87 protein-coding genes (1 of these 87 only partly in view) are annotated in these 84,817 nt (G+C 41.5%); 46 read left to right on the top strand and 41 right to left on the bottom strand.

What is annotated here, in order from left to right; genetic code table 11:
• Positions 1-82 carry the final stretch of an MgtC/SapB family protein gene (locus L2096_RS06590; protein WP_004937301.1) on the top strand. 638 nt of this gene lie to the left of the window's left edge, so the window shows 82 of its 720 coding nt (coding positions 639-720); the start codon falls outside the window, past its left edge; it ends in the stop codon at positions 80-82.
• Positions 83-103: 21 nt separating this feature from the next.
• Here L2096_RS06590 and L2096_RS06595 read toward each other — a convergent pair whose 3' ends face one another.
• From L2096_RS06595 to aceR, 4 genes are all read right to left on the bottom strand, one after another.
• On the bottom strand, positions 104-1,285 hold the full coding sequence (locus L2096_RS06595) for a benzoate/H(+) symporter BenE family transporter (protein WP_212515561.1): 1,182 nt from the start codon (positions 1,283-1,285) through the stop codon (positions 104-106).
• Positions 1,286-1,391: 106 nt separating this feature from the next.
• A complete protein-coding gene (gene leuE / locus L2096_RS06600; protein WP_088458489.1) occupies positions 1,392-2,042 on the bottom strand; it encodes a leucine efflux protein LeuE in 651 nt (216 codons plus the stop codon).
• 72 nt (positions 2,043-2,114) lie between these two features.
• Positions 2,115-3,104, bottom strand: a complete 990-nt coding sequence (gene tal, locus L2096_RS06605; protein ID WP_004937306.1) for a transaldolase — start codon at positions 3,102-3,104, stop codon at positions 2,115-2,117.
• A gap of 74 nt (positions 3,105-3,178) precedes the next feature.
• Positions 3,179-4,072, bottom strand: a complete 894-nt coding sequence (gene aceR / locus L2096_RS06610; RefSeq protein WP_250365094.1) for an HTH-type transcriptional regulator AceR — start codon at positions 4,070-4,072, stop codon at positions 3,179-3,181.
• An 87-nt stretch (positions 4,073-4,159) separates the two neighbouring features.
• Here aceR and aceI point away from each other — a divergent pair, with 87 nt between their 5' ends.
• A complete protein-coding gene (gene aceI, locus L2096_RS06615) occupies positions 4,160-4,588 on the top strand; it encodes a chlorhexidine efflux PACE transporter AceI (RefSeq protein WP_004937309.1) in 429 nt (142 codons plus the stop codon).
• Positions 4,589-4,622: 34 nt separating this feature from the next.
• Here aceI and L2096_RS06620 read toward each other — a convergent pair whose 3' ends face one another.
• Positions 4,623-6,182, bottom strand: coding sequence for an acetyl-CoA C-acetyltransferase (locus tag L2096_RS06620; RefSeq protein WP_004937311.1), 1,560 nt, complete (start codon positions 6,180-6,182; stop codon positions 4,623-4,625).
• A 240-nt stretch (positions 6,183-6,422) separates the two neighbouring features.
• Here L2096_RS06620 and L2096_RS06625 point away from each other — a divergent pair, with 240 nt between their 5' ends.
• The 3 genes from L2096_RS06625 to L2096_RS06635 all read left to right on the top strand — a co-directional run bounded on the left by L2096_RS06625 (position 6,423) and on the right by L2096_RS06635 (position 10,082).
• Positions 6,423-7,814 (top strand): 3-oxoacyl-ACP reductase, encoded by a 1,392-nt coding sequence (locus L2096_RS06625; RefSeq protein WP_004947122.1) that lies wholly within the window; start codon positions 6,423-6,425, stop codon positions 7,812-7,814.
• An 84-nt stretch (positions 7,815-7,898) separates the two neighbouring features.
• Positions 7,899-8,753, top strand: coding sequence for a MaoC family dehydratase (locus L2096_RS06630; RefSeq protein ID WP_048763094.1), 855 nt, complete (start codon positions 7,899-7,901; stop codon positions 8,751-8,753).
• Positions 8,754-8,819: 66 nt separating this feature from the next.
• Positions 8,820-10,082, top strand: a complete 1,263-nt coding sequence (locus L2096_RS06635) for a serine hydrolase domain-containing protein (RefSeq protein ID WP_104124303.1) — start codon at positions 8,820-8,822, stop codon at positions 10,080-10,082.
• Here the strand turns inward: L2096_RS06635 and L2096_RS06640 are convergent.
• Entirely contained in the window at positions 10,079-10,675 is a 597-nt protein-coding gene (locus L2096_RS06640; RefSeq protein WP_250365095.1) for a TetR family transcriptional regulator, read from the bottom strand. The two genes, L2096_RS06635 and L2096_RS06640, sit on opposite strands and share 4 nt — an antisense overlap.
• Before the next feature lie 116 nt (positions 10,676-10,791).
• On the opposite strand from L2096_RS06640, the gene L2096_RS06645 reads away from it, so the two are divergent.
• Together L2096_RS06645 and dnaX are read left to right on the top strand one after the other, a co-directional pair.
• A complete protein-coding gene (locus L2096_RS06645; protein ID WP_250365096.1) occupies positions 10,792-12,294 on the top strand; it encodes a SmvA family efflux MFS transporter in 1,503 nt (500 codons plus the stop codon).
• Between the two features lie 138 nt (positions 12,295-12,432).
• Entirely contained in the window at positions 12,433-14,601 is a 2,169-nt protein-coding gene (gene dnaX / locus L2096_RS06650; protein ID WP_250365097.1) for a DNA polymerase III subunit gamma/tau, read from the top strand.
• A gap of 37 nt (positions 14,602-14,638) precedes the next feature.
• On the opposite strand, the gene L2096_RS06655 is transcribed toward dnaX, so the two are convergent.
• Both L2096_RS06655 and L2096_RS06660 read right to left on the bottom strand, forming a co-directional pair.
• The gene (locus tag L2096_RS06655) at positions 14,639-15,079 is read right to left on the bottom strand and encodes an acyl-CoA thioesterase (RefSeq protein ID WP_004937324.1); all 441 of its coding nucleotides are present in this window, start codon (positions 15,077-15,079) and stop codon (positions 14,639-14,641) included.
• Positions 15,076-16,236 (bottom strand): iron-containing alcohol dehydrogenase, encoded by a 1,161-nt coding sequence (locus tag L2096_RS06660; protein WP_250365098.1) that lies wholly within the window; start codon positions 16,234-16,236, stop codon positions 15,076-15,078. Before L2096_RS06660 ends, L2096_RS06655 begins: the two co-directional genes overlap by 4 nt.
• Before the next feature lie 207 nt (positions 16,237-16,443).
• Here L2096_RS06660 and L2096_RS06665 point away from each other — a divergent pair, with 207 nt between their 5' ends.
• Genes L2096_RS06665 through L2096_RS06680 form a run of 4 tightly spaced genes read left to right on the top strand, consistent with a single transcriptional unit; the run spans position 16,444 to position 20,223 of the window.
• The gene (locus tag L2096_RS06665) at positions 16,444-16,953 is read left to right on the top strand and encodes a low molecular weight protein-tyrosine-phosphatase (RefSeq protein WP_250365099.1); all 510 of its coding nucleotides are present in this window, start codon (positions 16,444-16,446) and stop codon (positions 16,951-16,953) included.
• A gap of 24 nt (positions 16,954-16,977) precedes the next feature.
• Entirely contained in the window at positions 16,978-18,006 is a 1,029-nt protein-coding gene (murB, locus tag L2096_RS06670) for a UDP-N-acetylmuramate dehydrogenase (RefSeq protein ID WP_250365134.1), read from the top strand.
• A gap of 12 nt (positions 18,007-18,018) precedes the next feature.
• Positions 18,019-19,194, top strand: coding sequence for a YdcF family protein (locus tag L2096_RS06675; protein ID WP_250365100.1), 1,176 nt, complete (start codon positions 18,019-18,021; stop codon positions 19,192-19,194).
• Positions 19,195-20,223, top strand: coding sequence for an alpha/beta hydrolase (locus L2096_RS06680; RefSeq protein WP_250365101.1), 1,029 nt, complete (start codon positions 19,195-19,197; stop codon positions 20,221-20,223).
• A 465-nt stretch (positions 20,224-20,688) separates the two neighbouring features.
• On the opposite strand, the gene L2096_RS06685 is transcribed toward L2096_RS06680, so the two are convergent.
• The 4 genes from L2096_RS06685 to L2096_RS06700 form a co-directional block, all read right to left on the bottom strand.
• A complete protein-coding gene (locus L2096_RS06685; protein ID WP_004937334.1) occupies positions 20,689-22,359 on the bottom strand; it encodes an FMN-binding glutamate synthase family protein in 1,671 nt (556 codons plus the stop codon).
• Between the two features lie 114 nt (positions 22,360-22,473).
• Positions 22,474-23,640 (bottom strand): ribosomal protein uL16 3-hydroxylase, encoded by a 1,167-nt coding sequence (locus L2096_RS06690; RefSeq protein ID WP_250365102.1) that lies wholly within the window; start codon positions 23,638-23,640, stop codon positions 22,474-22,476.
• 17 nt (positions 23,641-23,657) lie between these two features.
• The gene (locus L2096_RS06695; RefSeq protein WP_250365103.1) at positions 23,658-24,245 is read right to left on the bottom strand and encodes a Maf family protein; all 588 of its coding nucleotides are present in this window, start codon (positions 24,243-24,245) and stop codon (positions 23,658-23,660) included.
• Positions 24,246-24,250: 5 nt separating this feature from the next.
• Entirely contained in the window at positions 24,251-24,634 is a 384-nt protein-coding gene (locus L2096_RS06700; RefSeq protein WP_025095132.1) for a DUF2237 family protein, read from the bottom strand.
• Between the two features lie 155 nt (positions 24,635-24,789).
• On the opposite strand from L2096_RS06700, the gene L2096_RS06705 reads away from it, so the two are divergent.
• The 4 genes from L2096_RS06705 (at position 24,790) to L2096_RS06720 (ending at position 28,453) form a co-directional block, all read left to right on the top strand.
• Entirely contained in the window at positions 24,790-25,977 is a 1,188-nt protein-coding gene (locus tag L2096_RS06705; protein ID WP_004947159.1) for a phosphoglycerate kinase, read from the top strand.
• Positions 25,978-26,097: 120 nt separating this feature from the next.
• Entirely contained in the window at positions 26,098-26,382 is a 285-nt protein-coding gene (locus L2096_RS06710; RefSeq protein WP_004937345.1) for a hypothetical protein, read from the top strand.
• Positions 26,383-26,503: 121 nt separating this feature from the next.
• Positions 26,504-27,541, top strand: coding sequence for a class II fructose-bisphosphate aldolase (gene fba, locus L2096_RS06715; RefSeq protein ID WP_004937347.1), 1,038 nt, complete (start codon positions 26,504-26,506; stop codon positions 27,539-27,541).
• A 60-nt stretch (positions 27,542-27,601) separates the two neighbouring features.
• The gene (locus L2096_RS06720; RefSeq protein ID WP_250365104.1) at positions 27,602-28,453 is read left to right on the top strand and encodes an EamA family transporter; all 852 of its coding nucleotides are present in this window, start codon (positions 27,602-27,604) and stop codon (positions 28,451-28,453) included.
• 47 nt (positions 28,454-28,500) lie between these two features.
• Here the strand turns inward: L2096_RS06720 and nfsB are convergent, their stop codons facing one another.
• The 3 genes from nfsB to L2096_RS06735 form a co-directional block, all read right to left on the bottom strand.
• Entirely contained in the window at positions 28,501-29,154 is a 654-nt protein-coding gene (nfsB, locus tag L2096_RS06725; protein ID WP_039909919.1) for an oxygen-insensitive NAD(P)H nitroreductase, read from the bottom strand.
• A gap of 96 nt (positions 29,155-29,250) precedes the next feature.
• Positions 29,251-29,970 carry a UDP-2,3-diacylglucosamine diphosphatase gene (locus tag L2096_RS06730; protein WP_004937353.1) on the bottom strand — a complete coding sequence of 240 codons (720 nt, stop codon included), beginning with the start codon at positions 29,968-29,970 and terminating at the stop codon, positions 29,251-29,253.
• 18 nt (positions 29,971-29,988) lie between these two features.
• Positions 29,989-30,498, bottom strand: a complete 510-nt coding sequence (locus tag L2096_RS06735; protein WP_004937354.1) for a peptidylprolyl isomerase — start codon at positions 30,496-30,498, stop codon at positions 29,989-29,991.
• Positions 30,499-30,665: 167 nt separating this feature from the next.
• On the opposite strand from L2096_RS06735, the gene L2096_RS06740 reads away from it, so the two are divergent.
• Positions 30,666-32,390, top strand: coding sequence for a glutamine--tRNA ligase/YqeY domain fusion protein (locus L2096_RS06740; RefSeq protein WP_250365105.1), 1,725 nt, complete (start codon positions 30,666-30,668; stop codon positions 32,388-32,390).
• Between the two features lie 72 nt (positions 32,391-32,462).
• Here the strand turns inward: L2096_RS06740 and L2096_RS06745 are convergent, their stop codons facing one another.
• On the bottom strand, positions 32,463-33,002 hold the full coding sequence (locus L2096_RS06745; protein WP_004947175.1) for a lecithin retinol acyltransferase family protein: 540 nt from the start codon (positions 33,000-33,002) through the stop codon (positions 32,463-32,465).
• 202 nt (positions 33,003-33,204) lie between these two features.
• Here L2096_RS06745 and L2096_RS06750 point away from each other — a divergent pair, with 202 nt between their 5' ends.
• Positions 33,205-33,936: a phosphodiester glycosidase family protein gene (locus L2096_RS06750; protein WP_502801290.1), complete on the top strand. Its 732-nt coding sequence runs from the start codon at positions 33,205-33,207 to the stop codon at positions 33,934-33,936.
• Positions 33,937-34,254: 318 nt separating this feature from the next.
• Positions 34,255-34,452 carry a DUF2536 family protein gene (locus L2096_RS06755; RefSeq protein ID WP_048764317.1) on the top strand — a complete coding sequence of 66 codons (198 nt, stop codon included), beginning with the start codon at positions 34,255-34,257 and terminating at the stop codon, positions 34,450-34,452.
• An 11-nt stretch (positions 34,453-34,463) separates the two neighbouring features.
• Here the strand turns inward: L2096_RS06755 and fdhD are convergent, their stop codons facing one another.
• The 4 genes from fdhD to L2096_RS06775 form a co-directional block, all read right to left on the bottom strand.
• Positions 34,464-35,288: a formate dehydrogenase accessory sulfurtransferase FdhD gene (fdhD, locus tag L2096_RS06760; RefSeq protein WP_151764112.1), complete on the bottom strand. Its 825-nt coding sequence runs from the start codon at positions 35,286-35,288 to the stop codon at positions 34,464-34,466.
• Entirely contained in the window at positions 35,275-37,665 is a 2,391-nt protein-coding gene (locus L2096_RS06765; protein WP_250365107.1) for an FdhF/YdeP family oxidoreductase, read from the bottom strand. Before L2096_RS06765 ends, fdhD begins: the two co-directional genes overlap by 14 nt.
• A gap of 149 nt (positions 37,666-37,814) precedes the next feature.
• Positions 37,815-38,837, bottom strand: coding sequence for an ABC transporter substrate-binding protein (locus L2096_RS06770; protein ID WP_250365108.1), 1,023 nt, complete (start codon positions 38,835-38,837; stop codon positions 37,815-37,817).
• Between the two features lies 1 nt (position 38,838).
• Entirely contained in the window at positions 38,839-39,429 is a 591-nt protein-coding gene (locus L2096_RS06775; RefSeq protein WP_250365109.1) for an ANTAR domain-containing response regulator, read from the bottom strand.
• 442 nt (positions 39,430-39,871) lie between these two features.
• Between L2096_RS06775 and L2096_RS06780 the strand changes: the two genes are divergently transcribed.
• From L2096_RS06780 to L2096_RS06840, 13 genes are all read left to right on the top strand, one after another.
• Positions 39,872-41,218: an MFS transporter gene (locus tag L2096_RS06780; RefSeq protein WP_250365110.1), complete on the top strand. Its 1,347-nt coding sequence runs from the start codon at positions 39,872-39,874 to the stop codon at positions 41,216-41,218.
• Between the two features lie 39 nt (positions 41,219-41,257).
• Positions 41,258-43,801 (top strand): nitrite reductase large subunit NirB, encoded by a 2,544-nt coding sequence (nirB, locus tag L2096_RS06785; RefSeq protein ID WP_250365111.1) that lies wholly within the window; start codon positions 41,258-41,260, stop codon positions 43,799-43,801.
• 12 nt (positions 43,802-43,813) lie between these two features.
• Positions 43,814-45,436, top strand: a complete 1,623-nt coding sequence (gene nirD / locus L2096_RS06790; protein WP_250365112.1) for a nitrite reductase small subunit NirD — start codon at positions 43,814-43,816, stop codon at positions 45,434-45,436.
• Between the two features lie 15 nt (positions 45,437-45,451).
• Positions 45,452-48,241, top strand: coding sequence for a nitrate reductase (locus L2096_RS06795; RefSeq protein ID WP_250365113.1), 2,790 nt, complete (start codon positions 45,452-45,454; stop codon positions 48,239-48,241).
• The gene (mobA, locus tag L2096_RS06800) at positions 48,238-48,864 is read left to right on the top strand and encodes a molybdenum cofactor guanylyltransferase (RefSeq protein ID WP_151764108.1); all 627 of its coding nucleotides are present in this window, start codon (positions 48,238-48,240) and stop codon (positions 48,862-48,864) included. Before L2096_RS06795 ends, mobA begins: the two co-directional genes overlap by 4 nt.
• A gap of 277 nt (positions 48,865-49,141) precedes the next feature.
• Positions 49,142-50,161, top strand: a complete 1,020-nt coding sequence (moaA, locus tag L2096_RS06805; protein ID WP_250365114.1) for a GTP 3',8-cyclase MoaA — start codon at positions 49,142-49,144, stop codon at positions 50,159-50,161.
• Between the two features lie 2 nt (positions 50,162-50,163).
• Positions 50,164-50,415 carry a MoaD/ThiS family protein gene (locus L2096_RS06810; protein WP_004937383.1) on the top strand — a complete coding sequence of 84 codons (252 nt, stop codon included), beginning with the start codon at positions 50,164-50,166 and terminating at the stop codon, positions 50,413-50,415.
• A gap of 1 nt (position 50,416) precedes the next feature.
• Positions 50,417-50,899, top strand: a complete 483-nt coding sequence (locus L2096_RS06815) for a molybdenum cofactor biosynthesis protein MoaE (protein ID WP_004937386.1) — start codon at positions 50,417-50,419, stop codon at positions 50,897-50,899.
• 18 nt (positions 50,900-50,917) lie between these two features.
• Entirely contained in the window at positions 50,918-51,841 is a 924-nt protein-coding gene (gene moaCB / locus L2096_RS06820) for a bifunctional molybdenum cofactor biosynthesis protein MoaC/MoaB (RefSeq protein WP_004937388.1), read from the top strand.
• Positions 51,841-53,064 carry a molybdopterin molybdotransferase MoeA gene (locus tag L2096_RS06825; RefSeq protein ID WP_250365115.1) on the top strand — a complete coding sequence of 408 codons (1,224 nt, stop codon included), beginning with the start codon at positions 51,841-51,843 and terminating at the stop codon, positions 53,062-53,064. The genes moaCB and L2096_RS06825 overlap by 1 nt, the downstream gene beginning before the upstream one ends.
• Positions 53,065-53,074: 10 nt before the next feature.
• Positions 53,075-53,836 (top strand): molybdate ABC transporter substrate-binding protein, encoded by a 762-nt coding sequence (modA, locus tag L2096_RS06830; protein ID WP_004937394.1) that lies wholly within the window; start codon positions 53,075-53,077, stop codon positions 53,834-53,836.
• Between the two features lie 9 nt (positions 53,837-53,845).
• Positions 53,846-54,529, top strand: a complete 684-nt coding sequence (gene modB, locus L2096_RS06835) for a molybdate ABC transporter permease subunit (protein WP_004937396.1) — start codon at positions 53,846-53,848, stop codon at positions 54,527-54,529.
• Positions 54,526-55,176, top strand: coding sequence for an ATP-binding cassette domain-containing protein (locus L2096_RS06840; protein WP_250365116.1), 651 nt, complete (start codon positions 54,526-54,528; stop codon positions 55,174-55,176). The genes modB and L2096_RS06840 overlap by 4 nt, the downstream gene beginning before the upstream one ends.
• 34 nt (positions 55,177-55,210) lie before the next feature.
• Here the strand turns inward: L2096_RS06840 and L2096_RS06845 are convergent, their stop codons facing one another.
• Positions 55,211-56,590, bottom strand: coding sequence for an aminotransferase-like domain-containing protein (locus tag L2096_RS06845; protein ID WP_151965588.1), 1,380 nt, complete (start codon positions 56,588-56,590; stop codon positions 55,211-55,213).
• A gap of 123 nt (positions 56,591-56,713) precedes the next feature.
• On the opposite strand from L2096_RS06845, the gene L2096_RS06850 reads away from it, so the two are divergent.
• Positions 56,714-57,583, top strand: coding sequence for a DMT family transporter (locus L2096_RS06850; protein ID WP_227265267.1), 870 nt, complete (start codon positions 56,714-56,716; stop codon positions 57,581-57,583).
• Between the two features lie 4 nt (positions 57,584-57,587).
• Here L2096_RS06850 and L2096_RS06855 read toward each other — a convergent pair whose 3' ends face one another.
• From L2096_RS06855 to tusD, 4 genes are read right to left on the bottom strand one after another with little or no spacing between them, the layout of a single operon-like run.
• Positions 57,588-57,899: a TusE/DsrC/DsvC family sulfur relay protein gene (locus L2096_RS06855; RefSeq protein ID WP_250365117.1), complete on the bottom strand. Its 312-nt coding sequence runs from the start codon at positions 57,897-57,899 to the stop codon at positions 57,588-57,590.
• A 24-nt stretch (positions 57,900-57,923) separates the two neighbouring features.
• Positions 57,924-58,205, bottom strand: a complete 282-nt coding sequence (locus tag L2096_RS06860) for a hypothetical protein (RefSeq protein ID WP_250365118.1) — start codon at positions 58,203-58,205, stop codon at positions 57,924-57,926.
• Positions 58,206-58,214: 9 nt separating this feature from the next.
• Positions 58,215-58,565 carry a hypothetical protein gene (locus L2096_RS06865; RefSeq protein WP_004937411.1) on the bottom strand — a complete coding sequence of 117 codons (351 nt, stop codon included), beginning with the start codon at positions 58,563-58,565 and terminating at the stop codon, positions 58,215-58,217.
• Between the two features lie 44 nt (positions 58,566-58,609).
• Positions 58,610-58,978, bottom strand: coding sequence for a sulfurtransferase complex subunit TusD (gene tusD / locus L2096_RS06870; protein ID WP_004937417.1), 369 nt, complete (start codon positions 58,976-58,978; stop codon positions 58,610-58,612).
• A 71-nt stretch (positions 58,979-59,049) separates the two neighbouring features.
• Here tusD and L2096_RS06875 point away from each other — a divergent pair, with 71 nt between their 5' ends.
• The 4 genes from L2096_RS06875 (at position 59,050) to L2096_RS06890 (ending at position 62,893) form a co-directional block, all read left to right on the top strand.
• Positions 59,050-60,054 carry an SDR family NAD(P)-dependent oxidoreductase gene (locus L2096_RS06875; protein ID WP_004947236.1) on the top strand — a complete coding sequence of 335 codons (1,005 nt, stop codon included), beginning with the start codon at positions 59,050-59,052 and terminating at the stop codon, positions 60,052-60,054.
• A gap of 122 nt (positions 60,055-60,176) precedes the next feature.
• Entirely contained in the window at positions 60,177-61,571 is a 1,395-nt protein-coding gene (gene fumC / locus L2096_RS06880; RefSeq protein WP_250365119.1) for a class II fumarate hydratase, read from the top strand.
• A 97-nt stretch (positions 61,572-61,668) separates the two neighbouring features.
• Positions 61,669-62,160: a hypothetical protein gene (locus L2096_RS06885; protein ID WP_149929958.1), complete on the top strand. Its 492-nt coding sequence runs from the start codon at positions 61,669-61,671 to the stop codon at positions 62,158-62,160.
• Between the two features lie 130 nt (positions 62,161-62,290).
• Positions 62,291-62,893: a nitroreductase family protein gene (locus tag L2096_RS06890; protein ID WP_250365120.1), complete on the top strand. Its 603-nt coding sequence runs from the start codon at positions 62,291-62,293 to the stop codon at positions 62,891-62,893.
• 64 nt (positions 62,894-62,957) lie between these two features.
• Here the strand turns inward: L2096_RS06890 and L2096_RS06895 are convergent, their stop codons facing one another.
• The gene (locus L2096_RS06895) at positions 62,958-63,887 is read right to left on the bottom strand and encodes a LysR family transcriptional regulator (RefSeq protein ID WP_250365121.1); all 930 of its coding nucleotides are present in this window, start codon (positions 63,885-63,887) and stop codon (positions 62,958-62,960) included.
• 87 nt (positions 63,888-63,974) lie between these two features.
• Here L2096_RS06895 and L2096_RS06900 point away from each other — a divergent pair, with 87 nt between their 5' ends.
• From L2096_RS06900 to L2096_RS06915, 4 genes are read left to right on the top strand one after another with little or no spacing between them, the layout of a single operon-like run.
• Positions 63,975-65,219, top strand: a complete 1,245-nt coding sequence (locus L2096_RS06900; RefSeq protein ID WP_048764360.1) for an acyl-CoA dehydrogenase family protein — start codon at positions 63,975-63,977, stop codon at positions 65,217-65,219.
• A 16-nt stretch (positions 65,220-65,235) separates the two neighbouring features.
• On the top strand, positions 65,236-66,357 hold the full coding sequence (locus L2096_RS06905) for a phosphotransferase family protein (protein WP_250365122.1): 1,122 nt from the start codon (positions 65,236-65,238) through the stop codon (positions 66,355-66,357).
• On the top strand, positions 66,354-67,052 hold the full coding sequence (locus tag L2096_RS06910; protein ID WP_104124271.1) for a histidine phosphatase family protein: 699 nt from the start codon (positions 66,354-66,356) through the stop codon (positions 67,050-67,052). The genes L2096_RS06905 and L2096_RS06910 overlap by 4 nt, the downstream gene beginning before the upstream one ends.
• Positions 67,053-67,066: 14 nt before the next feature.
• Entirely contained in the window at positions 67,067-67,813 is a 747-nt protein-coding gene (locus L2096_RS06915; RefSeq protein ID WP_250365123.1) for an SDR family oxidoreductase, read from the top strand.
• A gap of 60 nt (positions 67,814-67,873) precedes the next feature.
• On the opposite strand, the gene L2096_RS06920 is transcribed toward L2096_RS06915, so the two are convergent.
• Positions 67,874-68,317, bottom strand: coding sequence for a GNAT family N-acetyltransferase (locus L2096_RS06920; RefSeq protein WP_250365124.1), 444 nt, complete (start codon positions 68,315-68,317; stop codon positions 67,874-67,876).
• Between the two features lie 271 nt (positions 68,318-68,588).
• On the opposite strand from L2096_RS06920, the gene L2096_RS06925 reads away from it, so the two are divergent.
• The gene (locus tag L2096_RS06925) at positions 68,589-69,188 is read left to right on the top strand and encodes a uracil-DNA glycosylase family protein (protein ID WP_250365125.1); all 600 of its coding nucleotides are present in this window, start codon (positions 68,589-68,591) and stop codon (positions 69,186-69,188) included.
• Positions 69,189-69,190: 2 nt separating this feature from the next.
• On the opposite strand, the gene L2096_RS06930 is transcribed toward L2096_RS06925, so the two are convergent.
• A complete protein-coding gene (locus L2096_RS06930; protein WP_250365136.1) occupies positions 69,191-70,675 on the bottom strand; it encodes a phospholipase D family protein in 1,485 nt (494 codons plus the stop codon).
• 262 nt (positions 70,676-70,937) lie between these two features.
• On the opposite strand from L2096_RS06930, the gene L2096_RS06935 reads away from it, so the two are divergent.
• A complete protein-coding gene (locus L2096_RS06935; RefSeq protein ID WP_088458443.1) occupies positions 70,938-71,213 on the top strand; it encodes a metal/formaldehyde-sensitive transcriptional repressor in 276 nt (91 codons plus the stop codon).
• A gap of 13 nt (positions 71,214-71,226) precedes the next feature.
• Positions 71,227-72,336: an S-(hydroxymethyl)glutathione dehydrogenase/class III alcohol dehydrogenase gene (locus tag L2096_RS06940; RefSeq protein ID WP_004947270.1), complete on the top strand. Its 1,110-nt coding sequence runs from the start codon at positions 71,227-71,229 to the stop codon at positions 72,334-72,336.
• A gap of 48 nt (positions 72,337-72,384) precedes the next feature.
• On the opposite strand, the gene L2096_RS06945 is transcribed toward L2096_RS06940, so the two are convergent.
• Positions 72,385-73,968 carry an ATP-binding cassette domain-containing protein gene (locus L2096_RS06945; RefSeq protein WP_250365126.1) on the bottom strand — a complete coding sequence of 528 codons (1,584 nt, stop codon included), beginning with the start codon at positions 73,966-73,968 and terminating at the stop codon, positions 72,385-72,387.
• A 572-nt stretch (positions 73,969-74,540) separates the two neighbouring features.
• Here L2096_RS06945 and L2096_RS06950 point away from each other — a divergent pair.
• Entirely contained in the window at positions 74,541-75,596 is a 1,056-nt protein-coding gene (locus L2096_RS06950) for a 3-deoxy-7-phosphoheptulonate synthase (RefSeq protein ID WP_055415350.1), read from the top strand.
• 52 nt (positions 75,597-75,648) lie between these two features.
• Here the strand turns inward: L2096_RS06950 and gcvH are convergent, their stop codons facing one another.
• The 7 genes from gcvH to L2096_RS06985 all read right to left on the bottom strand — a co-directional run bounded on the left by gcvH (position 75,649) and on the right by L2096_RS06985 (position 81,529).
• Positions 75,649-76,023 (bottom strand): glycine cleavage system protein GcvH, encoded by a 375-nt coding sequence (gene gcvH / locus L2096_RS06955; protein WP_004937465.1) that lies wholly within the window; start codon positions 76,021-76,023, stop codon positions 75,649-75,651.
• A 73-nt stretch (positions 76,024-76,096) separates the two neighbouring features.
• On the bottom strand, positions 76,097-77,122 hold the full coding sequence (locus L2096_RS06960) for a helix-turn-helix transcriptional regulator (protein ID WP_151746269.1): 1,026 nt from the start codon (positions 77,120-77,122) through the stop codon (positions 76,097-76,099).
• 91 nt (positions 77,123-77,213) lie between these two features.
• Positions 77,214-77,666 (bottom strand): MaoC family dehydratase, encoded by a 453-nt coding sequence (locus L2096_RS06965; RefSeq protein ID WP_004937471.1) that lies wholly within the window; start codon positions 77,664-77,666, stop codon positions 77,214-77,216.
• Positions 77,666-79,513, bottom strand: coding sequence for an ABC transporter ATP-binding protein (locus L2096_RS06970; protein WP_004937474.1), 1,848 nt, complete (start codon positions 79,511-79,513; stop codon positions 77,666-77,668). The genes L2096_RS06965 and L2096_RS06970 overlap by 1 nt, the downstream gene beginning before the upstream one ends.
• Before the next feature lie 152 nt (positions 79,514-79,665).
• Positions 79,666-80,484 (bottom strand): formate/nitrite transporter family protein, encoded by an 819-nt coding sequence (locus tag L2096_RS06975; protein WP_502801291.1) that lies wholly within the window; start codon positions 80,482-80,484, stop codon positions 79,666-79,668.
• 366 nt (positions 80,485-80,850) lie between these two features.
• Entirely contained in the window at positions 80,851-81,273 is a 423-nt protein-coding gene (locus L2096_RS06980; RefSeq protein ID WP_250365128.1) for a hypothetical protein, read from the bottom strand.
• 4 nt (positions 81,274-81,277) lie between these two features.
• Positions 81,278-81,529: a hypothetical protein gene (locus L2096_RS06985; protein ID WP_250365129.1), complete on the bottom strand. Its 252-nt coding sequence runs from the start codon at positions 81,527-81,529 to the stop codon at positions 81,278-81,280.
• 121 nt (positions 81,530-81,650) lie between these two features.
• Here L2096_RS06985 and L2096_RS06990 point away from each other — a divergent pair, with 121 nt between their 5' ends.
• Positions 81,651-81,845, top strand: coding sequence for a hypothetical protein (locus L2096_RS06990; RefSeq protein ID WP_250365130.1), 195 nt, complete (start codon positions 81,651-81,653; stop codon positions 81,843-81,845).
• Between the two features lie 66 nt (positions 81,846-81,911).
• Here the strand turns inward: L2096_RS06990 and L2096_RS06995 are convergent, their stop codons facing one another.
• The 3 genes from L2096_RS06995 to L2096_RS07005 all read right to left on the bottom strand — a co-directional run bounded on the left by L2096_RS06995 (position 81,912) and on the right by L2096_RS07005 (position 83,427).
• On the bottom strand, positions 81,912-82,541 hold the full coding sequence (locus L2096_RS06995; RefSeq protein ID WP_250365131.1) for a hypothetical protein: 630 nt from the start codon (positions 82,539-82,541) through the stop codon (positions 81,912-81,914).
• 207 nt (positions 82,542-82,748) lie between these two features.
• Positions 82,749-83,171, bottom strand: a complete 423-nt coding sequence (locus L2096_RS07000) for a hypothetical protein (protein ID WP_250365128.1) — start codon at positions 83,169-83,171, stop codon at positions 82,749-82,751.
• Positions 83,172-83,175: 4 nt separating this feature from the next.
• The gene (locus L2096_RS07005; protein WP_250365129.1) at positions 83,176-83,427 is read right to left on the bottom strand and encodes a hypothetical protein; all 252 of its coding nucleotides are present in this window, start codon (positions 83,425-83,427) and stop codon (positions 83,176-83,178) included.
• 121 nt (positions 83,428-83,548) lie between these two features.
• Here L2096_RS07005 and L2096_RS07010 point away from each other — a divergent pair, with 121 nt between their 5' ends.
• A complete protein-coding gene (locus tag L2096_RS07010; RefSeq protein WP_250365130.1) occupies positions 83,549-83,743 on the top strand; it encodes a hypothetical protein in 195 nt (64 codons plus the stop codon).
• Positions 83,744-83,809: 66 nt separating this feature from the next.
• Here the strand turns inward: L2096_RS07010 and L2096_RS07015 are convergent, their stop codons facing one another.
• On the bottom strand, positions 83,810-84,439 hold the full coding sequence (locus L2096_RS07015) for a hypothetical protein (protein ID WP_250365131.1): 630 nt from the start codon (positions 84,437-84,439) through the stop codon (positions 83,810-83,812).
• A gap of 155 nt (positions 84,440-84,594) precedes the next feature.
• On the bottom strand, positions 84,595-84,817 hold a 223-nt coding region (locus L2096_RS07020), incomplete at its 5' end, for an IS3 family transposase (RefSeq protein ID WP_250365132.1).

Genomic DNA, 84,817 nt, shown 5'->3' on the forward strand with positions numbered 1-84,817 from the left:
TGAAATGAATGAAATCATTAAACAGATCAATCAGGTACCGCAAGTACAACAGGCCTATTGGGATAAAAATACCATGGCATAAGCAGCATACATATGATGAGGTTTAAGATGGACTTTTCTTAAGTTTTAACTTAAAGACGATCATCACGATGATGCCTACAATCAAACCCCAAAAGGCAGAGCCGATACCAAAAAACTGAATTCCCGAGGCGCTGCATAAAAAAGTGAGCAGTGCCGCCTCGCGGTCATTCACATCGTGAAATGCCAGGGCAATGTTGTGACTGATCGTCCCAAACAGTGCAATACCCGCCAATGCAATAATGAATAACGAAGGGAATGACATCAGTAAGCTGGTTAAGGTTGCGGCGAACACGCCCATCAATATATAGAAAAATCCACAGCTAATGCCTGCAATATAGCGCTTGCTTGGATCTGGATGAACTTGATCATCTAGACTTACCGCCGCACTGATGGCGGCAATATTTACAGTGTAGCAACCAAAAGGTGCAAGAATGGCTTGGGTGGCACCGGTCCATCCAATCAGTTGATTAACGTGAGGTGTATAGCCATAGCTTTTGATCATGGCGATACCCGGCAAATATTGCGATGCCACATTAATCACAAAAAGTGGTAAGGCCAAACCCAAAATGGCAGAACCTGTAAAATGTGGTGTGATCCATTCAGGTTTTGCCAAATCCCAATGCAAAACAGGTGGATGGAAAGTCATAAACAAAGGACACAGGAATACACCAACGACCACGGTTATGACGATACAGTAGCGTGGCCAGATACGTTTACTCATAACATAGATTGCGAGCAGACTGATAATAAACTGCCAGTCGTTTTGCATATTGGCAAAGAGTGCAATCCCAAATTTAAGCAACACACCGGCCAGCATGGCGCTGGTGAGGCTTTGTGGAATATGCGCCAGTACTTTCTCAAAGATACCTAAAAAGCCTAATAGTGCAGTTAACACACCGCATAGCAAAAATGCGCCAATCGCTTCATGTAAGGAGTAACCGCTGCCAGTCGCAATGATCAGTGCCAAGCCTGCGGTCGACCATGATGTCGCGACCGGATATTTAAACTTCCAAGATAAAAACAGACCAGAAGCGCCGATTCCAATGCCCAATGCCCAAAACCAGGAGGTAATCTGGCTCGTGGTGGCCCCTAAAATCTGTGCGGCCTGTATCACTAATACCGAGGATACGCTAATCCCGATGAGAAAAGTGACAAATCCTGCAAAAGCAGCCGGAAGAGTAAAATCACGAAGAAATGTACGCATGATTCAATATTTATCATCTGTTTGTGAGTGAAGTGTCTTTCATAGAGACACATTAAGTTTAAAACTCAGTGTAACTATCTCATTGAACAGAAAACAGGTTCAAAGATTACAATGTTGATGTGGCAAGCCTCAGTCCAAAACCAAAAAACAGCACACCTACCAGAGCAATGCAGATAGCGGATGTTTTATGTTTTGATTTAAAAAAATCAGAAAGTCGAACACCTGAAAAAATTAGCGCCGTTAAATAGCCTAAGCTAATGCATTGTAAAATAATTGCAAGAGCAATAAAGCTAATCGCCGGGTAGGGATAATCCGGATCTACAAACTGGATAAAAAAAGACAAAAAGAACAAGATCGCTTTGGGATTGAGCAGACTGATACTCAGCGCAGTTCGATAAGGGTGAATCTGATCGAGTTTTGGTAGGTCAGTCATTTCAGGCACTGAAATATGACGATTTTTATAACGTAGATAGCTGGCTTGAAGCAGCTTAAAGCCTAAGTAGGACAGATATGCTGCGCCTATCACTTTAAGCGTTGTAAAAATCCAGGGAAAAGCATGCATCAACGACGCTGCGCCCAGAACTGTACACAAAATTAAAATTGCATCGCCTGTGACAATACCCATTGCGCCTCGATATCCAGTTTGAATACCGTAACGTGATGCAATGGACATCACATATAAGGAGTTTGGCCCCGGCAAAAGAACAATAAAAAGCGTCCCTATGATATAGGTTGTTAAATCCGTGATCCCCAACACAACACGAAGTCCATAAAAAACCAGTTTTTGTACTATAACAAAAACTGGTCAAATTATGTGAATATTCACCTATTAGGCTTGAATTTCAGCATCGATTCCAAATGATTGACGCAATAGGTGAGTCAACTGTTCACGTGCTTTAATAAAGCCATCGATACCGCCTTGAAGTAACTGAAATGCCATTAAGTCATGTTCAAGTTCTTCTCTAAAGCTTTGTTCGGTTTGTGCAGAGCGTTCGACTGGATCTGCTGCCTGCGCGGCTTCAATTGTGAGTGCTGGCTTAATTTCACGGGTATCCGATTCAAGCTGAGCCAAAAGTGCAGGGGCAATGGTCAGTAAATCACTACCAGCAAGGCCAAGTACCTGATCAGTACTACGGAAGCTCGCGCCCATGACTTGAGTTTTGATACCTTGTTGCTTGTAGTAGTTATAAATTTTCTTAACTGAAAGCACACCCGGATCTTGTTCGATTGGGTAGTGATCGACATTTTCAGCTTTTTTGTACCAGTCTAAAATGCGTCCAACAAAAGGCGAAATGAGCGTTACATTGGCATCTGCACAGGCTTGTGCCTGATGTAAACCAAACAGTAAGGTAAGATTACACGCAATGCCTTCAGCTTCTAAAACTTTGGCTGCCTGAATGCCTTGCCAAGTAGATGCAATCTTGATCAGTACGCGAGACTGATCGATACCATACTGATGGTACAAGGCAGAAAGTTCACGCGCTTTTGCAATTGTTGCTTCGGTATCGTAAGACAACGAAGCATCGACCTCGGTAGAGACACGACCTTCGATAAGTTTTAAAATTTCAACACCAAACTTAACAGTCAAAATATCAATGGTACGTTCAATAAGTTCATCATTTTGATAGCCTTCTTGCTTGGCTTGATCAAACGCGGCTTCAATCAACGCTTTATTGTCAGGAATGCTGGCGGCAGCCGTAATCAGGGAGGGATTTGTGGTTGCATCCAAAGGACGAAATTTTTGAATTGCATCAAGATCACTACTATCAGCAACCACTGTAGTCCATTTTTTTAATTGATCGAGGGCAGATTGTGTCATTGTTTCAAGCGTCTTTATATAAGAATTCGGATGCATTTAGTTATAGCATAATCTTGCGTGAACCCAATGACTATTTAATTTTTTGCTCGTTTTCTCTGCAATTGCAAGTGATCAATCAGATAATGTGCAGCCACGCCAAGACTACTTTCGCGGCTCCAAACCAAATCGATATAATATTCAAATTTAGGCGTGAAATCTAAAATATTTAATATTTTTAATTGATTAGATAACTTTGGATTTTCAATAAACATTTCACTAGGTAATACACCCCAGCCCAGTTCACCTAAAATCATCATACAGGCCGAGTGATGATTATCTGTACGCCAATACTGCTTGGAAAATAACAGTTCGGGTTTGATTTTACTATCACGACTTGCCACCACAATTTGCCGCTGCTGCACCAGATCTTTGAAACTGACCTGATCAAGTTGCGCCAAACAGTGTTCATTTGCAGCGACAGTAACCAGTGCTTCTTTTTTAATTTCTACAAATTGTTCACGATGGTCTAAGTGTTCACGTTCAAACATAAAAGCCAGTTGCGCGCTTTGATCGAGTAGCATGGCCAGAGCATCTTCTTGAGGCGCTGAGATAATATTAATTTGTAAAGTCGGAAATTTTTGTTCAATCAGCCGTATATAGTCGACCCAATGCGTGTGTAATAGTTCAGACACAATCACAATATTCAGTGCCGATTCCAAACCGGTACTTAAGGCAAACGCATGTTGCTTCCATTGATTCATCTCAATTAAGAGCTGTGCTGATTTTTCATATAAAACATGTGCCTGAGGTGTAGGAACTGGTTCGCGTCCTTTGCGTTCAAACAAATTTAAGTTGAGGTCAATTTCCAGATTAGCAATCGACATACTTACCGCGGATGGAACCTTGCCCAATTTTCTGGCTGCTGCTGAAAATGAACCGGTTTCCATAACGCTTTGAAAAATGATGAGTTGTTCTTGATTAATATTCATCTGTCAGAAAAGTTGAAAGAACCTAATTAGATTTATCAGAATTATAAAAATAAAATGCAATCTATCCAAATAAAAGAGTGTTTAGAAATGTTGATTTCCAAAAGAAGACTTGTTCATGCATTTAGCTATGAAGGGATCTTGTTGGTCATCATTGCGATTGCATTAAGCTTTATTTTTGATATGCCGATGGAAGTAACCGGAATGCTCGGTATTTTTATGGCGGTGACGTCGGTCATCTGGAATATGATTTTCAACCATTATTTTGAGAAAGTTGAACATCGGTTACAATGGAAGCGGACAGTTGGTGTGCGTATATTGCATGCGATCGGGTTTGAGGGTGGACTTCTCATTGCTACGATTCCAATGATTGCTTATATGATGCAGTTAAGCCTGCTCGATGCATTTATTTTAGATTTAGGTCTGACCTTGTGTATTTTGGTGTATACCTTTATTTTTCAGTGGTGCTATGACGCGATTGAGAAACGCTTAGGTTATGCACCGCAGCATTCATCGTAAAAAAAAGCGCCTGTTGTAGGCGCTTTTTTTATGCTTATTTTTCTACGATCGCGACAACGCCTTGACCGCCTGCGGCACAAATCGACACTAGAATTTTGCCAGAACCTTTCTGATTCAAGATTTTCGCTGCAGTCGCCAAGATGCGTCCACCCGTTGCGGCAAATGGATGTCCAGCAGCCAATGAAGAACCATGAATGTTCAGTTTGCTACGGTCAATCGAGCCTAAAGGAGCATCAAGACCTAAACGTTCTTTACAGAATTTTGGATCTTCCCATGCTTTAAGGGTCGAAAGCACTTGAGATGCAAAGGCTTCATGAATCTCGTAGTAATCAAAATCTTGTAATTTCAGACCAGCGCGTTCAAGCATACGAGGAACAGCATAAGCCGGTGCCATGAGTAAGCCTTCTTTTTTACCCACAAAATCAACGGCCGCAGTTTCTGAAAAGCTTAAATAAGCCAGTACTTCATGACCGTTGGCTTTTGCCCATTCTTCGGATGCCAGCAAAACTACAGATGCACCGTCTGTGAGTGGCGTCGAGTTACCCGCAGTCATGGTGGCGGTTTCGCCCTTGCCAAATACAGGTTTAAGTTTGGCCAGTTTTTCTACTGATGAATCTGGGCGTAAGTTATTGTCACGCGTTAAACCCATAAACGGTGTGATCAGATCGTCAAAGAAACCAGCATCGTAGGCTTTGGCCATTTTATGATGTGAAGAGGCGGCAAGTTCATCTTGAGCCTGGCGTTCGATGCCCCATTCAAGTGCGGTAATGGCCGCATGATCTCCCATGGATAGCCCAGTGCGAGGCTCACCGTTTTTAGGAGCATCCATCAAGTCTTTAATGTTGATTTTAGCCAATGCCTTTAAACGATCTTTCGCTGTTTTGGCAATGTTGAGCTCAAGTAAAGCCTTACGTAAGCCATCACCAAATGCAATCGGTGCATCGGATGTGGTATCTACACCGCCCGCAATACCGACCTCAATCTGACCTAACGCGATTTTATTTGCCACAGCAAAAGCTGCCTGCAAGCCAGTGCCACAAGCCTGTTGTAAATCGTAAGCTGGTGTTTCAGGAGCCAATTGAGTATTAAGTACGCATTCACGGGTCATATTAAAGTCACGGCTATGCTTTAAAACAGCGCCTGCAACCACTTCGCCCACACGTGTGCCTTGAAGCTTATAGCGTTCAACTAAACCATTGAGTGCAGCAGTCAGCATGTCAATGTTGGACGCTTTAAAATACGCACCGTTAGAACGTGCAAATGGAATACGATTACCACCAATAATGGCGACACGACGGATAGAAGTTTGGCTCATGATGCGATCCTGTTGAGCAGACGTTTTTTTAGATGTTGAAGTATTTGCAGAAGATTTGGCTTGTGTACCTGCCGAAGCGGTTTTAGCACGTGAACTGGCACGCTTTGGCTTTGCTGTCGCTTCAGTACTTTTTTTAGCTGTCGACGAGTCAGCCGCAGATGAGGTTCGACTGGTACGACGTGTTTGCGAGGTGCTTCGCGCTTTCGGTTTTGATGTATTTGACACATCATCCTGAGTAGAGTTTTCGACTGCCGATTTTTCTGGAGTTGTTTTACTCATAAGGCTTTTCCAAGCATGATTATGATGTTATTGACGGTACATTAACATAATTAAAATAGACCTGTATTGACTAGAATGACATTGTAGATTGTATTCGGGTCAACACATATCAAGATTAACTCAAGTATTATTTTATTCAAATCCACAATGCGATCGAGCTAACACCTTTACAACACAATGATGTGGAACGCGTAGCTTGTGAACATGTTTAAAAATTAATTTGCATGAGAGATTATTAAGATGATTGATCAATACCAAGCATTTACTCAATCGCCAATCGGTAAATTCGTTGTGAAGAATCTCGGCTTGCCATCGCCCGTGGTATTGGATCGTTTCGAGCAAGGTCAGCCAGTGATTCGTGGTGCTGTATTGGTTGGTGCAGCACCTGAAGGTGTTTTATCTTCTGCTATAGCCAATGTGCTCAGTACCATTCATGCAGACAGTTATGCAGGCAACAATACCGATATTCAGCAGGCTGCTGCACAAGTGGGCTTAAACTTACGTGCTTTTAATTCTGGAGATAAAGAATCTCGATTTAAAGCCGTTATTTTTGATGCATCAGGAATTCAAAATTCAGAACAATTAAACGAGTTACATAAATTTTTTAATCCGATTGCTCGTCAAATCGAAGGTTCAGGTCGTGTGATTGTCGTGGCTACCACACCGGAGTCTGCCAAAACGGTGAAACAGGCGATTGCGCAGCGAGCTCTTGAAGGCTTTGTAAAATCTGTAGGAAAAGAGTTTAAAAAAGGAATCACTGCGCAACTGGTTTATGTCGATGAAGGCGCAGCCAACAATCTTGAGTCTACATTACGTTTCTTACTTTCGCCGCGATCTGCTTATGTATCTGGTCAGGTGATTCGTATTTCTAAAGCAGAAGTGGTAAAAGTTGACTGGAACAAGCCACTTGCAGGTAAAACTGCTTTGGTGACGGGAGCAAGCCGTGGGATTGGTGAAGCGATTGCCCATATTTTGGCACGTGATGGTGCGCATGTCATTTGCCTTGATGTGCCACAGCAACAAGCTGATTTAGACCGAGTTGCTGCCGATATCTCTGGTTCTGCTCTCGGGCTTGATATTACGGCAGCCGATGCAGGCGAAAAAATAAAAGCGGCTGCACAAAAAAATGGCGGCCTTGATATTATTGTGCACAATGCAGGTATTACTCGCGACAAAACGCTGGCCAACATGAAACCAGAACTTTGGGACTTGGTAATCAATATTAATCTGAGCGCAGCAGAGCGAATCAACGACTATTTACTCGAAAATGATGGCTTGAATGCAAATGGTCGAATTGTCTGTGTTTCTTCAATCAGCGGGATAGCGGGTAACTTGGGTCAGACCAATTACGCAGCGTCTAAGGCTGGCGTGATTGGTTTGGTTAAATTTACTGCACCAATTTTGAAAAATGGAATCACCATCAATGCAGTGGCGCCAGGATTTATCGAAACACAAATGACAGCCGCCATTCCGTTTGCTATCCGTGAGGCTGGGCGCCGTATGAACTCGATGAATCAGGGGGGCTTACCTGTTGATGTTGCCGAGACAATCGCATGGTTTGCATCAAGTGCATCCACTGGTCTGAATGGAAATGTAGTTCGGGTTTGTGGTCAGAGTCTGCTCGGTGCATAATGAGGGGTAAAGAGGGATGTAAGAACATCCCTTTTTCATAAACACAGACTTAAAAACAAATACATTTTAATGAAAAGGTTCGTTATGAATACGCGTCATTTTAGTCAACTGCCGAAAGCCTATTTGGCTTATCCGAAAGTCATACAAGGTTTGGTATTTAAAAAACCCAAAGGCGAGCGTGTATTGCCTAAAGTGGAATATGTTGTCGACTCCTTTCGAATCGATCAAGATCATTTAAATGATTACAATCAAGTCTGTGGATTTAAAAGCGACGATACAATTCCAGCAATCTATTTGGCTGTGTTGTCACAAAGTTTGCAAATGCACATGATGACGACAGAAAACTTTCCTTTTGCGATTCTGGGTTTGGTGCATATTCGTAATCAGATCAAGCAAACTCGTCCAATTGGCGTTAATGAAGCACTGAGTCTTTCATGTCGATTTGGCGATATTCAGCCACATGATAAAGGCCTGCAATTTGATTTTATCACCACAGTGAAGGTGGGAGCAGAGACGGTGATGGAAGGAATCACGACTTATCTTTCTCGCCAAAAAACATCAAGTAGTACAGCCGAAAAAACCAAAGAAGCTCAAGTACCTGACTATCATGTTCAAGATGTCTGGACGGTTGCTGAAAACACAGGACGCCGCTATGCCAAAATCTCGGGTGATTATAATCTGATCCATATTCATGCGATGACAGCAAAGGCATTTGGCTTTAAGCAAGCAATTGCTCACGGCATGTGGAGCAAAGCACGTGCTTTGGCCAGTATTGATTTACCTTCGGCCTATGAAGCAGATGTTTGGTTTAAGTTGCCGCTATTTTTGCCATCGACCGTTGAGTTTTTAACGGCATCAAATCCTTCTGAAACCGATTTCTTGATTCGAAATCAGCGTTCTCAAAAGCCACATGTTTCAGGCCAAGTGAAAAGCCTTTAAACAATTCTTCCCGGTACATATCGTGATGTGTCGGGAATGTAACAATAATAAAAATAGGGACATACAGTGAATACACTAACTCAATATTTCTCAGCCGATACTCAAAATTATCACGGTATTTTAGATGAGCGATTCCATGATCTGGCAGTGCATTTTAGTCGGTTACAAGATGCCCGAACTGATCAAGGGGGAGCGGCACTCGCCGTGTATTTCGGAACACAAAAAGTTGTCGATATTTTAACGGGTAAAAAATCTCGTGATGAGTTGTGGGATGCCAATACGCTTTCTGTCAGTTACTCAACTGGTAAAGGCGTACTTGCAACATTGGCACATATCCTCGTGAGTGAGGGTTATTTGGAATATGACCGACCTATTGCCTATTACTGGCCTGAATTTGCTCAGCAGAACAAGCAAAAGATTAGCTTAAGGGATGTTCTGAGTCATCAAAGCGGTTTATACGATATTCGAAATATAATCCAAGATGCCAGTGAAATGCTGGACTGGCCGCATATGCTAGAAGTCTTTGAAAGCACAGCACCTCGATTTACAGCGACCCATGCTCAAGCTTATCAGGCATTAACATTTGGTTGGCTGGTAGGCGGGGTGCTAGAAAAGGCAACAGGGGCAACACTTCCAGACTTGATGCAAAAATATCTAGTCGAGCCGTTGAAATTAGATGGTGCTTATTTTGGCGTACCAGTTTCTGAACTTTCGCGTGTGGCACGACTCATTGCGCCAGTAAAGTCTGTAGAAAAAGTCGGAACGCCAGTACACAAAACATCTCACCAGCAAAAGAAAACGAGTGTAATGGATAAATTGGTGACATGGACAGGCCAAAACCCGCAAGATTTTCAAGATGCCATGATGCCTAAAGGAATGCGTCATTTCAGTTTTTTTAGTGATGAAGGTTTACAAGCCGTTATTCCGGCTGCTAATGGTGCTTTTACTGCAAATAGCCTAAGTAAGATTTATGCAATGCTGGCTAATCAAGGCTGTTTTGAAGATAAAACACTGATCAAGCCTGCGGTTTTTAAACAGCTCAGCACAATTCAAAGTTTTTCTAGAGACAAGGTCATGCCAATACCAATGCATTGGCGATTAGGTTACCACCGCGTAATTACACTGGGGAAGCGAGCCAAACATGGATTTGGACACATTGGCTATAACGGTTCTGGTGCATGGTGTGATCCAGAACGCAATCTCAGTTTCGCATATGTTCATAATTTCAAAATCGGATCAATTACAGGGGATTATCGCTTGTGGAGTTTGACTCAAGAAACCTTACGCTGTGCAGATTTATTTTTAAAGGGTAAAAAAGGCTGGTTTTAATGTTTTGAAGCCAGTAACTCATAGTCCAGCATAATCTGTACATGATGTTTAAAGGAGCTTTCTTCAAAACCTTGCAAGCCAATTTTAAATATACCGTCTAGCCCACAAACAAATGCAATCAGACGCCATGCCACTTCATGAATTTGAGGCATGGTTAAATCTTTGAATTGTTTAATCATAACACCTGTTTGAATTTCTTTTATCAGTGCTGCATGCCAGTGCTGCATGGTCAGTTGATAGGCCAGGCGGATCTGTTCATCTTGTTGCATCAATACTTCAGCTTCGTTCCACAATCTGAGATATGCCTGAGTCTGTTCAGTATCTTCATAACCTAAGATCAAGCGAATCCGTACCATTTGATTACTTGTTTCGATGCCATCTTCAATTTCATTGAGCTGATCCATCAGTTCGACAAAAACCTCGGCTTTTAAGTGAGAGCTAGACTGAAAATGATGATGAACTTGACCTGTAGAAACCTGCGCCTCAGCAGCCACGCGTCGAACCGTTAATCCACTTAGTCCATCTTGAAGGGCAACCTGTTTGGCGGCACTTAAAATCATGGCGCGTCTTTCTTCTCGATTTAAATAATTCATGTCATCCATAGTGGTGAAACATACAAGTCTTATCATAAATAAAGTTGGACATATGTTCAAGTTTGAATATAATAAGATCAACTTGAACAAGTGTCCAACTTTAATTTGGGTGTGTTATGTACCGCAAATGGATGATCTTGGCGATCATCGTCCTTATTTATTTACCAGTATCGATTGATGCAACAGTATTGCATGTCGCTATTCCAACGCTTAGTGCAGATTTGGCGCTCACGAGCACGCAAATGCTGTGGGTGATTGATATTTATTCACTCATTATGGCAGGTTTAATTTTACCAATGGGGGCGTTAGGCGATCGAATTGGATTTAAGCGCCTCATGCTGGTCGGGGCTTCCATTTTTGGTCTTGCATCTTTACTGGCTGCTTTTGCAAATTCTGCAGCATTGCTAATAGTAGCACGGGCGCTTTTGGGCTTAGGTGCAGCTATGATTTTACCTGCCACGCTCTCAGGATTAAGAACCACATTTCTAGATGAAAAACAGCGTAATTATGCGCTAGGTATCTGGGGAACAGTCGGAGGAGGAGGTGCTGCATTTGGACCATTGCTCGGCGGCTTTATACTGGAGCATTTCTCTTGGGGTGCAGTATTTTTAATCAACGTTCCAATTATTATTACAGTGATTCTACTCACGGCTTTTTGGGTGCCTAAACAGCACATACAACACAAACAAGCCCTGAATCTATTTCAGGCGTTGATCTTGGTGGTGGCTATTTTGACATTAATCTATGCCGCCAAAACCGCGATGCATGCACCAAGCATGACAATTTTTATGGTCATGCTTGCAGGTTTTGTACTCCTTACTGGCTTTATTCGTCATCAACTAAAAACGCCAGCGCCGATGATTGATGTACACTTATTTAAGCATCCGGTGATTTCAACCAGTGTTATTATGGCGATGGTGGCCATGATTGCGTTAGTCGGATTTGAACTACTGCTTTCGCAAGAGTTGCAATTTGTGTATGGCTATTCACCCCTTGAGGCCGGTTTGTTTATTGTACCGTTTATGGTGGCAATTAGTGTGGGTGGGCCTTTTGCCAGTGTTTTGATGAACCGTTATGGTTTAAGGCCAGTGGCAACACTCGGAATGCTGTCATGTGGGTTTAGTTTTTTTGGTCTGGCTTCAATCAACTTTGATACACAACATATGCAAGCTTGGGCTTGGATGGTGATAATGGGAATTAGCGTTGAAATTGCACTACTTTCTTCTACGGCAGCAATTATGTCTTCTGTCCCACCTCATAAAGCCACTGCGGCGGGTGCAATTGAGGGTATGGCCTACGAGTTAGGAGCCGGATTAGGCATTGCAATTTTTGGCCTTATGCTGTCATTTTTCTACACGCGTGCAATCGTTTTACCAGAAAATCTGCCTATACAGTGGGTAGAAACAGCGTCAGCTTCGGTTGGAGAGGCAGTTCAAGCAGTAAAGATGCTCGAACCTACTTTGGCACATGATGTAATGGCTGCGGCTGCAAATGCATTTACTGCATCGCATAGTATTGTGCTGAGTATTGCAGGAGTGATGTTCGTGATTTTATCTGTTTTTGTATGGATAACCTTGCCCAAAACAGCAACTGTAGTACCACACAAAATATCAGAGTAAATTCTCTGCTGCCCATAAGCGTCTTTAAATACGCCGAGCAACTGCTGCACTTTAAAGCAACTCTGAACGGATATTGTGCTTATTCATTCACTAACGTTCAAAAAAACAGTATGCTTATGGGCAAACCAAGGAGCATCCATGTATCAAGTACTGGCCAGAAAATATCGTCCACGAAACTTTATCGAACTCGTGGGTCAAAATCATGTGTCTCGTGCGCTTACGAGTGCGCTTGAACGTGGCCGCTTGCATCATGCCTACTTATTTACCGGAACACGTGGCGTAGGTAAAACTACAATTGCCCGTATTCTGGCGAAGTGTTTAAACTGTGAAACCGGTATTACCTCTACACCATGTGAAGTTTGTACGACCTGTAAGGCTGTAAATGAAGGCCGGTTTATTGATTTGATCGAGATTGATGCTGCTTCTCGAACCAAAGTAGAAGACACTCGAGAGCTGCTGGATAATGTTCCGTACGCACCGACTCAAGGGCGCTTTAAGGTGTACTTGATTGATGAAGTGCATATGTTATCGACGCATTCATTTAATGCCCTGCTCAAAACACTTGAAGAGCCACCTGAACACGTCAAATTCTTATTTGCCACCACCGATCCGCAAAAGCTTCCGATCACGGTGATTTCAAGATGCTTACAATTTACTTTGCGCCCGCTGGCAGTCGATGAGATTACATCGCATTTGACCGAAATTTTAACCAAAGAAGATATTTCAGCCGAAAAAGACGCTATTTGGCAAATCGCTGAATCGGCGCAAGGTTCTTTACGTGATGCTTTGTCACTGACCGATCAGGCGATTGCCTACGGTCAGGGTGAAATTCAGCAACGAGATGTTAAAGAAATGCTAGGGTTGATTGATCGTACTATTATTTATGATCTGATTCTGGCAATCCATCAAAATGCCCCGCAGCGCGTCAGTCAATTATTAATGCAATTTCGACAACAAGCGCTCGATGTATCGCTGGTGCTAGATCAATTGATTTCGACATTACACGAGCTGGCATTGCTTCAGTATTTGCCTGAGCTAAGCTTAAAATATAGCGACGAAATTAATCAAAAAATACTTGCACTGTCGAAAACTGTATCTGCACAAGATTTGCAGCTGTATTACCAAATCGCCTGTAAAGGACGTGCCGAACTTCAGCTCGCGGTGACTCAGGAGCAGGGTTTCGAGATGTGTGTACTACGCCTGTTGGCGTTTCGCCCATTGGCCCTCGATGAAATTGTGGTGCACGAATCTGCACCTACCACTCTGGAGCATTCTACACACAGTACGACCACTGTTTCAGTTGAATCAGCTGAAACGGATGAACCAAATGTTCATACACATACCCCCTTAGAATCTAAGCAATCTATACAAGAAATAGAAGCAGTTGATGAAAGTCATGAACAGCGCTTAACTGAAGCGCCGTCAGCTCAAGCAGAGCCAACACCAATACCAGAGCATTTCGAAGAATCAGCGCTCGACGTTGAGTCGGATGACGTGGTGCTCAATCATACAGTTTCTGAGCAAGCTCTTATAACTGAACCTGAAAATTCAGATGTTTTGGTTTTTGATATTGAAACAGATGGATTAATCGGTCTAGAACCTAGCACAGTTGAGCCCGCACTGAGCGTACAAGATATGTCGCTTTTTCCAGTGGAAACCGAGCTTCAGCCAGAGGAAAATCTCGAACAACCAAAATTACAAACCTTAACTGATGTAGCGTCCGATGTACCTACTGATTTATTTGGTCAGCCTATTGAAGACACTTCTGCGCTTGCTGTTGAAGAGTCAAATCTAAGCAACATTGAGCCAGTGCTAGAAAATGAACCTCTTCAAGCCCATGGAATTAACGCGGATGTGAGTAGCGAAGCGCTTGAGCCTAATAACCTAATGCCTCAAGACATTTTGAAACTTCAAGAACAGGTACTTGAAGGTGAGTGGACACTTGAAAAATGGGAGTTTTGGTTTAGAGGCAGTCAACTTTCACCTGCAGTGCAAGAGCTCGCTCAATATGGATTAATGACTGGGCAAATTGATGGCACCAGTATTTTTATTATTCCTCAGCAATATGAAGGGATGTTGTCTCAGTTACAACATGCGCTTGAATCTGAGTTGATCACTCGTTGGCCAAACACACAGTTTAAAGTGCAATATGGTGAAGTGGCCTCAATTACGCCGTTTATTAAACAGTCAGAGCGTAAAGAAAAAGCTTTCCAACGTGCGGTAACCTTGATGAGTGAAAACAAGGTGGTGAAATCACTACTAGATACTTTCGATGCCGAATTGCAGAACGTTAATCTTAAGCTATAAAAAGGGGTAAACATTTATGTTGGTGCCCATTTTTCATTTAGCTTTGATTTAACTGATAGGCTGTAAGCGCCTCACGCATCGCATCGGGAATTGTGGTACTTTTTCGTGTTTCTCGATCAACAAAAACATGGACAAAGTGTCCCTGTGCACAAGGTTCAAGCTGGTGTTGCTTAAATATTGCGAGTTCATAGCGTAAGGAGCTTTGCCCAATTTTTGAAATTGCAACACCCACTTCAATGGTATCTGGAAAGGTGAGTTCCTTAAAAAAACTGCATGCCGAGTCGACGACTAGTCCGATGATCGGTGACTGACGAATATCAAAGCCTGCATGTTGAATCAAAAGTGAGTTAGCGGCTGTATCAAAATAACTATAATAAGTCACGTTGTTTACATGACCATAAATATCGTTATCTGCCCAGCGTGTCTGGATATTTAAAAAATAATGAAACTGGTCACGGCGTTTGGGTATTGGTTTCATGCGTAAATTGCCTCATAAATCTGATACGCAGCCTGATGTGTCATTTCGCGTGGGTTATTTTGTAATAGACGGGTTTGCAATAATGCATCTTGCGCCAGTGTTTCAAGGCTAGAGTGCGGTACATTGAGTTGGCTCAGTTTTAAAGTCAGCCCACTATGATCAAGATGATTTTGCATATGGTCGATGAACAAATCGCACAAGCCGTCTGCACAGCCATTACTTTTAGGGTCGAGCCATTGCATTAATTCTGCATATAACTGTTTAGCATGTGGCGCGTTGTATTTTAAAACTTCGACCAATACCAACGCATTGGTATGTCCGTGAGACAAATGAAAATGACCACCCAATGGATAAGCCAGCGCATGTACAGCCCCTACAGGTGCATTTGCAAATGCTTGACCTGCAAGCATTGAGCCAAGCAACATGTTTTGACGTGCATCCATGTCATGTCCATTACTCAGAACTTTAGGCAGATTATCATTAAGTAAACGCAGTGCATGTTTTGCCAGCATATCGGCATAAACATTTTTTTTCAGTTTACTGCTATAAGCTTCAATCGCATGCACCATGGCATCAATTCCGGTGGCCGCGGTGATGTGTGCTGGTAAATCACGGGTAAAGTTCGCATCTAATATCGCAACATCGGCATACAAAACTGGTGATACAATTCCGGTTTTAGTTGTTTCACCTGTCGTGATGATCGAAATCGGTGTGACTTCGGAGCCGGTTCCTGCCGTAGTCGGAATCAAGATCAGCGGTAATCGGGGGCCTTTGGCATTATTTACGCCATACATGTCGCTTAACTGTTGTGTTTGATCAGGATGGGCAAGTAACGCAATCACTTTTGCGACATCCATTGAGCTACCACCGCCAAAACCTAAAACAGCATCAACTTTCTCTTGTTTCGCAAAGGCAGCCGCATTTAAAACAATCTCTTCTGGTGGGTCGGCTTGAATATCTGAATAAATAACATAATCAATCTGAGCTGCGTCTAAACACTCAATCACAGGTAAGTGATACTGATGGGCAATCATTCCTTGATCCGTCACCAGCAAAACTTTTTGATGGTTTCGATCAATCAAAATAGTTTTAAGCTCAGCAATTGATCCTAATCCTGAAATGATGCTTGATGCGCTCTGAAACTGAAAATATCCCATCGTTCCGTCCTTATTTAATTTGCTTGTCAATTACAAATCATTGTTTTATTGAGTTAATCCATCATTTTATTGTGAAGCCGAATCAAAAGAATGCTTTTTGATCGACAAATCATTTGATCACGAAACTCTTAAGAGATTCTATAGGATTCGTGAATTAAATCACTTAACATAACAGTTATTCATCGTGATCTGTTGCTGAGGTTTGATATGTCATCTCAAACGCCTTATAAGGTGTTATGTGTCTGTTTAGGTAATATTTGCCGCTCGCCAACGGCTGAAATCGTATTAAGACACGCGTGCGATGCAAATAATCTCAATATAACTGTCGATTCGGCCGGCACCAGCAATTATCATCCCAATAAAGCGCCAGACGCGCGTTCTCAAACACATGCTTTAAAGCGTGGCTATGATCTATCTTCACTGCGTGCTCGCCAGATTCAGCTTGAAGACTTCATTGAGTTTGATCTGATTTTGGCGATGGATCATCAAAATCTTGAAGACATTCAAACCCTAGAGCGTCAGGCGATTAAACGTTTTGGAAAATCACGTGTACGCTCTAAAGTGGCTTTGATGAGTGAACATGATCCTAAATACAAACACAAAGCCATCCCAGACCCTTATTATGGCGATGCAGATGGATTCGAACGTGTATTGGATCAATGCGAATCCAGTGCTGCAGCATGGGTAGCCGAGTTTAAACGTGAACACCACGGATAGTGGATCAAAACAGGATTTAACGTGATACACATTCAACAACAGATTCAACTCAAACCATTTAATACGTTACAGCTTGATGTGATTGCATCGCACTATGTCAAGATCAATTCTTTGCACGTACTAATTGATGCACTCGAATATGCCCATACTCATGATCTCAATGTACTCGTGTTATCTGGCGGGAGCAATATGTTGCTGCCACAATATGTGAATGCGTTGATGATTCATATGGATATTCAAGGATATGAAATAATCAATGAAAGCGCCGAGCATGTACTGGTAAATGTGGGTGCAGGCGAAAACTGGCATGAATTTGTTTTAAAAACTACCGAAAATGGATGGTATGGACTTCAAAATCTGGCGTTAATCCCGGGGTTCGTGGGTGCATCTCCGGTTCAGAATATTGGAGCATACGGTGTTGAGGTTGGTGAGTTTATTGAACAGGTTCATGTGTATGATCGTAAGCTTCAGGCTGTAAAGTCCATTGATGCTCAAGACTGTAAATTTGCTTATCGGCACAGTATTTTTAAAGATGATCCTGAGCGATATGTCATTACACATGTCAGTTTTAAATTACTCAAAACGCCGAAACTGAAGCTAAATTACGGTGATTTGCTCAAAGCGGTTGGTGATGACAAAACCCCCGAAAATTTACAAAAACAAGTGATTGCGATTCGTCAAAGCAAATTGCCAGATCCTAAAGAATATCCTAATGTAGGTAGTTTCTTTAAAAACCCGGTGATTTCATCGCAGGAATTTGAGCAAATCCACACAAAATTTCCTACGATTCCTCATTACCCGCAGCCAGACGGACGTACCAAAATTGCAGCAGGATGGCTGATTGATCAGACTGGCTGGAAAGGTAAAAAGCTCGGCTGTGTAGGAATGTTTGAAAAACAAGCACTTGTTCTGGTGAATTATGCCAATGCAACCTTGACCGATGTGCAGCACACTTACCGAGCAGTACAATCAGATGTCGCACAAAAATTTAATGTTCGACTTGAGCCTGAACCCGTGCTGTTCAATTCAAACGGTTTGATTACTTCACATTAGGAACAAAACTGTATGACACAAATACATTGGATGATCCGACTTGTTCGAGCAGTGGCTATACTGTTCGTACTTGCCGCATGTCTAATGGTTTTTATCTACACGCCGTTTTATTCAAAAATGATCGTAAAGGGACTGAATTACTTTGTACCTGTCGAAGTGAATCAAGTGGCTGCAAAGAGTCAGCAAAATGCATCGCTTAGCGAGCATGAAAATCTAGAGCCTGGTTCAAATCTCTGGATTGCACGTCAAGCCTATTTGCGGTTAGTCGAAGAGGCCATGAGTCAGCAGAAGTTTGAAGAACTTGGCCTGTTACAAGCGCGTTATCGCGTACTACAACACCGCATTGAAGATGAGCAACTTAAAGAGCAGCAAGAAGACGAAAAAAATGCAACGAGTGTGCCTTTACTGGCCAAGAAAGATGAGACGACTCACGTCAAAGATGCTGCCAAGCATGAAAAAGAGAATCCAGAGAATCCAGCATCAGCCTCAAGTGTAATTGTGAGCCAGTTGTTTGATTTAAATCACTCTGAAAATAAGGCACTACGTGACAAATATATTGTTTTTTTAAAAACACATCCTGTTGCAACACCAGAAGACGAAGCCAGTAAAAATGAAATTACCGAGGATATCGAGTTTATTAGACAAAATCAAAGTGATCTCAGAGCTTCGTCTTATCATGCCAAACCATATGCCATTGTGGTTTTAGGTGGCGGCTTAACACTCGCAGACAATCGTAAAGATATTGTAGTGAATGCCTACACCAAACTTCGCCTAGAAAAAACTTTGGAAATTGAAAAAAAATACAAATTACCGATTGTATTAAGTGGTGTTGAGGCTCCTTATATGCAAGCATGGTTAAAAGAACGAGGCGTAGAAGCAAAATTGCTTGAAAACCGCAGTATGAATACCTGTGAAAATTCGCGATTTAGCTCTTTATTGCTTCAGAAAAAAGGTGGAGCGCCGACTGTGATGCTTGTAACAGATGTATATCATATGCCGCGAACACGGCGTCTTTTTGCATTGAATGGAATAGAAACCATTCCAGTTGAAGCTCCAATGCCTACTCAATTAAGCGCTTGGCAGCCGAGCCAGCAAAATTATGATCATAGTCGCCGTGCCAATTACGAACTTTTGGCCACAGTACGGGATATGCTTTTTGGCTCAAGTGGTTGTCGTGAGGTGCCCTAAATGTCAGATATTCCATTTCTAAATCCTACAGTATTACAGCAACTTGATCTGCCAGTCCCGAATCGTGAGCAGACTCCACAGATTTTGCCACAACTGAATCTGAATCACGAAATGCAACCATCTCGGGATTTACTGGCCTATAAGAAACTGTACGGACTCGATCAATTGTCTGCGAAGCACTGGCAAGGCTACATTCAAATGCCACTGTTTAAATTGCATGTTCAGGTGTTTCAACCTGAACGTGATGTTCCATTGGGTACTGTCTTTTTACTGCATGGTTATTTAGAGCATAGCGGTATTTATCAGCCGATTATCCGAGAAATTCTGGATCAGGGTTTTAGTGTACTCACTTACGATTTACCGGGTCATGGTTTGAGTGATGGCTCGCCGGCGAGTATTCAAAATTTTGATCATTACCAACACGTGTTGCTAGCAGTTTATCAGTACGTGAAGCATGCAAACCAGCTGCCAAAGCCTTGGGTCGGTATTGGACAAAGTACGGGTGGTGCAATCTGGATGCATCATTTACTCGAATATGCACAGAAACGCCAAGATCCTATTGTAGATCGGGTGTTATTGCTTTCACCTTTAATCCGACCTGCCAAGACGGCATGGTGGCATAATCCGGTCGGGCTTGGCATTATTCGCAGAATACGCCGTCAAGTACCAAGACACTTTAGACGCAACAATCATAATCCTGAATTTTTACGTTTTGTGCGTCTTAAAGATCCGTTACAACCACGTATAATGGGGATGGACTGGATTCTGGCAATGTCTAAATGGATGTTTGAAATGGAAGAGCGACCACCTTGTAGGATCCCAGTGTGGTTAGCACAAGGCGCACTCGATCAAACTGTCGATTGGCGCTATAACATTGAGTTCATTCGGCGTAAGTTTCGTTTGCAAACCTTACTCATGCTTGAAGAAGGCTCGCATCAGTTAATTAATGAGCGAGCAGATATTCGAGCTGCACTCACGGGGTTAATTCCTGCATTTTTGCATGCGCGTCCTAAACATCATTACTACTAAGTCTTAGTATTTATTTTAATTAAAGCCAGCCTCAAACGCTGGCTTTTTACTATAGCAAGCAGTGGAATTTGAATATCTTTTGTAATTACAATGTATATTCAATGTAGGTATAATGGCTATTTAAAATGATTAAATTTAATAGTTTATCTGTTTCATCAATCTATGATGCTTTGATAGTTTGAATGATAGGTACAATATCATTTAAATTGGTGCTACATGAGATATCAAATATTAAGTCTCGCTGATATGAACTTTCATTTTAAATAGAATGATTAATTCAAAAGCGAAAGATTTTAAGTAAAATAAGATGTTGCAGCGTATTTTTTATTGTTTTGAACGAGCAGATCAATTGCGATAAGACGTACTGTGTTATTTAAGTCGTCATACCTTGATGTCTGTACCTCTAAAAAAGTAAGGCGCAATCTAATCAAGTGATTAGATTGCACCTGATGGATGGTGTGCTTTTTAAAAATGATCGGCCATCGCCATATTCCACATTCTGTAGTAAAAGTTTTCGTCATCTTTTTCATGGCAGTCGAGAAGTTCTCCACCTTTGAAAAAGAAGTGTAACTGAGCATAGTTTTTGATCTCGCGATCATTCACTCGCTGTGCTAAATGATGTGCCTTAATTTCTGACGGATGTTGTAAACCTGAAGCTGCGATAATTTCGGCCAGTGCATGCAAGGTATTTTTTTGAAAGTTAAATACACGTTCAGCTTTAGTCGGTACATGGATGGCTTTTTGACGATCTTTGTCTTGGGTTGCGACGCCTACGGGGCATTGATTCGTATGGCAACTTTGAGCCTGAATGCAGCCAACGGCAAACATAAAGCCACGCGCAGAGTTGACCCAGTCTGCTCCTAATGCAAGCGTACTGGCAATATCGAAACCACTGATAATTTTTCCACTGGCGCCAATTTTAATTTGATCTCTTAATCCTGCACCGACCAAGGTATTGTGTACAAATAAAAGGCCTTCTCTGAGCGGTGTACCAATATAATCACTAAATTCGATCGGTGCCGCACCTGTACCGCCTTCAGAGCCATCCACCACAATAAAGTCTGGCACAATTTTGGTTTCCAGCATTGCTTTAACGATGCCCATAAATTGCCAAGGCTGACCAATACATAGTTTGAATCCGACCGGTTTGCCGCCAGAGAGTTCACGTAACTGCTGTATAAAGTGCATCATTTCAATAGGTGTATTAAACGCAGAGTGTTTCGGTGGCGAAATACAATCTTGGTCGCGAGACACACCACGAATTTGTGCAATTTCTTCAGTAATTTTATGCTTAGGTAAAATGCCGCCATGCCCGGGCTTTGCACCTTGAGAGAGTTTGATTTCAATCATTTTAATTTGTGGAAGTTCGGCCTGTTGTTTGAATTTTTCAGGATCAAACTTTCCATCAGGCGTACGGCAACCAAAGTAGCCGCTGGCAATTTCCCATACAATGTCACCCCCATATTCAAGATGATACGGGCTTAAACTACCTTCACCGGTGTCATGATAAAAGTGACCCATTTGAGCGCCTTTATTGAGCGCACGAATTGCATTGGCGCTCAAGCTGCCAAAGCTCATCGCAGAAATATTCATGATCGATGCGCTGTAGGGTTGGGTGCATTGAGCATTACCAATGTTAATACGAAAACTTTTGATATCCGCAGGTGGGCATGGAACCAGTGAATGCACCATAAAGCGGTAATCTTTTTGATAGACATCGATAATCGATCCAAACGGTTTATCTGCATTTTGGTTTTTGGCGCGCTGGTAAACTAAACTGCGCTGCATGCGTGAAAAAGGCAAGGCATCTTGATCTGATTCAATAAAATACTGACGAATTTCAGGGCGAAAATCTTCAAATAAAAAACGAAAATGACCCATGATGGGATAATTTCTTAAAATAGAGTGTTTGCTTTGAAGCACATCGTATAATCCAACCACACTTAAAATGCTGGTGATGACCCAGATTACATTTAAAACAGTATCGGAAATAAAATAATACAGATAATGGGGTGTGTGGGTGAAATGGAACCATGAAATACTGATTGCAACCAGCATACATAGAAACCAGACAGAGTGCCGCGAGAAGAAAGTATTGAGTAATTTATGACGAATGATTTGCGCCGGGCTAGCCATTTCAAGCAATTTCCTTGATTTTTGTTCTATGTTTAACTTGCCAAGAACAATCAGGAAGCTCAAGTAACGAATTGTTAGTGCGAAGAATTATGTCAATTCTTCGCACTTTTAATTTTATTCTTCTTCAGGTGGTAGCAGCATTAAGACCGAATCATTTAACAACTGTGCTAGATCTTCAAGAAATTCATCATGATCAAATTGCGCATCAAACGGTAATACCTGACCATCTGCAAGTGCTTTTAGCAGTGGGGCAAACCTATCATCGATACAACACGCTTCACCATTGGCCCAAAACAGTAACTGATCATCCTGTTGGGTATAAAGCAATCGAGATGCAGGCTCCAGACATAGCTCATAACCCGTTGACAAAATTTCGCGTAAGTCATCGGCTTCAATTTCGTCAGGTTCTGGAATGTTATCTGGATACTTAGGTTCAGACATCAGCGCAACTAAGGCGTGTTCAAAGTCGCTTGAATGCTGAAGCTGATCGAGTACTTTAGCCTTTAAGTAAGCCAGCTCGTTGCTGGTCATTTCTCCAATCTGGCCCACCTGATCTCGCATAATATCAATCACGGGATTTTTGAGTAAGGCGTTGTCTGCAAATCGATCGCTTACTCGATCCATCATGGTCGCAACGTTTGGCATACGAAAGCCAAACGAAAAAGTGAGGCAGTCATCTTCTGCAACGCCATAATGCGACAGCCCAGGTGGTACGTACAGTAAATCGCCTGGCGCTAAAACTTCATCAAAGTGTACATCCATTTCTGGTAATAACTTGAGGGGCTGACCTATGACAAACGCTGTGTTTTCATCACACATTTGCCCAAGTTGCCAACGGCGATGACCGTATCCCTGAACCAGAAAAACATCATAAAAGTCGAAATGCTGGCCTACTGAGCCACCTTTAGGTGCGTAAGACACCATAATGTCATCTCGTCGCCACTGTGGAATGAATGGAAATTTTTTCCAAAGTTCTGCCAGATCAAAAGAATAATGGTCTACAGCCTGAACCAACAGTGTCCAGAGCTTTGGTAATTTCTGAAAATCACCCTTAATCAGTGGAGATGATTTGACACTCCATTGGTTTGGATCTTTGTCTTTTTGCTTAATGAGACGAGCACTGACTGTTTCCTCTAGGGCCAGTTCTTTCACATCATCAGGTTCAAGAATATTGATAATTTCAGGCATGGCATTGCGAACCAGCAATGGTTTTTTTTGCCAATATTCATTTAAAAATTGTTCTGCGGTAATTCCGCCAAGTACATCAAGAGGAAGAGACATAGATTGCCTATATTAAATTAAGGTAAAGCAAGACCGAAAGAGCGGAGAATACGACACACTTGAATTAAGGGAAGGCCCATCAGCGTGGTCTGATCTGATCCTTGCATCGATTCAAATAAGCTGATGCCTAGTCCTTCACATCGAAAACTCCCTGCACACTGTAAAGGTTGCTCGATGGCGACATAGCGCTCGATTTCAGCATCGGTCAATACTCTAAATTTTACCTGATAATGCTCGATAAGCGTGTGCTCAAAACCTGAAGCTCTATGATGTATGCTCAAACCTGTGCTAAAACACACCGTTTGCCCCGAATTTTGCTTGAGCTGTGCAATAGCATTTTCAGCGCTCAGCGGCTTTCCAATAAATTGATCGGGCTGATGAATACGCCATGCAACCTGATCCGAACCAATCACTACAGCATTTGGATAGTCTTTTGCAATATGCTGCGCCTTCTCGTAGGCCAAACGAGATGCGAGTTGATCGGCATGTGTTTCGCCACGTGGTGTTTCGTCAATATCTGGAGATAGGACAGTATAGGTGATGCCCAAACGATCCATTAATGCTTTACGGGTCTGACTGCTCGACGCCAAAATAATTTGCTGCATGGTGCTTAAACCGCGTAGTCGAGCAAGATATCTATGGGAACATAACTCAGCACCGATTGATGACACGCATGTAATTTCACATTGGGCGCTTTGCCTGCCTGATAGGCTTCCACCCAGCGAGACACACAGATACACCAGAAATCACCAGGTTTTAAGCCCGGAAAACCAACTTCTGGTAGCGGCGTAATCAAATCATTGCCGACTTTTTGTGAAAAGCTCAAAAACTCCGAGGTCATTTCTGCACAAACAGTATGTTGACCGAGGTCTGTGGTGGCTGTATGGCAAAATCCATTTCGGAAATACCCTGTAATTGGATCGAAACAACAGCTTGCCAACGGTTCGCCAAGTACGTTTAACTTATTAATTTTTGGATCTGGATGAATAGACATAAGGCTTTGCATCGTAATTTCGTAGTACAACTCCATCTATCATAATGAAAATGAAGACGTTCGACAGCTTTTCTATAAAAAAACTCACTTTTTTTATCATAATCATTTAAAATGTCGCCATTTATAATTTTCATAAGAGTAAAAGAGAGCACTCAATGAACTTTAAGCGTATGACGGACCTCGACTTAAACACAAAACGAGTATTAATTCGTGAAGATTTAAATGTACCCGTAAAAAATGGTCAAATTACCAGTGATGCCCGTTTACGTGCTGCATTGCCTACCATTCAAGCTGCATTGGCTCAAGGTGCTGCAGTCATGGTGTGTTCTCATTTGGGGCGTCCTGTTGAAGGTGAACCTAAAGCCGAGCAATCGTTGGCTCCAGTCGCTGAGTATCTGTCTAAGGCGCTTGGGCAAGAGGTTAAACTTTTGACAGATTACCTCGAAGGTGTTGAGGTCGCGTCAGGTCAAGTGGTTTTGCTTGAAAACGTGCGCTTTAATCATGGTGAAAAGAAAAATAATCCTGAACTTGCTCAAAAATATGCAGCACTTTGCGATGTATTTGTAATGGATGCCTTCGGTACAGCGCACCGTGCAGAAGCGTCTACAGAAGGCGTTGCACGTTTTGCACCGGTTGCAGCGGCAGGGCCATTGTTGGCAGCTGAACTTGACGCTTTGGGCCGTGCTATGGAAACTCCTGAAAAACCAATGGTCGCAATTGTAGCGGGTTCGAAAGTGTCGACGAAGCTTGATGTGCTCAATTCACTCTCTACTATCTGCGATCAGTTAATTGTTGGTGGTGGTATTGCCAATACTTTCCTCGCTGCAGCGGGCTACAATGTAGGCAAGTCACTTTATGAAGCCGATCTGATTGAAACGGCAAAAAGTATTGCCGCTAAGGTGAGTGTGCCATTACCAACTGATGTGGTCGTAGCAGACGCTTCACAAATTCATTTTGACGATTTCCTAGGCTCACTTGCCTCAGCACAAGCCACGATCAAGCCAGTAAGTGATGTTGCTGACAACGACATGATTTTAGATGTTGGCCCAGACACAGCAAAAGCATTTGCTAAAATTTTAGAAGCGTCTAAAACCATTTTATGGAATGGCCCTGTGGGTGTGTTTGAAGTCGATCAATTTGGCGAAGGCACCAAGGCTTTATCTACAGCGATTGCTGAATCGGCAGGTTTCTCGATTGCAGGTGGTGGTGATACATTGGCAGCAATTGACAAATACAACGTTGCAGACAAGATTAGCTATATTTCAACAGGTGGCGGTGCCTTCCTTGAGTTCGTTGAAGGTAAAACTCTACCAGCAGTAGCTGTATTGCTCGAACGCGCTTAATCGCTCACTTGCTTAAAAAAACCGGCCTGAAGGCTGGTTTTTTTTCATATGAGATTCATCGAACTGTCATATATCTGCAATAAAATCTGTCCAACGAATCACCCGTGATGAGACAATCTGATGAAGTTAAACATTCTACTCGCTGCGTTAATTATTGCACCATTAACATTGACTGCATGTTCTAAAAAGAACGATGCACCGGCAGCACAGCAAGGACAGTCGGCACCAGCAGATGAAAAAGTGACACCAGAGCAGCAAGCTGCAATTGATGCTTTGGATAAGCCCGTTATGGATGAAAAAAATACAGATATTCCAGAGTCTGTTTCGAATGCGCCGGCAGATGCAGCGACACCTGCTGCTGAAAATGCTGGAGCAACTGAGCAGAATCAAGAAAAAGCCAAGTAATACGCTTTGGTTTTATAAAAGTCCCTGCAAATACAGGGATTTTTTTTTGAAATTGTGTGATTTGTTGCTGAATTGAAATACATGACACTGTAGAATAGGTGCCACTACCTGGGAGGATATTATGGCACTTATCTCATTGCGCCAGCTCTTGGATCACGCTGCAGAACATAACTACGGCGTACCAGCGTTTAATGTAAACAATCTTGAGCAAATGCGCGCGATCATGTTGGCAGCGGATGAAACCAACTCACCTGTAATTGTTCAAGCTTCGGCAGGTGCACGCAAATATGCAGGCGCTCCATTTTTACGTCACTTGATTTTGGCAGCAATCGAAGAATGGCCACATATTCCGGTGGTAATGCATCAAGATCATGGAACCAGCCCTGATGTTTGTCAGCGTTCGATTCAGTTGGGCTTTAGCTCGGTCATGATGGATGGATCACTTGGTGCAGATGGTAAAACGCCAACGTCTTATGATTACAACGTCGATGTAACACGTCGTGTTGTTGAACTCGCGCATGCGTGTGGCGTATCTGTAGAAGGCGAAATCGGATGCTTGGGCAGTCTTGAAACTGGTCTTGCTGGTGAAGAAGATGGTGTCGGTGCAGAAGGTGTATTAGACCATTCACAGCTTTTGACTTCTGTTGAAGAAGCAACTCAGTTTGTTGCAGATACCAATGTCGATGCTCTTGCAATTGCAGTAGGTACATCACATGGTGCTTACAAGTTTACCCGTCCACCTACAGGCGATATCTTGGCGATTGACCGCATTAAAGAAATTCATGCTGCGTTGCCAAATACACACCTTGTGATGCACGGTTCAAGTTCTGTACCACAAGACTGGTTGAAAATTATCAACGATAACGGTGGACAAATTGGCGAAACTTACGGTGTGCCAGTAGAGCAGCTTGTTGAAGCAATCAAGCACGGTGTACGTAAAATCAACATCGATACCGATTTACGTTTGGCTTCAACCGGTGCAATTCGTCGTTTCATGGCGGAAAATCCTGCCGAATTTGACCCGCGTAAATATTTTGCAAAAACTGTTGATGCAATGAAACAAGTATGTATCGAACGTTATCAATCATTTGGTACAGCAGGCAATGCAGACAAGATTCGTCCTATTTCTTTAGAAGCGATGGTAAGTCGTTATAAATAATTAGCTCGACGTTTTGAAAAGCCCACTTGTTGGGCTTTTCTTTTTTTATGAGGCAATACCATGGGATTTATTGTGTTGGCAGCATGTTGTAGCGTGCTGGTGTCTGTTTTACTCAAAGTGCTCAAATCGAAAGGCTTTGAACCGCTTCAACTGATTGTCTGGAATTATGTAAGTGCCAGCCTGTTGTGCTTTTTATGGTTTCAGCCAAATATTGCGCATCTGTCTGTTCAACACACGCCGTGGTGGTTAATTATCGTGTTAGCAATGGCATTGCCGAGCGTATTTTTATTACTTGCCAAGTCGTTACAGCACGCCGGCATTGTAAAAACTGAACTTGCACAGCGTCTTTCAGTGGTGTTGTCGTTGCTGGCCGCTTTTTTTATTTTTCATGAGGCCATGAGTACCTTTAAAATACTCGGTATGGGATTAGGACTCATCGCGGTTGCCTTGATTGTGATGAGCAAAACCGAGCATGTTTCAGTCAACCATCGAAAAGCATGGAGCGGGTTGGTTGGTGTTTGGGCCGGATATGCACTAATTGATATTTTACTTAAATATACCAGCAGTTTAGGCCTGAAATTACCAATGACGTTGAATCTGGTATTCATCTTGGCATTCGTATTTTCCTTTGTTTATGTCTATGTATTTGCAAAACAAAACATGCAAATTAAAAATGTTTTGGGTGGTTTGCTACTTGGAGGTTTCAATTTTGCCAATATTGCGTTGTATGTTCAGGCACATGTGCTGCTCAAAGACAGTCCTGCGATTGTATTTGCAGGCATGAATCTGCTCGTTGTGGTATTTGGTGTGTTAAGTGGAATGATCATATTTAAAGAGCGTACCGATTGGAAAGCTATGCTTGGTCTGATCTTGGGAGTTCTTGGAATTCTGTGCTTAGCGAAAGCCATGTAAATTGCTACATCGGACAGAGTGTTTTGCCCGATGAGCACTAGGTATCATTAAAGTGTGGTAAAAATAACTGCGTCATCGAGACGAGATTTAGGTAATTGGGCATTGAAATCGCTTTCACTACGATAGCCTAGTGACACAATGACAGATGGGCGCAATCCTTTTTCAGCAAGTGCAAATTCCTGACTGATGATTTCTTCGTCGAATCCACCCATCGGCGTGGCATCGACGCCTTCTAAACCTGCCGCTAGTAAAAGCTGACCCAGCGCAATAAAGGTTTGATTTTCCATCCAGCCATAAAGATTTTGCTGCTCGTTTCGATAATATTCGACATAGCCTGCACGAGTTTGACCTTGAGCTTCCTTGGCTTTTTCGTCTTTAAAACGTCCATTCAAATCATCTTGTTTGAGGAGCTGCTCTAGATGTTCCTGTGTGACATCGGTACGCGTACAAAAAATAATGCTATGTGAAGCATCTAGTACCTTAGGTGCATTATAGGCATAACGACCTGTCAGTCCTTTGGCGATTCGTGTTTTGGCTTCGATGTTGTCTGCAATTAAAAAATGCCAAGGCTGAATATTAACCGATGACGGTGTTAAACGAAGAATTTCGAGTAAGCGTTGAAATTGGTGGTCTGGAATTTTTTTTGAAGCGTCGTACGCTTTTGTGGTGTAGCGCATTTGTGTGGCGTTTAATACATCCATCATTAAAACCTTTTAGTTACACTCAATAAATATGAAGCGAATCAATGTTTTTAGCATAGCCTAAGCAGTTTTTTGTTTAAACCACTAAAATAAAATTTAGTGTATTGTCCACTCAATAAACTCATATTGTCCGTTTTCATGGACTTCTAAAATCATGGCGCATCCTTCTTTTTCACGCCAGTCACCCAGCACAATGCGAGTTTTGTCATAGGTATGGTGGATTTGAGGACGGTGTGTATGTCCATGAATGAGAATATCGGGATATTGGAGTGCCTGATGAACGGCGGCATCGTTGACATCCATAATGTCATAGCTTTTTTGTTGTTTTTGGTCGTGGCTTTTTTGCCGAAATCCATTCGCGAGTCTTTGTCTAAAGCTTAAAGGTGTACGTTTTAAAATCGCGATCAGTAACGGATTGCGGATAATCTTTTTAAAGCGTTGATAGGCAATATCATCGGTACAGAGTGCATCGCCGTGCTCAATTCGATAATGAACCCCTGCAATGTTTAATTCATAGACATCGGGGAGTAAAGTACCAGCAAATTGTTTTAAAAATTCAGCACCCACTGCAAAGTCTCGATTTCCAGCCTGAAAATAAACCTGATTTCCAGCTTGGTGAAATACGATCAGTGCAGCGACAATTTCATCTAGCCAAGGTGCGCTGTAGTCGTCGCCAATCCAGGCATTAAACCAGTCGCCCATAATATAAAGCTGGGTGTTACGGTCTTGATAGTGTATCAATAAATCTAAAAACCCTCGAACGAGTCGAGGGTGTTCAGGTGACAGATGCAAATCTGAGATAAACAGATAGGTCACGAATAGATCCGTCTAAAATTATTCAGCGATAATTTTAGCAGATTCAATCACAACATTTTCAAGAGGAACGTCGGCGTGGTAACCACGATTACCAGTACGAACACCTTTGATTGTGTTTACAACGTCTAAACCTTCAACAACTTTACCAAACACCGCATAACCCCAACCTTGCGCAGTTTTACCTGTGTGGTTGAGGAATGAGTTGTTTTTAACGTTGATAAAGAATTGTGCAGATGCAGAGTGAGGCGCTTGGGTACGTGCCATAGCAATCGTGCCTTCGTCATTGCTCAAACCATTATCTGCTTCGTTTTCAATAGAATCGCGAGTGGCTTTTTCTTTAAAGTTTTCGTCCATGCCGCCGCCTTGGATCATAAAACCATCAATGACGCGGTGAAAAATCACGCCGTCATAGAAACCATCACGAACATATTCCAAGAAGTTAGCAACTGTTTTAGGCGCTTTTTCAGGGTTAAGCTCAAGAACAATACGACCTTTATTGGTGTTTAATTCGACTTGAGGAAAACTCATTACATAATCTCCTAATCATGGACACGAAAGCCATGGGTTTTTTGGTTGAGAGAAGCATAAGCAAACTGTAAACTACATGGCAAGTAAAAACGTAAAAATCTTTGTTAAAAAACAAAGATTGCTTTACATTCATTCAAAATTTAACGTGTAAGAAGTGAAATATCTATATGAAGCCAAATGATGTTGTTTCAACTGTGCCTAACTCTCCGACATCTACGCATGCACCTGTCGATTCTGCGCAGCAAGAACAACAGGCAGGCTTAGACTTTGTAAGACAAGTCATTACAGAGGATTTAAATGCTGGTCGTACCGAAACGGTGGTGACTCGTTTTCCGCCTGAGCCAAATGGCTACTTGCATATCGGACACGTCAAAGCCATCTGCTTGAACTTTGGTGTAGCAGAAGAGTTTGGAGGCTATTGTAACCTTAGATTTGACGACACCAACCCAGATGCTGAAGAACAAGAATACGTAGATGGGATTGCCAACGACGTAAAATGGTTAGGTTTCGACTGGCAAGGTGAGCCACGCTATGCATCGAGCTATTTTGATCAGCTTTACACGTGGGCCGTGCAACTGATTGAGCAAGGCGATGCTTATGTCGACTTGCAAACCCCTGACGAAATCAAGCTAAACCGCGGTAACTTTGTTGAACCTGGTAAAAACTCACCTTATCGTGATGCAAGCGTTGCGGAAAATCTCGAACGTTTTGAAAAAATGCGTGATGGAACATATCCAGAAGGTCATGCAGTGTTACGCGCCAAGATTGATATGACTAGCCCAAATGTACATATGCGTGATCCGATCTTGTACCGAATTTTGCATTCAGAGCATCACCAAACAGGCAATACATGGAAAATTTATCCAATGTATGACTATGCGCATCCGTTGTCAGATGCCATTGAGGGTGTAACGCATTCACTATGTACGCTTGAGTTTCAAGATCACCGCCCATTTTATGACTGGATCATTGAAAAAGTTCACTCAAACGCGGTTCCACGTCAGTATGAATCTTCGCGTTTAAATGTGGATTACACCATTACATCTAAGCGTAAGCTTCGCCGTCTGGTTGAAGGTGGCTTTGTAAATGGCTGGGATGATCCACGTATGCCAACGGTTGTGGGGATGCGTCGTCGCGGGTTTACACCAGAAGGCTTACGTGATTTCTGTAAACGTGTGGGTGTGTCTAAAACAGACGGTATTGTTGATGTGGCCATGCTCGAGTTTTGTATTCGTCAGTCACTTGAAAATACTGCTGGCCGCGGTATGGCAGTGCTCAATCCATTAAAGGTGACCTTAACCAATTTGTCTGAAGCATTGGATCTTGTGCATGCCCGCCATCCAAATGTGGATATGGGGGACCGCGTGATTCCATTAACTTCTGAGCTTTACATTGACCGTAAAGATTTTGAAGAAGTGCCACCAAAAGGCTTTAAACGTTTGGTACCAGAGGGCGAAGTGCGTTTACGCCATGCTTATGTCATTAAATGCGATGAAGTCATCAAAGATGCAAGCGGCGAAGTGATTGAGTTGAAATGCTCGATTGATCCAGATACTTTAGGTAAAAACCCTGAAGGGCGTAAGGTAAAAGGTGTGATTCACTGGGTATCTGCAACCAAAGGACTTCCTGCCGAAGTGCGTATTTATGACCGTCTGTTTACCGAAGCAGATCCTGAAACGGGTGATGATTTCTTGGAAAACCTGAATCCAGAATCACTAAAAGTAATGCAAGCTTATATTGAGCCCGCACTGGCAGAGGCTGCACCGGAGCAACGTTTCCAGTTTGAACGTGAGGGTTACTTTGTTGCAGATCGTTATGATCATACGCCTGAAAAACCAGTCTTTAACCGCATTTTAGACTTAAAAGACAGCTTTAAACCTGAGAAAAAATAAGGCGATAGCCTTATTTTTTCGCAAGGCTCCGCAGGGTAAAGTACGACAGTTTTAGATTAAAAATAAGCTACTTTAGGGTAGCTTATTTTTTTGCTCATCTTTTAAAAGTAAATGATAGGGCGCTTTCATTTTTGCACGTTCACGCAATTTCTTTTTAATATACAGCACGATTGCAAAGCAGGTGGTCGCAATGGTCAAGAAAAAACTGTTCATATAACTCATAATTGAGCTGATATAGCCAATCGTGGTGAGTCGATTCATCATTTTTACAACTTGCGGACTGTCTTCAATACCGGTAATGGCCCAAGAGCATAAATGCTCGCAATTATTGAGTATGAGGTGATAGTGATTTTCATGCATGCGTGAGCGCATCCGCCTCACGACAATACGGCCTTTATATCGGGCGTGTTCGTAGTGACGGACATGAATTTTTTTACCATGAGAAAAATGACTTAAAGTGGTGATCTCGATCGGCTTTTTTTTAAATAGGTGAGCAAAGCCTGAATAATGGATCACGCGTCCACGTCCGGCATAAATACCATGGTGACTGTATCCAAAATGATAAACCACAAGATGCGAACCAATTGGATAGCGTTTGTTTGTGCGCTGCATGTGCTCCTAAACCAACAAAAATCTGTACATAGACTTAGGTGTGCCCAATTATAACCAAAAAAATGTGTCACTATTGTAAAAGCTGCAATACTTTGACGCTATATTCAAATCATTTGAGTCACTACATAGTAGTTGTAATCGGGAGCTAATTTAGATGCGATTTAAAAAGAAACAAATGATTTATATTTTTTCATTTGTATTCATGTGTCTGAGTGTTCCCGCCTTTGCAAAGCTTGCACCTACTTATCGAGAAATACACAGTCAGCTCGGTGTTGATGCCATCGTCATACAGGTGAGCGATCTATCTAAGCTATCATTGGCATTAAATGATCCAGATACGCTCAAAAAATATGGCTCATTTTCTGCATTACAAAACAGTTTGCCAGCCTGCCAACATTTGGTTTTTGCAATGAATGCTGGTATGTATCATCGCGACCGTGAACCTGTAGGGCTTTATATTGAGGCAGATCAACAAAGAACTGCTTTAAATACCCAAGATGGATATGGCAATTTTTTTCTTCAACCCAATGGTGTGTTGGCTTGGAATGATCGCGAAGCAATTATTAAATCAACATCCGAGTTTACGAAGAGTGTATTTCATACAAAATATGCGACTCAGTCGGGGCCTATGCTTGTCATCAATGGAAACATTCATTCTAAATTCTTAGCAGATTCAGATTCTTTGAAGATTCGAAATGCAGTGGGTGTGAAAGACAATCAACTTTATTTTGTGATCACGCGTAATCGCGTCAATTTTTATGCGCTAGCTCGGCTTTTTAAAGATGAACTACAAATCGATAATGCGTTGTATTTAGATGGTTCAATTTCTAGTTTGTACTGGGCCGCACATCAACGAAATGATCGCATTACACAGCTTGGGCCTCTACTGGCTTGGATTGATCCGGCGCAATGTGATTTTAAGAATCTGCATTAAATACGATATGAAAAAAGAAAGCCCGAACTCGCTCAAGTCGGACTTTCTGTTTACTCATTAATTAGGGATCAATAAGTTTGATGAATTATACGCATGAAATGTTAAATGTAAAGTAAATCACGTTTTTTATGTTTTATGTTAATTGTATTGCTTCCTCTGTGATCTGATGAAGTGAAAGTATCACTGCATTAATCGGCATGTTAAGATAATGTAAAGAGGCTCTTATGGATTAAAAACATCAGCAAGAATAAACATATAACAAGAAACTAAAAATGAATGGCATGTAGCGCATTAAAACCGTTTAAGGAGTGAACAGTGATGCAACAGGTTAAAATTTTTGAAACCAAAGTGTTTAGTAAACTTGAAACCGATATCAATCACTGGATTGAATACGAATACAGTAAAAACAGGCGTGTCGAAATTAAATCGATTAGCCATGCTTATGTTGCATCCCAAGATGATTTTTATCATTACACCGCAATAGTGGCATATGACCTAAAACATGAGGGCGAATAGCCGCATCAAATTTAGGTGTAAACTGAAAAGCGCTCATTACGACAAAAGCTTGCCAAAGTCAGACCTGAGCGCTTAGCTGTTTCTATGGCCAGTGTACTGGGTGCAGAAATAGTGGCCAGTAATGAGATATCAAGCTGGATGCATTTCTTAACCAGTTCATAACTTGCACGGCTGGTCATGACGACAAAGCCTTGGTTTAATGGAATCTTATGCTTGACCAAATAGCCAATCAGTTTATCTAGTGCATTATGCCGGCCAGCATCTTCAAACACCATAAGTACATCACCTTCACACACCCATGCTGCTGCGTGTGCACCACCAGTCACGGCACTAATGGGCTGTCGTTTTTGTAGCGAAATCATGGCTGCGGGAATCAATGACAGCCATTCTGTAGGAGCAGATATGGTAATTTTTGCTAAAGACGCATCCACTTGTTGCAGACTTTCAATACCGCAAAGTCCACAACCGGTTTGACCAATCAAAGAACGTCTATGTGCTTTTAATTGTGCAAAAGCTTCAGAAGCAATGGTGATGTGTATTTGATAACCCAGCGGACTTTTCTCAATGTCTAGATCATAAATCTGACGTACATGCTGAATAATGCCTTCGCTCAGACTAAAGCCAATTGCAAACAGATCCAGATTGACGGGAGTCACCATCATCACGGCATGTGATATACCGTTATAAATTAAAGCAACGGGATATTCTTCAACCACTTCGTCTAAACCCGTACTAATTTCATGATGGCGATAGCGTGTCACCGAAACCGATTGATGACCTTGAGAAAAAATGGATTTTCTCAAGGCGTCGATTTGATTAGATTCATCCATTGGCATGTTCGGGATCGACTTCTGCCGCCAGATTAAAGTTTTCAGGTGGTTGACCCGCATGTAAAATCACTGGAATGCTTTTCGATGCAGGAATCCGGGCGTGTTTATCGTGGCTACTTAAGGCAACTAAAGGGTTAGTTTCAGGATAATACGCAGCCAAACTACCGACAGGTACGTTATATGGCACAATACGGAAGCTTTTCACAATACGTTTTTGACCATCGGAAAACACACTTTCGATATCGACCCACTGATCTGCTTTGAAACCAGATGCTTGAATATCCTGTTCATTCATAAACAAAACGCGGCGCTGACCAAAAACACCTCGATAACGATCATCAAGACCGTACAATGTCGTGTTATACTGATCGTGAGAACGGGTAGTCATCAGGGTATACACTTTTGCATCTGGATAGGCATCGGCATACTGGTGTTCTTTATCGGCATAAATTTCACTGAGTGGTGAAATGATAAACTGTGCCTTACTGCTGGCAGTATTCCATGTGTAGCTATTTGCTGGATGTTCGAGATGAAAACCACCCGGCTGATAAACGCGTTTATTGAAATCATGAAATTCATCAAACACTTCTGAAATCGCATCGCGGATACGATCGTAGTTTTCAATGTACCAGCGCCATTGAACAGGCGTTTCTTTGAGTGTCGCTTCTGCAATGCGTGCCACAATATCTGGTTCAGACAATAGATCAGATGAAATAGGCTGATTTGGCCCCGAAGATAAATGCACATTACTCATCGAATCTTCAACACTGATCGCTTGAGGTCCGTGTTTTTGCATGTCAATTTCAGTACGTCCCAAACAAGGCAGCATCAAGGCATCTTCACCGCACACCAAATGGCTTCGATTCATCTTGGTGGTAATATGTACGGTGAGTTTACACTTGCGTAGTGCATCTTGAGTAAAATGACTGTCGGGTGTCGCAACTGCAAAATTGCCACCGAGGGCAATAAAGACTTTTACGCGGCCATCGGCCATCGCTTTGATGGTTTCGACGACGCCCAATCCGTTTTCACGTGGGCTTTTTATTCCAAACACGCGATCTAAGCTATCGAGTAGTTTAGGTGCCGGACGCTCATTAATGCCTACCGTACGATCGCCCTGTACATTACTATGCCCACGAATGGGTGCGAGCCCTGCACCCGGCTTACCTAATAGGCCACGGCATAACACCAAGTTGGCAAGTAAATGAACGTTGGCTGTACCATGTCGATGTTGGGTAATGCCCATTCCCCAGCAAAAGATTGGGCGCTCAGATTGAATATAGAGCTTGGCGAGCGCTTCAAGGTGGTCTGGGCTCAAGCCAGTATAACGATGAATCTCTGCCCATTCGGTACGATCCAGCTCGGCAAGCATGTCTGAAAAACCAATCGTTTGCTCCTCAATAAATGCTTGATCGAATAAACTTGGCTTTCCTTGTGCGACGGCTTGTTTGTTCCATTCATGGGTATGTTTTAACAAACCAAACATAATCGCGTAATCCCCCCCAATACTCGGCTGGAAATAATAGCGACTGATCGGCGTGCTGCCGTTGGTCATCATTTCAAGTGGGGCTTGAGGGTCTTGAAAACGTTCTAGTCCGCGTTCTTTAAGCGGATTGAGTGCAACAATGGTGCCTCCACGTTTAGACACTTCTCGTAAGGTTGCGAGCATACGCGGGTGATTGGTCCCCGGATTATGTCCAAAACTAAAGATCGTATCGGCCAGATCAAAGTCGTCTAGCGTTACAGTGCCTTTACCCAAACCAATGGCATCTTTTAAGCCCACACTGGTCGGCTCATGACACATATTGGAGCAATCGGGAAAATTGTTGGTACCGAAGCTACGTACAAAAAGTTGGTATAAAAAGGCGGCTTCGTTACTGGCGCGTCCAGAAGTATAAAAGGCAGCCTCGTTAGGGTTGTCGAGCGCTTGCAAATGTTTGGCGATCAGTTGAAACGCATCATCCCAAGAGATTGGTACATATTTGTCTGTTGCTGCATCGTATCGCATTGGGTCGGTAATACGCCCAACGTCTTCCAAAAAGAAATCACTTTGTTCAGATAGCCAGCTTACAGTATGCGTTGCAAAAAACTCAGGCGTTACGCGCTTACTGGTGGCTTCAAATGCCACAGCTTTGGCGCCGTTTTCACAAAAGTTAAAAGTTTGCGTATCTTTTTTTTCTGGCCATGCACATCCCGGACAGTCGAATCCGGTCGGCTGGTTAATATTGAGCAGAGAAATCGAACCTTTTTTAAACGTTTCTTGCCGCTTCAGATTACGTGCAACACTGAGTAATGCGCCCCAACCACCAGCAGGCTGATCGTATGGTTCAATACGGGCATAGTTTGGATTATTTTCATCTGCCAATTTTTCTCTGCTGTCCATATCCTCGTCCTGATGCTTTTGCTAAGTTTTCATACTAAATCCATTTTTAACATATCGTTGCTAAAATTTGTAACGACTGCACACACATTCAACAAACTAACCTTTTGATCTGCTGTTAATTAATTTGTTTATGTCGAATAAAATGTACGTTAGTCTTCAAGTAGTTGTCTTGCTGCCATGTGACTTTTTAAATCGATACATTGCTTGCTCAAGCGCTGTAGTGCTGTCTGCTCTAGATTCAAACCTTGCCAAGTTTGCATTTGTTCAAATAACCATTGCATATCGGTTTGTTTTGGCGCTGTATGGTCTAAAACCAAGTGTCGAATAATTTTTTCCAGAGCATGGTATTTCTGAACATGAATCTCTTCGTTACATTGAAAGCGAATTACATTAAAGTCGATGAGCATTTGCCAGACCGGTTTGAAGTCCTCCAGTATTTCAAGCTCACGCTGAGCCTTGAGAATAGCAGCAGTAAGTGCACCTAAGGTATTTGGATGATGTGATGCCCATTCATGCGTGACTGCCAATACTTTATCTGCAATTTCGGGAACAATATCGCGGCTGTGCGCTACAATTTGGCTCACACCTTCGACTTCACCTTGGGTATTCCATGGTTCACCTACACAAAAACCGTCTATGGCATGAGAAGAAATTGCCTCGACCATATACGGTGGCGGTAGCGTTTTTAATACAATGTCTTGTGCCACACTTGGATCTGCAAGTGCAATCCATACTCTTAAGCAATAGTGATGAATCGAATGATTAAACACATGCGCCAGATGAACCGGATGTCCTGCATGAAGATGCTGTACCAGTTTGTATGCCGATTGAAACGGCGTATCTGCGGGTTGAATGTGTAAATCATGACTGAGCTTCTGGCTTAAGCTGATATAGGCACGATTAATACTTAAAACTAAAGGTGTTTTGAGCTGAATACCGATTTGGTCTTCGCCTACTGCCGCAGCAGGGAGCATGGCAGATAAACAATGTGCGGCATCTAAAATGCCAAAAGCCAGACGATCCCGCAAACTTGCCCATGAGGCTTCCTTAACCAAAGTAACATCAAGTCCGAAGTCATCAAAAAAACCGCGCTGTTTTGCCCAAAGTAATGCAATACAATCCAGTAAAGGAATATAACCAATATGCAGTTGTGTTTTTTCCAAGTGGCTCATGTTAGTCCTCTTTTAACTGGCTATTGAGTAATTGCTGGGCATCGATCAGCCGCCGTGCCATTTCACCGATCGTGATACGGTGACTCATGGCATTTTTGCGTAGTAACTGAAATGCGGTGTCTTCGGTCAGGCTATGAAGCTGCATCAGAAGCACTTTGGCTTTTTCGATATCTTTTCGGTCTGCTAGCTTGAGCTTGGTTTCTTTTAAATCGCTTTCGAGCTGCTTATGCTTTTTAAACTGTTCAATCGAAATTTCCAGAATGGTTTCCAAGCGTGCAGGGTCAATACCATCCACAATATAGGCGGTTACACCGGCATCGATGGCCTGTTTGATGGTTTCTTTGTTGCTGTTTTTGGTAAAGAGTACTGTAGGCAAATCAAAGTGACTGACGCAGCTTTCAATAATGTCACGATGTGGATGATCCATATCCAGCAAAATGACATCGGCCTGAAGATTTTCAAGCTTAAATGTATTCAAGTGGTCTAACGGTAGACATGCCACCACATCAAAATCATGCGCACGCAAGTTTTGTTGAACAAATTCAGCGCGTTCGATATCGTCATCAATCAATGCAATTTTTAATTTTGGCATAGGTCGTAGGGCATAATTTTTCGCATTTGCGAAACAGTGTAAGCGAAAATAATTGAAAAATTGCATAGCAAGATAAGTGCCACCTTAAAAAGAGTAAAATTTGATGGTTATTTGTACTTCGATCTTATGAAGTGATCTATTGTGGTGCATTGGCGTCTCGTCATGACGCATGTGCCGACTATTATTCGTTAAATAAGAAGCAAAAATCGACTGTTGATCTTGTTTAAAAAGGTGAGCCATCAAAAAGCGAGCTTAAAGGAACGATTTTTAAATAAAAAAAGCATAAAACGAAAAACTGGCACATGCTTTGCATAGATATTACTGAGTCAAAGACGACTCTGTTTTAAAAAATTTGTAAGACGGCCAACGACGTCCGTTCTGATCGATTGCCAATACAGCGCAAGCTGTTTAGCCCATATTACGTTCAGTTCAGGAGAAGGCCATGTCTTCAAATTTAGATTTAACAGCAAAAAAAGCGACGAAAATAAATCTATTTAGTTTTAAAGTTCCAGCGATGCGAGCCTTCCATATGAGTTGGCTCGCTTTTTTTGTCTGTTTTTTTGCTTGGTTTGCATGTGCACCACTTATGCCGGTGATTGCAGGTGAATTTCACCTCACTAAAGATCAGATTGCCAATATCAATATTGCCGCCGTTGCGATTACCATTTTGGTTCGCCTTATTGTCGGGCCGCTATGTGACAAATACGGCCCACGTAAAACCTATACTGCTTTATTGCTGATTGGCAGTATTCCTGTTTTTGGTGTCGCTGTTGCAAACAGTTATGAATCCTTCTTATTCTTTAGATTACTCATTGGTGCCATCGGGGCAAGCTTTGTTATTACCCAATATCACACCAGTATCATGTTTGCTCCAAATGTAGTGGGTACGGCCAATGCCACCACTGCGGGCTGGGGAAATGCGGGTGGTGGTGCTACACAAGCGTTAATGCCGCTTTTGCTTGCTGCACTGGTGATGTTTGGCGTAGAGCAAAGCATGGGCTGGCGTGTGGCCTTACTGGTTCCGGGTATGATGATGGTGATTGTAGGCCTGCTGTACTGGAAACTGACCCAAGACTGCCCACAAGGTAATTTTAAAGAACTTCGCGCACAAGGAGTTGCAGTCGGGAGCGATAAAAAAGGCGGTATGGCGATTTTGATGCATGCTGCACGTAACTATCGCGTCTGGATTTTATTTGGTGCCTATGCGGCGTGTTTTGGTATTGAAATCTTTATTCATAACATCGTAGCCATGTACTACGTCAATAACTTTAACTTTGGCCTTAAGGAAGCTGGATTTGCAGCGGGTATCTTTGGTTTGCTTGCTTTATTTGCCCGCGCACTCGGTGGCATTGTGTCCGATAAAGTAGCCATGAAAAAAGGCCTCGATGGCCGCACGAAAGTACTTTTTGTCATGATTTTGTGTGAAGGTTTATTTCTGGTTTTATTCTCTCAAATGAATACTCCGATGCTGGCGATTTTAAGTATGACCGTATTTGCACTGTTTACCCACATGGCATGTGGTGCAACCTATGCATTGGTTCCGTTTATCGATCGTGACGCGCTGGGTGGTGTTGCAGGCATCATTGGTGCTGGCGGTAATGTTGGCGCAGTGGCAGCGGGTTTCTTGTTAAAAGGCATGGTGGATATTCAAACCTGTTTGATGGTGTTGGGTGGTCTGGTGGTGGTGGCAGCAGGTTTTGTGATGCTGATTCGTTTTTCGGTCGAGCATAAGGTGAAAGAACAGCGTCTTTTTGAGCAAGCCGTTCTTGAACGAAACAACCTTGCATAACCAGAACTGACCTATCTTATATCTATTCGGAGAATACCCATGAAACTTGTCATGATTGGCCACGGTATGGTCGGGCACAAATTTATCGAAAGCTTGATGGAAAAAGCAGATGATGAAATGGAAATCACCATTTTGGCCGAAGAGCCGAGAATCGCATATGACCGAGTGCATTTGAGCGAATACTTTAGCGGTAAAAGTGCCAAAGACCTTTCTCTTGCACGTATGGATTTTGCCGACGCCTATGGTATCGATTTACGTTTAAATACTCGCGCAACCGCAATTGACCCTGTTGAAAAAACAGTGACCACATCTGCCGGTGATGTCATTGCTTATGACAAACTCATTTTGGCAACCGGATCTTATGCATTTGTACCACCAATTGCTGGAAACGACCGTTCAAACTGTTTTGTGTATCGCACCATTGAAGATCTAGATGCACTTCGTGCTGCAAGTTTAAAGGCTAAATCTGGTGTGGTGATTGGCGGTGGTTTATTAGGGCTTGAAGCCGCCAAGGCATTACGCGATTTAAATCTTGAAACACATGTGGTCGAGTTTGCGCCGCGCTTGATGGCAGTACAGATCGACGACTTAGGTGGCAAAGTATTACGCCGTAAAATTGAAAACTTGGGGGTAAAAGTTCATACGCAAAAAGCCACGCAGTCAATTGAAGAAGGTGAAACCAGTCATCATGTGATGAAGTTTGCAGACGGCAGCTCACTTGAAACCGATATTGTTTTGTTTTCAGCCGGTATTCGCCCACGTGATGAATTAGCCAAAGCGTCTGGGCTTGCTATAGGTGAACGGGGCGGTATCAAGATTAATCAATACTGCCAAACTTCAGATCCAAATATTTATGCCATTGGTGAATGTGCACTTTGGGACAACAAAATTTATGGTCTTGTTGCGCCTGGGTATGATATGGCGCGTATAGCTGCCAAACATGTACTGGATGAAAGTACTCATGGCTTTGCTGGCGCTGATATGAGTACCAAACTCAAGTTGATGGGGGTAGATGTGGCATCGATTGGTGATGCACATGCCATGACACCCGATGCGTTGAGCTATTTTTATGCCGATGAAGACGCACTCATTTATAAGAAAATTGTGGTCAATGCTCAAAAAACCAAACTGCTTGGCGCCGTATTGGTGGGCGATGCCAAAGAGTACAATGATTTATTACAAATGATGCTTAACGGTCTGGATTTACCAGATCAACCTGAAAGCTTGATTATGCCGGGATATGCTCAATCCGGTGCTGCTAAGGCAGGCGGCAGTGGCATCGACTTACTTCCAGATAGCGCAACTATTTGCTCATGCAATAATGTGTCTAAAGCCGATATCTGTCAGGCGATTGAAGACGGCGCGACATCATTAGGTGCATTAAAGAAATGTACAAAAGCAGCTACAGCTTGCGGTGGCTGTGCCCCTTTAGTGACACAAGTACTTAAATCAGAGTTACAGCGTCAGGGCGTTACGGTGAATAACCACATTTGTGAGCATTTTGCTTATTCGCGCCAAGAGCTGTATCACTTGGTTCGTGTCAATGAAATCAAAACTTTCGATGATTTGATCCATCAGCACGGTCATGGATTAGGCTGTGATATCTGTAAACCGACGGTTGCCAATATTTTAGCCTCATGCTGGAACGATTTTGTTTTAAAACCCACTCATGCAGGTTTGCAAGACAGCAACGATTATTATTTGGGCAATATTCAAAAAGATGGCTCGTATTCGATTGTACCGCGCATGGCGGGCGGTGAAGTTACTCCAGATGGGTTAATTGCAGTCGGGCAAATCGCCAAAAAATATAATCTTTATACCAAGATCACCGGTGGTCAGCGTGTGGATATGTTTGGAGCACAGGTGCATCAGTTGCCATTGATTTGGGAAGAGTTGATTGCTGCCGGTTTTGAGTCGGGTCATGCTTACGGTAAATCGCTGCGCACGGTCAAATCGTGTGTAGGCAGCACATGGTGTCGCTATGGTGTCGATGATTCGGTTGGTTTGGCGATCTTTCTTGAAAATCGTTACAAAGGCCTGCGCTCTCCACATAAATTAAAAATGGCAGTTTCTGGGTGTACTCGTGAGTGTGCAGAGGCCCAAGGGAAAGATGTCGGCGTCATTGCTACAGAAAAAGGCTGGAATCTTTATGTGTGCGGTAATGGCGGAATGAAACCACGTCACGCAGAACTACTGGCTTCGGACTTAGACACCGATACATTGATTCGTTATATCGACCGTTTCTTCATGTTTTACATTCAAACCGCAGATCGTTTACAGCGGACCAGTGTATGGCGCGACAACATGGAAGGTGGTCTAGATTATCTCAAAGCGGTTATTGTTCAAGATTCACTGGGTATAGCGGACGAGCTAGAGCGCCGTATGTCGCATGTAATCAACACTTATCAGGACGAATGGCGTACTGCTGTGGAAGATCCTGAAGTACGCAAACGCTTCCAGACGTTCATCAACCAAAAAGAGCAACACGATCCACACATTCAGTTTACCCAAGAACGAGGTCAGATCCGTCCGCTTAAAGACAGCGAACGTCATGAAGATCGTATTCCCATGGTTGAAGCATAAGGAGACAAACACATGACCAGTTTAAAAGCCTTAAATCGAGTGAATGATGCAGAATGGATCGAGATTTGCGCACTAAATGATATTACGCCCAATACGGGAGTGGGTGCGCTTCTTCACAAGCAGCAGATTGCGCTATTTCGTGTGGGACATGAGCAACGAGTGTATGCGCTCAGTAATACCGATCCGTTTAGTGGCGCAAATGTGATGTCTCGCGGGATTATTGGCGACTTACAAGGTGAGCGTGTTGTCGCATCTCCAATCTATAAGCAGCATTTTAGCTTGGCCACAGGTCGCTGTCTGGAAGATAAAGACCAACGACTATTGGTATTTCCAACCAAAGTCGAACAAGGACGGGTTTATGTTTCGCCCATAGCGCAAAAGACGTACATTACCAACAACGGAACTGCACAAGAAAAACTGAAGCTGGTATTGGTCGGAAATGGCTTGGCAGGTATGCGCTGCCTAGAAGATTTACTGGATATGAATGCCGAGCGCTATGAAATTACCGTGATTGGTGAAGAGCCATGGGGCAATTACAACCGCATCATGCTTTCGCCTGTTTTATCGGGTGAAAAAACGGTAGAAGACATCATGTTGCATTCGCATGCGTGGTATCAAGAGCGTCAAATGCGATTTATTGCGGGCGATCCGGCTGTGAAAATTGATCGAACCCGTAAACAAGTGACAACACAACAAGGCCAGATCGTCGACTACGACCGTTTGATTCTTGCAACAGGATCAAAACCGTTTATTCCACCGATACAGGGGAATCAACTCAAAGGCGTCATCAGCTTTCGTGATATCTATGATGTCAACACCATGGTGGATTACGCATCTAGCAAAACTCACGCCATTGTGATTGGAGGTGGCTTACTGGGCCTTGAAGCTGCGTATGGGTTAAAGCAACGTGGAATGCAGGTGACAGTGCTGCATTTGATGGATCGAATCATGGATCGCCAGCTCGATCAGCGAGCCAGCGAGCTACTTAAAAGCAGTATTGAGCACAAGGGAATCCGTATCCTTACTCAAGCCAATACCGAGGCCTTAATTGGCGATGAACATGGTCATGTTCAGCAGCTACGCTTGAGCGACGGCACTTTACTCAAGGCTGACCTCGTGGTGTTTGCGGTAGGTATCCGCCCAAATATTGAGCTGGCCCAACGAGCCGGACTGCGATGTAATCGTGGAGTGTTGGTCAATGACACCATGCAAACCTTCGATCCGAGTATTTATGCCGTCGGCGAATGTATTGAGCACCGTGGTCAAACCTTTGGTTTGGTCGAGCCACTGTGGGGACAAGCCTTTATCTGTGCCAGCCATTTGGCAGAACATGGCAGCTTAACCTTTAAAGCGCCGACTGTGCCCACTCAGTTAAAAGTCAGTGGCGTGGATGTATTTTCTGCCGGTAATTTTCAGCCACAAGATGACTATGAAGACATCATTTTAAATGACGATAAGCGTCAGATTTACAAGCGTATCATCATTCAACACGACCAGATCATCGGCGCCGTTTTGTTTGGTGATACTGAAGATGGTTCATGGTATGCAGAACTGATTGCAGATCAGACTCCAATTGGCTCAATTCGAAACAAATTGCTGTTTGGTCGCGATTTTGCACTAAGAAAAGCAGGTTAATCTGAAGGAGCCGCCATGAATACGATTCCCCTTGTGCAACTCCAGAGTGATACATCCAACTTGGTCCGTCATACCCAAACCACATGTCCATATTGTGGTGTAGGATGTGGCGTGACCGCAACGGTTGAAGAAACCAAATCGGGTAACAAAATCTCGGTGACTGGAGATGAAACACATCCTTCTAATTTTGGTCGCTTATGTATCAAAGGGAGTCGTTTGGCCGATACACTGGGTTTGGAAACACGTGTGTTACAACCTATGTCGGGGCGTGGTGCAGCCCGTCATGCCACCACATGGGAGCATGCGACTGATGAAATTGCAAAACGCTTTCAAGCCTGTATCGATGAACACGGTAAAGACAGTGTGGCGTTCTATGTGTCGGGGCAACTCTTAACTGAAGACTACTATGTGGTGAATAAGTTTGTAAAAGGCTACTTGGGCACAGCCAATATCGATACCAACTCACGTTTATGTATGTCGTCGGCAGTAGCGGCGCATAAACGCAGTTTCGGTGAAGATCTGGTGCCTGCCAGTTATACCGATTTTGAGCAGACCGATCTGGTGGTACTGGTGGGTTCGAATACCGCATGGTGTCATCCGGTCTTGTACCAACGGATTATGCAAGCCAAAGCAGAGCGTGACCTTACAGTTGTGGTGATTGACCCACGTTATACTGCAACATGCGAGCAAGCAGACTTACATTTGCCGATATTACCGGGTCAGGATGTCACATTATTTAATGGCCTATTACAGTATTTGTATCAACATGGTCACACCGATCATGCTTTTGTAAATGCGCATACCGATCAACTGCAATATGCGTTAGATGCTAGTCTGGCTCAAGCCAATTTAAACGACGTGGCAGAAAAGACCGGGATCTCACTCGACAAGCTCGAACAGTTTTATGCATTGTTTGCTCGCTTGGATAAAGTGATGACGCTGTTTTCTATGGGCGTGAATCAATCCTCACAAGGGGTGAATAAAGCCAATTCAATTATCAACTGTCATTTACTCACTGGAAAAATTGGTCGGCCAGGTGCTGCGCCGTTTTCGATGACAGGACAGCCAAATGCCATGGGCGGGCGTGAAGTCGGCGGTTTGGCCAATATGCTGGCCGCACATATGGAAATTGAACAGCCTTTACATCGGCAAATCACTCAGCAATTTTGGAATAGTCCATCTATTGCGACTCAGCCGGGATTAAAAGCGGTCGATTTATTTCAGGCAGTTGAGCAAGGCAAAATTAAAGCCATCTGGATTATGGCCACTAATCCGGTAGTGAGTTTACCCAATGCTGATCAAGTCAAACGTGCTTTAGAAGCCTGTGAGCTGGTAGTGGTATCGGATATCAGTCAACACACCGATACCACTGCTTATGCCGATTTTTTGTTACCTGCACTCGGTTGGGGAGAAAAAGACGGAACAGTGACCAATTCTGAACGCCGTATTTCCAGACAGCGCGCCTTTCTAGATGCACCTGTACAGGCTAAAGCTGATTGGTGGGCCGTGAGTCAGGTCGCAAAAAAAATGCAGTTTGACGGGTTTGAATTTCAATCGGCTGCCGAAATTTTTGATGAGCATGCCCGGTTATCAGCCACAGCCAACTTAGAAACGAATATTCAAACTGAAAATAGTGTCTTTCGTTACTTTAATCTTTCTGGGTTAGTCGGTTTATCTACAAAAGCCTATAACGAGCTTAAACCGATCCAATGGCCAGTCTTGCACAATCCTAATGAGAATGACAAGGCAATCAATCAGCAGCAGTTATTCCAATCTGGGGTGTATAGCCATAGCAATCAAAAGGCAAAGTTTATTGCCACACCTGCTATAGATGCTGTGCATGCGCCATCTAAAGCGTTTCCGCTGATTTTAAATACAGGGCGTATTCGTGACCAATGGCACACCATGACCCGTACAGCACTTTCTGCGCATTTAACGTCACATCGTGCAGAACCGTATTGTGAAATACATCCTCAAGATGCACTCAAGTACGGTGTGCAGCATGACAGTCTGATTGAAGTGAAATCACAGTGGGGCAGTTGTGTATTGCGCTTGAGTGTTTCAGACAGTATTCGCCGTGGTCAGATTTTTGTTCCTATACATTGGAGCGAGCAACATGCTTCCGATGCACGTATTGGCAAAGTGGTCAATCCTGTGGTCGATGCGATTTCAGGAGAACCTGAGTTTAAACATACGCCTGTAATGTTGCAGCCATTTTATACGCATTGGCAAGGATGCTTGTTTGTACGTGAAGGTATGGAGCATCTTATGGCATCGCAGCTTCAACAGTTGGCATGGTGGACAAAGGTCAAAATGACCAAAGTGATTCGATACGAGATTGCGGATCGTTCCCGACTACAAGATATACAAAATAACTTAAAAACATTTTTACCTTTTGATGATGCATCCTACGAATGGTTAAATTTAAGTGATCCGAGTACACAACTCTCGCACAGTGTGGTGTTAAAAGACGGTATATTGATTGCAAGCTTGTATGTAGCGCCGTTAGAGATGTTACCCGACCGTGACTGGGTTGCAACGTTGTTTAAGCGTGAACGCCTCAGTGCATTGCATCGTAAAGCTTTACTTGCAGGTATGCCGATTAATGTGCGCAACAATGATGGCCCATTGGTCTGTAGTTGCTTTAAGGTAGGAAAAAACAAAATAGTGGATACCATCAAAGCGCAAAACATAGTGCATGAAAAACAAGTGACAGCATGCCTTAAAGCAGGCGGAAACTGTGGATCATGTTTACCCGAAATACGAGGTTTAATTAAAGCTTGTCAACAGGAGATCGATGCGTGAGCGTGAGCAAATATCCACAAACCGATTTGGTCATCTTGGCTGGTGGACAGGCCCGTCGTATGAATGGGGTCAATAAGTTATTACAAAACTTTGATGATCAGATTCAGTTGCTGAAAATTTATGAGCGCTTAAAGCACGATATTCATCAGATCTGGGTGAATAGCCATCGAGATGCCAGTTTGTATCGTCAGATTTTGCCACAAACACGTAGTTATGAAGATTATCAGCATGGTTTTTTAGGACCAATGATGGGCATATACAGTGCTTGGAATCATGTGGTATCGGATTATGTGCTTTTTGTACCGTGTGATATTACCTACATTCCCAGCAAGGTTGTGTCTTTATTGCATCATGCTTTAAATCAAGATCCACGTGCGATGATGAGTTATGTGGCCATTAATGGCACAGCGCTGTATCCATTTTGCCTGATGAAGCGATCAAGTGCGGCGGTCATTAAGAATCACTTAGACAAAAATCAATTGAGCATGAAAAGAGCCTTAACAGACTTACATGCGCAGGTGGCTTATTTTAGAAAACATCGCTTATTTTTTCATAGCATCAATTCATTAGACGAGTTACAACAATACCAGCAGCTCAATACGCTCAAGCAGAGCGAGTTTTAATCAAATCCCGCCGTAAATTCGCTTAAATGAATATATGTGAGTTTAGATAATCATTATTACATTTATCCTGAAGCGAACAAAAAAATGCAAGACAGGTCTGATTTTTGTTAGTAAATTGGATTGTCACTGATGAGTAATGGTGCAAGGAAGCATATTTTGATCATTTTTTGAAATATTTTTGCTTTTTTAAATCAACATCATGAGTCATTATAGAATTATCAACGTGCAATAGCGCTGTGTAAGGGTCATCTCGAAGTTTTAATTATGAGTGCATACAATGAAGCATGAAACACAAGATCTGATGACGCCACCTTTTGAAGATCAATATGGGCGTTATAAACGGAAACTACGTATTTCCGTTACAGATCGTTGTAACTTCAAATGCCTGTATTGTATGCCAGAACATCCAGAGTGGATCAAAAAGCATGACTTGCTAAGTTTTGAGGCACTTTTTGAGTTTTGTCGCTTTATGGTGCAAAACGGAATTGAAAATATTCGGATTACTGGCGGTGAACCACTGATGCGCCAAGGCGTGGTGCACTTTATACGTGATTTGCAATCGCTACGGGCAAAAGGTTTAAAGCGTATTTCGATCACCACCAATGCCCATTACTTAAAGAAATATGCATTAGATCTTAAACATGCAGGTTTAGATGATCTCAACATTAGTCTAGATAGTCTCGATCCAGAGCAATTTATGACGCTGACCAAAAAGCCAATTTTGCCTGTTTTAGAAGGTATCAAGGCGGCTCAAGCCGTAGGTTTAAAATTTAAGATTAATACCGTGCTCATGAAAGGTAAAAATGATGATCAAATTTTACCATTAGTTCAGTGGGCCAAATCGCAACATATTCCGCTCAGATTTATCGAGTTTATGCCACTTGATGGTGATCAGCACTGGTCGAACGCCGCTGTAGTGTCAGAGCAAGAGATTTTAGAGGTACTCTCTAAAACGTATTCAGTTGAAGCGCTAGAGCAACACAGTGAGCCAGCACGGCTTTTTCGTTTAGATCAAAATTATGACGTGGGGGTCATCTCAACCATTACCCACTCTTTTTGCGGACAATGCGATCGAATTCGTTTAACAGCTCAAGGTGAGCTGTATAACTGCCTATTTGCGCCTAAGGGTATTGATCTCAAGCCATTACTAAACGAATTGGTTCAAGGGTATGATCAAGATCGGACACTGACAGAACTCTATGATAAAACCTCGAGCTATATCTGGAATAAAGCCAAAGGCTTTCATAGCTTAAACACACACACACGAAAAATTACCATGCATATGATTGGAGGATAACAATGTCGGCCTTAAACGTCACGATTGAAGGTTATGGTGCCATACAAAGAAAAATACCCTCCCAGATCGTTTTGAATTATTCAGATACAGTGCTTGTTTCTGACGTTTTAAATGATATTACTCATCAATATCCAGATGCGACACAGGCCATTGAGCGCTGTGCCTGTGCAATTGGAGAAGATATTATTTCGCGTCAAACCTACTTAAGCCAAAATTGTACCTTGGTCTTACTTTCACCTGTAGCAGGAGGCTGAAATGAAAGAATTTCAACGCGTACAATCGGTTGACTTAACACTGGATAGTTTTGATCCGATATCCGATTTTCCTGCTTGCGGTGGTATTGGTATTTTTCAGGGAACGGTACGTAACCATCACAATGGTCGTGCTGTGAGTGGGCTGAAATATACCTCCTATACGCCTGTTGCAGAAAAAATGATTCGTCAGATTGAACAAGACATCATGAATAAGCACGGCGCTGCATATGTGCGGGTTATTCATCGTATTGGGCAGCTAGATATCGGTGGAATGGCAATTATTGCCGTGGCCTATGCACCGCATCGCCGTGAAGCGTTTGCGGCCTGTGAAGAGGCGGTAGAGCGTGTAAAACATGAAGTGCCAATTTGGAAAGAAGAGTTTTACACCGATGGCAGCAGTCAATTTGTCGAAGGATGCTGTATCCGTAAAGATCATCATCATGATCAAATCGATCATTCACATCATCACGAACACCAGCACTAATTTAAAACGGGATTTTTAATGAAAAACGTAGGCATGAAACCGGAAAGTTATCGTATTGCCGAAGCTCAAGCTATTTTGTATGCACCACCACATTGTATTGAATTACTTCGTCAGGGAAATACCGAAAAAGGTGATGCACTAAAAACAGGACGCATTGCAGGTATCTTGGCCGCAAAACGTACCGATGAGCTGATTCCGCTTTGCCATCCATTGCCTATTTATCGTGCCGAAGTCGATTACGAGTTACATGAAAACTTTGTTGAAATTCTAACCACGGTAGAAACCATCGGCCCAACGGGTGTAGAGATGGAGGCACTCACAGCCGCAAGTATTGCCGGTTTAACCCTGTACGATATGCTTAAACCGCACTGTGAGCCAGAAGACTTGGTGTTAGATCAGTGCAAGCTCTTAAAGAAAAAAGGCGGTAAATCGCATTTCAAGCGTACACTTCGCCAAGCTGTATCTGCGGCGGTAATTGTATTGTCTGATACTGTAGCCTCTGGCAAAAAACCAGATACTGCCGGTAAGTCTGTGGTTGAGAGTTTAACCGAAGCTGGCTTTACGCCTATTCATTACCAAATTTTGCCAGATGAGCCTGAACAGCTTAAAGAACTGGTTCTTGAGTTAACCAAATCCTATGCATGTGTTATTACAGTGGGCGGTACAGGAATAGGTAAGCGAGACATTACAGTCGACACCCTAGAGCCGTTACTTGAACGTAAGCTCGATGGCTTGATGGAAGCTGCACGTGCATTTGGTCAGCGCCGTACACCGTATGCAGCAATGTCGCGTGGAGTTGCAGGTTTTATCGATCGTTCATTGGTGATGACATTCCCGGGTAGCCGTGGTGGTGCTTCTGAAACAATGGCTGCTTTATTGCCAGCGATTGTGCATATTTTTGATGTGTGCCGTGATCTTCCACATCCGGGAGGTTATGAATAATGTCCGCATGTGGCCATGAAAAAGGTCTAATCAGTATCGATGAGGCAATTGATCATATTTTAAATACGGTCAAGCCACTTGGCACGGAAAACATTGAACTACAAAATAGCCTAAGTAGATATCTGGCACAGCCAATTCATTCGCCAGTGAATCTACCAAGTTTTGATCAAAGTGCTGTTGATGGGTATGCGCTGTGTGCGAGTGATATCATTGAAAAGAACCAATGCTTTGAGCTTATAGGTGAAATACGCGCAGGGCAAAGCAGTGATCTGGTTTTGAAAGCAGGTCAGGCTACGCGTATTTTTACTGGCGGTAAACTTCCAGAGGGATGTACGACGATTGCGCGTCAAGAGATTGTACATCGGCTCGATGAGCATCGAATCCAGATTACAGAATCACTTCAGGCCAATATCGACATCAGACGCCAAGGTGAAGAGTTAGCTTTGGGGCAGCAGGTGGCCAATAAAGATCAATATCTTAAGACCGGGCCTTTAGCCGCGTTGAGCATGGCGGGAGTTCAGCAGGTTGATGTATATCGTCAGCCTAAAGTCGTCGTAGTAATTACAGGTGATGAAGTTGCTACTGAGCAAAATAGCCTAAGTAGTGCACATGTCTATGATGCCAATGGTCCGCTAATTAAGGCGTGGTTTCAAGAGCGACATATACAAGTTGAAATTTTACACATTCATGATGAAGCGAAGGCACTCAGTGAATTGTTTGCTCGACTTAAAAATCACTATGATGTGATTGTAACGACAGGTGGTGTGTCTGTAGGGGATTATGATTTTGTTCGGCCCTGTGCTTTTGAGGTTGGATTTAAAGAAATCTTTTGGAAAGTCAAACAAAAACCCGGTAAACCGATCTTTTTTGCCAAATATCAACAAGATCAGCATGCATGTTATTTACTCGGGCTACCGGGCAATCCAGCCGCCGTGTACGTATGTATGCAAGTATATACGCGTCTGCTCATCGATGCGCTGCAAGGTCAAAATCAAAATATCGATTGGTTTGAGGTTAAGCTTGCACAACCGCTTAAAGCCGATAAGCGTGAGCGCTTTATGCGCATGAAACTGGAGCTTCATGCTGGTGAGCTAAGTGCTGCAAACCTTGCCAATCAACAGTCACATATGTTAAGTAACTTAATGGATGCGAACTGTCTGGTTCGCGTACCAGCGGATATAAGTCCAGAAGTGGGAACGCTCGTCTCTGCAATACGAATATAAGGTGCCAATCATGATAAAAAAAATCGCTGTATTTTCGCTTTTCTGTCTTGGTGCTTTACACGTTTCGGCAGGTGAGGTGAGAGTCTATGCGGCGGCAAGTTTGACTAATGCAGTGACTGATATTGCCAAGCTTTACAAACAGCAGCATCCATCAACCAATGTCGTGACTGTTTTTGGTGCATCATCGGCGCTAGCAAAACAAATCGAGAGTGGTGCAAAAGCAGATATTTATTTTTCTGCCGATACAGACTGGATGAAATATTTAGTTAAGACTCAGTTTATATCGTCAGGTAAGGTAAAAAATACACTCGGCAATCAGCTTGTGGCCATCACGCCGATGGATATGGATGTACCTTTTGGTCCCACCAAACAATTTAACTTTGCAAATGCATTTAAAGGCCATTTATGTACTGGTCAAATGGAATCTGTGCCTGTAGGCAAATACGCTAAACAAAGCTTGATGGCTTTAGGCTGGTATACACCTTTGCAAGGACGTATTGTTGGGACAGATGATGTGCGTTCAGCTTTGGCCTTTGTTGAACGTGGTGAATGCGATGTTGGAATTGTTTACCAAACCGATGCATTAATCAGTAAAAAAGTTAAGATTATTGGAACATTCCCTTCAAAAACACATGATCCGATTGTTTATCCTGCGGCGCTCACCAAACAAGGTGAACGTAATCGGGAAGCGGCCCAATTTGAACATTTCATGCTTAAAAATGCCAAAGCAAAAGCCATTTTTACCCGTTATGGTTTTAGTGAGTTGAAATAGTCGTTCTACATGCTCACACCTGAAGAAATCTCTGCCTTATATTTATCTGCCAAAGTGGGCTTGTTTGCCACTTTGGTCAATCTTCCTTTTGCTATTTTTGTGGCGTGGATCTTAGCTCGATATGAATTTCGCCTAAAAGTTATACTCGAATCTCTTTTACAATTACCTATGATTTTACCACCCGTGGTATTGGGGTATTTGCTGCTGATTTTATTTGGTAACCGCGGCATTGTGGGGCAGTTTTTAAGTGAATGGGGGATTCAACTGGCATTTAACTGGAAAGGCGCAGTCATTGCTTCAATGGTGGTGGCTTTCCCCCTGATGGTTCAACCGATTCGTTTGTCTTTTCAACTGATTAATCAGCAACTTGAACAAATTGCACAGACCTTGGGGGCAAGCCCCATTCAGGCTTTTTTTTCGATTAGTTTGCCACTTGCCTTACCCGGTGTACTCATTGGAAGTATTTTGTGTTTTAGTCGCAGTCTGGGGGAGTTTGGTGCCACTATTACCTTTGTGGGCAATATTCCAGATGAAACCCGCACTGTACCCATCGCAATTTATTCGTTACTACAACAACCGGATGGCGAAAGCATGGCAATGCGTTTAGTACTACTCTCCGTAGGTTTGGCGTTTGCTGCACTGGTGGCCAATCATCTTATTTTAAAACGTTATCAGCAAAGGTTAACGCCATGAATCTGCGCTGTCATTTTAATTACGTCCAGCGTGATTTTCAGCTTCATGTTGATTTAACACTTAAGCATAACTTACTCGGGATTCTAGGCCCGTCTGGTTCTGGAAAAAGTACGTTTTTAAAAAATATGGTGGGAGTTTTGAAGCCTTATGACGGTGAGATCACTTTCAATGAGCGTGTTTTGGTCAATACAGCCGAGCAGCAATTTGTACCTACGCACCAACGTCATATTGGATTGATTTTCCAACAGGCGCAGCTTTTCCCACATTTAAACGTAAGACAAAATCTTGAATATGCGTTGCGGTTTAATAAGAAGCGTCCGCAAAAATTCAGTTTTGAGCAGATTGTAAAGCTACTTAGCCTAGACGCATTGCTTAGTCGTAAAGCTTTACAGCTTTCTGGTGGGGAAGCACAGCGAGTCTCGATTGGGCGAGCTTTACTGGCTTCCCCTGAGCTTTTATTACTGGATGAGCCACTCACAGGTTTGGATCGACACTTAAAAAATCAGCTTTTGCCTTTTTTGTACGAGCTTAAGCAGCAATTAAATATTCCAATCATTTACGTTACACATCATCCAGAAGAGCTAGATTATCTCAATGCGCCCATTGTGACTATGGAACGGGGGATATTGCAGTACAGCGATACATAAGTCAGTCAATCAAATAATCATTCATATAAGTCGATTAAAGTTTTGATGCAAGTAAACCTGCTTGTAATACTTTAAATACATCGTAATGAACACATTGGGCGACATTAAATCTTAAAAATTGTTTGAATAAACCTGATGTGCTAAACGCTTCACCTAAAGCAAGAACGACACCTTGCTCTGTGCAATACTGTTGTAGTCGATGAAGATCAATATAAGCAGGTAACTCACACCATAGAAACATTCCTGCTTGTGGTTTTATCCATGGACGAATTTGCATTTGTTCAAGTGTATTTATCGATATGTCCATAGCATTTGCCAAGCGCGTATTCAACTGCTCAAGATGTTTACGGTATTTTCCATCTGTGAGCACCTTATACAAAACATGTGCTGAAAAATTATTATGACTGAAACTTGTGGCAATTTTGAGATCAATTAAATCATTAATCCACTCAGGTTTTGCCACAATATAGCCGCAGCGTAATGAAGCTGATAATGTTTTGGAAAAGCTGCCGATATAAATACTGTTTGTAAGGCCGTCAAGTGCGCTAAAGCGAGGTGAGTGTTTATTTTCAAAATCTGAAAAAATATCGTCTTCAATTACAATCATATTCGCTTGTGTAATTAAAGAAACCAGTTGATGAACCGTCGCAGATGAAGGCATAGCGCCTGTAGGATTATGAATACCTGAATTCGTAATATATAACCGCGGTTGATGTTGTGTGATGGCTTGCTGAAAGGCCTCAATATTTGGGCCATCTGTAGTATATGGAATACCAATGACTTTGGCTTGATGCACCTTAAGTAACGCCTTAAAGTTAAAATAACAAGGATCATCGACTAAAACAGTATCACCCGGTTTGAGTAAAAAACGACAAAGTAGATCGGTTGAATATGAACCTGAATCGGTCAGCAAAACTTGATCTGGACTTACAAATATACTTTTACTTTGCAAGCGTCTTGCCAACAATTCACGTAACAAATTAAACCCTAATGGCGAGGAGTAATTCATTAATTCAAAGGTCGATTCTTTAGAAACGTCACGGATTGCTTTTCTTAAAGCTTCATGAGGCATCCAGCTATCTGGGAGCCAGCCGCATCCCGGCTTTATTAATGATGGAGATGCTTCTAAGAGTTCGCGAGATAGCCGAAGTGGATCAAGGTGTTTAACCTGTATCGGCTCCATATTTGAAAGCTTTAAAGGTTCTAGTGGTGCGCTAACAAAAAATCCAGAGCCTGCACGAGACTCTATCTGGCCAGTAGATAACATCCGCTCATAAGCACAAACAATTGTAGATACAGAAAAATCAAGCTGTTTGGCCAGTTGTCGAACAGATGGTAGTCGCATACCTGGTGTGAGCCGGCGACTTTTAAGTTCAGAATCGATATAACGTATTACGTGTTCAATTTTAGTCATGTTAAACCAATTACTGTATTGAATTTTAATCCAGTACAGTTTTTATAAATTGTACTGCACTGTATCTTTGTACCAACTTAACATAAGTTTATAAAAAGACATTCTATAAAATGCGATGTCATCATGAATTCTCAATTTTTAGCTTGGTTAAGTGGTTTAATCGGTGTTGTAATCTTTTCCGGATCTTTACCTGCAACACGTATTGCTGTTATGGATTTTAATCCTTGGTTTTTAACAGGAATTCGTGCTGTTATTGCGGGTATTGTTGCTATGGTCTTGTTAAAAATCTTAAAAGCTAAGCGACCATCAAAACGTGATTACGAGAATTTAGTATATGTCGCGGTTGGTGTTGTTGTGGGATTTCCGTTATTTACAGCATTAGCACTGCAACATATTAGTGCGGCTTTTTCGATTGTATTTATAGGATTGCTTCCTTTAAGCACTGCCATATTCGCAGTCCTGCGTTCAAATGAGCGACCTCAACTGACATTTTGGCTGTTTTCATTATTTGGAAGCGGATTGGTTGTTTTATATATTTTGTTAGATATATCGCTGAATACGCAAAGCTTTTTTGGGATTTTATATATGCTTTGTGCAATTATACTATGCGGATTTGGATACGCTGAAGGGGCGAATCTTGCGAAAAAAATAGGGGGATGGCAGGTCATTTGCTGGGCGCTGGTTATTTCATTACCTGTAATGCTTATAGTAACGATCTATAATTATTCTAGTGAAATACTAGATAAATTGACTTTATCTGGTCTGGTAGCTGTTTTATACATCTCGATCTTCAGCATGCTGATCGGATTTTTCTTCTGGTACTATGGTTTATCAAAAGGCGGTATTGCAAGTGTAGGGCAATTGCAATTATTGCAACCCTTTATGGGCCTAGCACTTGCAGCGGTGATATTACATGAACCAATTAGTGCCAACATGCTTATTATCACAGCAGGCGTCATTTGTTGTGTGGCATCTGCCAAGAAATTTGCCTAATCGATTACAAGCAATTAGCAGGTTTTGGAATACCAGCCAAACGGCTTAAATGGCGTGCAACAAGACCTGTTTTAAACGCTTGCTGTAACACTGCATTATCAATATTGGCATCTACCGTTTTCATTAGATATTTGATCAGAGGACGCGTTGCAGGAGAGTGTCCGAACTTTTGATAAAACTGGCGGACTGCATTTAAAACGTTAAAGTGCCATTCAGTCAATTCAAGATCTAAAGAACGAGCAAGCTCTTGAGCCACGTCTTTATTCCAAATGGTGTAATCGACAAGATGTCCATCTTGATCAAGATCTAAGCGCATAAAATAGCCTAAGCAAAAATCAAATTATTTAAAAGATACACTACGTTTGTATTGCAAAATTAAGTCCGCAAATGCACTGTAATCTAGGGGAATTATAGCGGAACTAAGATCAGGATTTAAAAGAGTCCGTTCGTTATTTAAACAGTAATACGACTGAAAAGAACGCATATTCTCGCTGGTGAGTGCCGACAATGCTTCGCCCATGATCACGATTTGATCACCTTCCACAAAGACCTGTTGTACTTTATTTAAAGCAGAAGCAGTCGATGCAAAAGAAGTTTGTATGAGGTAAATTGTGTTGTTCATCTTTGGAAATTACCAATATAAAACATAATCAAAGGATTGAATCAGGCTTGCATTGAATTCGACAAACTCGATGTCTTGTGAAGAATTTCTAACAAACGCATGTTGCTGATATTTTGATTCAACTAAAATGGGCGTTAAGTCATAAAATTCAAAACTTTCCAGCATACTTGAAGCGGGTTTAAAGGCATGAATGAGCTGATCAAAGCTTTGGTCTTCTTTTAACAGCGTTAGGGCTGCATCTTGAAGTAAAACGCTGATATTAGAGCCAAAAGTGGCTAAAACCATCGTCGCAGACAGGCTTTCGTTGACCTGTAACTGACTTAAATTAGACTGGGTTAAAATAACGAGTACAGATTTCACACAATATACCTTTTAAAAGCAACACTCTAGAAATAAAAAGCTGCTTAAAATTGAATTAGACGTGTAGAAGATTCTACGGCATCTGCAAGTTCACCTAAACCAACCAGTTCAAATCCCTGAGCCAAGTTGTAATGCGTGAGTTGATGGCGTTTAGCATTTTCTTCATCTGTAATTCCACGGTTTAGTGCAGCACTAACACAAACAGGGAGTCGTATTGAGAGCTTTTGCCATTCTTGAGTCAAACGACGCTGATCATCGGGCACCCACTGCAAATCGTTTGCAACATGAACAGCGTCTTGATAAAAGAACACTCGGAACACTTCATTTTTGTCCTGAAGTGCCTGAACTAAACCAAGGGCATGCCATGCATGAACCGATGTCGGTGCAGCAGTAATTAAAACTAATGTACTCATTGAAATTTCACTGTAGCCATGCGTCTGATAACAGATGAGCTATTTACACATTATAAAAAGGTAAGTATACAATGATTTTAGTGACAGGTGGTTTAGGCTTTCTTGGGTCACACATTGCTTTGAGTCTTCTGGCTCAAGGTCAAGAGGTTATATTGGTCGACAACTTGGCCAATGCATCTTTACAAACATTAGAACGATTAGAATATATTTCCGGTATGTACGTGCCATTTGTGAAAGTGGACGTTCGCAACACACCCGCATTAAATAAAGTTTTTGAGCAATATTCCATTGATGCTGTCGTACACACCGCAGGTTTTAAAGCACTCGAAGAATCCAAGCTTAAACCGCTTGAGTATTATAATGACAACGTCAGTTGTATCATGAGCTTGTTGCGTTCTATGCAGCGTACAGGCGTAAGAAAACTGGTTCACCTCTCAAGCTTAGCGGTGTATGGCGCTTCTGGATTAAATCTTACAGAAGATACGTCTTTTAATACCACTTATCCCAATCCATATATTAAATCTCAGCAAATGATTGAAGAAATCATACGAGATACGTATAAAACTGATCATGAATGGAAAATCGCCATCTTGAGACTTTCCAATATTGCCGGTGCCTTTGAACATGGGGTACTCGGAGAAATGGTGCCTCAATTACCAAAAAATATTATTCCACTCGCGATGCAGGTTGCCGCCATGCAACGGGATTATCTGGAATTACAGCATCAAGCTCTTACCGATGATCAAACCGTAGAACGAAGTTTTTTGCATGTGCTCGATGCATGTGAAGCCGTACTCGCAAGTTTATACTGGCTCAACCATCAAGAGCATACGTGTGAAGCATTTAATATCGCACATGATCATGTGACTTCGATTCAATCTCTACTTGCGCAAATAAGTACCATTACTCAAACTCAGATTAATACACACGATGCCATGTTTGCTGTAGACGAATTGGCACAACTTGGTGCAGATATCAGCAAAGCTGAAAAAACATTGAACTGGAAACCGAAACGTACTCTACAGCAAATGCTTGAGCACCAATGGCAGTTCTATCAAAATACACTTAAAATGTAATAAAAATGATTCTTATTTACAAATTGAGCTGGCTTTATTAGTATTTCATGACCAGCCAAGTAATCGTAACGGTTGCTCTAGCCCGTACTTGTCATTAATCATTATGGATAATAGAGGTTTTTATGCAAACTCGAATTGAACACGACACGATGGGTGAAGTCGAAGTCCCAAACGATGCAATGTGGGGAGCTCAAACGCAACGTAGTTTGCAAAACTTTAAAATTGGTCAAGAGCGTTTACCTCGTGCCATGATTCGTGCGATGGGTTTAGTGAAAAAATCTGCAGCCATCACCAATGCAAGCTTGGGCCAATTACCTCAAGATTTATCTGCTTATATTGTTGATGCGGCAGATGATGTAATTGAAGGGAAGTGGGACTCACAATTTCCACTGGTGGTCTGGCAGACAGGATCTGGTACGCAAAGCAATATGAACTGCAACGAAGTGATTGCAAATATTGCCAATCAAAAATTGGGAAATGCATTAGGATCACAGTCACCTGTACATCCTAACGATCACGTCAACCGTGCTCAATCGACCAATGATTCGTTTCCAACCGCGATTCATGTGGCTGCAAGCCTTCAGATCAATGAATTGCTTATTCCTGCAGTAACACGCCTAAAAGCGACGTTGCAACAAAAGTCTGATGAATTTAATGGCATTGTTAAAATCGGACGCACTCATTTACAAGACGCAACCCCACTCACACTCGGGCAAGAGTTTTCTGGTTATGTTTCTCAGCTTGAACATGGTTTGCACCGTTTAAAACAAGCACTGGAAGGCTTATACGAATTACCTTTAGGTGGAACGGCTGTAGGCACTGGCTTAAATGCTCATCCTGATTATGCAGTTCAGGCTGCTGCCGAGTTGGCCAAGCAAACAGGTTTACCTTTTGTCACTGCACCAAATAAATTTGAAGCACTCGCAGGGCGCGATGCGGCTGTATTTGCATCGGGCGCGCTTAAAACATTGGCAGTCAGTTTAAATAAAATTGCCAATGATGTTCGTTGGCTGGCGAGCGGTCCACGCTGTGGTTTTGGTGAAATTCGTATTCCAGAAAATGAACCAGGATCAAGTATCATGCCGGGTAAGGTTAATCCGACACAAAGTGAAGCCATGACGATGGTGGTTGCTCAGGTACTTGGTAATGACACCACGATCAATGTAGCAGGTGCATCTGGTAACTTTGAGCTGAACGTATTTATGCCAGTAATTGCATTTAACTTATTACAGTCTATTCAGCTTTTAGGCGATGCATGTAATAGCTTTAATGATCATTGTGCGGTGGGTATTGAGCCAAATCGAGATAAGATCGATCACTTCTTGCATAATTCATTGATGCTGGTCACTGCATTAAACCCTGTAATTGGATATGAGAATGCAGCGAAGGTCGCCAAAACTGCCTACAAAGAAAATAAAACCCTTAAACAAGTGGCAGTTGAACTTGAATTGGTGAGCGAACAACAGTTTGATGAAATTGTTCGTCCAGAAAAAATGGTTTCACCTAATGCAAAATAACTTGCAATTGCACTGAAATCACACATCAGCAGTTTTTATCTGACGAGCAAACACGTACAATGTGACATCCTGATAAAGACTGCTGATGAAATTTCCCATGCTTGACGTGTATTTAACAGATATTCAAAAAAATGTTCAATTTCGTGATTATCCGAGTGATCAACCTGTTAAATTTTTAATTAATCTAAAAAAAATATTTCCAAGTACCGCTGATTTACTACTTCCTGTATTACCCGAAGACAATAATCTTGAAAATGTTACATGGGAATCTACATCGAAAGATTTCACCACATTCAAGAAACTTGTAGAGGCATGGGGTGTAATCGAATTACGCCTTAATGCATTAACAGCATATAAAGATAAAGAATTTACCAATCAGGTGCTTAAACAAGCACAAACCAAACGTAAGCAAATGGGTGCCAGCCATACAAAACTAAGTATGGTCGAGCTGGACTACATTTTTATTCATGAAGTACACACTTTAATCGATGCAGAACTATCCGAGATTGGTGAAAAATTTTATTTACCAACATTACGCGAACTCTGGAAAGATGAAGTGAGCTCGAATGTTCTACTTGTAAAACTTTAATCGTTGAACAAAAAGTAAAAAATATATCGTATAAATTCAAATACCTTGTGCAGCGATCTGGCATAAATCATGCTATAAAAATAGTGGTTTTTCCATTTATTACCATTGCTGCAGCAAGGAATTTGAGCACATGACCAATCCAGTAATATCCTTAATTCAAAATCGTCGCACCATATACGCTATCGGCAAAAATATTCAGCAAACGCCAGAACAATTAACTGAACTCATTCAAGAAGCAATACGCCAAAGCCCATCTTCGTTTAATTCTCAATCTTCTCGAGCAGTTATCTTATTTGATGCAGAACATGAAAAATTTTGGGGATTCGTCAAAGAAAAACTCAAAGAATACGCCACAGATGAAGCTGCAGCAGAAAAAACCTGCAAGAAAATGGATAGCTTTGCAGCAGGGGTGGGAACTATTTTATTTTTTGAAGATCAAAATGTCATTCAAGAGCTTCAAGAGAAATTTGCCTTGTATGCAGATAATTTTCCGGTTTGGTCCGAGCATTCGACTGCTATGGCGCAACTTGCAGTATGGACAGCACTTGCAGCTGAAAATGTAGGGGCATCTTTACAGCACTATAATCCTATCGTCGATGACAAAGTCCATGCTGAATGGGCTGTTCCATCGAGCTGGAAACTACGTGCACAATTGGTATTTGGTTCAATTGATGCACCAGCTGCCGAAAAGTCATATATTGACGATGAAACACGCTTTAAAATTTTCAAGTAACTGATCAAAATGATAAATCGAGATAGTTGAAATAATCTATACTCGATTTATCATTTAAAATAGCCTAAGTAAATAATGAAATAATTTCTTTTTTTAAAAACTCATATCTCAAATTATCAATCAATGCATCTGACCAATAAATACCAATCGTAAAAATGGGCAATTCAAAAGGTATTGAATGAATCGTCAAATTGGTTGCGTAAGACAAATGGCTCAATACTGCACTTGGTAAAGTTAATATTGCATCACGGTTATATTCTAAAATTTTGAGTGCTGTCGAATAATGCTGGCAACGTAAAAAAATTTCACGATGAATACCTTGCCGATGAAGATACACATCTTCAAGCAGTGTACCTGTACGGCGTGAAGATACCCCAATATGCAGACCGGATTGATAAATTTCAGCATTCATGACAGATTGTTGGCTGCAAATAACATAATGATCTTTCAGTAAAGCTTGAAAACCAATGCTGTCATGCGTTGGCGACTCTACATCGATAATAAAATCGAGCTGTTGATTTAATAGATCATTTTGAATGGTATTTCGATTGAGTTTGATACTACTAAACTCAATATTTTGATCGATCTGTTCAAAATGCTGAATGATTTTAGGCAAAACAAGTGGTTCAATCTCGTCATGGATAGCAATTCTTAATGTTTTAATGAGGCTCGGATCAAAACTCTTTTTTTGTTGACTAATATTTTGAAAAAGAATCAGTGCGTTTTTAATGACAGGATAGATATGTTCTGCAAATGGTGTAGGTTGCATGCTATTGCCGAGACGTATAAATACCTCATCTTCAAGTTGAACTCTTAAACGCTGTAAAGCATGACTGGCAGCCGATTGACTAATGGATAAACTTTGCGCGGCTCTCGAAATACTTTTTTGTTCAAAAATTGCAACAAACAGTGGATATAAGTTGATATCAATGCGATGAAATAAGCTTAGATCTAGGTAGTGTTGCGCAGTATCAAACTTATGAATTTCATTCATAGTGAAGTATTTAATAAAATCATTTCATGCATAATAAATTTACGTTTATGGTGAGTAAAGGATAAACACAACGAATTAGGAATAAAAATGTTTAAACTTTCAGAGCGTGCTCAAGATTTTGTGAATAGAACACGAGACTTCATTCATAACGAAATAGAACCGATTGAATTAAAGTTTTGGGATGATGTACATCAAATGAATCCCAACGGTGACTGGACGACTTGGGTTTGGCCAGAGCAGCTTGAAGTATTGAAAGCCAAAGCCAGAGCGGCGGGTTTATGGAATCTTTTCTTACCCGACAGGGAGCTTGGCGCAGGGCTATCTGTTCAGGAGTATGCACACATAGCAGAGTTAACAGGTAGAAGCCTTTTGGCACCGATTGTATTTAACTGTAGTGCACCAGACACCGGCAACATGGAGTTGCTATGGCGCTATGGTACTGAGCAGCAAAAAAATGATTGGCTCATGCCGCTTTTAAACGGCAAAATTCGTTCCGTTTTTTGTATGACTGAACCTGATGTTGCTTCAAGTGATGCAACCAATATGCAAGCAACCGCGGTGATTGAAGGTAATGAAATTGTACTCAATGGTCGAAAGTGGTGGTCATCAGGTTTAGGTGACCCAAATGCAAAACTCATCATTTTTATGGCACATACGCCTGATACCAGTAAAGATCGACATCATCAGCATTCGATGGTGCTGGTACCGCTTGATACACCCGGTGTCAAAATCCAGCGAATGTTGTCTGTTTTTGGGGAGTATGATGCACCGCATGGTCATGGAGAAGTTATTTTTGATCAGGTACGAGTCCCTATAGAAAATTTTATCGGCGGTGCAGGTCAAGGTTTTGAAATTGCACAAGGGCGATTAGGCCCCGGGCGTATTCACCATTGTATGCGATGCATTGGAGCCGCAGAAAAGTCACTCGAGTTAATGATTGATCGAGGTATGTCACGTACGGCGTTTGGTAAAGAGTTGCTCAAACTGGGCGGAAATCTCGAACGCGTCGCAGAGGCACGCGTTGCAATTGATCAAGCACGCTTACTTACCTTATATACAGCATTTAAAATGGATACTTATGGAACTTTGGCTGCGCTCACAGAAATTTCAGCCATCAAGTTGGTTGCACCCAATGTACTAGAAAAAGTAGTAGATATGGCAATCCAGGTCCATGGCGGAGCTGGGCTTTCACGCGATACCATGCTATCTGCCTTTTTTATTCATGCACGAAGTCTAAGATTGGCCGATGGGCCAGATGAGGTGCATAAAGGCATGATTGCTCGGTTAGAGCTTGCGAAACGTGGCTATGGCCGGTCGAAACCTTCACAATAAAAAATAAGGAAAATTTATGTCAGTTATTGATTTGGGTGGTTCGGTTCAAGAGGGAGAAGAGTTAGACATCCATGCGATTGAATCATGGTTAAAACAGCAAGGAATCTTACTTGAAGGACAGGTAGAGCTGACACAATACACGGGCGGCGCATCCAACTGGACCTATCGGCTGAAATACCATAATGTGGATCTGATCTTACGGCGCCCACCCAACGGTACTAAAGCGAAATCTGCTCATGATATGGCACGAGAATTTTTTGTACAAAAACACTTGGCAGCCTATTATCCAGTAGTGCCTGAGATGATTGCATTGTGCCAAGATCCGCATGTGATCGGTTGTGACTTTTATGTGATGCGGCGTATCGAAGGAATTATACCTCGTGCAAAACTTCCGCCGGAACTTGAATTAAATGAAGAACAAATCAATCAACTCTGTCGAAATGTACTGGATCGGTTAATTGAACTCCACCAAGTACCTTATGAAGGGACTGAGTTAAAAGATCTGGGCAAAGGTGAAGGCTATTGCCAGCGGCAGGTCGAGGGATGGGATAAACGTTATGAAAAAGCAAGAACCATCAATGTGCCATCGTTTGAATATGTTCGACAGTGGCTAAAAGACAACACACCTAGAGAATCAAAAATTTGCATTATTCATAATGACTGGCGATTTGATAATGTGATCCTTGATCCTGAGTCACCAACAAATGTGATAGGCGTACTCGATTGGGAAATGGCGACACTGGGCGATCCACTCATGGATTTGGGAAATGCGTTGGCTTACTGGGTAGAAGAAACAGACAACATGATTTTCAAATCGACTCGTCGTCAGCCCACACATTTAAAAGGAATGTTCACTCGCAAACAAGTGGTGGACTATTACATGCGTCAGACCGGTTTAGATACAACGAACTGGACGTTTTATGAGGTATTCGGTGTTTTTCGCCTGGCTGTGATTGCACAGCAAATTTATTACCGATATTTTCATAAACAGACTAAAAATCAGGCTTTTAAGGATTTCTGGATTGTGATTCACGCACTTCATATCCGTGCTTTAAAATTAATTGCTGCCGATAAGTTCAAACACAGCAAGATCAACACCAAATATCTTCACAAAGTTCAAGGAATCTTAAAGAAATGACCACAATTTATCTGGTTCGTCATGGTCAGGCTTCCTTTGGTAAAGCAAATTATGATGAATTATCTCCTACAGGGCAGTCTCAAGCAGAATTACTGGGTCAGTATTTCAAACAAATTTTAAGTGAAGCGCCTTATGTGGTGGCAGGTACAATGAAACGCCATATGCAAACGGCGCAAGGTGCGCTTAAGCAGTGTTTTCCCGAAGCGAATATTCATACCCATGCGGGCTGGAATGAGTTTAATCATCAACAGGTATTTGCAAATTACGACCCACGCTTTAAACAACCTGAATTACTTAAACAAGAGGTCGCCAAAGCATCTAATCCGAGAGACTATCTAGGGCAAATTTTTGAAAATGCAGTTTCCAGATGGACAGATGGCGCGTTTCATCACGAGTACGAAGAATCGTGGCCAGATTTCAAATCTCGAGTTGAAACAACTTTAGCGCAACTATGTAATGAGCTTTCAGTTTTAAAGCCCAGATATGCTGTCGTATTTACCTCTGGGGGTGTGGTATCAGTTGCTGCTGGAAAAATTCTCGAACTCAATCCCAACCGAACTTTTGCACTGAATTGGGCCATTACCAATGCCAGCATAACAACATTAAGACTAGTAGGGAATGAGCCACAACTTTTAAGTCTCAATGAGCATCATTTTATAAAAGCAAAAAACCGTGACTTACTCACATGGATATAAAGGATACTTTTTAAATGGCAAAAACAATACTGATTACAGGTGCGAGTTCAGGCTTAGGCGCAGGCATGGCGCGAGAGTTTGCAAAAAAAGGGTATAACCTTGCGATTTGCGCACGGCGGCTTGAGCGACTCGATGTATTAAAAGCAGAGTTAGAGGCACAATACGGCATTATCGTAAAAACCCGATCACTCGATGTAACTGACTACCAGCAGGTATTTGAAGTCTTTAAAGCTTTCCAGCATGACTTTGGTCGTTTGGAGCGAATTATTGTAAATGCAGGTGTAGGAGAAGGACGTCGTATAGGAAAAGGACATTTTGAAGTCAATCGTGCCACAGCGGAAACCAATTTCATTTCAGCTTTGGCACAATGCGAGGCTGCAGTTGAAATTTTTAGACAGCAAAATGCAGGACACTTGGTGGTGATTTCATCGGTCAGTGCCATTCGAGGGCTCCCGAAGCATCTTTCTGCTTATGCTGCCAGTAAGGCGGGTATTGCACACTTAGCAGAAGGTATTCGAGCCGAGTTAATTGATACGCCTATTAAGATTTCGACCATATTTCCGGGATATATTCGAACAGAGCTGAATGAAGGCGCAAAACATTTACCATTTGAGGTTGATGAAGCAACTGGCTCACGCCTTTTAGTAAAGGCCATCGAAAAAGAACCGGTTAAAGCCTACGTACCGGAGTGGCCATGGCGACCAATTGCATTGGCTATGAAAGTATTACCGCTTAGAGTAGTAAATAAACTGAGTGGATAAATGAAAATACAAAAAGATCGCGCTGCTCATTGAATGCAACGCGATCGGTAGTTGATGAGTTTAATGAAATAATTTTCTGTATTGAATAAAGCCAGAATTGTCTGCGATTCGATCATAGAGCATTCGAGCTTGATAATTGGTTTCTTGCGTGAGCCAGTAAACGCGTGAGCATTTCTTTTCTTCTGCAATCTTATACACTTCTTCGATGAGTTTACGACCAATACCTGAAGCTCGTTGTGCAGGATCGACAAATAGATCTTGCAAGTAACAGTAATTGCCTTCTGACCATGTACTACGATGAAAAATATAATGTACAAATCCAATGATCTTTAGTGATTCATCTTCAATCACTAAACAGTACACCGGTTCTTGTTCTGAAAGAAAACGTGAGAAGGTAATGCGTGTCACTTGATCATCAATCGATGATTGATAAAATTCTTGATAACCTTTCCAAAGAGTCAACCAAGCCTCAAAATCAGTGGCTTCAACAAACCGAATTGTCATTTTAAAGTTACTCACTTTCTTGTATTAACGTATTGATGCTATTTAACTTTATCTTATTTTTCTTGAATTAAGATTAATTTATATAAAATTTTAACTGAATACATGAAGTGTGTTAAGAAAATCTAATTCGTTTAAGTTATTGTATAGAAATATTCACGTATTCATGCTGATATCACTAATTAATTAGTACTGAAAATTACGATATGAACTTGAGAAAAATAAGCCGATGATCAGTTAAAATACCCAATAACTTACTTATATCTCAAGCTTTATGAGCATAGACGAAATTTCACAGATTGAAACACATCCGCTCGCGCCATTTTTACCCGTCAACGCAAAGTTATTGATGTTGGGTAGCTTCCCACCTCCAAAAGAACGTTGGAAAATGGACTTTTATTATCCTAATTATCAAAATGACATGTGGCGTATTTTTGGTCTAATCTTTTTTAATAATAAAGATTACTTTTTAAATCTTGAACATAAAAATTTTCATGAAGATAAAATTCGGCATTTTTTGACAGAAAAAGGAATTGCCATTTTTGATACGGCCTATCAAGTAAAACGATTGAAAGGCAACGCCTCTGATAAGTTTTTAGACATTGTGACACCCACCGACGTTGAGCAGTTACTGCGTCAGATTCCAGTGTGCAGTACCATTGTGACCACTGGAGACAAGGCCACCGACACCTTGATGCAGTCTTTTGAGCCATCTACCACAAAACCTGTCATTGGTACGCCCAGCGAAACGATATTTTTACAGCGTAAATTCAATTTATATCGAATGCCATCATCTTCTAGAGCATACCCACTGGCATTAGAAAAAAAAGCACACGCTTATGCAGCACTATTTGAAGCTACAGGCTTACTCTAGAGTTACATCATCCACTCAATTGGTAAATATGCCATCCATTTCATTATCCAGCGCTGAAAGCGAGTGGTTTGTGGGTCATGACGATAAACGATAGTCTGACCATTGGCTTGGTGATCGAGCCAGATCAATTCACCTGAAGCATCTAATTTAAGCTCATAGGCAATCACGGGTAGATACTCATCTAAAACCTGTTGAATTTGGGCTTGCAGTGCTTCCGACTCAACCACCAGTCCGACCTCTGTATTGATATAGGCAGATCGAGGATCAAAATTAAATGATCCAATAAAGACTTTCCCATCTACATCAAAAAATTTGGCATGCAAGCTTGAGCTTTTTTTGCCTTTTGCCGGAATGACGCGGCCGGTCATTTTTTCGTACCATGTTGGGCGTGTACGCTCAATAATCGGCTTAAACTCATAAAGTTTAATGCCGTTTTGAAGCAACTCCCGACGATACTGACTATAAAATGCATGCACAATCGCCACGTCGTTGGCGGCAAACGAATTGGTCAGCACGCGTATATCGACCCGCTTCTGACTCAATTGACCCAAATAGTCTGCACCGGCTTGAGTAGGGACAAAGTAAGCCGATACCAGCTCCAGATGCTGTTTTGGATGGCCCATGAGTGCAAAAATCTGATTATAAATCAGCTCTTGACCTTTGGCCGTCCGTGAGATTTTCTTGGGTGAGTCGGCTACAAAATGTGCCTTAGCCCAATTTACAGTATAACCTTGTTTTAAGAGCTGATTTAGCTCTGCTTGCGCGTCATTGATTTTATCTTCAGTCGGCGTATCAATACGTTCATTTTCTTGGTAGGTTTGACGTAAATTGATTAAATCTTGAGGTGTGGACGTTTTTAATATATGTGTTGCATTGACGGAGCGCGAAGACGTCCAAAAATTTTCAAAAGTCTGCTTTGCTTGTGCTGCTGCCGTGCCGTAAAACAGAATATCTAGATCGGTAAACTGAAACTTGTAGCTGGCTTCAAAATATTCACTACTGATATTGCGTCCACCTGTTACAGCAATCAGATCATCAGCAACAATAAGTTTGTTGTGCATGCGGTGATTAATCTCATATGGCCGCAAAATAAAATCTAAAGCTCTAAAATGTCGAAATCGATAGGGGTTAAAAAATTTAAACTCAATGTTTGGATGTTGTGCCAGCGCCTGAATTGTTGAATCAAGCTGTGTACCGTTTTGATCATCAATCAAAAGCCGAACTTTTACACCGCGATCTGCTGCCTTGAGTAATTCGTGAAGCATTAACTGACCCACAAAGTCATTGTGCCAAATGTAATACTGCAAATCGATCGTATGTTTGGCCTTTCGAATCAGATAAATCCGTGAGGCAATACTAATAAAGGCATCATCGAGTGCAACATAGGCCGTGAGGCCTTGCTGAATCTTTTGCTGGGCAGATGGATCGTTAAGCCACGTACTTTGTTCAATCAAATTTTTCTCGCTTTGTGAAGCTTGTAATCCCATCGAGATCAAGCTAAAACTTAAAATCAAAAAATATCTTAAAAAGTTTTGAGTTTGATGAATCCACCACATGATATTTTCCAGAATTAGAACATCAATTTGTATTTTTATTGTCGATTCAACGCTATTTTCATCTTAAGCATATCAAGTCAGACATCAAGGATCAAAAATTTCCGTTCTTCATAAATAAATTTCTCACAAGTTTTATGTTTTACTTATTACTATACTTGGGTATAGTATATAAATCAGTGCAAAGTGATTGTTTATGCCAAAGCAAATTGAAGACAAGAAAAAAATTATTCTTCGTGTAAAAAAAATTCAGGGCCAAGTGCAGGCCATTGAGCGCGCGCTTGAAGGCGATACGGCTTGTGCCGATATTCTTCAGCAGATCTGTGCGACACGTGGTGCAATGAATGGCTTAATGAATGAAATGCTCGAGGTACATTTGAAAGATACGCTGGTTGCTGGCGATACCACCGAGCAAGAACGAAGTACCGAGCTTGTCGAAATTAGTAAGATCTTAAAATCCTATTTAAAATAATCAGGAGATACACATGAAATCACGTGCGGCCGTAGCATTTGGACCGGGACAACCTTTACAGATTGTAGAAGTCGATGTAGCACCGCCTCAGGCAGGGGAAGTGCTAATTAAAGTGACACATACAGGCGTGTGTCATACCGACGCTTTCACTCTTTCAGGTGATGATCCTGAAGGTGTATTTCCTGCCATTTTGGGGCATGAAGGTGCTGGTGTGGTAGTCGAGGTGGGAGAGGGTGTCACCAGTGTAAAACCGGGTGACCATGTAATTCCACTTTACACAGCAGAATGCGGTGAGTGCCTATTTTGTAAATCGAATAAAACCAATCTGTGTGTATCTGTTCGTGCAACACAAGGTAAAGGTGTTATGCCAGATGGCACCACGCGTTTTTCTTATAATGGAGAGCCAATCTATCATTATATGGGTTGCTCAACTTTTAGTGAATATACGGTGGTGGCTGAGGTTTCACTGGCGAAAATTAATCCTGAAGCCAATCATGAACAAGTGTGTTTACTTGGATGTGGCGTCACAACTGGAATTGGTGCCGTACACAATACAGCAAAAGTACAAGAAGGTGATTCTGTTGCCGTATTTGGTTTAGGCGGTATTGGTCTGGCTGTGGTTCAGGGTGCACGTCAGGCCAAAGCTGGACGAATCATTGTTGTAGATACCAACCCAGATAAGTTTGAATTGGCTAAAGAATTTGGTGCAACAGACTTTTTAAACCCAAAAGAATACGACAAACCGATTCAGCAAGTGATTGTTGAAATGACAGGTTGGGGTGTAGATCACTCATTTGAATGTATTGGCAACGTCAACGTAATGCGCTCTGCTCTAGAGTGTGCACATCGTGGCTGGGGACAGTCTGTGATTATTGGTGTTGCGGGATCTGGTCAGGAAATTTCAACTCGACCATTTCAGTTAGTGACCGGCCGTAAATGGATGGGAACTGCCTTTGGTGGCGTAAAAGGTCGTAGTCAACTGCCAAAAATGGTTGAAGATGCGATGAAGGGTGATATTCAACTTGAACCTTTTGTCACTCATACCATGCCACTCGATGAGATTAATCATGCATTCGATTTGATGCATGAAGGTAAATCTATTCGTAGTGTCATTCATTTTTAAGACTTCTGGTCTGTTAAATCCAACTCAAGGCTTAGGTACAAAATGTACTTAAGCCTTTATAACTTCTGACATATGAATTTCTTGGTGAATACCACATTGCCGAACGAAATCCACATCATGTGAGACTAAAATAACAGCACCTTTAAAATCGCGTATTGCACATGCAAGTAGTTCCCTTGATACAATATCAAGATAGTTTTCGGGTTCATCCAATAGTAATAGATCAATTGACTCAGCAGGATAGGCAAGAGCCGTCAGTGCCACTTTGAGTTGCTCTCCGCCACTTAATTGGGCAGTAGGTCTGAGTGTGCTATCTCCCCGCAGACGCAACTGACCTAACTTGTTTCGCCAGAATACTTCGTCATATTCAGAATTCAGTAAACGTAAATTTTCTACGGCAGAATATCTTGAATCGAGGAAACTAAATCTTTGGTCAAGGTACAAACAGCGAGCCCGTTTAAAAAAAAGTGAGTCATCAGAAGTATGAAGACGAGCAATCAAATGTAATAAAGTCGATTTGCCAGCACCGTTCTCACCACATAGATGCAATTTTTCATGTGCTAGTAATGCAAAATGAAAGGTTAGATTGCAGTGGTATGGATGTAACACATCATTAAGACGTACCAATTCTCCTGATTGGGGTTGGGTAGATGAAAATTCGAATTGCTGCGCTTTGATGACTTCAAGTCGAGAAGTTTTGTCTCGTAGCGCTTCTTTCTGAAATTCAAGCTGACGATACTGCTGTCGAGTGATCTGTCCTAACTGTCGATCGGCCTTATTTTGTTTAAAATCTAAAATTACTTTTGCTTGGGAGCCGCTATTACGTTTTTTCTTTGCAGTGCTTTGCTTTTTTTGTTGCTTCATTAATGTTTCGTGCTGCTTGATCGTTTGCTGCTTAAGCTCTCGTTTGTGTTGATCAATCGAAAGCTCAAGTGCAGCTTCAACTGTATCTGTAATTTGCTTGTAATTGGCATAATTTCCACTATGTGCATGCAGGCCAAAATTATCCAATGCCAATATATGTTGCATTTGATTGAGTAGTTGTCGATCATGACTCGCTACAAGTGCTCCCATAGGATGCGCCAGTAAGCTGGAAATTAACCAATCGCGACCAGATGCATCGAGATGATTACTCGGTTCATCCAATAGCAAATAGTGATCTTTTAAATTAAAAAGTCGACATAAGGCCAGTTTAGTTTTTTGTCCTTCACTCAAAGCTGTGATCGGAAAGTCAAATGCTGTGGTTAAACCGGCTTTACTCAATTGCTCTTGCCAGTATTGAGGCAGATTCCAGTTACCTTCAGCCAGATCATAATCTTCAAATGTTGCTTGCCCGCACTCGATACGTTTTAAGGCTTTGAGGGTATCTTCAATCTGTAATACTTGTGCGATCGTTTGATTAGTGAGTTGATGTTGTTGAGGTAAAAAAGCATAAGCACAGTTCCAAGCGACTTGTCCGGTAATATTTTTTTGAGTTAAAAGACATTGTAAAAGTTGACTTTTTCCCTGCCCATTACGTCCAATTAAGCCTGTTAGCTGGTGTCTATTCAATTGGAAATCAAGTTGATCAAAGAGAACTGTAGAACCAAGTTCAAAATGAAGTTGATGAATAATACATGCCTGTTGGGTCATAAGACCTCCAAAAAAACAGGATGTACAAAAGTAGAGCCAAGTGAACCATGAATAGATATAGCGTTCTATTTTGTACATCAAATAAAAATGACGTTAAACAAAAAAGAACTTAATTCATCGGCAGAGACTCGAGATAAAGAAGGGTATGGCTAGATATTAATCAATTAAGAACATGCTCGTCAATTAATTATTTTTTACTAAAACACTTGTCAAATGTTTTGAGTCCGCGTATGTTAGAGGCAAGATACGTTTTACCTGATTGAAACAGACATGTTAAAACAACCTGTACATCACACTGCTTATTTTTATTTTTGGCAATATAGATAGTTGCCTGTTTGCATTCGGGCAACAAAAAGGTTGCCCTTCAAGTTAATACCTGATCGGCAACCCCGATCAGGTTTTTTTATGGCTGTTTTATTTAACTTTTTTGGAGAATTCATCATGTTTAATTTCAACTCGACTTATTTTAGCAACGTTTATTGGTTTTACTTTAGCCAGCAATCTCAATCCAATAGTCCCACATCGCTCAAATAAAAGATCGGACTGAACGACTCAGTCCAAAGGAAGTTACAATGAACGCGCTAAATAATCTGATTGAAAAAACCACTTCAAAAGAAATCGAACTTCGTTTACCACAACAAATAAAAGCACAATATCCGCTCTCATCGCCACTTGCGAAGCAAATTGCCGAGCATCGTCAAACCATTGAAAATATTTTATCGGGTCAAGATCCAAGACTATTGGTGATTACCGGGCCTTGTTCGATTCATGATCCAGTTTCTGCATTGGACTACGCATCACGATTAATTGAATTACAACAACAAGTGAAAGACCAGATTTTTCTGGTGATGCGTGCGTACATCGAAAAACCGCGGACCACAGTAGGTTGGAAGGGCTTTATGTACGATCCGGATCTCGATGGATCGGCTAATATGCAGCGTGGTATTGAGCAGTCACGTGCTTTATATCTTGATATCATTGAAAAAGGTCTACCAATTGCCAGTGAAATTTTAAATCCAATGGCTACAGCATATTTTGACGATTTGTTGGCTTGGGGAGCAATTGGCGCACGTACCAGCGAATCACAGATTCATCGAGAAATTTCGAGCCATATGCCATTTGCAATTGGTTTTAAAAATGGCACCGATGGTTCAATTCAAATTGCATTAGATGCGATTCAATCGGCAAAAAATGAACATCAATTTTTTGGGATGAGCCAATCAGGTTTACCTGCGGTGTTGATGAGCAATGGAAATCGTTTACCCCACCTGATTTTACGTGGTGCAAACAAAGGACCAAACTTTGATCTTGACGCAATTGATCAAATGAAATTAAAACACAATGGCACATTGCCTGCGTTGGTGATTGACTGTAGCCATGGCAATAGTTCAAAAAATCCATTGAATCAGCCACAGGTATTGGAACAAATTATTTTAGAGCGTTTAGAAAGCAATGTACGTGGCGTGATGCTTGAGAGTCATTTAGTGGATGGTCAGCAGAAAATCTCTTGTGACATGACGTATGGGCAATCAGTAACGGATGGCTGCTTGGGGTGGGACAAAACCGAACGCCTACTTTTGCGCGCAGCGCAGCAATTGAATGCACAGCAGTTACTCGAATCGGCATAAGCAATAAAATGCAAGGCAGGCACTACTTTAGAAGAAGTGCCTGTTTTTTATGTTATAAACCTGCTTCGTAATCTGTATTCGATAAAAGATTATCTACATCTGACAGGTTGTCTGGTTTAATTTTATAAATCCAGCCTTTAGCATAGGGCTCATCATTAATAAAATCAGGATCATCTTCAAGTGCGGTGTTGACTTCAACCACAACACCAGACACCGGCGCATGAATGTCAGAAGCCGTTTTAACCGACTCAACTACACCTGCCTGTTCACCAGCAGTAACACGGCTACCCACTTCAGGAACTTCAACATATACAAGATCACCTAGTGCATCTTGAGCGTGATCGCTAATTCCTGTCACAACCAAATCGCCTTCGATTCTGGCCCATTCATGAGTACGTGCATACTTTAATTCAGAAGGATGGTTCATAACAGCTCCTCACAATCCTAAAGTTCAATATTTTTGATAGCGGTTATACAGGTTTTTTAAGCAAATGAAAAGCTTATAGATAGGGGTCTTTGCGCCAGTTACTTGGACTTCGTCCACTCCAGCGCTTAAACGCACGGCTAAAATTGGCAACATCTGAATATCCAAGTTCATCTGCGATTTGCTCAAGACTGTAATCGGTTCGAGACAGTAGCGAGGTCGCGTGTCGATAACGTACTTCATCAACCAGTGTCGAAAATGACGTACCTTCGGCTGCAAGTTGTCTTTTAAGTGTACGATCAGACATGTGCAACAGTTCGGCCACACTCTCAATACTCAAATAATGTTGTTCGGAGTTGGTCAAAATATCACGTACACGCATGGCTAAACGACGACGTTCACCCAGAGCAGACAATTCACTTTCGCATTGATTAATCGCAATTTGACTCGCAATCGGATCTGCATTGACCATTTTTAAACCAAGATACTGTTTGTCAAAGCTTGAAATCAGATGTGGTTGATCAAATCGCATGTTGATGGCCATTTTATTTAAATATTTTTCAAATCCAAAGGGCTGTTCAAAATCCAGATCAACTTCACCGGTTAAATCATCACGCCCAGTGAGCGCTCTGGCCATGCTCATAATACCGATGGTTAAACTTAAAATAATTTCTGTGCGTAAAGGCTCTAAATCAAAATCACATTGCAACTGAAGAGTGGCTTTTGGACCAAAGGTAGAAAAGTAAAGCTGTAAAAAGGGCATACGAAGCTGAATAAATCGCGTTGCCAAAGCCAGTGCATCGGTAATGTCATTTGCAGTCATGATGGCATAACCGATAAACCCATGAATAGAGATACGCATCTGATGGCCAAGGTGGTATCCCAGTGTACTTTCACCGGTAAGACGTAATGCATGTTTCACCAGTTCATTGGCGATATGAATGGGAATACGATACTCCGGATCTGCAAGCTGCTCACTGGTCAGATGAAAAGGAGCAAACAATGTCTGATCGTTGTATCCCCATCGAGACACAACGTCTAAAAGTAATAGGCCATAAACACCAGGTATTCCTTGATCCTGACGCGCTGAATTTATTTTCATTCCTAATCCGTTATGCGTATAGACTACAGTCATCCGTTTGTTATATTTACATGAAAATTATTTTAAAAAATGAAAATTGTCAGACAAAATTTTAACTAATGACTGAATTATCTCGTTTAAAGACAAGAATTTTGGTGGTTGAAATGAGTAATACATCGCCATGTTGATTAAGTGCTTGTGTGATGTAGCTCACGATACCACGATCTGGTTTGGATTTTGAAGGGGTAATACTGGCGATTTCAACTTCGACATGCACCAGATCACCCACACGCGTAGGACGTGGCCAGCGCAAACTGGTTTCAGAGCCAATGAGACCACCTGCAACCTGAAAGCACTCAGTCCATAAACGCATCACCACTGCAGAGGTGTGCCAACCACTGGCTGCCAAACCCTGAAAGACGGGATGCTTCTGTGCAGCTTTTTCATCGAGATGAAAAGGCTGAGGATCGTAAAGCTGGGCAAATTGTGTGATTTCTTCAAGGGTCATTTCATAATCACGACTAATAAAACGATCACCCACTTTAAGATCTTCCAGGTACAACATTATTCTTTTTCCTCTGTTTCTAATTCATCGACCAAGAAGCCACCTGTTTGTCGTTTCCACAAATGTGCGTATAAACCATTTTGGGCGATCAGTTCGTCGTGGGTTCCTTGCTCTACAATATGTCCTTGATCTAAAACAATCAAACGATCCATTTGGGCAATTGTAGATAATCGATGTGCAATTGCAATCACTGTTTTATCTTCCATGAGCGCATCTAAACTCGATTGAATGGCTGCCTCAACTTCCGAGTCTAGAGCACTCGTGGCTTCATCTAGAATTAAAATCGGTGCATCCTTTAAGAATACACGGGCAATTGCAATTCGCTGACGCTGTCCACCAGAGAGTTTAACACCACGTTCACCGACATAAGCCTCATAGCCCTGACGGCCGCGTAAGTCACTTAATTGTGGAATAAATTCATCCGCTTGTGCTTTAGAAACAGCATGGAACATTTCTTCATCTGAAGCATCTGGCTTGCCGTATTTAATATTTTCAGCAACAGTACGATGCAGTAACGAAGTATCTTGCGTGACTAGGGCTATGTTGGCGCGTAGGCTGTCTTGAGTAACGTCGTTGATATCTTGGCCATCAATTAAGATTCGGCCTTGATTCAGCTCATAAAAATGCAGTAATAATTGAATCAAAGTCGATTTACCCGCACCAGAGCGGCCCACCACACCAATTTTTTCACCCGGACGAATGGTCAAATCAAATTGGCTGATCACGTTTTTATCTGAATAGGCAAAACTGACATTTTCAAAACGGATTTCACCCGATTTTACCTGTAATGGTTTGGCATCTTCTTTGTCTTGAATACTTACCGGTCGACCCAAAGTACGCATACCATCTTGAATGGTGCCTACATTTTCAAATAGCATAGACATTTGCCACATCATAAACTCAGACATGCTGTTGAGTTTTAAAATCATAGCTGTGGTGGCAGCAATCACACCCAGTGCAGCTTGACCATTGAGCCATAGCCAGACAGCTGTTCCAATCACACCAATAAACAAGACTGCACTTAAAAACGTGGTACTGATTTCAAACTGTGTACCCAAACGCATCTGACGAAATACAGTCTCCATAAACTCGACCATGGACTGTTTTGCGTATTTGCTTTCACGGCCCGCATGAGCAAATAATTTAACCGTTTGAATATTGGTATAGGCATCGGTTACACGGCCAGTCATGACTGCGCGTGCATCTGCCTGTTGTTGAGATACTTTAGATAAACGCGGAATAAAGTACCATGCACTCAAAATAAAAAGCCCTAACCATAGCGCTAAAGGAATCAGTAAAATTGGTGAAATAGACCCAAGTACCACACTGATAGTAATAAAGTAAATGGTGACATAAACCAGCATATCACCCAAAATCATCCAGAATTCACGAATAGCCAATGCAGTTTGCATCACTTTGGCAGACAAACGACCAGCAAAGTCGTTATGAAAAAAATCGATACTTTGCTGAAGTAACAGATTATGAAACTGCCAGCGCAAACGCATAGGAAAGCTGCTGTATAGAATTTGGTGTTTAACAATCGACTGTAAACACACAAAAAAGATATTGGCGAATAAAACACTGGCCAAAATAGTCAGGTTCTCAGTGTGCCGGTCTAAAAAATTACCTGGCGTACTGGTACTGAGCCAATCGACCAAGTGACCAATTTTTGAAAATAAAATTGCTTCAAAAGTTGCGGCACCGGCAGTACACAAAATCAAAATAAATAAAAAAGGACGTACGCCTTGTGTCGATTTCCAGATAAATGCAAAAAAACTGCTAGGCAATGGTTCGTTTAAACCACGAGTAGGATAGGGGTCTACGAGTTTTTCAAACCATTGCAACATATATGTTCCTAAATATTAGCGTTACATGAGCTTATTATAAGTAATATCGATTATTTTAGATATAAGCAGCTAAAATTGTTATACATACTTTAAAATTACAGTATTTAATGATTTTAAGCTGACTTATTGATATTTAAGATTGTAAGTAATTATTATTCCTCTAATTCTTCATTTACTTGACCATAAATTAACAGGGTGAAAACACCTGTACCACCTAAAATATTACCAAGCGTGGTTGGAAGTAAGAACTGAAAACAAAACTCACTCATAGAAACCTGACCTTGCCAAACCAAATACGCAACTTCAACAGAGCCAACAACCACATGGGTAAAATCACCTAAACCAATCAGATAGGTTAATAAAAAAATCAATAAAATCTTATTGTTAACAGAAGGCAACATCCAAACGAGTGCAGCAATGAGTAAACCAGACATTGTACCTTTGAGAAAGTTTTCCCAAGCAGAAAATGAAGCAACATGATGCGCAATCTCATTTAGTGCATGATCCACTTCAGGCGTAAATAGTGCTGTTGTGAGAAAAAATAGACTCGATAAAAAAGTTCCGACCACATTGGCAGTAATAACAATACTCCAAAGCCGACCCACGGCTTTAAGTTTTGCGAAGCTAAAGGGTTTAAATAACGGAATGACAGTTGTGATGGTATTCTCTGTGAAAAGCTGCATGTGTCCTAAAATTGCAATAATAAATCCGATGGTATATCCAATATTCGTGACTAAATCTTTCCAAACTGCATCTACCGGTAAATAAGAACCAATTACAGCTTTAAACACGAAGGAAAAACTCATGACTAATCCAGCTGTGATACCAGAGAAGATGAGTGCATTTAACGGACGACTCAATTCTTCAACACCATCACGACGGATAATTTCATAGACCAGCCGTGGTGATAATTTTTCTTGTTCCTCAACGGCTAATTTTTCTTGCCAACTTAGCTTAGGATCAATTTCCATTTCAGCTTTAACTTGTTTTCGTTCAGCATCACTCATTTTTTTTCATCCTTGTATTTAGTCATTTACTTATAGTTGGTCAGCGCAATTTTTGAAGCGTTTCAATTTATAGAGTAAACCAAAAAAGAAGGAATTACGTGAGGAAATTAGAAGGTATAGATCACAGAAAACTCTAGGATAATAAAATACATATGATTTCGCATAATGTATATTATGTTAAATAGGATATCTAAAGACTGTGGCCTACACAACTTGTTTGTTGCCACAGCTCAGTAACGTGATGATCTACGATTATACATCACGTTACTGAGTATCCTAATGAACATAATATAAGTTATGCAGAAATCAGATCGCTACTCGACTTGCGTATTAGTCCAAGCCTACGCAAGTCTGCGTGGCTATGACCTCTATGTCTGGGTACATGATGCAGATTTGGTCAATCGTTTCCCGCATATTATAAATTGGGGGTTGAACACCATGCTTGGCAGTTGATTCTGTCGTGTTTACCAACACTTTGGCTATTTTATGTTCAAAGGTTTGAATGACTGAATTGTCTTGAGGTTGCTTCTGTTTTTTAGTGATGAGATGTTGGTAATGGTTCAATTTATTCTGAACAACACCATTCAAATAATCTTTAAGGTTTTGGCAAACACGAAGATCAATTTCCGAATATGTAGCAGCTAAGACAATTTCATCCATGATGAATTGTGATTGTTCATAGACTTCTGTTAGTTGATGAATATTTTGATCGAAGTCTTGGATTTTATTAATCAGTTCACATGCCTTGTCCATGCCCCTACTCTCCTAAATATTCACGAATTTCAGCATTGGCTTTTTTATAGGTTTCTAAGTGGGCATCAATCAGTGAATAATCGTACGACCAGTCACTTGCCACCACTGCTAAATGCTCAAGGCATCTTTCTGTTGATTCAGCAGGACAACATACATCTAGACATGGATTGCCATGTTCAGAAATGATTCGTGCTACTTCATTAAATGAAGCTTGAATAAAGCTTTGACGATCAAAGAATTGGTATTCATTTTTCATAAATCAAATATCACAAATCACATTTTGTGGTATTTATAACATTTGATTTGTGATATTACAATATATCATAAAATATAAATCATAAATGATGGGATAAGCCCATACACTTGGAGTTTATAGAATGGCAATCACGATTCGATTACGAGATGAAGAAGAAGAGATGGTTAAGAACACTGCTCTTGAAATGATGATCGAGAAAAAAACTCGGATTAAAGAATCTGATGTAATCCATACACTGATCCGCAAATATTTGCCTGAACTTAAAACAGCAGATGTAATGAAATATAGAGAAGAAGTTTTAGGCAAAGATGATTAAAGTAATGCTATTCTTTTAGTCTTAAATTTAGAACCAGAGTCCACCATTAGATAGCGTGGACTCTTTTTATTCATCGGTACAAACAATATATTTATAAAAATTACTTCCTGTTTCACACCAGCTAAATGAATGAGATGAAATTGGAACACCGCCTGCTGGTGCTGTGCTAATAATATTCATTTCTAATAATCCTAAATTAAATAATCCTTGATCTACCGAACTAATTCTTACTGAATTCTGTCCACCATAAATAGCATGAAGACCTGCTAAGAGATGGCTATCTAATTGTTTAATAATATGGATATTATGATCTAAAATATATTTCACAGATTCCGAAGAATGTCCCTCTTCAAGTAATGCTATATGCTTTTTTGTTGCACGAGCAACCATATTTACTTGTACTTCTTTTTCTAAGTTATCAATTACACTTAGAATTTCCTCGCCTAAATCTTCGTTACTTTTATTTGTTATAGCTTTTTTGAATTTTTCAAAATCTTCAGGTGAAAAATTAGTTAAAAAGGCAGAAACTCTTTTTGCGAATCTTTTATTTCTAAAAGTATTGCAAGCATCAGCCAAAGAAAAAATAGTGCCAACAACAGGAATATCTTTTGCTAAACCATCAGGCGTTATAAAAGTATCAACTACAACTTCTAATAATTCAGCCCCAGCTTTTAGGGAGTCTTTATCTATACTCATAAATATTTATTAATCTAATCAGTTCATTCTGAAGTCGCATAACTTCATTTTATGTTAAATAGGATATCTAAAGACTGTGGCCTACACAACCTGTTTGTTGCCACAGCTCAGTAACGTGATGATCTACGATTATACATCACGTTACTGAGTATCCTAATGAACATAATATAAGTTATGCAGAAATCAGATCGCTACTCGACTTGCGTATTAGTCCAAGCCTACGCAAGTCTGCGTGGCTATGACCTCTATGTCTGGGTACATGATGCAGATTTGGTCAATCGTTTCCCGCATATTATAAATTGGGGGTTGAACACCATGCTTGGCAGTTGATTCTGTCGTGTTTACCAACACTTTGGCTATTTTATGTTCAAAGGTTTGAATGACTGAATTGTCTTGAGGTTGCTTCTGTTTTTTAGTGATGAGATGTTGGTAATGGTTCAATTTATTCTGAACAACACCATTCAAATAATCTTTAAGGTTTTGGCAAACACGAAGATCAATTTCCGAATATGTAGCAGCTAAGACAATTTCATCCATGATGAATTGTGATTGTTCATAGACTTCTGTTAGTTGATGAATATTTTGATCGAAGTCTTGGATTTTATTAATCAGTTCACATGCCTTGTCCATGCCCCTACTCTCCTAAATATTCACGAATTTCAGCATTGGCTTTTTTATAGGTTTCTAAGTGGGCATCAATCAGTGAATAATCGTACGACCAGTCACTTGCCACCACTGCTAAATGCTCAAGGCATCTTTCTGTTGATTCAGCAGGACAACATACATCTAGACATGGATTGCCATGTTCAGAAATGATTCGTGCTACTTCATTAAATGAAGCTTGAATAAAGCTTTGACGATCAAAGAATTGGTATTCATTTTTCATAAATCAAATATCACAAATCACATTTTGTGGTATTTATAACATTTGATTTGTGATATTACAATATATCATAAAATATAAATCATAAATGATGGGATAAGCCCATACACTTGGAGTTTATAGAATGGCAATCACGATTCGATTACGAGATGAAGAAGAAGAGATGGTTAAGAACACTGCTCTTGAAATGATGATCGAGAAAAAAACTCGGATTAAAGAATCTGATGTAATCCATACACTGATCCGCAAATATTTGCCTGAACTTAAAACAGCAGATGTAATGAAATATAGAGAAGAAGTTTTAGGCAAAGATGATTAAAGTAATGCTATTCTTTTAGTCTTAAATTTAGAACCAGAGTCCACCATTAGATAGCGTGGACTCTTTTTATTCATCGGTACAAACAATATATTTATAAAAATTACTTCCTGTTTCACACCAGCTAAATGAATGAGATGAAATTGGAACACCGCCTGCTGGTGCTGTGCTAATAATATTCATTTCTAATAATCCTAAATTAAATAATCCTTGATCTACCGAACTAATTCTTACTGAATTCTGTCCACCATAAATAGCATGAAGACCTGCTAAGAGATGGCTATCTAATTGTTTAATAATATGGATATTATGATCTAAAATATATTTCACAGATTCCGAAGAATGTCCCTCTTCAAGTAATGCTATATGCTTTTTTGTTGCACGAGCAACCATATTTACTTGTACTTCTTTTTCTAAGTTATCAATTACACTTAGAATTTCCTCGCCTAAATCTTCGTTACTTTTATTTGTTATAGCTTTTTTGAATTTTTCAAAATCTTCAGGTGAAAAATTAGTTAAAAAGGCAGAAACTCTTTTTGCGAATCTTTTATTTCTAAAAGTATTGCAAGCATCAGCCAAAGAAAAAATAGTGCCAACAACAGGAATATCTTTTGCTAAACCATCAGGCGTTATAAAAGTATCAACTACAACTTCTAATAATTCAGCCCCAGCTTTTAGGGAGTCTTTATCTATACTCATAAATATTTATTAATCTAATCAGTTCATTCTGAAGTCGCATAACTTCATTTTATGTTAAATTGAGTACATGATACTTTAAGTTCATAGACCTTTTTGTTTAACCTAAAATCAAACACATATATAAAATAACATTTCACTGAATAGCCACCAAAATTCTAGACACACATAACCATCTTTTGATTGGCCTTTTCATAATCTAATGGAGAACGCTGACCATTGGAACCATGTCTGCGTTTTGAATTATAGAACATCTCAATATATTCAAAGATATCGGATCTTGCTTCAGTTCTAGTTGCATAGATTCTCTTTTTAATTCGTTCCCGCTTTAATAGCTGAAAGAAGCTTTCTGCAACAGCATTGTCATGGCAATTGCCTCTA

This window comes from Acinetobacter sp. ACZLY 512 (assembly GCF_023614015.1).
Taxonomy (GTDB): Bacteria; Pseudomonadota; Gammaproteobacteria; order Pseudomonadales; family Moraxellaceae; genus Acinetobacter; species Acinetobacter soli.

Excerpts from the sequence above, each read along its gene's own strand:
- L2096_RS06595 (WP_212515561.1), bottom strand. The coding sequence starts at position 1,285 with ATGCGTACATTTCTTCGTGATTTTACTCTTCCGGCTGCTTTTGCAGGA.
- tal (WP_004937306.1), bottom strand. The coding sequence starts at position 3,104 with ATGACACAATCTGCCCTCGATCAATTAAAAAAATGGACTACAGTGGTT.
- aceR (WP_250365094.1), bottom strand. The coding sequence starts at position 4,072 with ATGAATATTAATCAAGAACAACTCATCATTTTTCAAAGCGTTATGGAA.
- aceI (WP_004937309.1), top strand. The coding sequence starts at position 4,160 with ATGTTGATTTCCAAAAGAAGACTTGTTCATGCATTTAGCTATGAAGGG.
- L2096_RS06620 (WP_004937311.1), bottom strand. The coding sequence starts at position 6,182 with ATGAGTAAAACAACTCCAGAAAAATCGGCAGTCGAAAACTCTACTCAG.
- L2096_RS06625 (WP_004947122.1), top strand. The coding sequence starts at position 6,423 with ATGATTGATCAATACCAAGCATTTACTCAATCGCCAATCGGTAAATTC.
- L2096_RS06630 (WP_048763094.1), top strand. The coding sequence starts at position 7,899 with ATGAATACGCGTCATTTTAGTCAACTGCCGAAAGCCTATTTGGCTTAT.
- L2096_RS06640 (WP_250365095.1), bottom strand. The coding sequence starts at position 10,675 with ATGAATTATTTAAATCGAGAAGAAAGACGCGCCATGATTTTAAGTGCC.
- L2096_RS06645 (WP_250365096.1), top strand. The coding sequence starts at position 10,792 with ATGTACCGCAAATGGATGATCTTGGCGATCATCGTCCTTATTTATTTA.
- dnaX (WP_250365097.1), top strand. The coding sequence starts at position 12,433 with ATGTATCAAGTACTGGCCAGAAAATATCGTCCACGAAACTTTATCGAA.
- L2096_RS06655 (WP_004937324.1), bottom strand. The coding sequence starts at position 15,079 with ATGAAACCAATACCCAAACGCCGTGACCAGTTTCATTATTTTTTAAAT.
- L2096_RS06660 (WP_250365098.1), bottom strand. The coding sequence starts at position 16,236 with ATGGGATATTTTCAGTTTCAGAGCGCATCAAGCATCATTTCAGGATTA.
- L2096_RS06665 (WP_250365099.1), top strand. The coding sequence starts at position 16,444 with ATGTCATCTCAAACGCCTTATAAGGTGTTATGTGTCTGTTTAGGTAAT.
- L2096_RS06675 (WP_250365100.1), top strand. The coding sequence starts at position 18,019 with ATGACACAAATACATTGGATGATCCGACTTGTTCGAGCAGTGGCTATA.
- L2096_RS06680 (WP_250365101.1), top strand. The coding sequence starts at position 19,195 with ATGTCAGATATTCCATTTCTAAATCCTACAGTATTACAGCAACTTGAT.
- L2096_RS06685 (WP_004937334.1), bottom strand. The coding sequence starts at position 22,359 with ATGGCTAGCCCGGCGCAAATCATTCGTCATAAATTACTCAATACTTTC.
- L2096_RS06690 (WP_250365102.1), bottom strand. The coding sequence starts at position 23,640 with ATGTCTCTTCCTCTTGATGTACTTGGCGGAATTACCGCAGAACAATTT.
- L2096_RS06695 (WP_250365103.1), bottom strand. The coding sequence starts at position 24,245 with ATGCAGCAAATTATTTTGGCGTCGAGCAGTCAGACCCGTAAAGCATTA.
- L2096_RS06700 (WP_025095132.1), bottom strand. The coding sequence starts at position 24,634 with ATGTCTATTCATCCAGATCCAAAAATTAATAAGTTAAACGTACTTGGC.
- L2096_RS06705 (WP_004947159.1), top strand. The coding sequence starts at position 24,790 with ATGAACTTTAAGCGTATGACGGACCTCGACTTAAACACAAAACGAGTA.
- L2096_RS06710 (WP_004937345.1), top strand. The coding sequence starts at position 26,098 with ATGAAGTTAAACATTCTACTCGCTGCGTTAATTATTGCACCATTAACA.
- fba (WP_004937347.1), top strand. The coding sequence starts at position 26,504 with ATGGCACTTATCTCATTGCGCCAGCTCTTGGATCACGCTGCAGAACAT.
- L2096_RS06720 (WP_250365104.1), top strand. The coding sequence starts at position 27,602 with ATGGGATTTATTGTGTTGGCAGCATGTTGTAGCGTGCTGGTGTCTGTT.
- nfsB (WP_039909919.1), bottom strand. The coding sequence starts at position 29,154 with ATGGATGTATTAAACGCCACACAAATGCGCTACACCACAAAAGCGTAC.
- L2096_RS06735 (WP_004937354.1), bottom strand. The coding sequence starts at position 30,498 with ATGAGTTTTCCTCAAGTCGAATTAAACACCAATAAAGGTCGTATTGTT.
- L2096_RS06740 (WP_250365105.1), top strand. The coding sequence starts at position 30,666 with ATGAAGCCAAATGATGTTGTTTCAACTGTGCCTAACTCTCCGACATCT.
- L2096_RS06745 (WP_004947175.1), bottom strand. The coding sequence starts at position 33,002 with ATGCAGCGCACAAACAAACGCTATCCAATTGGTTCGCATCTTGTGGTT.
- L2096_RS06750 (WP_502801290.1), top strand. The coding sequence starts at position 33,205 with ATGTGTCTGAGTGTTCCCGCCTTTGCAAAGCTTGCACCTACTTATCGA.
- L2096_RS06755 (WP_048764317.1), top strand. The coding sequence starts at position 34,255 with ATGCAACAGGTTAAAATTTTTGAAACCAAAGTGTTTAGTAAACTTGAA.
- fdhD (WP_151764112.1), bottom strand. The coding sequence starts at position 35,288 with ATGCCAATGGATGAATCTAATCAAATCGACGCCTTGAGAAAATCCATT.
- L2096_RS06765 (WP_250365107.1), bottom strand. The coding sequence starts at position 37,665 with ATGGACAGCAGAGAAAAATTGGCAGATGAAAATAATCCAAACTATGCC.
- L2096_RS06770 (WP_250365108.1), bottom strand. The coding sequence starts at position 38,837 with ATGAGCCACTTGGAAAAAACACAACTGCATATTGGTTATATTCCTTTA.
- L2096_RS06775 (WP_250365109.1), bottom strand. The coding sequence starts at position 39,429 with ATGCCAAAATTAAAAATTGCATTGATTGATGACGATATCGAACGCGCT.
- L2096_RS06780 (WP_250365110.1), top strand. The coding sequence starts at position 39,872 with ATGTCTTCAAATTTAGATTTAACAGCAAAAAAAGCGACGAAAATAAAT.
- nirB (WP_250365111.1), top strand. The coding sequence starts at position 41,258 with ATGAAACTTGTCATGATTGGCCACGGTATGGTCGGGCACAAATTTATC.
- nirD (WP_250365112.1), top strand. The coding sequence starts at position 43,814 with ATGACCAGTTTAAAAGCCTTAAATCGAGTGAATGATGCAGAATGGATC.
- L2096_RS06795 (WP_250365113.1), top strand. The coding sequence starts at position 45,452 with ATGAATACGATTCCCCTTGTGCAACTCCAGAGTGATACATCCAACTTG.
- moaA (WP_250365114.1), top strand. The coding sequence starts at position 49,142 with ATGAAGCATGAAACACAAGATCTGATGACGCCACCTTTTGAAGATCAA.
- L2096_RS06810 (WP_004937383.1), top strand. The coding sequence starts at position 50,164 with ATGTCGGCCTTAAACGTCACGATTGAAGGTTATGGTGCCATACAAAGA.
- L2096_RS06815 (WP_004937386.1), top strand. The coding sequence starts at position 50,417 with ATGAAAGAATTTCAACGCGTACAATCGGTTGACTTAACACTGGATAGT.
- moaCB (WP_004937388.1), top strand. The coding sequence starts at position 50,918 with ATGAAAAACGTAGGCATGAAACCGGAAAGTTATCGTATTGCCGAAGCT.
- L2096_RS06825 (WP_250365115.1), top strand. The coding sequence starts at position 51,841 with ATGTCCGCATGTGGCCATGAAAAAGGTCTAATCAGTATCGATGAGGCA.
- modA (WP_004937394.1), top strand. The coding sequence starts at position 53,075 with ATGATAAAAAAAATCGCTGTATTTTCGCTTTTCTGTCTTGGTGCTTTA.
- modB (WP_004937396.1), top strand. The coding sequence starts at position 53,846 with ATGCTCACACCTGAAGAAATCTCTGCCTTATATTTATCTGCCAAAGTG.
- L2096_RS06840 (WP_250365116.1), top strand. The coding sequence starts at position 54,526 with ATGAATCTGCGCTGTCATTTTAATTACGTCCAGCGTGATTTTCAGCTT.
- L2096_RS06845 (WP_151965588.1), bottom strand. The coding sequence starts at position 56,590 with ATGACTAAAATTGAACACGTAATACGTTATATCGATTCTGAACTTAAA.
- L2096_RS06850 (WP_227265267.1), top strand. The coding sequence starts at position 56,714 with ATGAATTCTCAATTTTTAGCTTGGTTAAGTGGTTTAATCGGTGTTGTA.
- L2096_RS06855 (WP_250365117.1), bottom strand. The coding sequence starts at position 57,899 with ATGCGCTTAGATCTTGATCAAGATGGACATCTTGTCGATTACACCATT.
- L2096_RS06860 (WP_250365118.1), bottom strand. The coding sequence starts at position 58,205 with ATGAACAACACAATTTACCTCATACAAACTTCTTTTGCATCGACTGCT.
- tusD (WP_004937417.1), bottom strand. The coding sequence starts at position 58,978 with ATGAGTACATTAGTTTTAATTACTGCTGCACCGACATCGGTTCATGCA.
- L2096_RS06875 (WP_004947236.1), top strand. The coding sequence starts at position 59,050 with ATGATTTTAGTGACAGGTGGTTTAGGCTTTCTTGGGTCACACATTGCT.
- fumC (WP_250365119.1), top strand. The coding sequence starts at position 60,177 with ATGCAAACTCGAATTGAACACGACACGATGGGTGAAGTCGAAGTCCCA.
- L2096_RS06885 (WP_149929958.1), top strand. The coding sequence starts at position 61,669 with ATGCTTGACGTGTATTTAACAGATATTCAAAAAAATGTTCAATTTCGT.
- L2096_RS06890 (WP_250365120.1), top strand. The coding sequence starts at position 62,291 with ATGACCAATCCAGTAATATCCTTAATTCAAAATCGTCGCACCATATAC.
- L2096_RS06895 (WP_250365121.1), bottom strand. The coding sequence starts at position 63,887 with ATGAATGAAATTCATAAGTTTGATACTGCGCAACACTACCTAGATCTA.
- L2096_RS06900 (WP_048764360.1), top strand. The coding sequence starts at position 63,975 with ATGTTTAAACTTTCAGAGCGTGCTCAAGATTTTGTGAATAGAACACGA.
- L2096_RS06905 (WP_250365122.1), top strand. The coding sequence starts at position 65,236 with ATGTCAGTTATTGATTTGGGTGGTTCGGTTCAAGAGGGAGAAGAGTTA.
- L2096_RS06910 (WP_104124271.1), top strand. The coding sequence starts at position 66,354 with ATGACCACAATTTATCTGGTTCGTCATGGTCAGGCTTCCTTTGGTAAA.
- L2096_RS06915 (WP_250365123.1), top strand. The coding sequence starts at position 67,067 with ATGGCAAAAACAATACTGATTACAGGTGCGAGTTCAGGCTTAGGCGCA.
- L2096_RS06920 (WP_250365124.1), bottom strand. The coding sequence starts at position 68,317 with ATGACAATTCGGTTTGTTGAAGCCACTGATTTTGAGGCTTGGTTGACT.
- L2096_RS06925 (WP_250365125.1), top strand. The coding sequence starts at position 68,589 with ATGAGCATAGACGAAATTTCACAGATTGAAACACATCCGCTCGCGCCA.
- L2096_RS06930 (WP_250365136.1), bottom strand. The coding sequence starts at position 70,675 with ATGGGATTACAAGCTTCACAAAGCGAGAAAAATTTGATTGAACAAAGT.
- L2096_RS06935 (WP_088458443.1), top strand. The coding sequence starts at position 70,938 with ATGCCAAAGCAAATTGAAGACAAGAAAAAAATTATTCTTCGTGTAAAA.
- L2096_RS06940 (WP_004947270.1), top strand. The coding sequence starts at position 71,227 with ATGAAATCACGTGCGGCCGTAGCATTTGGACCGGGACAACCTTTACAG.
- L2096_RS06945 (WP_250365126.1), bottom strand. The coding sequence starts at position 73,968 with ATGACCCAACAGGCATGTATTATTCATCAACTTCATTTTGAACTTGGT.
- L2096_RS06950 (WP_055415350.1), top strand. The coding sequence starts at position 74,541 with ATGAACGCGCTAAATAATCTGATTGAAAAAACCACTTCAAAAGAAATC.
- gcvH (WP_004937465.1), bottom strand. The coding sequence starts at position 76,023 with ATGAACCATCCTTCTGAATTAAAGTATGCACGTACTCATGAATGGGCC.
- L2096_RS06960 (WP_151746269.1), bottom strand. The coding sequence starts at position 77,122 with ATGAAAATAAATTCAGCGCGTCAGGATCAAGGAATACCTGGTGTTTAT.
- L2096_RS06965 (WP_004937471.1), bottom strand. The coding sequence starts at position 77,666 with ATGTTGTACCTGGAAGATCTTAAAGTGGGTGATCGTTTTATTAGTCGT.
- L2096_RS06970 (WP_004937474.1), bottom strand. The coding sequence starts at position 79,513 with ATGTTGCAATGGTTTGAAAAACTCGTAGACCCCTATCCTACTCGTGGT.
- L2096_RS06975 (WP_502801291.1), bottom strand. The coding sequence starts at position 80,484 with ATGGAAATTGATCCTAAGCTAAGTTGGCAAGAAAAATTAGCCGTTGAG.
- L2096_RS06980 (WP_250365128.1), bottom strand. The coding sequence starts at position 81,273 with ATGGACAAGGCATGTGAACTGATTAATAAAATCCAAGACTTCGATCAA.
- L2096_RS06985 (WP_250365129.1), bottom strand. The coding sequence starts at position 81,529 with ATGAAAAATGAATACCAATTCTTTGATCGTCAAAGCTTTATTCAAGCT.
- L2096_RS06990 (WP_250365130.1), top strand. The coding sequence starts at position 81,651 with ATGGCAATCACGATTCGATTACGAGATGAAGAAGAAGAGATGGTTAAG.
- L2096_RS06995 (WP_250365131.1), bottom strand. The coding sequence starts at position 82,541 with ATGAGTATAGATAAAGACTCCCTAAAAGCTGGGGCTGAATTATTAGAA.
- L2096_RS07000 (WP_250365128.1), bottom strand. The coding sequence starts at position 83,171 with ATGGACAAGGCATGTGAACTGATTAATAAAATCCAAGACTTCGATCAA.
- L2096_RS07005 (WP_250365129.1), bottom strand. The coding sequence starts at position 83,427 with ATGAAAAATGAATACCAATTCTTTGATCGTCAAAGCTTTATTCAAGCT.
- L2096_RS07010 (WP_250365130.1), top strand. The coding sequence starts at position 83,549 with ATGGCAATCACGATTCGATTACGAGATGAAGAAGAAGAGATGGTTAAG.
- L2096_RS07015 (WP_250365131.1), bottom strand. The coding sequence starts at position 84,439 with ATGAGTATAGATAAAGACTCCCTAAAAGCTGGGGCTGAATTATTAGAA.